The sequence below is a fragment of the Pseudomonas sp. S2_F07 genome, from assembly GCF_054668325.1.
Map to the genome: position 1 here is coordinate 1,429,894 of NZ_CP162758.1, position 111,413 is coordinate 1,541,306.

A 111,413-nucleotide genomic window follows, 5' to 3' on the forward strand; every position below is an offset into this window, starting at 1 on the left:
AGTCCGGCCAGCGGCTGGTCGAGGTCGATCAGGATATCCAGCTTGCCGCTGGCCAGGTCCTGCAGGGCGTCACGGCGCCGGGGCTGGAAATAACGCACCTGCCAATCGGCGTGGGGCGATTCGAGCAAGGCATCGAGCAACACCGGTTGCAGGCAGTCCAGACAACTGATGCGCAGCAGCGGATTGCTCTGCCGCGCGGCGGGAATCATGCGCAAGCCATCGCGCAATGACTCTAGCGCGGCACGCACGTAGTCAGCCAGACGATGGGCAACCAGTGTCGGCGTCACCCCCAGGCGACTCTTGATGAACAGCGGGTCGCCGCACAATTCCCGCAGGCGACGCAACGCATTGCTCATGGCCGGTTGCGACAGACACATCACCTCGGCCGCACGGGTGACGCTACGCTGCTGGTAAATCGCATCGAAGGCGAGCAACAGGTTCAAATCGAGCTGGCGTAAATCAAGCATGGTCTTGCTCCGGCAAATCGCTTAACGTCGGGCAGCCTAACCAGTGTTCCGGAACAAGCTGTGAGCCCTACATGACAAAAAGCGATCAGCCACTGCACGATCAATCGATACCCAACGCGTTCTATGCGCCGACCCTGTTGCCGGCGATCGAAGAGTTGCTGGCCCGTGGCGTGGACCGGGACAGTATCGAAGGCCTGTTTCGCCGCAGCCTGTTCGAGTTGCGCACGCCATTCATGCGCATTCCGCTGTTCATGTCGCGGCGCTTCTGGGCGTTTGCCCTGGAGCAGACCGGCGACCCGCTGATCGGCCTGGCGGCTGGCCGGCGTTTCGTTTCCACCGCCACCAACGGACTGACATACCTGTTCGACGTGGCCGCCTCACTGGACAGCGCCTGCCAGTATTTCGTGCGCTTCTTTCCGTTTTTCAACGGGCACTTCCAGGCCCGGATCGTGCGCGGCGACGACAGCGTCGAATTACGCCTGCTCGACCGTGGCAGCGTGAAAGCCAGCGCGGCGACCACCGATTACATCCTCATCAGCCTGTGCAGCATGTTGCGGCGAAAGTTCCTCGCCAGCGGCCTGGAGCGTGATCCGGTTCTGGGCGTCGGGCTGGCCGGCGCTTGCACGGCCAATGCGCAGGACCATCAACAAGCCTTTCGCGCACCGGTGCAATGGGGACAGGCGCAGCACTCGATCCGCCTCGATCCGCAGCTGTTCGTCATCCCGTTGACGCCGGGCAATCATGACCTGGAAAACACGCTGATAGAGCTGCTGGAGCAGACCCGACGCAACAGCGAACCGACCTTGCTCGAGCAAGTCTGCGACCATTTGATCGGCGACCTCGCCGGGGCCAACTGGCAGCAATTCTGTACCACCCAGCACTTGCTCGAGCGCACCGCCGCCCGACGCTTGAAGGCATTGGGCTGGAGTTTTTCAGAGTTGCTCGACGAATACCGCCGCTACCGGGCCGAAGACTTTTTGCAGGGAACGGACCTGGAGCTGGTGGAGATCTCCGACCGCCTGGGCTACAGCGATGTGCAAAGCTTCAACCGTGCCTGCCTGCGGTGGCTGGGGTGCGCGCCGGGAGCCTGGCGAACCCGGCAAGGTCAATAGAAAACCACGCCCGTGCGCCACGGGTGCCTTGGTTTTTTGCGTCCCCCCATTTTGTCGTTTGCAAGACCGGCGTACGACACTGAACACCTTTGGGAGCGAGCTTGCTCGCGATGGGGCCAGCAGGACCCGCACACTATTGAGCCCAGGGCATCAGCCCTTCACCACCACCCACGTAAAACACAAAGGCAGCTGCGCCACCTGCTGTTGATAGCGGTCATAGAGCTCTTCGCGGTTGGAGTGCGGGTATTCCCTGAAGTGACGGATCTGCAACCCTGCCGCAATGGCCGCGCTGAAGAGGTCGCCCAGGGTGTGGACGAACCAGTAGGACGGCGCGGCTGGCTGTTCGATCTTGCCTTCGTAGACGATCGGTTCGTGCTGTATGAACGGTTCGCGGCGGAAGTATGAACTGGCCAGACGAAAAGGATCGGCCGCCTCGGGGTCGAGCATTTCCAGGAACGGGTGGGTTTCGTACACCACCAGTGCGCCACCCGGCTTCAGCGTGCGCGCCACATGGTGGAAGAACTCACCGATGTCCGGCATCCAGTTCAAGACCCCGATGGTGATCAGCGCCAGGTCAAAGCGCTCCTGCAGTTCGACCGGCAAGTGGTGGATGTCCGCTTCGATGAATTGCGGCGCGTGGGGCGAGCGGGACGCCAGTTCCCGTGCCTGCCCGAGAAAGGCTTCAGACTGGTCGACGCCCACCACGCTGCGCGCCCCCAAAGCGAACAGCGACAGGCTTTCACGACCGTTGTTGCAGCCCAGTTGCACCACGTCCTTGCCTTCGACACCCGTCTGGGTCAGCAAAGCGGTCAGGGTGTCATCCAGGCAGGAGAAATCCGCGTGTTCCACGCCCTTCAACAAGGCTTGCCATTCGCTGGAGTCCTTATGGTGACGGGCGGAATCATTCCAGGCCTCGCGGTTACTGGCGATGGCTTGTTCTTTTGTCGGCAGTTCCATTGCATGCTCCAGGGTCCGGGTCGTCGATTTGACCGGCCGGAGTCTAGATCAACCTCATCCGGGCAGGTGTTGTGAACTTGTAATCCGCGCAGCATCGACGGCTGTCCACGGCGCCAGCTATAGTTAAAGACCTTGAGGGTAATGTGGTTAAACCGATCTAGCAGGTGTTGCCATGAAAAAGACCGACCTGACGCTTTTGCTCGCCGTCTGCCTGGGCGCAACCGCTGTCGTCCACGCCGACGACTTGCCCACCACCAACTACAGCAGCGAATTCAACTATTACGGCGCCGACCAACCCTTCGCGCACCCCGCACCACCGTCGATGAACATCATCCCGCCGGGCTCGTACATCCCGACCGCACCCGGGAATTTCATCCCGGTTTCCAGCGAGCACGTGTTTTCCGACTCGCGCCTGCCGACAGTGGCCGACGCCACGGTCCGGGTGTTTATCCGCTCCTACGATCCGGAGCGTGGCGTGTACGTCAACCAGGAAGTCGAGAACCCCAGTTGCATGATGTCCTGTCTGAGGGAAGGCCCGGTGTTGCAGTGAACACTAGGGGGCGTTCTCAATTAGTTTCCCCACCGCGTTGTCGCCTTAAAGCTGGCCAGGCAAGGCGTAGGCCGCTGGGAATGGTTGTTCCCTTTCCAAGGCCTGCAACGCAGCATGGCCAGCTTTAAGGCACAACCCGAAGGGCCGGGCCTGCTGTTGTGCAGGGCTGTGTTGCTCGAAGCTGATTTGGAATGACCAAACTACGCTTCTCGCGCCTTGCCCTGCACAACAGCAGACCCGGCGCGGTAGGGAAACTAATTGAGAACGCCCCCTACCACTGGCGCTTGTCCGGACGGGCGAGGCCGAGTTTTTCGATCCGGTAGCGCAACATGTCACGGCTCAGACCCAGCAGGCGTGCCGATTTGGTGACGTTCCAGTCGGTCTTGTCGAGCATCTTGCGCACCATGTCGCGCTCCACTTCCGGCAGGTTCATGGAATCACTACCGTTGAAGGACGCACGCTGTTCGCTGAAATGTGCTGGCTCGTGATGAAACATCGGTGGCTCATCCATCAGGCTCAGGCAGACGTTCAGCTGATGGGCGGCAATGGTGTCGCTTTGCGCCAGCAACACGGTTTGCTCCAGCATGTTGCGCAATTCGCGAACGTTGCCCGGCCAGCTGTAGCTGAGCAGCAAATCTTCGGCCTGGTCGCTGAAATGCAGGTTCGGCTTGCCGTAGCGTTTGCCATGTAGCGCCAGGAAGTGCCGGGCCAGCAGCAGGATATCGGCGCCACGGGCATACAGGCGCGGCACCTTGATGGAAATGATGCGCAGGCGGAAGAACAGGTCACGGCGGAATTTGCCTTGCTGGACCATCTGTTCGAGATTGCAGTTGGTGGCGCTGATCACCCGCAGATCGACCTTGCGTTCCTTTACCGAACCGACCCGGCGAATGGTCCGGTCTTCCAGCAGTTTCAGCAGCTTGGCTTGCAGCAGCAAGTCCATTTCACCGATTTCATCGAGGAACAGCGTGCCGCCGTCGGCCGCTTCCACCAGCCCCATGCGACGATCCTTGGCGTCGGTGAAGGCGCCCTTCTCGTGGCCGAACAGTTCCGATTCCACCAGATTGGACGGGATCGAAGCACAGTTGAATTCAATGAACGGGCCTTTGGCGCGCGGGCCGTCGAAGTGCAAGGCCCGGGCCACCAGTTCCTTGCCGGTGCCTGTCTCGCCTTCGACCAGTACCGGCGGCAGGTCGCTGTTGGCCATGCGCCGCTCGGCGTCGAGCAACTGGGTGATGGTGCCCTTGAGGTACGCCATCGGTGCCGATTCGCCAATCAGTGCCTGTACCCCCGACTTCTGGGCCTCGCGCTCCTGGTAAAACGACAGCGTGCGCTCCATGCGGTCGGTGGCCAGGGCCTTGTCCAGCAGCAGCTTGAGCTCTGGCAGGGCCACGGGTTTGGTGACGTAGTGAAAGGCGCCCTCTTTCATCGCCACCACGGCGTCTTCGACGTTGCCGTAGCCGGTCATCATGATCACTTTCAGATCCGGCGCGCTGATGCGCAGCTTCTGGATCAAGTCGTGACCACTCATGCCTGGCAACGAGTTGTCGGTCAGTACCACGTCAGGCGCGAAAGAACCCAATTGCTCCAGTGCATCTTCAGCCGAGTGGCAGACGGTCACCTCGAAGTCCTTGCGCTCCAGGTAAGTCTGAATATTCTCGGCGAGGATTTCGTCATCCTCGACCAGCAGAATGCTGTGCTCCATATGCCCCTCCCGTTGCCACTTTGAAATTGAGACAAACACGGGTTCCTTCCTGCTCCCGGCTGGTCAGTTCGACCGAGCCGTCAAACCGCTCCATTATTCTTTTGACCAGGGCCAGGCCCACGCCCAACCCACCTTGCTTGGTGGTGAAAAACGGCTTGAAGACCATTTGCTGCTGTTGTTTTGAGATGCCCTTGCCGGTGTCGGTCAATGTCATTCTCACGTCGCCGGACACCGAGGAATCGATCTCGATCGTCAGCACGCCGCCCTTGGGCATTGCTTCCAGTGCATTAGCAAACAGGCTATTGAGTATTTGCGTGAGCAGCACCTGCTGGCTGACGACCGGTGGCACGCTGACAGGAGAGAAACGCACCTCGACGCCCGACCGTTTGATCAGGGACTCAAAGGCACTCAGGGTGTCTTCGAGGGCCAGCACCAGATCGACCGTTTCACAGTCGTCATTCATCGGCCGCAACGACACCAGTAATTCACGGACCCAGCGCGACATGCGGTCGACCTGACTGATGATGTCGCCAATGTTTTTCTGTGCGGTCTGGCTGGCGATGTCCTGGGCCAGTTCGGCGCTGGAACGGATATTGGCCAGCGGGTTGCGCAAGCTGTGGGCCACCGCCGAGGACATCTCGCCAAGGGCGACAAAGGTCTCGTTGGCGATCAGTTGTTTCTGCTGGCTCTGCAACAGCGTCGCCGCGCGCCGCACGATCCAGAACAGCCCCAGGTAAATGGCCGCCCCGCCGATCAGCGTGGCCAGCCAGATCGCCTTGAAGCCACGCTGAATGCGCTCCACCAGATCCAGCGGTTCCTTATAGATTTCCACCATGGCAATCACTTTGCTTCGGTCGGCGTTGAACATCGGAATGTAGTTCTCGACGAACAAATACTCCGGTTCGCGCAGCAAGCGCTGCTCGGGACGCTCCTCATCGATTTCGTGGTAGCTGGTGGACACCGGCGATTTCATTTCGAAGGACTCGTCCAGTTCAAAGTCATCTTCGATGCGCACGCCAATCAAATCGGAGTTGGTCGACCAGACCACGGTGCGGTCCAGGGCGTACACCGTCGCCAGCAGGATGTCCGGCAGATGCCTCACATGGTCGAGAAACTCAGCGCGGGCGGCGGCCCGGGATACGGGGTTGACGTCGGGGTAGGCATCGTCCATGCGCGGGTCGAGCATTTCACCCATGGTCCGCCCTGGGGCAATGCCGGCATGCCGGATTTCGGCCTCGCCAATGGACTGGATGAACTGGGCGGTCAGCATCGAATCACGCTCGATACTTTCATCGACAACAAAGCGCGTGGAGATGTAACCCAACCCCAGTGCCACCACAGCGATGATCAGAAAGCTTGCCAGGGAAAACCAGCGCAGCAAGTTGAACTGCGGCCGCCAACCCTTGCGTTGTGCTACCGGAGCCTGCGGCGCAGCTACTTTTTGTTGTTCGAGTATCTGCATGGCTGTGTCCTGGGTGCCTGAAATCGAGCCTTTTCAGCCGCTTTCAGGATCAGTGTAGGTGGCATTGACTGCCTTGACCGACCCGCGTGATTTTTTTGACACTACTGCACCCGGGGCGTCTCGGGGTGCGCGACCGAATGATGTTGTTCAGGCTCCTCCTTCACACTGACCAAGGGCGCCGCTGGCGGATGCTGACGGTCGGTTTCTTCTCGCAGGAAATCGATGAGGGACTGGGCGGATTTCGCATCCAGGCGCAAGTTGGGCATCGAGATCCGGTTGTAGCGCTCGAACAGCTCCATCGCAATCGGGTCCTTTTCCTCGAGCATGCGGTCAGGTTCGCGGATCCAGCGCTTGAGCCAGGCCGGATCGCGCTGGTAGGTCACACCGATCAGGTCCGGGCCGATGCTGCGCAAGCCGATGCCCTGCCCGTCCAGCGGACCGAGGCTGTGGCAAGAGGCGCAGCGGGTGCGAAACAGCTCTTCGCCATTGCTCGGCGGGCGAATTTCCGGTGCATCGACATAGCTTTCTTCGACACTGGGCTGTTTCCAGTTATGCAGGGTATTGGCCAGTTGATCGGCCAGAATCCACGGGTTTTCGAACGGCGAGGCTTTCATCCAGCGACCCGTTGCCTGGTTGCCGACGATAAGACTCAGGTTGTGGTCCTTATTGCGCCCGTTATCGACGCCTTCGATGAACAGCCCCAGTTTTTTGCGCAGGTCGGTGACGTCGGCGAATTCCCCTGTGAGGAATTTCCACCCGGGCCCGACCTGGAAGCGTTGCGCATAGGCCTTGAGCACCTCGGGGGTATCGCTCAAGGGGTCGATGCTGATGGAGTAGAAGAAGATGTCCTTGCCGACCCGATCCCCCAGCAGTTTCTGCACCTGACGCAAGCGCGCGGTTTCCAGGGGGCAGGAGTCGCTGCACGAGGTGAAAATGAAGTTGATCACCACCACCTTGTCTTTGATCAAGTCATCGAAAAAATGCAGCGGCTGTCCGTCCTGGTCGGTCAGCGGGGTGTTGGGGAAATAGTCGGCCCCCCACGGAGTGACGGCTTCAACGACAGCGGATTCGCCAGTGGATGCCGGGGCAGGTGCGGGCGTCGACGTCGGCTGGCTGGCGACCAGCAGTTGGCTGGCCAGCAAACCGGTCACCAGCATCAGCACCAGGTGCATGCCCAGGGCTCGTGAGCGTGGTGAATGTATCTCTTTTTTTCCATCACCAGCCGCCTCGATGTGGTGAAGGGGGTAATGGTGGTTTTGCAAGGACCTCGCCAATCATGTGTTTTTCTATAAAAAAGTACTAACACTCCATAAAACAATGATTTATCAAAATCAATGGGCGATGACCGGGGAGATGACCGGGGATTGATACCCAATGTTGGGGGTAGTTCATCCCCGTTTTCAGGTGGCCAGAACAAATGACAGCCGCACAGTGGTGCCCTCGCCTTCACTGCTGTCGAGGCTCACCGCACCGCCAAATCGCTCCATGATCCGCTTGACCAACACCAGCCCGACGCCCAGCCCGCCCTGCTTGGTGGTGAAAAACGGCCGGAAGGCCATTGTGCGCTGTTCTTCGCTCATGCCTTTGCCGGTATCGCTCACCCTCACGCTGACGCTCTGGGCATCGCACGGTTCGATTTGGATGGTCAGGGTGCCACCCGCGTCCATGGCCTCCACCGCATTGGACAGCAGGCTGTTGAGGATCTGGGTCAGTTGCACGTGTTGGCTCAGCACCATGGGCGTCTGGTCCGGCTCGAACACCACGCTGACCACGGCCTTGCCGATCTGGTGCTCGTAAGCCATCAGGCTGTCATGCAGGGCCGCCACCAGGTTCACCGGTTCCGCCTCGTCATTGAGCGGTCGCAGGGACTGGAGCAACTCCCGCACCCATGTCGACATGCGATCGACCTGGCCAATGATGTCGTTGATGTTCCTGTGTGCCGGGCCGCTGTCGAACTCTATCGCCAACTCGGCGCTTGAACGGATGTTCGCCAAAGGATTGCGCAGACTGTGGGCGACCGCCGAGGACACCTCTCCCAGAGCCACAAAGGTTTCGTTGGTGATCAATTGCTTTTGCTGCGTCGCCAGCAGGATCGCCGCCCGCCGCACGATCCAGTACAGCCCCAGGTAAATAAGACCGCCGCCCAGGGCGGTCGCCAGCCAGATCAGCACCAGGCCGCGCTCCATGCGGTTGATCAGGTCCTGCGGTTCCTTGTAGATCTCGACCATCGCCGTGACGGTGCTGCCATCGGCGTCCAACAGGGGAATATAGTTTTCGATGAAGATGTATTTGGGGGGCTCCACAAACTTCTGCTCCATGCGGGATGTGTCCACACCGTGGAAACTGGTCGACACCGAAGTCTTGGCGTTGAAAGCACGGTCGAGGTCTTCATCGGCACGGTTGGTGATGCCCATCAAGGCCGGATTGGTCGACCAGATCACCATGCGGTCGGGGGCATAGATGTTGGCCAGGATCACGTCCGGCAAGTTTTCGATGTGGTCGAGGAATTCATCACGGGCACTGGCACGGGACAGCGGGTCGACGTCAGGAAAGTCCTTGTCTTTTCGTGGGTCGAGCAACTCGCCCATGGTCCTGACGTTGGGAATCGCCACATGCCGCACTTCGGCCGCGGCAATCGCCTGGACGAATTGCGAGGTCAACAGCGCATCGCGCTGCACGCTTTCGGTAATCACGAACCGCGTGGACACCGCCCCCAGCGCCACCGCCACCGTGCCGATCACCACCATGCTGACCAGTGAAAACCAGCGCAGCAGATTGAACGGCTCCTTGCGCGTGTTCAAGCGAACTTCGCTGTCGGTCGCAAGTACTTTGGCGATGGTGTTCATGGACACGGTTCCCGGAAACCCCCTATAGGTTTATAGCCCAGCCATGGCCGTTTGCCCGAACCTGGGGACTGCGATACCCCACCCACCCCGCAGCCCCGTCACCCCCAAAGCGGGGGACAGTTGCCCGCGCCATAACCTCCCGTACTGCCGCCAACGATTGCGCCAAGGCCTTTACTGCGGGCTTCTCACGGGCGTTTTTGCCGATTGGTATGGAAGTTGCCGATATCCCTGCCAACTGCCCCATCCCCAAGGGGCAGGTACTTCGACAGAGGGAATACCCATGCACCCGTTACTGTGCAAAACCGCGACTGCCCTGGTCATGACCGCTCTAGCCCAAGGCATGGCCCAGGCAGCGCTGTTTGCCGTAGACCCCGGACCCTACCTGCCAGCCAATGGCAATTTCGCCGCCTGGTATCAAGACAGCCACGGCCGCACCCTTGACCTATGTTTATCAAAGGCTGTCAGTTCCAGGGTTGCCAGCGCGCCAGGCGCTCCGACTTACATGTGCTCGCTGATCCCTAATCCCGGCATTTTCGATGACAATCAACCGTTGGTCTTTCCGACCAATTTCCCCGACGAAGCGTTCTGGGCCACAGGCGAAACGACCATCGTCGATGCCGCCCGAGGCATCGACCTGACCTATGTCTCGGCGCTCGAAGCAGCCTTCAGTGGCGGGGATCCACTGGAGGGTGACCAGATCAGCTTCGCCCGCATTCGTGTTCGCATCGACGTGCCCACCGCCGGCACTTACGTCATCACCCACCCCTACGGCGTCGAAGTGTTCAACGTCGACACTCCCGGCCGACGGGCGATCAACATGACCCGGGACATTGGCATCGGTGCGCCGAAAACCTACGACGGTGCGCTCAAGGGCGATGTCGGGCCGTTCCTGCGCAGCGTCAACGGTCCCTACACCGAAACCAACCCGAGCACTGGCCAGGCCGAACAATTCGTCGGTGATCCGAACCTCGCCGAAGCCGTCACCGGCAGCCCGTTCAACACCAACTACGTGCGCATCGAAGGCCCCAATGGCCTGGACTTGCGCACCAACCTCTTCGCCGTATCCGGCAAATTGTCGAAGGTGGTCCGGCCGACCCCGGTAATCGCCGAGCGCAGCACCTACTCGCGACAAGCCGGCACCAGCGCCCCGGTGGCCCAGCAGGACGTGTTCGTGCTGGCCCCGCCGCCACCGGCCACCGTGACCCTGGACAGCAACAACCCGGTACTGAACTTCACCGAAGCGAACACCACCGGCCACTGGTATGCGCAGTCGCCGAACAATCCGACGCTGCCGAGCACCTTGCAGGTGACTGCCGACAACCACCTGGCCATCGCCAGCAGCACGCCGACCATTTTGCCCATGCCGCTGACCGACCTGGTGACGATCTCACGCGCCGAGTACAGCCTGAGCACCGGGCAAATCACCATCGTGGCCTCGACCAGCGATGAAACGTCGCCTCCGGTGCTCACCGCCAGCTCCGGCACCGGTATCGCCATCGGCGCCTTGAGTGGTGACGGCGCCGTGAAAAGCCTGGCCACCGGCATCTCGCCGATTCCGCCAGCCCAGGTTCGTGTGTCGTCCTCCAATGGCGGCAGCGATACCGAAGAAGTGGTCATCGTGCAATGAACGCCCACATGCCCGGATCCTCATCAGGAGGCATCATGAACAAATGGCCACGCCTGGCGCTCAACGCCCTGGGACTGACTCTATCGCTGACCGGCAGTGCCTTCGCGCAACTCGCCGCCGTCGATCCCGGCCCTTACACCTTTGCCACCGGGAAATTCCCGATCTGGTATCAGGACACTAATTTGCTGTCGATGGAGTTGTGCCAGTCCCGCGCCGCCAGCTCGCGGGTGGCCGCCAGTGTGCCACCGGCCTACATGTGCACCCTGCTGCCGACGCCGGGTATTTTCGATGACACCCTGCCGATGGTGTTCCCGGATAACTGGCCAGACGAAGCCTTCTGGTTCCTTGCCGAGACCAGCATCCCCAACGACACCGCAGGCTATGGCATGGACGCCTATGTCGCCGGGATCGAGGCCGCGTTTGCCGGTGGCAACCCGCTCGATGGCGACCAGGTCAGCTTCGCGCGGATTCGCATGCGGGTGAACATTCCCGTTGCCGGGACCTACACCATTACCCACCCCTATGGCGTGGAAACGGTGAACGTCACCACCACCGGGCGTCGTGCGATAAACATCACCAGGGACGTCGGCATCGGTGCGCCGGGCGTTTTCAGCGGTGCGGTCAACGGTGCGATCGGGCCGTTCCTGCGCAGCGTCAACGGCCCCTACACCGAGGTGAACCCGGACTCCGGCGCCGTCGAAACCTTCGTCGGCGACCCCAACCTCACCGAAGCCGTGACCGGCAGCCCCACCAACACCAACTTCGTGCGCATCCAGGGTCCGGCCGGGACTATCCAGACCAACCTGTTCACCCTGTCCGGCAAGGTGCTCGACAACCGCGCGCAAACCGCGGTGGACATGACCCGTGCCACCTACCGCCGGATAGCCGGCACGGGCGGCAACAACACCCGGGTCGAAGTGTTTGCCAAAGCCGCCAACGGCTCGACCCTGTGCTTTCGCGAAAGCATCGCCCTGGTCCCCGGCCCGCCTGTATCGCCCTGCCAGACCAACATGGTGAGCGATAACAACGGCGTGTTCTTCGCCCAGCATCTGCTGGTCAACGGGACGGTGCCGCCGGTCGTGGTAGTCACCGCCACCGACCCCGCCGGGACCACTCGCCCGACCGCGGTGTCGAGCAAGCTCTCGGACGTGGTGAAAATCCAGACCGCCCGTTACAGCTGGAGCAACCATAGCCTGCTGATCGAGGCCACCTCCACGGACGAAGTGGTGGTACCGGACATGGTCGCCCAGGGTTACGGGCGGCTGTCGAAAACCGGAATCCTGCAGCGCCTGACGGTGACTGACCTGACCCAACCTCCTGCAACCGTGACGGTCAAGTCCGCCGCTGGCGGCAGTGACACCGAGCCCGTTGTCGTCGTGGGTACGGCGCCGGACAGCGGCCTGAACCAGCGGCCGCTTGCGGTTGCCGACGCTGGCAGCACCAGCTTCGGTGTGCCGCTCACCCTCAACGTGCTGGCCAATGACAGCGACCCGGACGGCAATACCCCGCTGAGCATTACTGCGCTGACCCAACCGGCCACCGACCAGGGCTCCGTGGCATTGAGCGGCACTACGGCGGTGGTCTACACCCCTCCCGCTGTCGTCAACGCGCCGCTGACCACGACCTTCACCTACAAGGCCCAAGACGTCAAAGGCCTGGCCTCGACGACAGCGGCAACCGTGACCATTACCGTGGCGCCTAACCGGCCTCCGGTGGCAGTCGCCGATGCCGTCACGACACTGGGTGTGGCGATTCCAATCAACGTGCTGGCCAACGACACCGACCCAGAAGGCAATGTGCCACTCGCGGTCGCCAGCGTCACTCAGCCACCGGCAAATCGCGGCACCGTCAGCAGTAACGGCACGGTGCTCACCTATACCCCACCGGCCACCATCACCACGGCCTTCACCACGACCTTCACCTACATCGCCCGGGACAGCTTCGGCGCCCAGTCGACGTCGCCGGCCACGGTCACGGTGCAGGTCTCGCCACGGCCCGCGGCGGAAATCTTCGCAGTGACCACCGCAACGGTGAGTGCCCGTTCCAATAACCGCTTCACCTGGAACTTTGCCGGCACCTCATCGGTGACCACCGGCAACACCATCACTATCAAGGTCACCACGCCGACCGGGCTCGTCACCACTGGGCACCACCACCGTACCGGTGAACGGTCGCTGGCGGTTGACGGTGAACAACACCACCACGCTCGTACCGTCGGCGAACCCGACCGCCACGATCACCTCTTCCCAAGGCTCCGTGCGGACAGTGCCGGTGATCGCCAACTGAGCCCGCGCCCCATTCGCCACGTTGGTTGATGGGGCCGGCTTGAACCCTATGGAAAACCGCGGCCTCGGGTGGGGGGCCGCGGTTTTTTGCCGGGTTTGTTCGTCTGTGAGAATTGAGTCGGTTGACAGGCCGTCATCGCGAGCAAGCTCGCTCCCACAGGGGACGCGGTTGTACACGGATTTTGCGCTCGACACTGCTCAAATAATGTGGGAGCGCCGCCCCCCCCCGCCCCCACAGAAGAGCAAAAGCAGATCGGCGTACACCCACGCTTCTAACCACTCAACAGGCCGAGCGTTAGCTCGCCTGCAGCTCTTGATCTTGATCCACCCGCCCCCTCGGCAGGCTGAGTGGAGGCGTTCATCCGGGGGTGGGCGCGCAGCGCCGTTCGGCGCAGCCGAACACATCGAGAGGAGGTCGAGCGAAGCCGACCGGAGGCGATGCCCCCGGATGAATGCCGGAGCGAAGGAACCACGAGCCCAGGCGAGGGGCCGTACGTTCGGGGCGAGCGTTTTTTGGGTTACTTTTTTTAGGCGCTTGTAAAAAAAGTGACTCGCCGTAAGGGCGAAACCACCAGCCGCCGTTAATAAGGAAACGGATATGTACTCATACCCACAACCTGATCGACGAGTCCCGTCAGCCGCCCGGCCAACGCCTTGGCCTGGCTAGCCACGTCGGTGACGGCGGTACTTTCCCACCACATCCCGCGCAACGGCGGGCCCATGGCAAACAGACGACTGGCGGGATGACCCTCGGCGTCCAGGACCGCGCCATCGACTTCTGCGGCGATGCCCAGAGCCAAGGGCCCGGGCCGGACCAGGCCACGGGCAAGCAGTTGCCGTGGCAACGGTCTCGCGACCCGGCGCCAGTCGTACTCGATACCGCTGGAATTGATCAGGGCGGCACCGCTGACCACGCAGGTCTGCGCCTCGCCGCGCCGTCGAAGGCGAATACTCACCTCGCCATTCAGCGAGGGCTCAAGGCCCTGGTAAGAGGCTGCGTGAATACGTAACCGCCCTTCTTTATACAAGCGCTCCACCAGTTCGGCGCTCAAGGGTGGCGAGCGGTGATGGTGGCTTTCCCACCACGGTCGCACATGTCGCACGAACTGCCGACGCTGTATATCCGTCGCCTGATGCCACAAGCGGCCGATGTGTGCCCGCACCGTGTCCAGTGGCGCTTGCCAGTCGATGCCCAGGGCGATGGCGTCCCGGCAGTGGCGACGCAGTTCACGCATCAACTGTCGGGGTGTGCGGATGTTTTGATCTTCAGCGAGAAAGTCCACCCAGGCCGGCGGCTGGCGGCGCACATGGGGCAGCAGGCCATGGCGGGAAAACACTTCGATCGGCCCGCGATGCCCGGCCTGCTCCAGGGACACCACGGCGTCGACCATGGTCAGGCCCGAGCCGATGATCATGACCGTCGATTGCGGATCGAGTCGCTGCATGGCTGTCACGTCCCACGGATCGAGGGCCGCCGCATTCAAGCCGCTGGAGCGGGTTTGTGGCGTACGCGCGGCGGGAAACATCCCGGTGGCCAGTACCGCAAACGCGCCCTGCACGCATCGGCCGTCGCTCAAGGTCAACCGCACGGCATCGGCATCGGCTTGCAAGTCGACCACTTCGGCCTGCACATGCTCGACCGTCGAGCCGTTCAAGGCGCCCACCGCCTGCGCTTCGGCCAGGCGTTGCCGGGCGTACAGGCCGAATACGCCCCGTGGCGGAAACAGTTCGCTGATCGGCACGTGCTGCTGATCCGACTCCGGCCAGCCGCCCGCCTCGATGTACCCGGTCAACCATTGGGTCAGGTCGTCGGCGTTGTCCGGGTCAACACTCATCCGCGCCGCGTTGCCGTTAAGGGTATGGCCCGGTTCCACCGCGCTGTAGGCTTCACCCCGCCCCAACTCGGCCCGGGGCTCGAACACCAGCACCCGGCGCCGGCCCGGCAAACGCATCAACTGCGCCGCCAGCATCGCGCCACTGAGGCCGCCGCCGACAATCAGGATATCGGCGTCATTGGTCAAGTTCTGGCCCATCGTGCACTCCCTGTTCAGATCACCACATTACGCACAAACTTCGCCGCCACCGCCCCGTCGTTGCGATAACAGTGCGGCTGGTTGCTGGCGAACATGAAGAATTCACCCGCCGCGATATTCTGCGCCTGGTCGCCGAGCATAACGGTCAGGCAACCTTCGAAGACATAAATCTGCTCGCTCCAGCCATCGGCGTCCGGTTCCGACGGATACACCTCGCCCGGCTGCAGGCACCACTCCCACTGCTCGACTTCGCGGCTGGCCTGGGCCTTGGAGAGCAACACCGCCCTGCTGCCGGGGATCGTGCCGGTCCAGGCCAGTTCGTTGATACGGCTGGGATCCCGGGCGTCGGGGGCCTGGATCAGATCACTGAAGGCGACGTCGAGGGCTTCGGCCACCCGGTCGAGGGTGGTCAGGCTGACGTTCTTTTCCCCCGCCTCGATCGCCACCAGCATGCGACGGCTGACACCGGACTTTTCGGCCAGCGCCGTCTGGCTCAGTTCGGCGGCATGACGCAAACGACGGACGTTTTGACTGACGTGCTGGAGGACCGATGCCCGTTGGGTAGAATCTTTGTGCACTATATTGCTCACTGAGTGGGGTTGGGCAGTATACTGCGCAACATACGACGCATTGTGCGTCCCCCTCCAGTAGCGTGCAAGGTCATGACGTCGGTGAACTCCCCAATGGCTTCCTCCCGTTTTACAAGGTTCAGCAAGGCCGAATGCGTGCTGGTGCTGATCACCATGGTCTGGGGCGGTACCTTCCTGCTGGTGCAGCATGCGATGACCGTCAGCGGCCCGATGTTTTTCGTCGGCCTGCGCTTTGCCGCCGCCGCAAGCATCGTCGCCCTGTTTTCCTGGCGTCACCTGCGCGAGCTGACCCTGCTCGAACTCAAGGCCGGGGCGTTTATCGGCGTGGCCATCATGCTCGGCTACGGCTTGCAGACGGTCGGGTTGCAGAGCATTCCCAGCAGCCAATCGGCATTCATTACCGCGCTGTACGTCCCGTTTGTGCCGTTGCTGCAATGGCTGGTGCTGGGACGGCGTCCGGGGTTGATGCCAAGCATCGGCATCATGCTGGCCTTTACCGGGTTGATGCTGTTGTCCGGGCCGTCCGGTGCGTCTTTCAACTTCAGCCCCGGTGAAATCGCCACTTTGATCAGTGCCGTGGCCATTGCGGCCGAGATCATCCTGATCAGCACCTATGCCGGCCAGGTCGATGTGCGCCGGGTGACGGTGGTGCAACTGGCGGTCACTTCGGTGCTGTCGTTCCTGATGGTGGTGCCGACCAACGAAGCGATACCGGACTTCTCCTGGTTGCTGTTGTGCAGCGCGCTGGGCCTGGGGGCGGCGAGCGCGGCGATTCAGGTGGCGATGAACTGGGCACAGAAAAGTGTGTCACCGACCCGCGCCACGCTGATCTATGCCGGCGAGCCGGTGTGGGCCGGGATTGTCGGGCGCATTGCCGGGGAACGCTTGCCGGCCATTGCCCTGGTCGGGGCCGGGTTGATTGTAGCGGCGGTGATAGTCAGTGAGTTGAGGACCAAGGGTAAGGCTACGGCGGTTGATGAAGTGCTGGAAAGCGAAAGCGGCAACTGAAGCATTAAAGATCAAAAGATCGCAGCCTGCGGCAGCTCCTACATTGAAATGCGTACTTTGTAGGAGCTGCCGCAGGCTGCGATCTTTTTTGCCTCCCAATGAAACAATGTTAAACAGGGCATTTCCGTCTACCGTGTAGGATTCTGCGACAGCTTGGCGTTTGGTGATCCGGGAGCTGGCACGTATGATGCTTCACAAACTTCCGCAGATTAGAAGCCTATGTCCCTGATAGTTCTACTGCTTCTGCCTTTCATAGGCAGCTGTTTGGCGGCCGTGCTGCCGCACAATGCCCGTAACGCCGAATCCCTGCTGGCTGGCCTGATCGCCCTGATCGGCACCGTTCAGGTCGCCTTCCTGTACCCGCAGATCGCCGATGGCGGCGTCATTCGCGAAGAGTTTTCATGGCTGCCCAGCCTGGGCCTGGACTTCGTCCTGCGCATGGACGGTTTCGCCTGGCTGTTCTCCATGCTGGTGCTGGGCATCGGCACCCTGGTTTCGCTGTACGCCCGCTACTACATGTCGCCGAACGATCCGGTGCCGCGATTCTTCGCGTTTTTCCTGGCCTTCATGGGCGCCATGCTTGGCCTGGTGATTTCCGGCAACCTGATCCAGATCGTGTTTTTCTGGGAGCTGACCAGCCTCTTCTCGTTCCTGTTGATCGGCTACTGGCACCATCGCGCCGATGCCCGGCGCGGCGCCTACATGGCGTTGATGGTGACCGGTGCGGGCGGTTTGTGCCTGCTGGCGGGGGTCATGCTGCTTGGCCATGTGGTCGGCAGCTATGACCTGGACAAGGTCCTGGCCGCCGGCGACCTTATTCGCGCCCATGCCCTCTACCCGATCCTGTTGCCCCTGATCCTGATCGGCGCCCTGACCAAAAGTGCGCAATTTCCCTTTCACTTCTGGCTGCCCCACGCCATGGCCGCGCCGACGCCCGTGTCGGCGTATTTGCACTCGGCGACCATGGTCAAGGCCGGGGTCTTTCTGCTTGCACGGCTATGGCCTTCGCTATCGGGCAGTGAAGAATGGTTCTACATCGTCAGCGGCGCCGGTGCCTGCACCCTGTTGCTCGGGGCGTACTGCGCGATGTTCCAGAACGACCTCAAGGGACTGCTGGCCTACTCGACCATCAGCCATCTGGGCCTGATCACCCTGTTGCTGGGCTTGAACAGCCCGCTGGCCGCCGTCGCCGCGGTGTTCCACATCCTCAACCATGCGACGTTCAAGGCCTCGCTGTTCATGGCTGCCGGCATCATCGACCACGAAAGCGGCACCCGCGATATCCGCAAACTCAGCGGCCTGTACAAGCTGATGCCGTTTACCGCCACCCTGGCCATGGTCGCCAGCGCCTCGATGGCCGGTGTACCGTTGCTCAACGGCTTCCTTTCCAAAGAGATGTTCTTCGCCGAAACCGTGTTCATCAATGCCACGCGCTGGGTCGAACTGAGCCTGCCGATCGTGGCAACCATTGCCGGCACCTTCAGCGTGGCCTACTCCCTGCGTTTCACCGTGGATGTGTTCTTCGGTCCGCCCGCGACCGACCTGCCCCACACGCCTCACGAGCCACCGCGCTGGATGCGCGCACCGGTCGAGTTGCTGGTATTCACTTGCCTGCTGGTGGGGATCTTCCCGGCCCAGATAGTCGGCCCGCTGCTCGCGGCGGCGGCGCAACCGGTGGTTGGCGGCACGCTGCCCGAGTACAGCCTGGCCATCTGGCACGGCCTGAACGCGCCGATGATCATGAGCCTGATCGCCTTGTCCTGCGGCTCCGTGCTTTACCTGCTGCTGCGCAATCAATTCAAGCGCGGGCGCTTCGGTCGGCCGCCCGTCATCGGTCGCCTGGACGGCAAGCACCTGTTCGAATACGCGCTGGTCGCCATCATGCGCCTGGCCCGTCGCCTGGAACCGCGAATTGGCACCCGGCGCCTGCAAATGCAGTTGTTCCTGGTGGTGCTCGCCGCCGTGCTGGCCGGGTTGATTCCCATGCTCCACAGCAGCCTTCACTGGGGTGACCGGCCGAAAATCCCCGGGTCGATCGTGTTCGTTACCTTGTGGTTGCTGGCCATCGCCTGCGCCCTTGGTGCGGCTTATCAGGCCAAGTATCACCGTCTCGCCGCCCTGACCATGGTCAGCGTCTGCGGCCTGATGACTTGCGTCACCTTCGTCTGGTTTTCCGCGCCGGACCTGGCCCTGACCCAACTGGCGGTCGAAGTGGTGACCACGGTGCTGATCCTGCTGGGCCTGCGCTGGCTGCCACGACGGATCGAGGAGGTCTCGCCGTTGCCGGGCAGCCTGCGTCGGGCGCGGGTACGGCGTATCCGCGACTTGCTGCTGTCGACCTCGGTCGGTATCGGCATGGCATTGCTGGCCTACGCCATGCTGACCCGCCAGACCCCCAACGACATTTCCTCTTTCTACCTCAGTCGCGCCTTGCCTGAAGGCGGCGGCAGCAACGTGGTCAACGTGATGCTTGTGGACTTCCGTGGTTTCGACACCCTCGGTGAAATCACCGTACTGGTGGCCGTGGCCCTGACCGTGTATGCACTGCTACGCCGTTTCCGTCCGCCGAAAGAAAGCCTGCAACTGCCGGCCCAGCAGCGCTTGCTCGCGCCGGATGTGGTCACCGACCTGGTCAACCCGCGTCACGCCAGCGACACCGCGCTCGGCTTCATGATGGTGCCGGCGGTGCTGGTGCGCCTGCTGTTGCCGGTGGCGCTGGTGGTGTCGTTCTACCTGTTCATGCGTGGGCACAATCAACCGGGCGGTGGCTTTGTCGCCGGGCTGGTGATGTCGGTGGCGTTCATCCTGCAATACATGGTCGCCGGCACGCAGTGGGTCGAGGCGCAAATGAGCCTGCGGCCACTGCGCTGGATGGGCACCGGACTGATGATTGCCACGGCCACGGGCCTGGGCGCGATGGTCGTCGGCTATCCGTTCCTGACCACTCATACCTGGCATTTCTCATTGCCGCTGCTGGGTGACATTCACCTGGCCAGCGCGCTGTTCTTCGACATCGGTGTGTACGGCGTGGTGGTCGGCTCGACCCTGTTGATCCTCACCGCCCTCGCCCACCAATCGGTGCGCGGCCACAAAACCGCCGCCCAGCCCAGATCCGTTGCCGCCAAAGGAGCCGTCTGATGGAAGAAGTCATCGCAATCGCCATCGGCGTACTGGCCGCGTCCGGCGTCTGGCTGATCCTGCGCCCACGGACGTTCCAGGTGGTCATGGGCCTGTGCCTGCTGTCCTACGGCGTCAATCTGTTCATCTTCAGCATGGGCAGCCTGTTCATCGGCAAGGAGCCGATCATCAAGGACGGCGTGCCGCAGGACCTGTTGCACTACACCGACCCGTTGCCGCAGGCGCTGGTGCTGACGGCGATCGTCATCAGCTTCGCCATGACCGCGCTGTTCCTGGTGGTGCTGCTGGCCTCCCGGGGCCTGACCGGCACCGACCATGTGGATGGCCGGGAGCCCAGGGAATGATGGCGATGACTCACCTGATCGTCGCGCCCATCCTGCTGCCACTGCTGACCGCCGCGATCATGCTGATGCTCGGCGAGAAGCACCGGCCGCTCAAGGCGAAGATCAATCTGTTCTCCAGCCTGCTCGGCCTGGGCATTGCCGTGGCGTTGCTGCAATGGACGCAGACCACCGGCGTGCCCGGCTCCATCGGTGTGTACCTGCCGAGCAACTGGCAAGTGCCGTTCGGCCTGGTGCTGGTGGTCGATCGCCTGTCGGCGCTGATGCTGGTGCTGACCGGCATCATCGGTGTCAGTGCCCTGCTGTTCGCCATGGCACGCTGGGACAGCGCAGGTTCGAGTTTTCACGCGCTGTTCCAGATCCAGTTGATGGGCCTTTACGGCGCGTTCCTCACTGCTGACCTGTTCAACCTGTTCGTGTTCTTCGAGGTGCTGCTGGCCGCGTCCTATGGGTTGATGCTCCACGGTTCGGGCCGGGCGCGGGTGTCGTCGGGGTTACATTACATCTCGATCAACCTGCTGGCCTCGTCGCTGTTCCTGATTGGCGCGGCGCTGATCTATGGGGTCACCGGCACCCTGAACATGGCTGACCTGGCGGTAAAAATCCCGCTGGTGTCCGAAGCTGATCGCGGCTTGCTTCACGCGGGCGCGGGGATCCTGGCCATCGCGTTCCTGGCCAAGGCCGGCATGTGGCCGCTGAACTTCTGGCTGGTGCCGGCCTATTCCTCGGCCAGCGCGCCGGTGGCGGCGATGTTCGCGATCATGACCAAGGTCGGCGTGTACACCTTGCTGCGCCTGTGGACGCTGCTGTTTTCCGCCCAGGCCGGGGCCTCGGCGTTCTTTGGCGGCGACTGGCTGATCTACGGCGGCATGGCGACCATCGTCTGCGCCGCCATTGCGATCCTCGCCGCGCAGCGACTGGAGCGCATGGCCAGCCTGAGCATCCTGGTGTCGGCGGGCATTCTGTTGTCGACCATCGGTTTCGCCCAGCCGAACCTGGTTGGCGCGGCGCTGTTCTACCTGTTCAGTTCCACCCTGGCGTTGAGCGCCCTGTTCCTGCTGGCCGAACTGATCGAGCGCTCACGCTCGGCCAACGAAATCCTGCTCGAAGATGAAGCCGAACTGCTGCCCCGTCCCCTGGAATCCCTGCACCCGCCCAAAGGCACCAACCTCGACGACGACCAGAAAGCCGTGGTCGGCCAGGTGATTCCCTGGACCATGGCGTTTCTCGGCCTGAGCTTCATCGCCTGCGCCTTGCTGATCATCGGCATGCCGCCGCTCTCGGGCTTTATCGGCAAACTCGGGTTGATCGGCGCCCTGCTCAATCCCCTGGGCCTGGGTAACAGCGGCGACGTACCGGTTTCCAAGGGCGCCTGGGGCCTGTTGGTGTTGTTGATTGTGTCGGGGCTGGCGTCGCTGATCGCATTCTCGCGCCTGGGCATCCAGCGTTTCTGGACGCCAGCGGAACGACCATCGCCCCTGCTGCGACGCCTGGAATGCGTGCCGATCTTCGCCCTGCTGGGCTTGAGCATTGCACTGACCTTCAAAGCCGATCCGCTGCTGCGTTACACCCAGGCCGCCGCCGATGCCTTGTACAACCCGCAGCAATACGTGATGGCGGTGCTCGACACACGCGTTGTACCGAGCCCGTCGGCCGTGGCCCCGCAGGAGGTACAGCCATGAAGCGCCTGTTTCCGGCACCCTTGCTGTCGCTGGCCCTGTGGCTGCTGTGGCTGTTGCTGAACCTGTCGATCAGCCCCGGCAACCTGCTGCTGGGTGCCGCGCTGGGCTTCTGTGCGCCACTGATGATGCGCAGGCTGCGTCCGCTGCCGGTGCGCATCCGTCGTCCCATGGTAATCCTGCGGTTGATCCTGCTGGTCGGGCGCGATGTGCTGGTGTCCAACCTCGCCGTGGCCTGGAGCGTGCTCAATGCCAGTCGCCGCCCGCCCCGCTCGCAATTCATCAAGGTGCCGCTGGACTTGCGTAACGCCAACGGCCTGGCCGCGCTGTCGATGATCACTACGGTGGTACCCGGTACGGTCTGGTCGGAACTGGCGCTGGACCGCAGCATTCTGCTGTTGCACGTCTTCGACCTGGACGACGAGGTGCTGTTCATCCAGCACTTCAAGACGACCTACGAACGTCCGTTGATGGAGATCTTCGAATGAGCCCCTTGCTGTCGAACGCGATCCTGTTGAGCCTGTTCTTCTTTTCCCTGGCGATGATCCTGACCCTGATCCGCCTGTTCAAGGGGCCGTCGGCCCAGGATCGGGTCCTGGCGCTGGACTACCTGTACATCGTCGCGATGCTGATGATGCTCGCGCTGGGCATTCGCTATGCCAGTGACACCTACTTCGAGGCGGCGTTGCTGATCGCCCTGTTCGGTTTCGTCGGCTCGTTCGCCCTGGCGAAATTCCTGCTGCGTGGCGAGGTGATCGAATGAATATGCCATTGTCGTTGTGGGTGGAGATCCCGGTGGCGATCCTGCTGGTACTCGGCAGCCTGTTTACTTTGATCGGCGCCACGGGCCTGCTGCGCATGAAAGACTACTTCCAGCGCATGCACCCACCCGCCCTGGCCTCGACGCTCGGGACCTGGTGCGTGGCGCTGGCTTCGATCATCTATTTTTCGGCACTCAAGTCCGCGCCGGTATTGCACGCCTGGCTGATTCCGATCCTGCTGGCGATTACCGTGCCGGTGACGACCTTGCTGCTGGCCCGGGCGGCGCTGTTTCGCAAACGCATGGCCGGGGATGATGTACCGGCCGAAGTGAGCAGCCGGCGGAGTGAGAGCGGTAGTTAAACCAAAATTTTGTATTGACTGGACCGGCCTCTTCGCGGGCAAGCCCGCTCCCACAGGGTTCAGCGCAATCCCTGTGGGAGCGGGCTTGCTCGCGAAGGCTATAGACCAGCCAACACAGCAAGACCGGTCTGTCTCAAATCCAGGCCACCGCCAACAACCCCGCCCCCAGCACCACACACAATGGCGAGTAAACCCAGGTGTCGAGCCGGGCGAACCTCGATCCTTTGACCTCTTTGAAAAAACCCACCAGTTCCGAATCGCCAATGGCCCGGGCAAACAGCAAAATCGCGATCGCGCTGATCACCCACTGCAACGACCAGTGATGCAAGGGTGGCAGGCACCAACCCACCCGCAAGCACACCAGCACGGCAATCAACAGCAACAACCCGGCCACCACGAGGGTGATCCAGCCTCGCGGCTTGAACGCTGGCCTCAGTTGCGCAGTGCCCTCCAGCGGTACTTGCGGGACCGCCGCCACCGCCGCCCACTCGCCACCCAACGCCCAATACACATGCACCAGACTGATCACGGCGAAGATCGTCACCAGCGACTGAGCCAACAACAGGGTCATGGTTCAGAGATCCTTGAAAGGGATATGAACAGAACATTGTAGGAGCTGCCGCCAGCTGCGATGTTTTGATTTTGCTTTTTTTAGACAAGATCAAAACATCGCAGCCTGCGCCAGCTCCTACAGGGTGGCGGAGACGTTATCCGCCACGTCCTTGGGCAGCCAGGCCCGCCAGACGTCCGGATGAGCCTTCATGAACGCCTGCGCTGCCTGACGCGGTGGCGTATGTTTCTCGCTCATCTCGGCCAGTGCTTTGTTCAAGGGATCGATCGGAAAGTCGACTTTGGCAAAGAACTCGGCAATCTGCGGATATTGCTTCTGGAAGGGGGTGGACACACCGATCGACAGCTTGGAGGCCAAAGAACGAGTCGGCCGTGGATTGGGGTTGTCGGCGTCGGTCAGGGTCTTCCAGGCTTCGGCGTCGAACGGCGGCTCTTCGAGTTGAATCAGCTTGAAGCGGCCGAGCAACGGCGTGGGCGACCAGTAGTAAAACAGCACCGGCTTGCCACGATGAATTGACGAACTGATCTCGGCATCCAGAGCCGCCCCCGAACCGCTGCGGAAGTTCACGTAGCTGTCGTCCAGCCCGTAGGCCTTGAGCTTCTGTTTGTTGACCACTTCCGAGGTCCAGCCGATGGGACTGTTGAGGAATCGTCCCTTGGTCGGCGCTTCCGGGTCCTTGAACACGTCTTTGTATTTTGGCAGGTCACTGACGCTGCGCAGGTCCGGTGCCAGCGGCTTGATGCCCTTGGCCGGGTCGCCCTTGATCACATACTCCGGCACCCACCAGCCTTCGGTAGCGCCCTTGACCGTGTCGCCGAGGCTGACGACCTTGCCTTCGGCTTCCGCCTTGACCCACACCGGGCTGCGACCGGCCCACTCCTCGCCAATGACCTGGATGTCATTGTTGGCCAGCGCGGTTTCCAGGGTGATGGTGGTGCCCGGCAAGGTGTCGGTCGGCAGCCCGTAGCCCTTCTCGACAATGATGCGCAGGACATCGGTAATCAGGCTGCCGCTTTCCCAGTTCAGGTCGGCGAAGTGGATCGGCGTCTGGGCGGCAGACACCGGGACGGGTGTCGCCAGCAAACCGAAAGTGGCCAGGACCGCAGCCAGCAACTGTCGAAATCCGTTCATGCTTTTGCACCTCGTGCTGTTCACAGCAATAGCAGGATGGCCTGGCAGTAGACCGCGAAGCCTCTGAATACTCAGTCCAATGACTGTAGTAGAGGTTCCTGCTTTCGAGGTGCGTGGATCAGTTTTCGCCAGTGTCCTGCAAACGCATCAGTTCTCGTCTGACCATGCTGGCGTATGGCGCCGGTTGCAGTTGGTAAAGCTGTGACGCCACCCAGTTCAGCCAGGCTCCTTGCAGAATGGTCTTCTGCCCGAACAGCCGCCGCGCTTCGTCTTGAGCGCTGGCCAGGTTCTGCTCGTGGAAATCGGCGCGGGTCAGGGTCATCACTCGCTGGCCTTGAAGGTCACCAGCTCGCCTTTGCGCCACTTGGCCGCTTTGGCCGTCACGGCCTTGAGGGTCTTGGTCAGGCCTTCCTGCAACTGTTGATGGGCGGCGAACACCATCACCACGCTGTGACCTTCCTTGAACACGATTCCCTGACCGTCGGCCGTCGTCACGAAGGCGTAGTCGCCTATTCCGTAAACCGTCAGCTTGATGTCGCGGAACTTGATGTCCAGCTTGCCGCCTTCGCGACTGGGCAGCACGGACGCGCTGAAATGGTCGCCGACCTTGAGCTTGAGTCCGGGCTTGTCGTCCACCACCAGGGCTGATTCGGTGTCGATTTCGGCAATGTAGATGCCTTCGGCGTTCTGTTCGGTGATGTAAACGAAACGAGACTGAAACTGCTTGACCAGCTTTGCGCGCAAATCACCCAGCACAAACAAGGCATGCATATCGAGATTACTTACTGCCAAGGAAACATCCCCACATCTGAATAATGGTGCCGTGCGCGAAAAATGAACGCACAGCCAAAAAAGCGGCAATGCCGAAGGTGTAGCCAAAGAACCCGGGTTGAGAGTCCTGAATGAGCAGTGCACTCATTCATCACGAAGCTTGAGAAGACTACTGGAACGTCACTCGCGTCGTCCTGACTGGTGTTCGCCACAGACTGAAGGAAAACGCCCTTCCTGCTGCCGGAAAATTATGGACTATCAACTTCGGGGAAAAATCTCATCAAGAAAAAAACTTTTCCTACATATCGTCCGCAAAAAATTGCTTTAGATAAACATCATTCACCCACCAGTAGGGGTGATTCTAGAGCAGCGATGCTCTTGGAGACTAGCCAAAACGACGTACATACGTCGGTAAAACAATGAAAAGGACTTCATATGTGCACGCTGACACACTTTGCCTATCCCTTGGTGCCTGATTCGGAAACAGCACCGGCCCCGCACCCGACAAGGCTCGCCCTACATGAACCAGCTCCCGATGCCTCGGCCCGCCCACGATTTCAAGTGGTTATGGCGGGCATTGCCTTCTTTCACATCAAGGATATTTCTACAGGCAGTGTAAGAGGTTTCCGAGCCAATCATAACGAAGCCTGTGCCCTCGCCCGGCTCCTCGAATCACACGGTTGACAGGCCCACCGCGCTCGCCTCTATCGACGTTTCGTCTGCCCGCCGACTTATCTCAGCCGTCGACGGGCAACTGCTGCCATACTGCCCGCCCAATAAAACGGATCCGCAGAAAATCGGGTTGCGTTGACAACAACAATGTTTTTCCAAGGGAAGTCTGCAACGTGACGGAATTTGATATCGGCGAGTTTTTCATCCGGGGTGAAGCCAGAGAAGTCGAGGGTGAATTCCAGGCCGTGATTGTCATGCGCGCCAAACCACCGCTCAAGACCGTGACCTATCACCAGGTCGAAAAGGATCGCTGGTTCAAAACCCCGGATGTCGCCGCCATGGCGGCCCAGGAATCGGCCCGGGAACTCAAGGCCGCGGTCGATGCGGGCGCATTGAAAGCCTGATGATCGGGTTGGCGGTCTATGCTCATGGTTGCACTTGAACATCGTGATCGAACTCCACCGCTGCGGCGCCCTCGAATCCTGGGTGCGCCTCGTCCCTCGACCCGACTGATGACCTGCAAGGAGATGAAGATGGAATCACCGACCCATGACTTGAAAGGCCTGTTCGACCAGCTTGGCCTGGACTCCAGCCAGAAAGCGATCGACGACTTCATTGCCGGCCATTTCCTGCCTGACGACAAGAAACTCATCGACGCCGACTTCTGGTCACCGCAACAGGCCGGCTTCCTCAAGGAACAACTTCGCGAAGACGCAGACTGGGCGCGGGTGGTCGACGACCTGAACCTGCGCATGCACCAGACCCACTGACAACCTCAATGCAGGCTGCCAGGACTTTCGGCGTTCAATTGTGCCAGCCAGGCGGCCCTGCACTCCTCCGCTTCGTCGCGACTGGAGTACGCCGTGCCCCGGCGCTCGCCATTGAGTAACACGACCCAGCAAACCTTGCGTCCCATGGAGCGAAGGTTGGCAGGTACCCCGCTGCCGATCATGACCGCGACATCAACTTTGCCTTGCATGCTGCCCCCCTCCGAACTTAATTAGCAACCTAATTAGTAGGCATGTTAATTAGTTTTCCGGCGAGGAAACAGCAACACCCTGCACAGGTTAATTGCAGAATTCGTAACAGTCGCCCGGCAGCCTTGTTTTTTAGCGCGGCTTTTCCGGCTTGTAGCCCAGGCGTAAACCACCCCAATGCCGGCCCTTGAGCATGATCGGTACCGAAAGATCGTGCATCAACTCGCCGGTATCACGGGTATAGGTTTGCAGTAGCACGGCCTTCTGATGGCTGCCACAGCGGATCCCGGTGCGGTCAGCGAACTTGCGTTTGGTCCGGTTCTGCAAGGCATCGACCTGCGCATCTCCCGTCAACGGCTGGCTGAACAGCTTGTTGTGGGTCGGCACATACCCCTGTTGGGTGCAGGCGATGGCGAACACCAATCCTTCATGACGCGGTAACAACGGCTCTTGAATCGCTGGCAATACCTGATCGGTGTAGCGGTCGAAACGTGTCTGGTACTTGGTCGGGCTGGTATTGGGGATGACCTGGTAATTGCGGTCGAACAGATCGTCGATGCTGATTCGACCGGCATCGATATCCGCTTCGAAACGCGCTGCAATCTGGCTCGCGGCTTCCCGGGCCAGGTCATAGATGCGCTGGTGATAGTCATCCAGCCCCACTTCGGCAAGACGCTCGCTGATGGTTTCGGCTTGCCCTTCCATTTGCACCGCCGCCTGGGCCAGGCGCTGTGTCTGCTGGTCGCTGACCACCAGATCGCTGCGCATCTGTCCGATGGCGTGAAACAGACTGTCGAGTTGCAAACGGTTGATGTCTGCCCCTTGGGCGATTTCCCCGACCTGGGACTCGACGCTGGCCGCCAGTCGGGCAATGTTCTCCAGGTGCTGGCCCGTGCGCTCGACCTGCTCGACGCCGGAGTCAAGGTCGCTGGACAGTTGGCGGATCTGCTCCACCACCTGCGCCGTGCGATGCTGGATGTCGGCCACCATTTCGCCCACCTCCCCCGTAGCGGTCGCCGTGCGTGCGGCGAGCCCGCGTACCTCGTCGGCCACCACGGCAAACCCGCGACCGTGCTCCCCCGCCCGCGCCGCTTCTATCGCGGCGTTCAACGCCAACAGATTGGTCTGGCTGGCGATGGACTGAATCACCAGGGTCACCCTCTGGATATCATCGCTGCGCAGGCTCAAGGCTTCGATCAGTTCACGACTGTTGCTGGCGCGCTGGCTGAGCTGATGCATGCGCGCGATGGACTCGATCAATTCCGTACGCCCGACCACTCCGCTTTGATGCGCCTCGCTGGCGGCACTGAGCGCCTGGCGACTGAGGGTCGAGGTGGCCTGTTCGGTGGTGATCATGACCTCGGCATTGCTGACGATCTGTGCCGCCGCCGTGAGCTGCGATTGCAGTTTGTCCGCCAGTTGCCGAACCGAAAACGCCACGCCGGCGGCCGACAGTGCGTTATGGCTGGTGGTGCAGGAAAGATCGCGAGCCAACTCGCCGATGGCATCGCGGTTGGCGGGGGCAGCAGCCTCAGGGGTCGCGCGCGCGCGCAGGCGAGGCAGCCAGACAATCAATATGGCCAGGGGCAGGCCAAGGTAGAGCGACCATCCGCCCAGCGTCATGCCACATAACAACAGCATCAGGGCGATGCTTTGCAGCGTTGGCGTCAGCCAGCGGTTTTTCGGCAACAGCACGGGTGCGGGCACTGCCGCAACCAGAGACCCGTCTCTTGTCATCATCGTCACCCCGTAAAGCTTCTAATTGTTGTCTTCGCATTAAACGCCACCATAAAGCCATTATCCATGAGCCTTTAGTCGCGAACGTTGCAGCAGATCAATAGAAGAACCGGGAAATCGAAGACGGCAGAAAACGAAGATCGCAGCCTGCAACAGCGCCCAACTTCAATTGCGTAGGAGCTGCCGCAGGCTGCGATCTTTTCAAGGCAGCCCGGATCAAAGGGGCTGCCTCGCAGAATCAGGCCTGACGCTGGTGCTTGTCGATTTGCTCGTGACGTTCCTGAGCTTCGATGCAGTACTTGGTGGTCGGGCTGATCAGCAGGCGCTTGAGGCCAATCGCCTCGCCGCTGTCGTCGCACCAGCCGAAGCTGTCTTCCTTGATGCGCTCAAGGGCTTGTTCCAACTGAGGCAGCATGCGCTGGTCGCGATCGATCGCATTCACCAGCCAGGTGCGTTCTTCTTCGACCGAGGCCGCGTCTGCCGGATCGGCCGGGGTGTCCAGGCTTTCGATGGCGATGCGGTTCTGCTCGATGCGCTCATGGGTTTCGACTTTCATGTTCTGCAACAGCTCGGAGAAAAAAGCATGTTGCTCGGCATTCATGTAGTCATCCGCCGGCATGGCCAGCAACTTGTCCTTTGTCATTGATATCTCTATAAAAAAACGTGCATTAAGGCGAATAAGGGAGCGTTCCGGCAGACCTGGGCAGGCCATCGGAAAGGCGCCGTTTGTTCCAAGCGCCACCCGGCACTCAATTTACGAGGGGCGGCAGTCTACGGCCGACTTGAGGCCTCAGCAACCGAAAAGACTGCGAATTTGTCCGACAAAGCCCTGAAAATGCTCTAAGGCAGGCTTTGAGGCGGTAATCGGAGTGCGTTTATAGCAAGAAATTCAATCGAGCGGCTGTATATAGAAGACAAACGGCTGGCACCGGGCATTATTCACGGTCATTTGCAGGGCCGCGAACCTCAGCTAAGGTTGTCCCTCCCGAAATGGCCATATAAAGGAAAGGACCATGAAGCTGATCGGTATGCTGGACTCGCCCTATGTCAGGCGCGCCGCCATTTCTGCCAAATGCCTGGGAATCGCGCTGGAACACCGACCGGTCTCGGTGTTCCGCCACTTCGAACAATTCCAGCAGATCAACCCGGTGGTCAAGGCGCCCACCCTGGTGCTGGATGACGGTGAGGTGTTGATAGACTCGACACTGATCATCGACTATCTGGAAACCCTGGCCGGCAACAGCCTGATGCCCGTCGAACCGGGTCAGCGCCTGCGCGCGTTGCGCCTGATCGGCCTGGCCCTGGCCGCCAGCGAAAAATCCGTTCAGCTTTACTACGAGCGCAACCTGCGGCCTGAGGATATTCAATTCGAGCCCTGGGTGCAGCGGGTCGAAGGACAACTGACGGCAGCCTATTCGGCGCTGGAGCGGGAGCTGGAAAAGCAGCCGCTGAAGACTGACGGTGCGATTGGGCAGGACGGCATCACCCTGGCAGTGGCCTGGAGCTTCACCAACCTGGTGGTGCCGGACCAGGTGAGTGCGGCGCGGTTTCCGCGGATCGCCGCATTCACGACGTATGCCGAGGGGCTTGAGGTGTTTGTCAGTACGCCGATTGACTGACGGATTCACTTTGCCTGTTCTGCCGTCATCGCGAGCAAGCTCGCTCCCACAGTAATTTTCGTCGTACGCGAGCTTTGTGTTCGACAACAATCCGTTGTGGGAGCGAGCTTGCTCGCGATGGCGTCGTGTCAGTCAACACATGAATTGCCTGTCAGCCCGCTATCGCGGGCTAGATGAAAGTTAATTTATTAAGTCGCGGGCAATTCTTGGCAAAATGCTCGCAACTTCGTATTGAACTGCTTATCAGGCCAGCCCTATGACCCGCATCTTGACCATCGAAGACGACGCCGTGACCGCCCGGGAAATTGTCGCTGAACTGAGTAGCCACGGCCTCGACGTCGACTGGGTCGACAATGGCCGCGAAGGGCTGGAACGTGCGGTCAACGGCAACTATGACCTGATCACCCTCGACCGCATGTTGCCCGAGCTCGATGGCCTGGCGATTGTCACCACGCTGCGGACCATGGGCGTGGCCACGCCGATCCTGATGATCAGCGCACTGTCCGACGTCGATGAGCGCGTACGCGGCCTGCGCGCCGGCGGCGACGACTACCTGACCAAACCCTTCGCCACCGATGAAATGGCCGCCCGGGTCGAAGTCCTGCTGCGTCGGCAGAACACCGTGACCGCCCAGGCCACCACGCTGCGGGTGGCGGATCTGGAGCTGAACCTGATCAGCCACGAAGCCAGCCGCGACGGTCAACTGCTGACGCTATTGCCCACCGAATACAAACTGCTGGAATTCCTGATGCGCAATACCGGGCAAATCCTCTCGCGGATGATGATTTTCGAAGAGGTCTGGGGTTACCACTTCGACCCCGGCACCAACCTGATCGACGTCCACATCGGCCGTCTGCGCAAAAAGATCGACCCGCCTGGCAATGCCCCACTGATTCGGACCGTGCGAGGCTCGGGTTATGTCATTGCCGAACCCGTCTAAAGGCTGGCGTTCTTCCAGCAGCCGTCTGCTGGCGCTCTACAGTTCGCTGTTCGTGATCTGGAGCGGGATCCTCATGGGGGTCATGTACTACGAGGTTTCCGCTTACCTGGACAACCTGGCCAAGCATTCGCTGATGCAACGCCAGCACCTGTTTTCGCGCTTCTCCGGCGAGCAACTGGTGGACGCCCTCGCCGTGAGTATGACCTTCGACATCCGCGGCATCGACGCCTACGGCCTGTTCGATGCTCAACACCGCTACCTCAGCGGCGCCTTGCGCTACATTCCGGACGGCTTGCCGCTCGATGGCAAGATCCACATGCTGCTCGATTGCGATGCCTCCGACGACAGCGACGAACAGACGCTGCCCGCCGACAGTTGCGACGCCGTGGCGACCCGCACCCTCGACGGCCGCTGGCTGGTGCTGGTACGCGACAACGGATCGTTGTTCGCCGTGACCCGGATCATCCTTCACGCCTTGTTCTGGGGTATGACCCTGACCATCGTGCCGGGCATCGTTGGCTGGTATTTGCTGCGCCGCCGGCCGTTGCGGCGCATTCGCGGGATTCAGGCCAGTGCCGAAGCCATTGTCGCCGGCGACCTGAGCCGGCGCTTGCCACTGTCCAATCGGCGTGACGAACTGGACATGCTCGCCGCCATCGTCAACGCCATGCTCGAACGCATCGAGCGCTTGATGAACGAGGTCAAGGGCGTGTGCGACAACATCGCCCATGACCTGCGCACGCCCCTGACCCGTCTGCGCGCGCAGCTATACCGCATGCAACAGCAAGCCGGCGAAGGCTCGCCGCAGGCCATGCAACTGGACCTGGTACTGGCCGAGGCCGATACGCTGATGGCGCGTTTCCGTGGCTTGCTGAGGATCTCCGAACTGGAAGACCGCCAGCGTCGCTCCGGATTCGTGCAAGTGGACCCGGTGGCGCTGCTGCAAGAACTGCATGAGTTCTACCTGCCCCTGGCGGAAGACGACGACCTGGTGTTCCAGTTGCACCTGCCCGCGTCATTGCCGCCCCTCCATGGCGACCGCGCACTGATGTTCGAAGCGGTGGCGAACCTGCTCAGTAACTCGATCAAATTCACCCCGCCCGGCGGCGCGGTGATCCTGCGCGGGGTCAATGACGGCGGGCACACACGAATCGAAGTGCTCGACTCCGGCCCGGGCATTCCCGAGGCGGAACGTGAAGCGGTGTTCCAGCGTTTCTATCGCGCCGAAGCGGGCAATCACAAAAGCGGCTTCGGGCTGGGGCTGTCCATCGTCGCGGCGATTGTCAGCCTGCACGGGTTTACCCTGGAGGTGGGCAATAGCGAACTGGGTGGCGCGCGGCTGGTGCTTGATTGTCGGGAGAGTCTGATTCCGCAGGCCTGATAAAAATCTGCCTGAGCGGACACAGTACCTGTGGGAGCGAGCTTGCTCGCTCCCACAGGGGCAAGCGCTCGACTACCACCGCGCCATCGCCGGTTTCCAGCCGGCGTACCCGCCCACCTTCACTGAGCTCGCTCTTGGGAATGAACGGAATCCAGTCCGGCAGCGAGTTGAAACCGCCAATCAATTGCCAGACCTGATCGGCCGATGCCGGGACCTCGATCGTTGATGATGCAGTTGCCAGGTCGGGGGCTCTCTCAAAGTTTTTGGGGCTCAGATGGCCAGGCTGTCGACGACACCGCCGTCGACCCGCAAGGCGGCACCGGTGGTGGCCGAGGATAACGGCGAAGCGATGTAGGCCACCAGATTGGCGACTTCCTCGACATCCGCCACGCGCTGGATGATCGATGTCGGCCGGGCCTTGCGCACGAACGCATCGGCTTCGTCCCGGGCGCTGCGTCCGGACTCGGCCGTGGCGTCCTTGAGCATGTCTTCCAGGCCATTGGTAAAGGTCGGGCCGGGCAGGATCGCATTGACCGTCACGCCGGTGCCGGCCAGGCGTTTGGCCAGGCCATGGGACACCGCCAGGTTGGCGCTTTTGGTCACGCCATAGTTGATCATGTCCGCCGGGGTCGCCACGCCGGATTCCGAAGACAGGAAGATCACCCGCCCCCAGCCCTGCTTGACCATGTCCGGCGTGTAATGCCGGGACAGGCGCACGCCGGAGATCACGTTGACCTCGTAGAAGCGCGTCCACTCACTGTCCGGGGCGTCGAAGAAATCCACGGTGTTGAAGATCCCGAGGTTGTTCACCAGGATGTCCGCCCGCGGTTCGGCGACGAACAGTTTTTCGGCGCCCTGAACGGTGCCGAGGTCAGCGGTCACCCCACGCAATTGCGCAGCAGGAAAACGCTGGCGAATGCTCGCCATTGCCTGCTCGACCTTGGCCGTGTCGCGGCCGACCACCACCACGGTGGCGCCAGCCTCGGCCAGTGCCTTGCTGATGCCCAGGCCGATGCCGGCAGTGCTGCCGCTGACAATTGCGAGTTTTCCGCTCAAATCAATTTTCATGTTCAAGCTCCAGCAAAGGGTAAGGCAGTACGCTCGGACACAGCGCGAAAAGGTCGGAAAGAGTGTAGCCGCCGCTCGGAACAAGGGGCAGTTCACTCGTCTCGAAGGGTGTTTTACGGCTGTCAGAGCTACTTCATGAAAGCTACGGTCGCTTGCGCCGTTGCTTACGTGTACGCCAGAGTCCGCCGACTTGTGCGCACTCAGTACCGAATCGAGCCGCAATGCCCTGCTGGGCATTGTGCAGGTAATCATGCTGGATGAACTGGCGGTGAACCGGGCACTGGATCAGCTTGATTCGCCTCAGTAGCTTGGCCTGCACCCTCGCCATTGTGCTGTGAAAGCGGTCAATGGTCTGCAACGGAACTCAACGATAGCGATCCGGCAAAACACTCGTCGCACTGGAAAATTGCACAGCACATGGCGGCGCCACTATCGGGGCATTGATCGCCTGCAGGAACACCGGCTCGGAGTCGCGCAGGTACACCGGCATGTCGGTCACCGGTGGCATGGCCGGAATCTCGAAGTACATCTGCACCACCCAGCCACGGTGATAGCTGGCGTGGTTGACCACGTGCATCAGCATCGCGCCGGCGCTCATGGTGCCGCTTTCACCCGAGACAAAGGTGAATTCCAGGGGCTTGTCCAGGGAGGCATCGGTTTGCCGGGCGCTCCAGTCGCAGTACCAGCGATCGATGGCTTTTTGCGCCATGCGCAGTTCGGACAGGTCGGCATGCAGCAGGTCGTGCGAGGTCTTGAAGCCATGTCCCCGGCCTTCGAGGTGCGCCTGCCAGATGCAATCGACCACGTAGACGTGATTAAGGATGCCGATCATGTTTTTGAACACCGACACCCGTTCTTTTTTGACTTCGCCCGGAGGGAGCGCCGCGAGGCTGTCAAAGAGGCGCTGATTGGCCCAGCGTTTGTAATCGGCCAGCAGGCAGGCAGTGCGTACGGTGATCATCAGAGTTCTCCGATGGCGGTAAGCGCACCCCCTAGCATAGACCCGATGGCCGCCCGGCAGTGCCAGCCCTGATCATCGGTCGTCCAGGCGTTTCACCACGTGTTCGGCGAGTGCCAGGCAACTGGTCAGCCCCGGTGATTCGATGCCGAACAGATTGACCAGCCCCGGCACCCCATGTTCGGCGCGAGCGCTGATGAGAAAGTCGGCAGCCGGCTCAGTCGGCCCGCTGATTTTCGGGCGAATGCCGCTGTAGGCCGGTTGCAGGCTGTTGTCCGGCAAACCCGGCCAATAGCGGCGGATCGCCTGATAGAAGCCCTCGGCCCTGTGAGGCTCGACGCGGTAATCGATGTGCTCGACCCATTCGACATCCGGGCCGAAGCGCGCCTGCCCGCCAAGGTCCAGGGTCATGTGCACACCCAGTCCGGCGCTCTCCGGGGCCGGATACACGAGGTGGAGAAACGGCGCCCGGCCACTGAAGCTGAAATAACTGCCCTTGCACAGATACGCCCGGGGAATGAATTGCCCAGGCAGCCCGACGATGCTGCTCGCCACCTCGGGAGCGGACAGCCCCGCGCAGTTGATCAATTCGCGGCAGCACAGCGTCATGGGTTGGTTGCCGCCCATGTGCAGCTCGAAACCCCGTTCGATGCAACGGGCCGACAGCAACGGCGTGTGCAAGGCCAGCGTGGCGCCGAGCCTCTGGGCATCGCCCTGGAGCGCCAGCATCAGCCCGTGGGAGTCGACGATGCCGGTCGACGGCGACCACAGCGCCGCGACGCAGGACAACGCCGGTTCAAGCTCCCGGGCCTGCGGGCCATCGAGCCATTGCAGGTCATCGACACCATTGACACGCCCCTGCTGCAACAGACGCTGCAAAGCCGCGCGCTGCTGCTCGTCGGTGGCCACGATCAGCTTGCCCACGCGCCGGTAATCGACACCGTGCTCATCGCAATAGGCGTAGAGACGCTGCTTGCCCTCCACGCACAACCGCGCCTTGAGGCTGCCGCCCGGGTAATAGATGCCGGCGTGAATCACTTCCGAGTTACGCGAACTGATGCCCGTGCCGATACCCCCTCCGGCCTCTACCACCAGCACTTCCCGCCCGCTCCTGGCCAGCGCCCTGGCCACCGCCAGCCCGACCACGCCGGCCCCGACTACCACGCTTTGAATATCGACGTTCAACGACCTTGCCTCCCTCTCAGCCCGTTCCTCGCTAATGCCAGGGAACTCTCGGCGACCGTCACGCATCCTAAACTATGTGGTACTTCCCTTATGCTTCATGCTGTCGGAGGACACCGTCATGCGCCGGATGTTTATCATTTCTTCCCTGGTACTTTGTTTACCCTTCGGCTCGGCTCTAGCCAAAGTGGATGCGGGTGACGTCGCCACTTCCGCCGGGGTTTCCGCTTCGCTGTACTCAACGTTCAAAGACCACAAACTGATGATTCCCGCCCGGGATGACGCTTCCAGCTTCGTCGCCAGTGGCGGTGCGATTCGTGGTGCCTATCTGGAGGCGGTGTTGAAAAAAATCCGTCAGGACAATCCCGCCCTCAACAACGCAAGCGACGAAGACCTGGCCCGCGCCATTCTCGTCCAGGAGGGCGTTGCCACCGATCACTGAAGATCGTCATCGCCAGCGGTGGGGCTTGTGACACCGGGATAGCGTTTCCAGCCCTACCTGGCGTGCGTGCCAGTGGACAAACGTGCCCACCCGGCCACGAGTTGCGCGTTGATACTCACCCCGCCGCACACCACGATCACCACGTCATTGGCATCGGCAATCGCCGGGTGATCCAGGTAGGCAATCGCCAACGAAACCCCGCACGCCGGTTCGACCAGCTGACGCAAATCATTGGCGTAACGCACCACGCCCATGATCGCCTCATCATCGCTGAGCACCACGCACTCATGGGAAAAATCGCCGATGTGCCTGACCGGCCAGGCGGCCACTTGCGCGGCGCCCAGGGACGTGGCGACCGTGTCGATTTTCGCCAGTTTGACCGGGTGCCCGGCCGCCACCGCCGCGGCGAACGACGCCGCGCCTTCCGTTTCGCAGGCTACGATGCGGCAATCGGTGTGCCGATGACGAATCAGGCCGGTGAGCAGCCCCGCCAGCAAGCCACCACCGCCCACCGATGTCACCAGCACATCCACTGGCGGGCAGTCTTCAAGGATTTCATCGACCATGGTGCTGTGCCCTTCCCACAACAGCGGGTGGTCGAAGGCCGGCACAAATTCACTGCGTGGGTCCTGGGCGAGTTCCCGGGCCCGTTGATTGGCTTCGTCCCAGACCTTGCCGTGGACGATCACCTCGGCGCCGGTATTGCTGATCCGCGCCCGGGTGCTTTGCGCGGTGGTATTCGGCACCACGATGCATGCCTTGAGCCCCAGGCATGCAGCGGCCATGGCCGTGGCCAGTCCCGCGTTACCGCCGGAGGGACAGACCACCTTGCGCTTGCCCTGCTGCGCCGCCCGGCTGCACAGCAAGCCGATGCCGCGTATTTTGAACGAGCCGCCAGGTTGCAGGTTTTCCAGTTTCAGCCAGATTCGGCGGGTCGGGGTCGAGAGGCCAGGGTGCAGGATCAAAGGCGTGCGGATGTGAAGCATATAGGCTCCTGTTTCACGCCACCGGCTCGCCGAACAGATCAACGAGCCAGCGGTGAACGGTCCTCTCATGCAAGTTTAGTTCACGCGGCCTCGGGGCGACCGTCTCAGCGGCCTGGCGCAGGTGCAGGCCGCGATCTTTTACCCATGGAAACTCGAAGGCCAATGAACGATCAAAAGATCGCAGCCTACGGCAGCTCCTACGTAAGCCAATTCGTGGAGGCACCATGAAAATCTCGGTCAAACTGGCGTTTTTCGCCGTCGTCAGCACCCTCGCCTACCTCACCCTGGCGATCTGGGGGCTGGGTGGTTTCGCAGCCTTTTTCAGCCACGGCTCACTGGTTGTCGTTGCCCTGGCCACCCTGATCATGGCCGTCGCATCACTGTTCACCGAGGTCAACCTGAGTTCAGGGGAACGCGAAGACCGGGACAACCGCTGGGTCATCCCGGCCTTCGGCGTGATCGGGTTGCTGAGCGGTTTTCTGCCGGCCTATACCGACCGCATCGATTTCTGGACCTTTGGCGGCGAAGGCGTGCGCTGGCTCGGCGCACTGTTGTTCATCGTCGGCGGCGCGCTGCGGTTGTGGCCGGTGTTTGTGCTGGGCAAGCGCTTCAGTGGGCTGGTGGCCATTCAGCCGGGGCACCGACTGGTCACCGAGGGGATCTACCGCAACCTGCGCAACCCCAGTTATCTGGGGATGATGGTCATCGGCATGGGTTGGGCGCTGGCCTTTCGTTCGGGGGTCGGGCTGATATTGGTGGCGCTGACGCTGATCCCGCTGATCGCGCGCATTCACTCGGAAGAAGCCTTGCTCAGGGCGCAGTTCGGCAGTGAGTACGAGGCCTATTGCGCCCGCAGCTGGCGGTTGATCCCTAAAATTTACTGAAGCGTCGATCACAAAAAGTGCAGGCAACACATTAAAAGTGTGGGAGCGGGCTTGCTCGCTCCCACAGGGGAATGTTTCGTTCACAAAAGCTGCAAACGAATCAGACCGCCGGCATCCACGCTCGCGACAACCATGTCATAACCCGCCAACGTCCCATGCAACGTCTCGATCGGCTGCTCATGGGTCGCCGTGACAATCATCAAGTCCGCCCCCGCCGCCTCGGCCGCCAGAATCCCCACGCTAGCGTCTTCAAAAACCAGGCACTGCCCAGGCTCGACACCCAGGCGCCGGGCCGCGAGGCGGTAACCGGCGGGGTCCGGTTTGCCGGCGGTCACATCCTCGGCGGTGATCATGACGGCAGGCTCGGGAATCCCTGCCGCCGCCAACCGCCGCAACGCCAGTTCCCGAGGGGCGGAAGTGACGATCGCCCACTGGCTGAGGGGCAAGGACCGCAAGAATTTCGCCGCGCCTGCCACTTCCAATACCCCGTCGACGTCGACGATTTCCGCTTCGGTAATCCAGGCGGCTTCGACCTCGGCATCCACACCGGGCAAGCCCAGGCGCCTGATGGTGTCGATGGCGCGGGCACCGTGAATGGTCGGCAGGAAGGTCTCGACATCGACACCATGGCGCACGGCCCAGGTGGTCCAGACCCGCTCGGCGGCGGCGATGGACGTCAGGACGGTGCCGTCCATGTCGAACAGAAAGGCACGGTAGGTCGAGTTGAAAACAGAGTGATCGGACAAGGAAAGGAGCCTCGCAGGTGCCGGACGGATTTGCCCGGCAATGTAGCATCTGCGCGCAGGTCAGTTGAGTCGTTTGGACTTGAAGGTCTGGCCCACGCAATCGAGCAACCCGCCAATCATCCAGGGTTTCTTGATGAAAGAGACCTCGTGCCGCACGCCTGCGCTTTCAGGGGTTTCGAAACCGGACATGATCATGATCGGCTTCTCCGGCCACCGATCACCGAACTGGTTGGCCAGGTCCGCGCCGTTGAGCCTGCCGGGCATGGTGATGTCTGTCAGCAGCATGTGCACTTGCGGCGCATGCTGCTCCAGATAGATCGCTGCCGCGTCCGCACTGATTTGCGGTTCGACGACAAAACCTTCCTCCTGAAGAATCTCGCAGAGAAACTCCAGGATCAGTGGGTCGTCCTCAACCACCAGAATCAACCCGCCAGGAAGATCCCCACCCGCCGTCGGTACTCGACTCATGACCGTGCCGCTCCCTGATTGCCTCAATGATTTCGCGGGTACTAATCCGCCACCTAAAAGGTATGAGCAGCGGACTCGACGGAAATTCATTTTTGATACAGCGGATCGACAATAGGAAAAACCACAGGGTTTGTGTTGCCTTTGATTATTGCGACATGGCGTCTTTGCTCATGCCGTCCCTGGACATGGCGTCTTTTTTCATCGCGTCCTTGGACATTGCATCCTTGGACATACTGTCTTTGGACATTGCGTCCCTGGACATCGAATCGGTCTTCTTCATTGCATCCTTGGACATGGCGTCCTTGGACATCGAATCCTTGCTCATGTTGTCGTTGCTCATGGTGTCAGCAGCGAACACAGAGGCGGCACCAACGGCCAGGCACATGGACAGAACAACAGTGGTCAACTTTTTCATGATTAAACTCCTTGGAGCGTGGGTTGTGGGGTGTGAAATAGCCAGGCACCCGTCAGCTGCCACCGAACCAGTTGTAGCCCTGGTCTTCCCAGTAGCCGCCGCTGTAGGTATTGCTGACGAAAATCGCCTGAATGTGTTTGGGGTTCTTGTAGCCAAGCTTGGTGGGCATGCGCAGCTTCATCGGGAAGCCGTATTCTCGCGGCAGCACTGCGCCGTCCCAAGTCAGTGCCAGCAGGGTCTGCGCGTGCAGCGCGGTGGCCATGTCGATGCTGGTGTAGTAGTCGTCGGCGCATTTGAAACCGACATATTTGGCGTCGGTGTCGGCGCCGATGCGCTTGAGGAAATCGCTGAAGCGCACGCCACCCCAACGCCCGATCGCGCTCCAGCCTTCGACACAAATGTGCCGGGTGATCTGCTCGGTCTGGGCCATGGCCCGCAGTTCTTCGAGGCGCCAGCTGCGCTTGTCGGCGACCAGGCCGGTGACTTCCAGGCGATAGTCCTCCTCATGCACCGTCGGCGCCTCGTCGATGCCGTAGAAGGCATTGAAGGGAAACGGCCGGGTGATCATCGATTCGGGATAGGTGGGCGCCATCGCGTTGGGGTTGAACAGCCAGCCCTGCACCCGGTCGTTGAAGCGCGACATGGTTGAAAGCGCGGTCTCGACGCTGTCGTTGTCGGTGATATTGCAACCGGACAACATCGCTACGCCGCCTAGGGTCAGGCCGCGCAACAGGAACGAGCGGCGCGAGTGGTCTTCGATCTGCGGGGCGAGGATCTTGCGGGCGTCGGTGAGGATCGACGCCTCGTCCAGTCCGGGTACCTGAATGCGCTTTTTCATACCTGCTCCTTGCGGCCGACGATCATGGCCAACAGCGTTTTCGGAACCAGTGCGACCATCACCAGATGCACCGCCACAAAGGCCACCAACAGAGCCATGGCGAAGAAGTGCACACGGCGTGCGCCTTCGTATCCCCACAGCAACTCACGCAACAGCGGGAACTGCACCGACTTCCACAGCACCAGCCCGGAGAACACCAGCAGGAGGATGTCGACCATCACGAACAGGTACGCAACACGCTGCACCTGGTTGTAATGTGAGAGGTCGGCATGGCTCAGTTTTCCGCGTAATGCGGCCCCGAGGTCATGCAGCACAGCTTTGGGCGAGACCGGGAAGAAACGCCGCTTCAGGCGTCCGCTGAACAGGTTGAATGCCAGGTAGATCAAGCCGTTGATCGCCAGGAACCACATCGCCGCGAAATGCCATTGCAGCGCACCACCCAGCCAGCCGCCGAGGGTGATCGACTTGGGAAAGCTGAAGTCGTAGATCGGCGAGGCGTTGTAGATGCGCCAGCCGCTGGTGACCATTACCAGCACCGCCAGGGCGTTGAGCCAATGGGTCAGGCGTAGCCAGCGTGGATGAGTGGACTTGGGTGAAGCAGTGGTCTGCGACATGTCCGGCTCCGGATTGTTGTTGTTCGTTGGGGCCGAGTATGGGAGCCGGAAGATCGCCAAATCCTCACGTAAAGTTAAATTAAACGTGATAACTCGCATCCGAATGCCCCCCCGCTCCCACAAGGTTTTGTGTGGTCCGCCCATTGCGCAATTATGGTTAAATGCCGCCCCCACAAATGATCGACACGACCCGATGAACCCTGAAGCCCTCGCCACCCTCAACCAGCACCTGCTGACCGCCCTGGCAGCCGCCCCCGCGGAAACCCGCCGCCTGTTTCACGGCCGTGGCCGCTGCTGGCCGGGGCTGGAGCAAGTGACCGTGGACTGGTTGCAGGGCGTGGTGCTGGTGGCGCTGTTCAAGGAGCCGGAAGCGGCGCAACTGGAAGACCTGAAGCAGGTGCTGATGGCGATCACCCAGTCTGAGCAGTGGGCAAAATCCGGCGCCCATACCCTGTTGCTGCAACACCGCTACCTGCTGCAAAGCACCACCGAGTGGCTGCTCGGGGACGTCATCGAGGAAATGACCATCACCGAAGGCGGGTTGAAGTACCGGGTAGATTTGGGCCGCAAGCAGAACACCGGGCTGTTCCTCGACATGCGCTACGGCCGCGATTGGGTCCGCGCCAATGCCGAGGGCAAGCGGGTATTGAACCTGTTCGCCTACACCTGCGGTTTCTCGGTGGCGGCCATCGAAGGCGGTGCGAGCCACGTGGTCAACCTCGACATGTCGAGCCCGGCCTTGAACCGTGGCCGCGACAACCACCGGCTCAACGGCCACGACATGAGCAAGGTCGGTTTCCTCGGCCACGACCTGTTCAAATCCTGGGGCAAGGTGATCGGCAAGGGGCCGTACGACCTGGTGATCATCGACCCGCCGTCGTTCCAGAAAGGCAGCTTCCTGCTGACCAAGGACTACCAGCGCGTACTGCGTCGGTTGCCGGAATTGCTCAGCCCTCAAGGTACCGTGCTGGCGTGCATGAACGACCCGGCGTTTGGCGCCGACTTCCTGATCGAGGGCGTGACCCGCGAAGCGCCGAGCCTGCGGTTTGAGCAGCGTCTGGAGAACCCGCCGGAGTTTCCGGATGCTGATGTGGAGTGTGGGTTGAAGGCGTTGGTGTTCAAGCTGCAGAGCTGAAAGATCGCAGCCTGCGGCAGCTCCTACGGGCCTGTGCATTCCCCTGTAGGAGCTGGCGAAGCCTGCGATCTTTTTGACTTGGATCTCAACGCGGCCGCAACACCAGCGCAAACAACTCGCCATGCCCGTTCACGTTGAGCTTGTGATAGAGATTGCGCCGATGCACCTTCACCGTTTCCGGGGAGATGCCCATTTGCTGGGCGATGGCCTTGCTGGAGAAGCCCTGGAGAATCAGGCGCGCGGTTTCGATTTCCCGCAGGGTCAGGCGTGCGTCGAAGCGATCGAGCAAGGTCGCCAGATCGCCGGCCGGTAGTTCGGCGGCCGGCCCTTCCGGTGGCAGCAAATCCAGGTGTCGGCGCATCGCCGCCAGCACCCAGTCACGCACGCACAGCAGGCGGCCCTGCTCTTCGAGGCTGAAGCGTGTCGCACGCCCCAGGGACAGGCCAAGCACGGCACCATCGACGTTGACCATGAACTGCAACTCGTCGCCACCGACTACGGTGCTGAAGTAACTCAGGTAGTACTCGCTGTGCTGGAACTGGTCGGGGGCCACCGATTCGAGGCTGTGCAAACCGTCGGCGATCCCCGCACAGGCGGCTTGATAGAACGGGTCGAGCAGGTACATGCCGGCGCGGTAGTCCGCCAGTTCTTCATGTTCTTCGGTGGTGCCCTTGGCATCGAAGTCAATCAGCAGGCGCGGCACATGCCCCGGGCGCATCAGCGCCACCAGCGCGTTATCCAGCGGCACCAGCAAGCGCAGGGTATCGACCAGCGCGCGCCAGAAGCCGTCCCGCCCCACCGCCGTGAAGACCCGCGCCAGCCCCTGGTGCACCGGTAACTCTTTCAACAACGCGTCCACGCACTACCCCTTTTGAGTAACCCATGATGGGAATGGGTGAAAGCCACCCCGGTCGATACGCTGCAAACTCCTGATTACCACCGGCCGCAACAGGCCAGGAGTGCCGCATCATGAGTCGTCACCGCTTGTATTTCAATCTGGGGTTTGGCGCCTGTCTGGCGGTTTCGCTGTCGGCTTTTGCGGTCGAAGCCCCGACGGTGCACGTGTACAACTGGTACGACTACATCGGCCCGACCACCTTGCAGGACTTCAAGCGTGACACCGGGATTGCGCCGGTCTACGACACCTTCGACAGCGCCGAAGTGCTGGAAGGCAAGTTGCTCACCAGCCGCAGCGGCTACGACGTGGTGGTGGCCAGCAACTTCAGCTTGCCCACGCTGATCAAGGCCGGCGCCCTCGCCCCTCTGCCCCGTGCGCAGATGCCGGACTTCAAGAACATGGACACCGAACTGCTGGCGAAACTGGCCAACAACGATCCGGGCAACCAGTACGCCGTACCCTATCTGTGGGGCACCAACGGCATCGGCTACAACATCGACAAAGTCCGCGCAGCCCTGGGTGACAAGGCGCCGGTGGATTCCTGGGACCTGGTGTTCAAGGAAGAGAACCTGGCCAAGCTCGGCGAATGCGGCGTGGCCATGCTCGACTCGCCGTCGGAGATGCTGCCGGTCGCCCTGCACTACCTCGGCCTGCCGCCCAACAGTACCAACCCCGAGGACTACAAGAAGGCCGAAGCACTGCTGCTGAAACTGCGCCCGCACATTGCCTACTTCAACTCATCGAAATTCATCAGCGACCTGTCCAACGGCAACATCTGCGTGGCGGTGGGCTGGTCCGGCGCGATGCTCGAAGCCAAGAGCACCGCCGAACAGGCCGGCAACGGCGTGAAGATCGCCTACAGCCTGCCCAAGGAAGGCGCGCCGGTGTGGTTCGACACCCTGGTGTTGCTCAAGGACGCACCGCACCCGGAACAAGGCATGGCCTTCATCGACTACCTGATGCGCGCCGAGGTCATCGCCCCGGTCAGCGACCACCTCAACTACCCCAACGGCAACCGCAGCGCGACCACACTGGTGGCCGAGGCAACCCGCAGCAACCCGGCCGTCTATCCGCCCGCCGAAGCCATGGCCACCTTGTTCACCCTCCAACCCCTGCCGCCGGCTACAGAGCGCGTGCGCACGCGGATCTGGAGCAAGGTCAAGAACGGTCAGTAGGAGCTGCCGAAGGCTGCGATCTTTTGATCTTGAAAGATTGCGGATCGACAAAAACAAAAAATCAAAAGATCGCAGCCTTCGGCAGCTCCTACAGGTGTTGACCGCATTTTTCTGCCAAAAATTGAAAATGAGAAAACCCATGAAACCACGCGCCCGCGACCTCAACATCCAGTTCGGCCAACTGCAACCCGGTCCGCTCAATGCCATCACCGACGTCCCTGGCGTACGGGTCGGCCACAGCGATGTACGAGGCCGCACCGTCAATGGCCGCGACATCCTCACCGGCGTCACCGTCATCGAACCCCGCGCCGGTTCCACCAGCCAGCAACCCTGCTTTGCCGGTGTGCATGTGCTCAACGGCAATGGCGATGCCACGGGGCTGGAGTGGATTCGCGAGGCCGGCTTGCTGACCAGCCCCATCGCCTTCACCAACACCCACAGCCTGGGCGTGGTGCGCGACGCACTGATCGTGCTCGACCGCGAGCAGCAACCGGATGACGGGCGCCTGTACTGGAACATGCCGGTGGTGCTGGAAACCTTCGATGGCTTGCTCAACGACATCAACGGCTTTCACGTCAAGCCGGAACACGTGGCCCAGGCCGTGCATTCGGCGGTGGGCGGCCCGGTGGCCGAAGGCAATGTCGGCGGTGGCAGCGGCATGATCTGCCACGAATTCAAAGGCGGTATCGGCACCGCGTCGCGCCGCTTGAACAGCGCCCAGGGCGGCTGGACAGTCGGCGCAATTGTCCAGGCCAACCATGGTATTCGCAATGAATTGCGCGTCGATGGCTACCCGGTCGGGCGCTACATGGAACAGGTCGATTCGCCATTCCTCAAGGCCTCGCTGCCCCATCCGGGCATGGGTTCGATCGTGGTCTGCCTGGCCACCGATGCGCCGTTGTTGCCACATCAGTGCACCCGTCTGGCTCAACGCGCCAGCCTCGGCCTGGCCCGCACCGGCGGCGGCAATGAAGACCACAGCGGCGACATCTTCATCGCCTTCGCCACCGGTAACGATCACGTGCCACCGGCCGCCTACGAGAGCAAGAAAGCGTCGACCACTCACAACCTGAGCATGGTCAACAACGACCACATCAGCGAGCTGTTCCTGGCCGCCACCGAAGCCGTGGAAGAAGCCATCATCAATGCCCTGCTCGCCGCCAAAACGGCCGAAGGCAACGGACATGGGGTGCAAGGGCTGGATGCCGAGACCTTGCTCAAGGCATTGCGCCGCGCCGGCTGGCCGGGGGACACGACTAGCGGTACTTGAGTAAAACACTAGGTCTTTTTAGGATGAACTTACGCAGCCGCCTGTTTGTGCAAGCCGCTGCGTAGGTGGTGAGTGCACTGAACCCCTACCAAGCTCACCGCTTGTTTCACGCGCATCTTGAGCCTCACGGCTCCACTTCCTCCCCATCAAGAGCTTTGAGGCTCTTTTTTAACCTCCGAAAACCATCTTCCTATCAATACATCTCCAATGTGGGAGCGGGCTTGCTCGCGAAGGCGTCGTGCCAGTCGCCATGAATGTTGGCTGACACACCGCTTTCGCGAGCAAGCCCGTTCCTACAGGGGAAAGTCATTGTGTTTCGGTGGTGCACAACGACCGCCACGCCGCCTCCGCCAGCATGTCCCGATAGGCCTTCGGGCTGCCCTTGACCCGGCCCGACAACCAGGCGCGGCAGTAACTGTCTGCCTGGCCGACGATCAGCGACGGGATCAGCTCCGCCGGAAAACGCCCCAGCTCATTACCCTGCGCGCCCAGCCACTCCAGCAACTGCTTGTTGCGCGTCTTGTTGCGGGAAGCGAGTTCGTCCTTGAACGGCCCCTTGGTGACGGCAAACCGTGCGTGGTACTGGAACCGCGCCCACTCCGGCTGGCTATCGACCCAGTCCACATAGCTGTGCACCAGCGCATGCACCCCGGCTTGAGCGGTGTGTGCGTCAGCCAGGTAGCTGTCACGCAAGCGGGCCTGATCATCGAGGGCAGTAAAAAACAGCGCCGCCACCAGGCCTTCCTTGTTGCCGAAATGGTGATAGATCGCGCCGACGCTGGTATCGCATTCGGCGCGGATCATTTCGATGGTGGTGGCCTCGATCCCCTGTTCGTTGAACAGGCCCAGGGCCTTTCTGAAGATGTCGCGCTTGAGTTCGGCGCGTCGTCCGGGGTAGCAGCGTTCGAGCAGATCGGCGGTTTCCATGCGCAAGGACAGTCCGGAAGAGTCATGGGTGGAGGCTGGCGGTGGCCAGCAAACAAGTGGCGCTAGGTTGACAGATTTCCCTTCGACAGAATACTGTTCCGTCACAGAACATTCTTCTGTTAAAGAATATTATTCTGCAACCGTCATCCTCAAGAGGCAAAAAAATGAGTCAGTTCCTCAGCATGTTCAACAGCGCAGGCCCGCAAGCATTCAGCAAAATGGCCTGCCAGGTGGCGCCCTACTTCTCCACCATCAACCCGTTGGTCAAGGATTTGCGCAAAGGCAGCGCCACCGTTCACGTGCCGTTTGCCCGGGAGATCACCAATCATTTGGGTACGGTGCATGCGATTGCCATGTGCAACGCCGCCGAACTGGCCGCCGGGATGATGACCGACGTTTCCATTCCCGCCGGCGCACGCTGGATTCCCAAAGGCATGACCGTGGAATACCTGGCCAAGGCCAAGAGCGATGTGACGGCGGTGGCCGAAGGGGAGACGGTGGACTGGACCACCGAAGGCGACAAGATCGTGCCGGTGGATATTCACGACGCCGAGGGCAAGAAGGTGTTCACGGCGCGGATAACCATGAATGTGAAGCTGGCCTAAACGCTGACCGCGGTTAAATGTGGGAGCGGGCTTGCTCGCTCCCACAGGGGGATTTGTGGTGTTTAGGAGAGTACGGTCAGACCAGGCGCAATCGAGGTCCGCTAGCCGGCACCGCATCGTCCCCCAACCGCCCACGCACAAATTCATTGGCCTTGCGCGTCAACTGGTCCAGATGCCGGTCGCGTTGTTTTTCCGCGTCGGTCATGGCCCGCTTGCCATGCTTTTGCAGCAGGTAGGTATGAATCTGTCGCACCTCCAGCGAACTGTAGATCGACGCCACATCCAGCAGTGCCATCAAGCCATCGGTGGCGTGGTCGCGGGTGTTCATCAACACTTGGGTCGCACGCACGCCCACCACCTCAAAACCCATCGCCTCGAAATACGGCACCTTGGCCACCGCACAGGTCAGCTCGGCATGGGGATAGCGACCGACCACTTCCCGCAGCATCCGCCGGGCCACGCCCTGGCGCCGATACTCGGCCTGCACCGCCATGTACGCCACGCCGCAGGCCTCGGGGTCACCCTGCACCGGCAGGTACAGCACAAAGCCCGTCACCGTTTGCGGATCGTCTTCGTCGGTGGCGACAATCAACTCCACGGCAATGCCTTTTTCACCGTTCAGCGCCTCCAGATACAGGTGCACCTCATAGCCGATCGCGTATTGGTAGAGGTTGTACAGCAGGTTGCTGGGCGGGATCGCGACCATGCTGATGTCGGTCAGGTTGTCGACCACCATCTGCAGGATCTGGCTATTGATGTGCTCGGGGCACGGGGTCTTGAAGTGGCTGATCAGGGGCATTGCGGTGACAGGCTCCGGGAGGCGAGGACCGCCTATCATAGCGCGCCTGGCACCTGTGGTCCGAAGGGTGATGGACAGACATCCCCCATTGACGGCCCATGCGCATCGCCGGCGGACGCCTGGCTGCGTTTTCGAGGCTGACAACAGTGACTCCGGCACACATTGTGCTGGATGAACGTGCCTCTTCGCGATCAGGCCCGCTCCCTCAGGGGACTGCGGTTTTGCCCACTCCTCGATCTTCTGTGGGAGCTCGCCTGCTCGTGAAAGCGCCCACCACCACTCCGGACCGGGGTATGAGTGGGGGGAAATGGGTGGGTCAAAGCCCCCAACTTTGAGGATTCCCACCCATTGCATCTTTAGGACCAAAGTCCAAAACGCCAGTCTTTTGATATCAAACAGTTTTTTGTCTTCCCCCGGGCCTCCCGGAGATTGGCGCACCTCTTGCAGCGAGCCAATGGCCAACATCAGCCACACCGGCGCGCCCCCGAGGGGAACAACATGAAAAAAATGCCTGACCTCAAACCGCTCGGCTTTCTCAGCAAACCGGGCATCGCCGCTGTGATGCTGATCAACTTCAGCCTCGGCACTGTCAACGCTGCGCCGCTTGACGATGTCAGCCCGCCGCCGCCAACAGATCCTTCGGCGTATACCAACCCGCCGACCGACCCCCAGGCCGCGCTGGATGCCATAGAGGCCATGTCTCCCACCAACCAGGGCTCCTACGCCCTGCCCAATGGTGTGTACGGCACCCGCACCACGCCAACGACCGACAACGTGCTGCCGCCAGCCCTGCAGACATCCTTCAAAATCCCCACCAATGGCAAGCCCAGCCCATTGTTCGGGGCCCAGCCGTACACTCAGCAACTGCTGCTGTTCGAAGAGTTCGGTACGGAAAAACTCGACCCGACACTGCCGCCGCCCACCCTGACCTTCCCGGTGCCGATCGTCGGCCCGGCGCCCACCCAGGACCCGAACAACATCGCCCGCAGCGGCCCTTCGGCCGCTGCGCTGGAAGCCTTCATGCGCCAGCCGGGGCTGTACCCGTTTCCGTCGCAGTATTCCAACGTGCTGGACCGCAACCCGTGGAAAGCGCAGATCGAAGCCTTCCTCAACCGCCATCCGGTCGGCTCGCCGGCCGAAGGTCGTCCGCCAGGAAAAGGCTGGTCGCACCAGCGCTGGAACGAGTTCTACCCACAGGTCGCCTTCAAGACCACTCAAGCGGGCGCCAAGCTCAACGGCGGCATGCGCGACCGCCGGCAGTTGCACAACTACGCCGTCGGTGAGTTCGGGCCTGGCGGGCTCTACAACCAGACCTCGGACACCCCGATCATAACGGGCACCACCAAAGGCATCGACACCCGCTTTCACCCCAACATGCCGATTCAGAACCACAAGGCGCTCTGGACCTTCGACGGCACCTTCCCGCCAAAACTGCTGATGGTGCGGTACGGCCAACCGGTGCTGATGCGTCACTACAACGCCCTGCCGATCGATCCGTCGGCCAACATGGGTTTCGGCCTGCACACACTCAGCACCCATGAACACAATGGCCACTCCCCGGCCGAAAGCGATGGCTATTCCAATGCGTTTTTCTTTCCGGGGCAGTACTACGACTATCGCTGGCCGATCCAGTTGGCCGGTTACGACACCATCAACACCAGCGCCCAGGATCCGCGCGCGGCGTTCCCCTGCGCCCCCGGTGAAACCCTGTATGTCAACGATGCCACGCCGGGCCTCAAGACCTGCAACAACGGCAGCATCAAGATCCGTGGCGACTGGCGCGAAACCATGAGCACTCACTGGTTCCACGACCACATGCTCGATTTCACCGCGCAGAACGTCTACAAGGGCAACGCGGTGATGATGAATTACTACAGCGCCATGGATCGTGGCAACGAAGCACTGCAAGACGGCGTCAACCTGCGCCTGCCCAGCGGTTCGGCGTTGCCCTGGGGCAACCGCGACTATGACGTCAACCTGATGCTGGCCGACAAGGCCTGGGACGCCAATGGCCAGCTGTGGTTCAACCCGTTCAACACCGATGGCTTTCTCGGCGATCAACTCCTGGTCAACTGGCAGTACCAGCCACGCCTGAACGTGCGGGCACGCAGCTATCGCTTCCGCATTCTCAATGGCTCGGTGTCGCGCTACTTCAGGATCGCGCTGGTGCGTGAAGTCGTCGGCACCGGTGGCGAATATCCTGGCCCGGTCGGTTCCGGCTTGTCCTACACCCGCGTGCCGTTCCACATGATCGCCAACGACGGCAACATAATGGAACACGCCGTGCCATTCGACGGCAGCATGGACCTGGATGCTGACGGCGACCTGCAGGACCACAACGCCATTCTGCCCACCATGGGCATCGCCGAGCGTTACGACATCATCGTCAACTTCGCGAAAAACGGGATCAGCACCGGCGACAAGTTGTACTTCGTCAACCTGATGGAGCACCACGACGGCAAGGGTCCGGAAAGTCTGCCGCTGAGCCTGGCCGATGTCCTGTCCGGCAAGTACAAGGCGGTGCTCAAGCTCGGTAGCAACGGACTGCAATGGGACGCCGGCGACCCGGTGGTGGGCAAGTTCCTGCAGATGGTAGTCCAGCCTTATGCCGGCCAGGACGTGAGCATGAACCCCGCCGACTACGAACCCGCCAAACCGGGCAAGCCGATGGGTAAAACCATGCTGCCGCTGACCCTCAACCGTGACGACCCGACGGTGCAGGCCAGACTGAAACTGGCACGGCATCGCGAGTTCACCTTTGGCCGCTCCGACGGCACCGACGACGAACCCTGGACCATCAAGACCGACGGCGGTCTGGGCTACCAGATGGACCCCCGAATCATCAGCGCCGCTCCGCAACTGGCCAATGGCCCGACCGCTGCCGGCTTCTCCGGCGACGGCACCCTGGAAGTGTGGAAAATCAGGAACGGCGGCAACGGCTGGAACCACCCGGTGCACGTGCACTTCGAAGAAGGCATCGTCCTCCACCGCGACGGCAAGGCCCCACCGGAATGGGAAAAATGGGCGCGCAAGGACGTCTATCGCATCGGCGAGGGCATCGACAGCTCGGTGGACGTGGAAATGGCGATCCGCTTCCGGGAATTCGCCGGGACCTACATGGAGCACTGCCACAATACCCAGCACGAGGACACCTCCATGCTGCTGCGCTGGGATGTCGAGAACCCTGGCCAGTTCCAGTTGATGCCAACCCCCCTGCCCGGCTGGGACGGCGTCAACTACGTCAACTCCGCCGCGCTGCCGACCTTCCGCACTGGCGATACCCGTGTCGAGGACGCCGCTAACCAAAAACCGGTCGCTAACCCCGACAGCGCCATCAGTAACACCGGCCAACCGGTGATCATCAACGTGCTGGCCAACGACACCGACCCTGACGGGAACGTGCCGCTCAAAGTGGTGGGCCTGGAGCAACCGGACTCCGGCAAGGGCGTGGTCAGCACCGATGGCCTGCGCGTGACCTACACACCACCGGCCACGATCCCCGCACCGTTCACCGCGACCTTTTCCTATAGGGCCAGCGATGCCAAGGACGCGGAGTCGGCACCGGCGACGGTGTCCGTGGCAGTCTCGGCAGCGATCAACGAGAGTCTGATCGTCACCAGCGCCACCGTCACCGCCCGCAGCAACAGCCGCTGGTATTGGGTCCTGTCCGGCACCACTTCCCGTGGCACGGGCAATACCATCACGGCAACGGCCACGACCACCACCGGTACGGTGAACCTTGGCGCCGCCGTCCTGACGCCTACGGCCACAGGCGCGCGCTGGAACATAGCGGTGACCACCGCCGGCAGTGGCCCGTCGCCTGGCGCGACGGCAACCATCAAGTCGGCCTCCGGCAAAACCGTGACGGTGCCGATAAAGGCGAACTAGAGCGGTTTGATCGACGCCCGGTCCATGCAATTTGGATCGGGCGTTTTTCTTTGTACAGCGCCCACCATTGAATCGGCGTCGTACTCAGATTTTGCATTCACCAAAGATCAAATGTGTGCGAGCCTGCTCGCGATGGCGCAGTGTCAGGCAACATAGAATCTCCCACAACAGGAGTGTCGTTGACCGCAAGTTAACGTTCGGCCCGACTCACCGCTGCGGCGCCACCATCCGGAAGCGGATATTGATCTCGTTGGACACCACACTGTCCGCCCACTCGCCCTCACCTATCTTGAAGTCGTCACGCTTGAGCACCAGTTGGCCCTCGAAGATACCGATGGCGCTCTGCGATTTCAGCAGCACCGGTACACTCACTTCCCGAGTGAGTCCCCGCAGGGAAAGCGTGCCGGTGATGGTGTAGCGGTTATTGCCCTGGGCCTTGATGGACGTCGACTCGAAGGTAGCCACCGGATATGTCGCGGTGTCGAACCACGCCGGCTTTTGCAGCTCGGTGTTGGCGTCGCTGCTGCCGGCATCGATGCTTTTCAGGTCGATGGTCAGCACGGCATGGGCGGCGCCGGGGTTATCGGTGTCGAAGTCGAGTTTGGCCTTGAACTTACCAAAGGTGCCGTAGGCTTTCGACCCCATCTGCACATAGGTGAAGCTCAAGGTGCTGGCCCTGGCGTTCACATCCTTGTACTCCACGGCTTGCGCAAACGGCACCAGGCCGAACACCAACATGCCGGCCAGAGCGACGCAATGCGCGGATCGAAGATTCATGGCACTCTCCGGGAGGGTTCCCGTCTTGAGTTGGCGTGCCGCACAGGTCGGGTGGCACCAGATGGACTAAAGCAAACAACCGGCGTTTATTCCACCTCACCCGTTGATTTACCACCACCTGCCCCGCACTCCCCGCGTTGCCATGCCCTGTGCAACAGGTCGATCACCTCGGCATCCGAGGTCTGGGCAAAGTCCATGTACCAATGGCCAATCGAGGTGAACCACTCGGGCATCAGCGGGCAGATCAACTCATCCACCTCGCTGCGCAACGCCTGCACCGTTTCGATCGGCGCCACCGGCACCGCCACCACGATGCGCGATGGCGCCTGCGCCCGCAGCGCCTGGATCGCCGCCATCATCGAGGCGCCGGTGGCCAGGCCGTCGTCGATCAGGATCACCACCTGATCCTTGAGCTGCACCGCCGGCCGCTTGCCCCGATAGACCTGCTCGCGGCGCAATAGCTCGCGGCTTTCCCGTTCGACCACGGCGTCGAATGCAGCCTTGGCAATCGGATGCACCCGCAGCGCTTCTTCATTACGAATCTGGATACCGCCGCTGGCAATCGCGCCCATGGCGTACTCCGGGTGGGACGGCACGCCGAGCTTGCGCACCAGCATCAGGTCCAGGCGAACCTTCAGCGCCGTGGCCACCTCATAAGCCACCGGCACGCCGCCACGGGGCAAGGCCAGAACGATGACGTCGGAACGATTGGCGTAAGGCAGCAACGGTTCAATCAAACGCCGCCCGGCTGCCGGGCGGTCTTGCAGGATGGAATGGGACAAGGGGCTCATTTGAAACCTCCCCAGGCGATTGCGCCTGCGAACTTCAGCCATACCTGCCTTTTGTGGCGAGCGAGCTTGCTCGCGCTGGGCTACGCAGCGCGAGCAAGCTCGCTCGCCACAAACCTGGTCCAAAGCATTATCCGCTCCTTTACCCCGCCTATACCAACCGCTCAATCTTCTGATGCTGCCACACCAGTTTGTAATACAGCGTCTGCAACACCAGCATTCCCAGATACGCCACCGGAAACGCCATCCACACCCCTTGCAGCCCGAACTTCGCATCCAGCAGATACGCCGCCGGCAACTGCACACCCACCACGCACACAATGGAAATCGCCACCGGCACCATCACCGTGCCGCTGGCGCGCATGATGCCGCCGATGATCGCCTGGAAACCAAACACCAACAGGCTCCAGAGCATGATGTGCAACAGGTGCTCAGCCATGTTGAGCGTCGCCTCTTCGGTGAGGAACGACGCCAGCAACCAGCTCGACAACAAGTACCCGAGCACCACCAGGCCACCGGTCAAACACACGTTGATCATCAGTCCAGTCTTCAAAATCGGCCCGATACGCTCAATGCGCCCCGCCCCAATCGCCTGCGCTCCAAGGATCGACGCCGTGATCGCAATCGACAGCGCCGGGAACTGCACGTAATTGACGATCTGCGTCACCGCGCCATACGCCGCCGTCGCCTGGGACCCGTGCTGGTTCACCAGCGCCAGAATCACCAGCTCCGACAGCGACAACACCACCATCTGCAACCCGGTGGGCAAACCGATGCGTAGCACCTTGCCGAGAATCGCCATGTCCAGCTTCATCGCCGCGAAGAACTCACGGTCCGGCGCCAGCGGATGGCCCTTGCCAAGCAAGCGCCACGCCAGCAGCCCCATCGCCACCAGGTTACCCACCAGCCCGGCAATCGCCGCACTCTGAATCCCCATCGGCGCAAAACCCAACCACCCGCGAATCAACGCCGGCGTCAGCGCCAGCCCGACACAGGTGGACACCACCAGCGCCAGCAACGGCGACAAGGTATCGCTCACCCCGCGCAGCAACTGGGTGAACAACACAAACACCAACAGCGACGGCATGATCCACAACATCACATGGGCATACGCCACCGCATCGTCCAGCACATCCGCCGGCGTCCCCAACCCCACCAACGCCGACCGCGCAAACACACTCCCCACCACCGCCGCCACCAACCCGATCAACACCCCCAACAACAACGTCGCCCCGGCAATCGCCTTCACCAGATGCATCTCCCGCGCCCCCCACGCCTGCCCGATCAACACCCCGGCGCCCGCGCCAAGGCCGATGACCAGGGCAATGAAAAAGAACACGATGGGGAACATCCCCGATACCGCCGCCAGCGCCTGGGTGCCAAGCATCTGGCCGATGTAGATGCTGTTGACCGTGCCGGACATGGATTGCAGGAAGTTCGACAGGACCATCGGGGCGAGGAAAAACAGGTAGGTTTTCCAGAGGGGGCGTTGGGGGTTCGGGGTTTGCATTCGGGAAGGTCCATTTCGACGGCGAGAGCAATGAGTAAGGATAGCGTGGGTGGCTGAATCCAAGGGGCCGTGAACATCTCAGGTCTGTGTTTATATTTCCAGCGACCTGAGGTGAAAGGTCTGAAGTTTCATCGTCGCGGGTCCTACATAAAGCTCGGAATGTCTCACCTTCCCGCGCTGATCTTATACGGCTTATAGTCGGCGCCGTCGCCCAGATGGCGATTCGGGTTTGGCGACCTGACAACAGAGAATGACCGACTGACGGCCTTGAGCCCATCTAAAAGAGATCATTCAAAATGAATCGATATATGCCTCTCACCGGAATCGACCTGGTTCCGGCTTCCCTGCTCATCGACACCCAAGCGCCACTCGACGTCCTGCAAGCCATGGCGGATTACCGTATCCGTACGGTCACGCAGGTGCTGGAAAACATTGCCTACCGATCTGAACTCGGTTGCGACACTGTAGTGCTGGAGGACTTTGCCAAGCTGCTGGTCATTCCGTTGCGCGATGGGTGTGATTTGATGGATGTGATTGGGCGGCGGTTGCGGGTGCAGGCGGCGGAGTAAAGAAAAACGGGTGCTCTCGCGCCCGTTTTATTGCTACTCCAGAAAGAGGTTGCTCCTCAGCTTGATTCGAGGCTGCGAAAAACCGATCAGGCGAAGATACTCAATATGCCCGTAACAAAGAGAAGAGCCGCTGCGGCAGCGGCTCAACCTGGGAAGCCTTCGATGATTTAAACGACTGGACAAGGGAACTGGACGGCCACGAAATGATGGCTACGGTCACCGCTCTCTGGCACCTGCGCTCAGGTACTTGGTGCTGTCAGTCAAAGGTATATTTGCCTTCGAGCATGAATGCCGGCTCTCTCCAGTTGGGTCCTCTCACTACTATGCACCCATTATTTTTTATAAAACCGGCATCACACATTTTCTTGACAAGGTTCAATAGCCCTATGTTGTTCTCCACATGCGCCCAGTTAGCCCGATTATAAAGACCATCAAGCCGAGGAAAGGAGATGCCCAATTCATTTTTGGTAAGAAATAGAATTACCTCTTCAGGCTTCTCGTTTAGTACGATGTTTTTTATGACGTTCATCGTTTTATTCCTCCAATTTGCTTGGACTCTCTGTCCGTTTGTTTGTTGTCTGCCTCTATAGCCTCGGGCGTGTAGAGTAATTCAAAATCATCTTTTAGCTTGTAGTCTTCCAGCGTCGCGGCGTGAGTATTGTTCCAAATAACACCGTCGTCATTCGGGTTTACACCGTCAACCACACCTAATGCTCTGAAACGTTCCAGCTCTCTGAGTTCATGAGTATAGAAGCGTTTGTCAGCATCTGTGATTACCAATTCACCCAGCAGAATTTTTTTCAAGCGAAAAATCATAATGGCATTGGCGTCCGAAGGACCAAAGCGTCCAGTATGTAATTTTACCAGGTCAATACCCGCCTGGATCACGGAAGCACTTGTCCAATCGAGATCGAGTATTGGCCCCCCGGCTTTGGCGGGATTGAAAAGTCGACCGCTGTATTTTCCCCTTGTGGTTGCTCCTTCATAAGGACTATTAAACACAACGTAGATTGGCGGTAGACCGCTTTCAATCGGAAAGCAGTAAATGCAATCCCTGAAATCAGGCAATTCGACCGCGGGCAAGGTTTCAGGCTGCACAAGCAATGGCGACAGCGTAACTCCAGTGTAAGTCGGTACTTGCGCAGGTCGGGCAGGCGAAGTTGTCGAACCGTTTCCCAAGTGAATAATTGGAAAACTGAGGATAATGGGCGGTGTATCGTTTGACGTGAAACTGTAGCTGCTGGTCGTTGGATCGAATGCCAATGCTCGTACTGGCACTTTTTCCGAGACGCTCCCTCCAGCCGGGGTTGCAACGAGTGTGTATTGGTTAAGGTCGCCATAAATCCGATAAGGAAGGTCAATGGTTCCTTCGGCAGCGGCGATTTCATTCAGGTTTGACGGCAGCTTTGGTAAAAAAGTGGTACCGGGTAGTTTGAGAGCTGTTTGAGGAAAGCGTTCGCCGTTAGCAAGAGCAGGTGAATAGAACAAGGCTCCGATCCCAACAGCAGTGGCCCGACTGATTAGTGCTTCCCCCAACCCTGCCAATAACCTAATGCCTCCCTGGATTCGCGCCCCGAAGGTCCAACCGTCGGCGAAATGGATGGCAATGGCACCCGCCACGGTTCCTGCCTCTTCGCCATGACCAATGGGCAACCTGTAGGTGTAGGCGACTTCGCCCCTTGCCAAGGCGCGATGGATTTCAGCGTCTGCAGTTGCGGAAGCGTCCTCCAAAATGCGAACGGCCTCGATAAGGATTCGTTTAACGTAGGCGGCAGTTAGCGACAACAGGAATTCTTCATAAAAACTTAGTCGTACTTCATCATCTCTGTCTGACTCCACATCACTTGCAAAAAACTCGGCAATTGTTTCTCTGTCTAGCGACAATGCGTCCACGCCAATATGCAATATTGCATCGTGCCAACTTCCGTGCATTGTGACCCTTTGCAAAAGCTCAACGATGATCACTTTCTTTTTTAAGGCAGCTTCCAGCGCATTTAACTCTTGGGAGTCAATGCCTGCGGCCATGCGCTTCTCTAGATAATCTCGAATATTCGGTGCACCACCCGAAAAAACATTCGTTATCTGATCGTGCGCCGAAAGAAATATCGCCACTAATTGTTGGTATTCGTTTCTGGTTTTTTTGACGCCCTCAATACTATGCGGCGTAGTAACCGCCGGGACATTCCCATCCCAAAACAAAACACTATCGAAGCTTGAAGGAAAAACTGAGGCTTGCGCAGCTTGAACCGGCAGAGACCCAGACGTTATTGAAGGTGAATAATGAGTAACTGGTTTTTGCATACAGCACTCCATGCAACAATATTAATTCCATTAAATAGACAGAACAAAAGTTATGCCGCAACAACGTAGCAATTTCAATACTTCAATATTTACTGTATGCATCGCGCGAAAAATAGCATTAGGCCCAAACAACCTCTGCGGCTTCCAGCAAAATCCTCACAGTTGGCCATTCCGTTACACGATGTGTTGTGACTTGATAGATGTGATTGGGCGGCGGTTACGGGCGCAGGCTTCTGAGTAAAGGAAAACGGGCATCAAAGGTGCCCGTTTTTTTGTCTGACGAGAAAAGTGGTTTACTTGTTCTGAGGCCCGATCCTAGCGAAGCGCGCCAGGTTTTATCTTTTTTCCGTCGGTTTGACGCTTGGATACCTTATGGAGATGAACCGTACAAAGCAGTTAGTCCGTGGATCAACTCAACACAACAATCCTCTTGAGCTCCTCATCCATGTGCTGGAGGCATCCCTCGAATTGATTTCGCTTCCTGAGAATGACTTCTGCTGGTGTTTTTGGGCTGACAGCGATGAAGCAAAAGCAGAGCTGGAGGGATTGATCAACTCGCTTAGAGGCGGAGTGCTGCCCGCAAGAACCCACTTTGCTGTACTTTTTGCGCCAACAGGTCCGCTGCAAGAGCTCAGTCTCAGTAGTGGGTGGGCGGAAACCTTTTTGAAAGTCGCCAGTAAATATGACGAGGCAGAGGCACGGTTGTGGTGAGGGAATGATGCCGGCTTGGCGTGTGCCAGAATCGTAATACCAAGCACTTCCAATGATGGCACCGGGTCGTTTTCAGGCCTTCGGGGCAGGCAACAACTGGCCAGAAACAGCCTGTCATGACCGGCAGAGAACGGCCCAGAGTGTGTAAAAACACTGAGCCAAAATTGAAGTCTGAGCCTCTATGCCAAACCTGAGATTTATCGGCTGTTTGGCAGACCTGGATTTTGCGTAGAAACGCGATTTTCAGTTCTACTTGGGACACCAGTCGCGCTGAAAACCGCTTTTACACACTGTGGGCCAGAAGCGGTCGGTCGCTCAAAACACTTAAAAACCACTGATTGCTAACGTAATCAGGATCCGAAAATTGCTCACTCGGTCGAAGGGACGGATGCTTTGCTACCCAAGCGGATTAGTTCATTGGAGAAACACAGGCCGACGATGATCAGTGCCGCTCCCGCGTACAGGCTTTCGCGCGGTATTTCGTTGAGCGCCACAAACGCCAGCAGCGCGGCGAACAGTGGCTCGGTCAGCTCCAACGCTTGCACTTGGGATGGCTTGAGATACTCGATGGCCTTGGTGGTGCAGAAGAAGCCCAGGATTGTCGGCAGCGTGGCCAGCGCCAGCAGCGCGGCGATCGCCAGCGGCGACAGCTCGCCCATCGCGAAACCATCGGCCGCAGCCGGCATCAGCAAGTACAGGCTGCCAAAGAACAACAATTGTCGGGTGAAGTGCAGCCCCCCGACACTCCCATACGCTTCATGGCAACCGAAAAGGCCCCATAGCCGGAGCCGGCCATGGAGGCGAGTGCAGCACCTTGCAGGGTAAAGCCCTGCTGCAGGTCGCCGCCGAAGATCACCGAGATCCCGGCGATAGCCAGTGCAGCACCAACGGTAGCGTTCGCGGTGATGGCATCCTTGAGGAAAATACGCCCCAGAATGATCGAGGAAATTGAGGCACTGGCCATCAGCACCACCACCACACCTGCCGCAGCGTAGTGTCGATAGGCGGACGTTTCAAAATGGAACAGCACAAAGATGCCAAGGAATGCGCAGATAGCCGCCTGAGTCCATTTGGTCGACGCCGCCGGGCGCTTGAGGAAAAACAACAGGATCGAGAGAAGCACGCAACCCAGTACGGTCTTGATGACAGCGACACTGCTAGCGGTGAAACCATTACTCATGAGTATTTTGCTGAGTACACCGATCGTTGCGTTCAGTGCCGCAGCGGAGAGTGCAAATATGACGCCTTTGCTGAAAGTAGATTGCATGGATGACGATCCCTGTCGCTGAAGTGTCGTTCGATAGAATGCCGCCCTGTATCGACGGCGCAAAGTTTGAAGATACGAAGATCCCACCAACCCCAGTATTTATTGTGGCATAAGCACTGGATCGCCCAGTAGGATGCTATTCGCCTTCTTTTCGCCGCCAAGGGAGAAGTCAGAGGGTCTGGCCCTTGCCTATGCAATATGAGTTGACGAACGTTGCAGTGTGCTGCAAAGACTGACGTATATCCGGTTTGGCTATTCCATGTCTGTTGGCAAATTGCTCGACCGCCGCTGTATCAAAACGAGTGGTCTGGATAAAGTCCAAGGCTTCGGGTTTTGTATTCAAAAACCACGCGACGGGAGGAATACTCAGTAGCAACTTCAGCAATCGGAGTGAAATGTGATGCTTGGGAGACTTTAAGCCCAAAGGGTGTGCCACCTGTATCAGGAGTTCTCGCAAGTTTGGAGTTTGGTCATCCAGCGCCAGCAGTTCCTGGCCCACCATGGCAGGATCAAAAGCACAAACTGCCACCAGTTCAACCAGGTAATCCACGGTGACCAGTGGCAGCCAGTGCTCGGCGGTACCGGGCACTGCAGTCAGCTTTCCCTGCACAAGGTTGCGTATCAGCTCCACCAGCGGCTGACCGTCAAGGATATGCCCCGTGCGGCTATGACCACAGACAGTCGCAGGGTGGACAACGGTAATCTCCCCGCCCTTGGCGGCCATGACCTCCAGGGTCGCAAAATGCGCCTCCAGCTTGCTTCCCTCGTAACCACCGACATGTCGGTAGACGGCAGGCCAATTCGTCAACTGCGGATGACGAGGATCAATTCCGATGCGTTGCAGATGTTCATGATTTTTCAGCATGTAGCCGCCGATCATCACTAAACGGTTTTTTTGCTCAGCCGCCAACAGCGCCACGCGCTTTGCCCCTTCCACATTCACCGCACGAGAATGCTCCACTGAAAGCCCCCATGCGAAGTGGGCGCCCAGGTGGAATATGACTCTGGCGTGCCTTAGCACTTCTCTGTCAGCAAGACTCAGCCCGAGGTTGTCCCGTTCCAGATCGCCAGCTACGGCAAATACCCGGGTTGCGCACCCTCCCAAATTATCGACTTGCTCGCGCAGTGCAGCTAGTCGCTCTGGGCAACGCATCAACACCCGAATGGTGTGACCTTTTGCACTCAGGCACGCCACCAAATGTTGACCGACGAAGCCGGTACCCCCCGTGACAAAGCACTCCACGCTCATTTCCCTGCTCCTTGTTTAAGGTGAAAAATCAAGCGTAAACTATCGACCCAACTCTATAGTCAAGCGGTGTTTTAATGAAAATCGGCGAACTCGAGGCCCGCAGCGGCGCCAGCCGCCATACGCTCCGTTACTACGAGCAAATCGGCCTGATCTCACCGCTGCGGCAAACTAACAACTATCGCGTTTACACAGTGCAAACTCTGCAGGATCTGGACTTTATCCAGCGCGCGCAAAGCATGGGGTTTTCCCTGGGGGAAATAGGCGAGATTCTGGATGCGCAGCGGAACAAGCTGATCGATTGTGCTGACGGCGCGAAGCTAATTGAAAAGAAGATGGCAGAAATCAAACAGAAAATCGCCAACCTCCAAAGCATTTATCGGTATCTGGATGAAGAGCGTGCAACCCTCGAAGCCAGTGCTGCCAAGCAACTTGAGCTTCAGCAACTGAGCAACTCTTCCAACTGAACTGTCAGCATCTGGGAAACGGAAGCTGCAGCCTGCCTCCAGTTTCAAGCCCATCGCTTACGCATTTTCTATTAGTGGGTTTTCCATTGAGCATGATCAGCACCACCTATCGCTCGGTCCTGCCTCCATTTCAATGTTTCACGCTTCTGTATAAACCGTCATTCCCGCCCCTGATTTTCTGCGGCAATGACTTGAGGCGAATTGCTACTGATGAGCTATGGTGACTTGGTAAACCACGCTCTGGGCAGATCATCCATGAACACGTACGCCACTCTGTTCTTCGGCATGTTCACCACCCTTTTGGCAATCATCAATCCACTTGAGGCCATTCCGGTATTCTTGGGCCTGCTGCAAGACAAAGACGCCGCCGAGCGGCGCCAGGTGGCACGCAAGGCCTGCCTTTACGCGCTGGCGCTGATGTTTTTCTTTCTGATCTTCGGCAACCTGCTGCTGCGTCTGTTCGAGGTTCCCCTGAGTATGATCCGGGTGGTCGGCGGGGTGATCCTCATGCGTATCGGCTTCGAGCTTTTCGCCCCCTCGCCAAACAGCAGCCTGATTCCAGGCAGTAGCAAGGGTAACCAGGACGTATCCTTCATCCCCATGGCCATGCCGATCATGTTCGGCCCTGGCGCCATTGCCACGGTGATCGGCCTGACCAGTACCATCAAGGATTCCGACCGCGCCATACTGTCCTTCGCGGTAGTAGCATTGGCGATCTTCGCCACCATGTTTACCACCTACCTGTCTCTGGCTTACGCCAATGACATCCTCAAAAAGATTGGTCCGCAAGGCATTGACGCGGCGACACGCATTGTCGGCTTCTTCGTTTCGGCAATGGGCGTGGGCCTGATCTTCCACGGCACGGTGGAGTTTCTCCAGTCGTACGGAGTCCTGCTCAACGGGGTAACAAAGTAGGGCTTTTGATTTTATTTCAGCTGTATGCCGATCCGATCGATATGAGTGAAATACCCCCCCGCCATGAACTCGCACTGCTTAGTTGATAAAGACTGACTTTTTCAAGCAAACCATAGCGTATTAATGAGCTATACCCAATATTCCCCTATGCACTTCTTCCACTATTGGAGGTGTCAATGAAACCCAGTACTGCCCTGCCAGCGCTACTGATCATGGCAAGTCTCTTCGGCTGCAGCAGTTCATCGAACCATTCGATGAACCTTCCTTTGGCGGCTACCCACAATAATCCTGGCCAGATCGCCAGCACCACGTTGACCAGTGTCGGCAATCAAACCAATTTTGACTTCGACATCACAGGTGTTCCAACCGGAACCCTGCTGCCCCCTCGCCTGTACACGTTCATCCATAAAGGTAGCTGCCAACAACCCGGGGCTGTCGCCTTCGCCATGAACGATAAGGTCAATACCAAAAGCACCGCTGGAACCAACGGTTGGACCTTCTACCGAAGCGCGCCCATAGCCATGAAAGACCTGCTTGCCGGCACGTACTCCATCGTCGTACGTACGGCACCCGAGGATGGCAATAGCGATATTTTCTGCGGCGATATTGCGCAAGCAACTCGCTGAAACGGCCACAGTGATTGGTGAGTCGAGAACTTTAGGCTGAATACCATTAGGCATGGGCGGCCCGACTGCGCGATCAAATAATAGTTGTGACATGGCCCTCTAAAAAATCGCAGTTGCCACGTTCAACTTCCGAATCCGCACTAGACTCTGCCGTGGGCCTTAATCCGTGCGTAGTCATGCAAAAAGTAGGAAATGATTCTGTATGCAGTACCTAGGCTAATTACTCGATGGTCAATGCACCAAAGGACAATATTGAGGTGCACTCATCACCCGGTTGCTGACACCATGAAAAAACAAGGAATATTGGTATGGAAAAGTTGTCGGATCGTTTTAGGCTTTCTATCGTGTTTGCTGCACTTTTGTCATTGAATGGGGTTGCCCAAGCCGCCCAGACGGACAAGACGAACATCCTGTTCATTGTCTCCGATGACACCGGCTACGGCGATCTGGGGCCGTACGGTGGTGGTGTCGGCCGTGGCATGCCAACCCCCAGCATCGACCAACTGGCACAAGAAGGTACGACCTTTTATTCCTTTTATGCCCAGCCGAGCTGCACCCCGGGCCGGGCGGCCATGCAGACCGGGCGTATCCCCAATCGCAGCGGCATGACCACCGTGGCCTTCCAGGGCCAGGGCGGTGGTTTGCCCGCCGCCGAGTGGACGCTGGCCTCGGTGCTCAAGACCGGCGGCTACGAGACCTACTTCACCGGCAAGTGGCACCTGGGCGAAGCCGACTATGCATTGCCCAATGCCCAGGGGTATGACGTGATGAAGTACGTCGGCCTCTATCACCTCAATGCCTACACCTACGCCGACCCGACCTGGTTCCCCGACATGGACCCGGAAACCCGGGAAATGTTTGCCAAGGTGACCAAGGGCGCACTCTCGGGCAAGGCGGGAGAAAAGGCCGTCGAAGAGTTCAAGATCAACGGCCAGTATGTTGATACGCCGGTCATCGATGGCAAACCCGGTGTAGTCGGCATTCCCTACTTTGACGGTTATGTCGAAAAGGCCGCGCTGGAATTTCTCGACACCGCTGCCAAGTCCGACAAGCCGTTCTTCATCAACGTCAACTTCATGAAAGTGCACCAGCCGAACCTGCCGGCACCGGAGTTCGTTCACAAGTCGATCTCCAAGTCCAAGTACGCCGACTCGGTGGTCGAACTGGATACGCGCATCGGCCATATCATGGACAAGCTCAAGGCGCTGGGCCTGGATAAGAATACGCTGGTGGTCTACACCACCGATAACGGCGCCTGGCAGGATGTTTACCCGGACGCCGGCTACACACCATTTCGTGGCACCAAAGGCACCGTGCGCGAGGGCGGTAACCGGGTCCCTGCAATCATGACCTGGCCCGGAAAAATCAAGCCCAATGCCAAGAACCACGACATTCTCGGCGGGCTCGATCTGATGGCAACTTTCGCCTCGGTGGCCGGCATCAAGTTGCCGGAGAAGGATCGCGAAGGTCAGCCAATCTATTTCGACAGCTACGACATGACCCCGGTAATCACCGGCACGGGTCCCGATCCACGTAAAGAGTGGTTCTACTTCACCGAAAACGAGTTGTCCCCTGGTGCGGCCCGCGTAGGCAACTACAAGGCCGTGTTCAACCTGCGTGGCGACAATGGTGTGCCGACCGGCGGCCTGGCGGTGGATACCAACCTGGGCTGGAAAGGGGAGTCGAAGTACGTGGCGGTCGTACCGCAGGTCTTTGACTTGCTGCAAGATCCACAGGAGCGCTACGACATCTTCATGAGTAACGTCACTGAGCGCACCTGGACCATGGTGCCGATCAGCCAGGCGATCAACAAGCTGATGCAGACCTACATCAAGTACCCGCCACGCAAACTGCAAAGCATGGGCTATGACGGGCCGATCGAGTTGTCCAAGTATCAGAAATTCCAGTCGGTACGTGAAGTCCTGCAGAAAGAGGGGATCAGCCTGCCGATGCCTGCGGGCAACTAGTCAACTAGTCAAAGAGTGGCGGCCCGGTTCAGGCCGCCACTGGGTGGTCTGATGTTTATGAACTCCCGCCAAGTCACTCGTTCCCTTGGCCTCTGCTGGGGGAAGTGACGATTGTTTATACAGCCTAAAGAGTCGCGATTGCAGCCATCTCATGACCTGTTCGGAGCGAACGCTACTTTGGAAACAACAACGTAACCGCCACCCCAATATTGTTCATTCGACTTGAGAAGGTGGGTTAGGCAGAACTTCGAGGACCGGCTTGATGTGAAGGGCGACGGACGTCTGCTCGACAGAGTCAACAACACCAACACCGAACTGGACATGAAGGTGCCGCAAACCGTCACCCTGAGCCTGTTCCAGCAACTGGACCGACAATGGGCACTGCTGGCCTCGGCCAACTGGCAGGACTGGTCGGAATTCGGCGACATCGCCGTAGAGGTCGACACCACGGCGTTCGGATCGCAATCGAAGACCGTCGACGCCGGCTTCAAGGACACCTGGCACCTCTCCCTTGGCACGCAATACCAGGCCACCGAGCAGTGGTTGTGGAACTTCGGCGTGGCCTACGACAGCAGCGCCGTCTCGGACAGTAACCGCAGTGTAGTCGTGCCGATGAACGAATCCTGGCGTATTGCCACCGGGGCCACCTATGCTCTGGACAAGGACACCGATGTCAACGTCAGTTGGGCCATGGTCTGGCTCGGCGACATGCCGGTTGAGCAGACCAAATCCGTATCGGGCAATCGAGTATCCGGTCAATTAGACAATGCCTGGATTCAAGCCTTGAGCGGAAACATGACCTGGCGATTTTGATGTCTTGTAAACAAAAGAACGAAGATTTCTTCCAAGGAGTAAACACCACTATGAATCTGTCCCGAAAACTGCTCGTCGGCGCCACGCTGGCCAGTCTGCTGCTAGGCGGTTGCACCTCGAAAGTGACTGAGAAGGAGCAATACTCAGGCTTCCTGTCCAACTACAACAACCTGCAGGAAGTCGAAACGCCGAGCGGCGGTACCACGATGCGCTGGGTCAGCCCTTCGTGGAACCCGAATGCCTATGACACCGTGGTGTTCAATAAACTGGAGCTCTACCCTGCGCCAAAACCCGATGAGCGGGTCAACCAGCAAACGCTGACGGATATTCAGAACTACATGACCAACAAGGCCAAGGCCACCCTGGGTCAGAAGTATCGCGTAGTGACCAACACCTCATCCGCACCGGCGGGTTCGCGCCCCCTGATCATGCGTGCGGCAATTACCGGAGTGAACGCCGAGAACGAAGGCATGAAGTGGTATGAAGTGGTTCCCATCGCGGCCGTCGTCGGCGCAACCCAGGCCGCCACCGGCCACCGTGACCAGGACACCACCCTGTTCATCGAAGCCGAGTTCGTCGACGCCAGGAGCAACCAGACCGTGGCCAAAGTGGTGCGCAAGGTGTTCGGCACCGAACTGAAAAACGAAAGCCAGCAGATTACCGCCAAGGACTTCAAGGCGGCGATCGACAAACTGAACGCCGATCTCTGGGCATTCATTCGCAGTTGAGCCTTGGAGTTACCGCCGGCAGACGTTGGCGGTTCGATAATCCTCACGCAAAGGAACGCTGACATGCATCTCTATTCATCGCTGCAATTTTCAAGATTGCAAAGACCGTTACTTTTCGCAGCGCTCATCGCCATTGCGCTTGCATTAAGCGCTTGTGCATCCGTGGACGCGCAGACGACTGCTTACGTCGGAGTCGAGCATCCCGCACCGACCTTGCCCAGTGAAGTACAGGTGTTACGTACAGAACCGACGCGTCCCAATGTGCGGCTGGGAGAAATCCTGATCGATGCCACAGTCGACCCCGCACCGCCCATTACTGAGGTCGAACAAAAGTTACGTGAAGAAGCCGCCAAACTTGGCGCAGACGCGGTAGTCGTCGTCTACGATCACATTCAGCCGGTCGCCGCCTATGTGACAGGCCCACTTTGGAACCGTGATATTGAAACGATCCAGGGACGTAAGCTGAAAGGCATTGCCATCAAATACCAATAACAACGAGGTGCACAGCAATGAAAGCTATTTTGTCCTGGCTGACGGTTACGTTGGTGACTGTGCTGATCAGTGCTTGTTCCGCCGTAGGATCGACCGATGGCGGCGCCGGTGAAATCGAGATTCGCTCAGGGAAGATCGAGCAGATCTCGCTAACGCAGATGCAGACCAATCACGACTCCGGTGTCGGCGCTGTACTCGGTGGCCTCGGCGGCCTGGGAATCGGCAGCCTGATCGGTCATGGCACCGGACGTGATGTCGCCATGGTTGCCGGGGCTCTCGCCGGTGCGGTTGGCGGTAATTACGCAGAGAAGAAAAAATATGACCAACCGATAGAGGCGCAACAGATCATCGTGCGGGTAAACAGTGGCGTGCTGGTATCAATTACCCAGCCGATCAATCCATCACTGAATAAAGGCATGAAGGTGTATATCCAAGGCTCAGGCAATGATGCCCGAGTCCTACCGCAGGGCGGTTAGATTCACTTGAATCTTTAGGGTTGTGATGTCAAGGCCCGGAGTGCAGCATTCATCTGCACCAGCAACAGCCAGCTTTGTGTGCTGCTTGCGAGCCAAACAACAGGCTCTGGTACTGAAGCATGATCTTCATCGCGCTGCACATAAGCACCAGCCAAGTGAATAGCCCTGGGTTAAAGACACTCGATGCCAGTTTCTGGCCGATTTCTATCGGCCCCACTGGCAGCTTCACGCCCTCCGCGACAGGCAACAATCGCCCATATACGGACGGTCAAACGCTTACTTTTCTCGAAGGCTACAAAGGCTGGACTGCAGCGCTCCGGGTACCGGCGAACGCACTCGTGCCAAGCCAGCGCCACAAGTTTTCCGCATCCCGCACAGCCCCGTCTACACGCAGCTCTCGCGACTGAAGAACCTCCCTTGGTGTGCGGTCGCCGGTCCACACCTCGGTCAGCGCGCGCACGCTAGAGTCCACGACGAGCGTGAGTTCGCGTCCGGGGTCGTCGCGGCACAAATCTGCCACACCATGTTCGACCACAAGCCACCACTCTTGCTCGCCGGACCGCGCGTCGCGGAACTTGAAGTGGATGACCACCGACCGGGACGGGAACATCTCGATGCGCGCGAACCGGCGCACGTCCCACATGAGCAGGCCCGCGTCGAGTTCGTTATCGCGAAGGCGACTGCCGATCCAGCGCGCGCCCCAATGCCCTAGCGCCATGATGATGGGGCGCAATTCCTCGCCTGCCTCGGTCAGGCTGTACTCCCAGACTTTGCCTGCGGCCGTGCGATGTATGACACCGATATCTTCCAGGTGGCGCAACCGCTGTGTCAGCAAGCTGGTGGACATCCGTGGTACGCCACGGTGCAGTTCGTTGAAGCGCTTACTGCCGCATAGCAGCTCGCGCACGACCAAAGGCGTCCAGCGCTCGCACAGTGCTTGCGCACCGCGCGCAACAGTGCAGAACTGACCGTAGCTTTCATCCATCGCCTGTACTCCGCAACTACAACGCTTCAGATTCTGAACTAGTCTTGCGACTTCGCCACGTGCACGCTCAAACCTCCGAAAGCCACCGCCTCAGGAGAACGCCATGACCAAGATAGCCATCATTCAGCGGCCGCCAGTGCTGCTCGATCGCAGCGCGACGATCGCCCGAGCCGTGCAATCGGTCGCTGAGGCCGCGGCGGCGGGAGCCTCGTTGATTGTTTTACCCGAATCGTTCATTCCAGGTTACCCGTCGTGGATCTGGCGGCTGGCGGCGGGAAAAGACGGGGCTGTCATGGGCCAGTTGCACACGCGCCTACTGGCCAACGCCGTCGATATCGCGAACGGTGACCTGAACGATTTGTGCGAGGTCGCCTGCGCCAACGCCGTGACAATCGTATGCGGCATCAATGAATGCGAGCGGCGTAATGGAGGTGGCACGCTCTACAACAGCGTAGTCGTTATCGGTACCAACGGCGAAGTGCTCAACCGGCATCGCAAGCTGATGCCAACGAACCCCGAGCGCATGGTCCATGGTTTCGGTGATGCGTCAGGGTTGCGTACGGTCGATACACCCGTCGGCCGCATTGGTACGCTCATCTGCTGGGAAAACTACATGCCTCTGGCGCGCTATTCATTGTATGCCCAAGGGGTGGAAATCTACGTCGCGCCCACGTACGACACCGGCGAAGGCTGGATCAGCACGATGCGTCACATTGCACTCGAAGGTCGATGCTGGGTGCTCGGCAGTGGCACCTCGCTGCGCGGCAGCGACATTCCCGATGACTTTCCGGCTCGCCTGCAACTGTTTCCCGATCCGCAAGAGTGGATCAACGACGGCGACTCGGTGGTGGTCAACCCTCAAGGCCGGATCACAGCCGGTCCACTGCACCGAGAGGCAGGCATTCTGTATGCGGACATCGACGTCTCACTCGTGGCGCCAGCGCGGCGGGCGCTCGACGTCACCGGGCACTATGCGCGCCCTGACATTTTCGAGCTGCAGGTACGACGCACGCCGGCGACAGCGGTGCGCTACATCGACGAGTGAAGCGAACCAACGCTCAGGCGATCCATCCCAACTTCGGCGGTATGGGTAACAACTGATGAAGGAGTCATTCCATGAGCATTCAAAAGTCTTACAAAGGCAGTTGTTTTTGCGGCGCAGTCGAGTTCACCGTCAGCGGTGAGCCAGCCGCAATGGGCTATTGCCATTGCCAGTCGTGTCGACATTGGTCGGCAGCGCCGGTCAATGCCTTCACGCTGTGGAAACCCGAGGCGGTGCAAGTGACTCGGGGGGCGGACAACATTGGCACCTACAACAAGACACCGCAGAGTTATCGCAAATGGTGCAAGACTTGCGGCGGGCACATCTTCACCGAACACCCAGGGATGGGGCTCATCGACGTGTATGCCGCTGTCATCCCGGATCTCGCGTATTCGCCAGGCGTTCACGTCCACTATCAGGAGGCCAGGCTGCGCATCAAAGACGGGTTGCCCAAGCTGAAGGATGTCCCCTGCGAATTAGGGGGATCGGGCGTCAGCGTGGACGAATAGCACGGGCAACGATTGATGTGATCGGGCGGCGGTTGCGGGCGCAAGTGGCGCCGGGTCTATTCTGAGCGCGTCGAGAATGTGCGCTCCAGTCGCCTGCGACAGTGTCGCATGCCTTTGGCGATCTGCTTTTCGATGGTGCCTTCCTTGATATCCAGTTGCATGGCGATCTCACGCATGGTGAATCCCTCGCAACGGGAGAGCAGAAACACTGCGCGGTATTTCTCCGGCAGATCGTCTAGTGCATTGGACAGTATTTCCAGCTCCTGACGAATACCGGCAGCCTTGTCCGGGGATGACAACGGGCACTCGATCGCCTCCGCCAACTCGCTTTCGCCGAAGTAACGACCATGGGTCGTGTCCTGTCGTTGCTTGTCCAGCAACAGATTGGTTGCCGTGCGATAGAGGTAGGCCAGCGGGTTGTCCGGCTGCTTTGTCGAGTGCCTGGCAGCGCGCAGCCAAGTCTCTTGAACGATGTCCGACGCAATGAACGATGAACCCGCTCTGCGCTGGATATAGGCCTTGAGCTCCTCATAGTGGATCTCTACCAGCCGGGTCAGTGTTGGAGATTTACAGGAGGCCATCAGCGGGAAGCGATCTTGTCAGGGGATGTGCCGGACGCTATCACATTTGATATGTAATCTCAAATGCGTATAAATCACATTTCACACTTGTTAACACTTGCGTATGATAGTTATTCTCAATAAAACCAGATCATATGTGAGTCCGCATGTCCGCCCTAGCTCTCCTGTGTGCACAAAACTCCGTTACCCCGCGCTCGCCCCCTGGCACTCCGGCCTCTGGCCCTCGCCGTGCACATGCTTGCAGTCGGTATCACTGTCGCTGCTCCATCTCTACAGGCGGCGCAACAGACTGATCAGGCCGAGGCTGGAAGCTCTTTGACCTTGGCGCCCATCGCTATCACGGAGACAGCCACTCAAGAGCGAATCGGCGTCACTGAAGATACCCACTCCTACACCACTGATGCAGCGCGCACGGCCACACCGTTGAGCATGTCGCTGCGCGAAACCCCGCAGTCGGTCAGTGTCGTCACCCAGCAACGCATTCAGGACCAGGATCTGCGTACGATCCTCGACGTGGTCAACAATGCCACGGGTGTGTCGGTCAACCGCTACGAGACCAGCCGGGCACAGTTCAACGCCCGCGGTTTTGAGCTCAACTCGCTGATGATCGACGGTGTACCGACCATCTTCGAGCAGCCGTGGAGTTCGGGGGAGATTTTCAGCAGCCTGGCCATGTACGACCGCGTTGAAGTGGTCCGTGGCGCCAACGGCTTGATGACCGGTGCGGGCGACCCTTCCGCGTCCCTCAACATGGTACGCAAGCGCGCCTACAGCACTGACCTCAAGGGTTCGGTAGAACTGAGCGCCGGCACATGGGACACCTATGGCGTCGAGGCCGATGTGTCCACGGCGTTGAACGAGGAAGGCACCATTCGTGCGCGGCTGGTCGGGGAGACCAACGAGGGCGATACCTGGATCGACATGAACGCCAACAAGCGCCAGACCCTCTACGGCACGATGGACATCGACCTGACGCCCGACACCACGCTGTGGTTCGGCTTGAGCCACCAGGAAAACAACGCCGATTCGCCGATGTGGGGCGGCCTGCCGGTCTGGTACGCAGACGGCAGCCGGACAAACTGGAGCCGTTCGAAGACAACCTCCGCCAAATGGAGCAAGTGGGACACCACCTACGACACCTATTTCGTCAATCTCGATCACACCTTCGCCAACGACTGGCAAGTCAACCTCAGCTACAACCGTGGCGAGCGAACCGGCGACTCTTCCCTGCTGTACCTCTCTGGCAATCCAGGCCAGAACGGTAGTGCCGGTATGTCTTCGTTCCCGGCGACCTACAAGACCAAGACCACCCAGGACGACTACGGCATCCGCTTCAATGGCCCGTTCTCGCTGCTGGGCCGCGAGCATGAAGCGGCCTTTGGTTATGTGGACAGCAAGCAGAAATTCGATGCCGATGCACTCAACGCGCAAACCGGCTTTGACGGTGTTGCCAACTTCGATGCCTACAACGGCGATTTCCCGGAACCGGTCTGGGGCCCGCGGACAGACTACGGCTACAGCGAGACCCGGCAGAAAGGGCTCTACGCAGCGACCCGTTTGAACGTGACCGACGACCTGAAAGTGATTCTTGGCGCGCGTGAGAGCTGGTACGAAAAGACCAGCGATGACATCTACTCGGAGGTGAGCAAGATCGACGTCGATCACGAACTGACCCCTTATGCGGGCATCGTCTACGACCTCACCGACAACCTTTCGGCCTATGCCAGCTACACGGAAATCTTCCTGCCGCAGTCGGTACGCGACAGCAGTGGCCAGCAATTGGAGCCCATCGTTGGCGAGAGCAGTGAAATCGGTTTGAAGGGTGAGTACTTCGGTGGCCGCCTGAACGCCTGCGCTGCGATTTTCCAGATCAAGCAGGATAACCTGGGCCAAAGCACCGGCGTGCTGATCGATCCTTCGAACCCCGCCGGCGGTTATGCCTACGAGGCCAGTGAAGGCGCAACCAGCAAGGGCTTCGAGCTGGAAGTGTCCGGCGAACTCGCGACCGACTGGAATGCAACAGTGGGTTACACCCAGTTCACCGCCGAAGATGCCAAGGGCAACGACGTAAACACCCTGTATCCGACCAAGCTGCTGCGTACCTTTACCACCTACCGCCTGCCCGGTGTTTTCAACAGGCTGACCATCGGCGGCGGGGTCAACTGGCAGGACTCGATCTACACCTACGCCACCAACCCGGCAGGCAACTCCGAGAAGATCCAGCAGGATGCCTATGCCCTGGTCAACCTGATGGCTCGCTACGAGATCACCGAAAACCTTTCGGCGCAGGTGAATGCTGACAACGTCACCGACGAGAAGTACTTCGACATCTTCGATGCCTATGGTGCCCTGACGTACGGTGCACCACGCAGTATCACAGCTTCAGCGAAGTATCGCTTCTAAGGCACCAGGCGGGTCGGCGCAGTTCACTGCTGCGCCCAGTGACACGACGAAAACTCAAGCTCGCACCAGATTGGCCAGCAACACCGAACCTTCCAACGCCTGGCGATTTGACTGCGAGCAAGTCATCAGCCATCCATCACAGTATTTTCACATCCATTGGAATACGGTGGATCCAGCTCCTTTTGTGTTTTCCAGCCCGCACTCCCCATCGCGGGCTTTTTTTTCTACTCGATTCGTATGAAACAACAGGACGACCCCGGCCATCGGCGCAAGGACAAGAGACTAGAACAGTCGGACGACTATGGCGGCGACAAGATTGCCAGTGCCAGGGCGGCACCGATGCTGAACGGCACCACAGCAGAGCGGATCGCGTTCGGAGCGGGAATACGCATCTCTTCGGCAAACGCTGCAACGTCGCGGTGCAATTGTTCAATGCTGGATTGATTCGTATGTTGTGTGGGCATGCTGCTACTTCCTGTGCGGGTCACGAGTCGTGTCTGCCGTGGCGAGTTGGAATAGCGGGTCACTCCTGCCAAAGTTGTAGGCAGAATCCGAGAATCGCGTAAGGGGTCTATCAACGGGGCCGAAAAAGAAAAGCCGGTCGTTCGCAACACCTTCCCCAAGTGCCAAACGACCCTGCCCACAGTCGATTGGCTAAACTTCATGAGTAAACCACTTCGCGCAACCCTGAACGTCAGGAGGCGAACATGAGCAAGCAACCTCAACCCCAAAGCCGCTCCAACCCCCAGCCCAGATCCCGTCCGTTGGTGCCGAACCTGCCGAGCAAAACCGGCAACAAGTCCGGCGGCTTGCGCGGTAACTATCCGCCGAAGAAGTCGTAATGGCCTCTGGTGTACGACAGGCTTTGCAATAGAGCCTGTCGTACTCCCCGTCACTTCAGCATTACTTGCCTCTATATCGGACATTGTTTTGTGCAAGCGACGTCGTCCCGGCCAAGAGTGATGGCCAAGGGCTACGCCCTCCACGGTTTCTCGACCATGCCACCAACCGATTCCATCCCTGACTCTGAAAATGTCTGCTCCTTTAACGCACCCAAGCTTTCGCGAAGTCCCGTGTTGCCATGAACCCTGCTTTTTTCTGGCTCATTTACATGGAGTAAGCGTACATGCCCTTCCCCACTCGTTTCCTCGACCCCTACCGCAAAGCCGACCGCATCATGCTGGGCCTGATCTGGCTGATGTTCGCTTTCGCTATCGGCCTGGCGTTCTGGCACGACACCTTCAAGCAGGCGCTGCTGGTGGGGGGTGGCACCAGTGTGTTGTTGACGCTGTTGTATCGCGCCATCGGCGGAACGCGGTTGATGCGTTGTTTGCTGGGCGTTGGGTTGATGGTGATGGAGACGGTCGCGCTGCTCTATCTGGCGCTGCACAGCCAGGCCGATGCGGTGGAGAGCCAGGACATGCTGGACAAGATGCTCGCCACCACGTCCCAGTTCACCGCTGGTGCCGGCCAGGGTGACAAGGTGCTGGCCGGGCAGGCGCAGCAGATCGGTACGGTGCTGGAGGTGATCAGCAGCATTGCCGAGCAGACCAACTTGCTGGCGCTCAACGCGGCGATTGAAGCGGCGCGTGCCGGCGAGCAAGGACACTGGCGCTGAGTAGTCGGCGCTTGCCGCCGATTGCGACTCGGCTGGATGCGTTGGGGCGCACGTTTCATCAGTGATGCGGCCGTGGGCGCGGCGTTTGTTTCCAATGGGAAAACGGCGAGACTACAGCAAGGTATCCGTCCGGAAAGTGCACCCGCGATCATTGCGCTAATCACCCAGGGCAGCTTGCCACGCAATGAAATCAAGACGTTCACCGGTCTGACGCCGCGACCGGCAATCGACGAATTATCCAGGCTTATAAAAGTCGGCCTGGTAGAAAGCCGAAATCCAAAATCCAGAATCGTGCCCCCCGGCCTGCCCGCCTGGTTTGCCCAGGATATCTTTCCAGACCTGCATCGACGATTTCAGAAAAACAAAGCCTCAGCCAGATCGCTGCCCTATTGTATTGGCACGACAAGCCCATCCGTCGCACCAATATTGCTCTACAGACTCAATAAATCTACATTTGAATCTATAGATACAAAAAAGGACGCGAACATGGCCATACCCATCCAAGCCCAATCCTTCACAAAAAACCAATGCGTCACCGGCCTGCGTGCCGCCGTGAGCATTCTGGAAAAGTGGAAAGCCACCAGCGACCAGGCCTGTCGCATCCTGCGTATTTCCCGCAGTACCTATACCCGCGCCCGGCAGCGTGACCCGGATTGGGCGGTGGCGCTGGATGCGGACCAGATGCAGCGCATCAGCTTCGTGCTGAACATGCACGCGACGTTGCGGCTGGTATTCGATAACCCGAACAACGTGTACGGCTTTGCTTCGATGGCCAATGACAACGAGTTTTTCAACGGGCGTTCGCCGCTGGAGATCATGGCCCAGGGCGACATGATTTCGCTGTATGAAACCTTCCGCCGCATCGACATGCTGCGGGGTGCGCAATGGTGATGGCGAGCGAGCTGGCGGTGTTTGCCGGTCAGTCGTTGCAGGCTTATCGCCTGGTCAATTCGAAGTTTCCGCCCATTGCGTTGTTTGATGATGTGGCGGACGCGGATGAATTTGAGCTGTTGTTCGAAATTCAGGCGTTGACCAATCCGCGGTTGAAGAATGAAGTGGGTCAGCTGGAGTTGATTGCACGCAGCGAGATTCCGTTCGGCATTCCCGGCTGCTCCTACGCCATCGCGCCCTTTACCCATGTCAACCCGGCGGGTTCGCGTTTCAGTGACGGCCGCTTTGGGGTGTTGTACCTGGCGGATTCGATGGAAGCGGCGCTGGCCGAGGTGCGGCATCACCAGGCGCTGTATTGGTCGAGGGTGCCGAGCCTGAACTATGAGCGCTTTGTGTTTCGTGGGTTGGCTTGTGCTTTTGGCGATGCCGGGATGAAGGACGCCGCGAGCCTGCCGGTGAACGATCCGGTGTATGCGCCGGACGACTACAGCCATTCCCGTGTGCTGGGGCGCGCGGTGCGGGACGCCGGTTGTCCCGGGTTGCGTTATCACTCGGTGCGGATGCCGGGCAGTCATTGCTGGGCGCTGATGACGCCTAGGCCGGTTTCGTCGATTGTGCAGGCGGCGCATTACGAGATGGTCTGGAATGGGCAGATCACCAGCGTGAGCCAGATCAGCGAAGCTTGATTGCCTCGCCACAAAAAGAGTTGCTTAAACAGGCGGTGTTCGATCCATTGACCGCATCGATAGTCACCATCATTTCAATGAAGTTCTCTTAAAAAATCTCCGGCGTAACATCTGCTCCATACCAACCCATAAGCACCCCGGAGCACACGATCATGAAACGCCAGACCCTCCTCAGCATCGCTTTCTCGGTTTTCGCAGTTAACGCTTTCGCCGCAAACTCCGCTCAACCTGTGGTCGCTGAAGGCGGCTCGGATCGTCTGATTGAAAGCCGTGTGGCCGAGGGTGGTTCCGATCGCCTGATCGAGAATCGCGTGGCTGAAGGTGGTTCAGATCGTCTGCTGGAAAAACGCGTCGCTGAAGGCGGTTCCGACAAACTGCTGGAAAACCGCGTTGCCGAAGGCGGTTCCGACAAACTGCTGGAAAACCGCGTCGCCGAAGGCGGTTCCGACAAACTGCTGCAGAACCGCGTTGCCGAAGGCGGTTCGGATCGTCTGATCGAAAGCCGCGCTGTCTGAATGCAGTGCTTGACCGCAGGACTCAACGAAAAGCCCGGCCTCAACAGCCGGGCTTTTTCGTGGTTCACTGTTTGATCGGTGTTACGAGCACCTTTTCCTCAGTGTCGAGGACGAACACCGCCAACAGGCGTGCAGGTTGGGTGTCGCTGGCGTTGGCGCTGACCAGGTGCACGGAACCCGGTTCCTCTACAAAATTTTCGCCGACCTTGTAGATCTTTTCCGGTTCGCCTTTGACCTCGATGCGAAACGAGCCCTCCAGCACCGTTGCATAAATGAAGGCCGTTTTCGGATGGGTGTGGGCTGGCGACGCGGCACCCGGCCCATACTCGACGACCACGCCCCTCATACTCTTGCCGGGGATGTTGGGAATGGGACGGTCGAACACCACCGTCACCTTACCGGGGGGCGGTTCGGCGGCCGATGCGGCGCTGATCGAGAGCGCAGCGAATGCAGCGGCCATCAGCAATCGGGTAACCATGGGACTTCTCCTGGATTGGTAGGGAAATGTGAGGGTGCGATTCGTTACTGCGCTGTCGACCGGGCCAGCCAGTCGTCGAAGCGGATCGCCCCCAGGCGTGCGTTCTTGCCGGTGACCAGCGATTGATCGTCGAGCACGGCGCCGAAGTAACGTGCATGCACGTCCGGCACGACCTTGCGGTTGTCCCGGGTCGCCCGCAGAAAGCGCCGGGCCAGTTCGTCGATCGGCATGGTTTCCGGGCCGCCGACTTCAACGGTGCCATTGAGCGGTGCAGCCAGCACGACATCGGCCAGCACCGCTACCACGTCGTCGGACGCTATCGGCTGGATCAGAGCCGGCGAAGCATGAATTTCCTCGCCAACGGCGAACGACTGGACAATGCCGCCGGCAAACTCGGAGAACTGCGTGGCACGCACAATGGTGTAAGGCATGCCGGACGCCTTGATAAGGGCTTCCTGCGCGACCTTGGCCCGGAAATAACCGGTATCGGGAAGCCGCTCACTCCCGACAATCGACAGGGCAACATGATGACGAACCCCGGCGGCGGCTTCGGCGGCCAGCAGGTTCCGGCTCGACGTTTCAAAGAAATCGAGAACAGCCTGGTCCTCCCACGACGGCGCGTTCGCTACGTCGACCACCACATCGGCACCGTCCATCGCTGCGGCCAGGCCTTCGCGGGTGATGCTGTTCACGCCCGTGCTTGGGCTCGCGGCGAGCGCGTCATGGCCGCGCTCGCGCAGGGTGTTCACAAGTTTCGATCCGATGAGGCCGGAGCCTCCGATGACGACGATCTTCATGACTGTTCTCCACTTGTCGACTGCAACCATTGCGTCGGTGTAGAGAGATTGCCTGCGCGCACCAGGCAAGTCCTTGCGCCAGGCTTGGGTTTGTCTTGGCGTATGCTTGAATTTATGTCCAAAGCCGATGGTGTTCATCCAGCCGCCCTTGCCGCAGACGGTGCAGCGGGTGCCGAGCTGCCGTATCATCTGCCTCTGTTACCAACCGCCAGCCGCCTGGGACAAGGAGTTGAGGGCGATTCGCCAGGGGATGCTCGACTTGCCATTCACGTTTGAAGACTACTTGCTCGATCAGGAGCGCCGGGAGCTGACCCTGCGCGGGCAGGTCGTGGCCGTCGGACCGCAGGTCTTCGATCTGTTGCTGCTGTTCGTCAACAATCCCGATCGCGTCGTCAGCAAAGACGAATTGCTCAAGGCAGTGTGGGGCGACCGGATCGTTTCGGAATCGACGATCACCAGCCACATCAATGCGGTGCGCAAGGCCATTGGTGATACCGGCGAGGAGCAGCGCCTGGTACGCACCGTCCCCCGCAAGGGCTACCGCTTCGTTGGCCGGATCAACGGCGACTTGACCGGGGAAGCGCGACAGCCTGACATCGATGAACGCTCGACCGCTACCCCGAAGCAAATCCCCTCCCCCGCGCTCGTCCTGCCGGACAAACCCTCGATCACCGTCCTGCCCTTCCAGAACCTGAGCGGCGATCCGGAGCAGGAGTATTTCGCCGATGGCGTGGTGGAGGACATCATCGCCGCCCTGTCGCGGATCCGCTGGCTGTTCGTCATCGCTCGCAATTCGAGCTTCACCTACAAGGGCCAGACCGTGGACGCCCGGGGCGTCGGCCAGGCGTTGGGCGTGCGCTACGTGCTCGAAGGCAGCGTGCGCAAGTGCGGGAACAGGCTACGCATTACCGGGCAACTGATCGATGCGACAAGCGGGACGCACATCTGGGCGGAGCGCTTCGAAGGCCTGCTCGACGACATCTTCGAGCTGCAGGACCAAATCACCGAAAGCGTCGTCGGAGCCATCGCGCCGCAACTGGAACGGGCAGAAATCGAACGCGCCAAACGCAAGCCGACAGAAAGCCTGGACGCCTACGACTACTACCTGCGCGGGATGGCAAAACTGCACAGCGGCAGTCGGGAAGCCATCGAGCAAGCGCTGCCGATGTTCTACCAGGCCATCGAACTCGATACGGAGTTTGCTTCGGCCTATGGCATGGCCGCCTGGTGCCACTTCTGGCGCAAGCTCAATGGCTGGATGGCCGATCGGCCTGCAGAAATCGCCGAGGGCATACGGCTGGCGCGTCTGGCGGTGACCCTCGGCCGCGACGATGCCGTTGCGTTGACCCGGGGCGGACATGCGCTTGCTCATCTCGCCGGCGAAGTCGACGCCGGCATTGCACTGCTCGATCGGGCACGCCTGCTCAACCCCAACCTCGCCCCCGCCTGGTTCCTGGGCGGTATCCTGCGGGCGCTGCACGGCGAAACAGACACCGCCATCGAAAATTTGAACCATGCCGTTCGCTTGAGCCCGCTGGACCCGGAAATGTTCAGGATGCAGGTCGGGATGGCGCTCGCGCATTTCTTCGCCGGGCACTTCGATGCCGCTGCGGACTGGGCGGAAAAAGCGCTGGGCAACCTGCCCGGTCTGCTGATCGCGGCAGCGCTGGTGGCGGCCAGTCATGCGCTCGGCGGTCGAACGGAAAAAGCCAATCTGGCGATGCAGCGTCTGCAAAAGCTGGATCCTTCTTTGCGTCTGTGCACCCTCAAGGGCTGGCTGCCCATTCAACGGCCTGAGGATTTCGCCCGTTTCGTCGATGGACTGCGGCTGGCCGGGTTGCCGGAATGATGGGGCGCTGAACACGACTTTCACCCGGCAAAACTTGCACTTTGCAAGGGTAGGCTAAGCTTTGAACAACTCGTTGCTCACGATGCTCGGTTCTGCAGGTTTTGGGTTTTTCTGGAGAGCGTCTGCAACAGCTATCCCAGACTGGCCCCAACCTTTCACGCAGGATTGCCGTGATGACAGAGCCCCTCCTCAGCTTTGATGCACTCAAGCGCGCCGCTGCCGCCGGCGAAATCGATACCGTGCTGGTTTGCATGGTCGACATGCAGGGACGCCTGGTCGGCAAGCGCTTCCAGGTCGAGTTTTTCATCGACAGCGGCCACGAAGAAACCCACTGCTGCAACTACCTGCTGGCCGACGACATCGACATGGAACCGGTGCCGGGTTACGCCGCAGCCAGTTGGAGCAAGGGCTACGGCGACTTCGTGCTCAAGCCCGACATGTCCACCCTGCGGCGCGTACCCTGGCTTGAATGCACGGCGCTGGTGCTGTGCGACGTGCTCGATCATCACCATCGCCAGGACCTGCCCCACAGCCCTCGGGCGATTCTGAAAAAGCAGGTCGAGCGCCTGCGCGAGCGCGGCTATACCGGCATGTTTGCCTCGGAACTCGAGTTCTATCTGTTCGATGAGAGCTACGAGGCGATCCACAAGCGCAACTATCACAAGCCGAAAACCGCCGGCCATTACATCGAGGACTACAACATCCTGCAGACCACCCGCGAGGAGCCGGTGCTGCGGGCGATCCGCAAGCACTTGCAGGCCTCGGGCATTCCCGTGGAAAACTCCAAGGGGGAATGGGGCCCGGGGCAGGAAGAGATCAACATTCGCTACGCCGACGCCATGACCATGGCCGACCACCACGTCATCATCAAGCACGCCTGCAAAGAGATCGCGCAGTTGCAGGGCAAGGCGATCACCTTCATGGCCAAGTGGCGCTACGACGCCGCCGGTTCCAGCAGTCACATCCATAATTCGCTGTGGGACAAGAACGCCAAAAAGCCGCTGTTCTTCGACGCGAAAGCCGAGTTCGGCATGTCGAAACTGATGCGGGCCTGGGTCGCCGGGCAGCTCAAGTACGCCAACGACATCACCTGTTTTCTTGCGCCCTACATCAACTCCTACAAGCGCTTCCAGGCTGGCACGTTTGCACCGACACGGGCGGTCTGGAGCCGCGACAATCGCACCGCCGGCTTTCGCCTGTGTGCCGAAGGCAGCAAGGCCATCCGCATCGAATGCCGCATCGGCGGTGCCGACCTCAACCCCTATCTGGCCTTCGCCGCGCTGATCGCGGCGGGCTTGAAGGGTATCGACGAGAAGCTCGATCTTGCGCCGCCGTTCGAAGGCGACGCCTACCTCGACGAGCATTTGCCGGAGGTGTCCAAGACCCTGCGCGAGGCGAGCGCCGCCCTCAAGGCCTCAAGCATGTTGCGCGAGGCATTCGGTGATGAGGTTGTCGACCATTACGTGCACACCGCCGAGTGGGAGCAGAAGGAGTACGACCGGCGAATTACCGACTGGGAATTGCAGCGCGGTTTCGAGCGCTACTGAGAACATCATGACTGAGAAGGTGCAACTGATCTCACCGGTCGATGGCCGGGTGTACGTTGAACGCGATCTTGCCGATGCGGCGCAGATTGAGCAGGCGCTGACGGCGGCTGCCAGCGCACAAGTCTCATGGCAACGCCGATCACTGAGCGAACGCGCGGTTTATTGCAGCGCCGCGGTGGACGCGATGCTATCGATGGAGGCCGACATCGTCCCGGAACTGGCCTGGCAGATGGGCCGCCCGGTGCGTTACGGCGCCGGCGAACTGCGCGGTTTTGCCGAACGCGCCCGACACATGATCGCCATCGCACCACAGGCCCTGGCCGCAATAGAGCCGGAACCCAAGGCGGGTTTCCAGCGCTATATCAAACGCGAGCCGCTGGGTACGGTGCTGGTGGTCGCCCCATGGAATTACCCTTATCTGACGGCGGTGAACACGATCATCCCGGCACTGATGGCCGGCAACAGTGTAATCCTCAAGCACGCGTCGCAAACCCTGCTGGTGGGCGAGCGTTTCGCCGAGGCCATGCGTCGCGCAAAACTGCCCGAGGGGTTGTTCCAGAATCTGCTGCTCAACCATGTGTCGACCGGGGCGATCCTTGCTTGCGGGCGCGTGCAGCAAGTGAACTTCACTGGTTCCGTAGAGGCTGGCAAGGTCATGGAAAGCGCCGCCAGCGGACAGTTTCTCGGCATGGGCCTGGAGCTCGGCGGAAAAGACCCGGCCTATGTCCGGGCAGACGCCAACCTTGAGTATGCGGTGGAAAATCTGGTGGACGGCAGTTTCTTCAATTCCGGGCAAAGTTGCTGCGCCGTGGAGCGCATCTACGTCGACCAGAAAATCTACCCGGTGTTTGTCGAGCGCTTCGCCGAACTGACCCGCCAGTACGTGCTGGGCAACCCGCTGGACGAAGCCACCACCCTCGGTCCGCTGGTGACACCGGGCGCCGCCTTCTTCGTGCGTGGCCAGATCGCCGAAGCGCTGGCCCAGGGCGCCAAAGCGCTGATTGATCCGAAGTCCTTTCCCGCCGACGTACCGGGCAGCGCCTATCTCGCACCGCAAGTGCTGGTGGACGTGAACCATCAAATGTCGGTCATGCGCGACGAAAGCTTTGGCCCGGTGGTCGGCATCATGCCGGTGGCCAGCGATGAAGAAGCCATCGCCTTGATGAACGACAGTGAGTTCGGGCTCAGCGCTTCCATCTGGACCCGGGACCTCGCCGCGGCCGAACGCCTGGGCAACGAGATCGCCACCGGCACGGTGTTCATGAACCGCTGCGATTACCTGGACCCGGCACTGGCCTGGACCGGCGTGAAGAACAGCGGGCGCGGCGTCACCCTGTCGCCATTGGGCTACGAGCACCTGACCCGGGCCAAATCCTTTCATCTGCGTCACGAGGTGTAGACCATGAACCTGTCAGGAAACTGGAACTACCCCACAAGCGTTCGTTTCGGTGTGGGGCGCATCGCCGAACTGGCCGAGGTCTGTCGCAGCCAGGGTATCCAGCGCCCCTTGCTGGTGACCGACAGCGGCCTGGCGCGCGCGCCGATCACCACGGCGGCGCTGGACGCATTGCGCGCCGCCGGTCTTGGCGTGGCGCTGTTTTGCGACCTCAAGCCCAACCCGGTGGAAGCCAACCTGGCCGGCGGGCTCGACGCCTGGCGTGCCGGCCAGCACGATGGCGCGATCGCTTTCGGCGGCGGCAGTGGCCTGGACATGGGCAAGCTCATTGCCTTCATGAGCGGCCAGACCCGCCCGGTCTGGGACTTCGAAGACATCGGCGACTACTGGACCCGCGCCGACGACAGCCGCATCGCCCCGGTCATTGCCGTGCCGACCACGGCGGGAACCGGTTCCGAAGTCGGTCGTGCGGCGGTGATCATCGACGAGCGCACCCACACCAAACGCATCATCTTCCACCCGAAAATGATGCCGCGGGTGGTGATCAGCGACCCGGCCCTCACCGTCGGCATGCCGGCCAAGATCACTGCTGGCACCGGCATGGACGCGTTGTCCCATTGCCTGGAAGCGTACTGCGCCCCCGGCTTTCACCCCCTGGCCGATGGCATTGCCGTGGAAGGCATGCGCCTGGTGGCCAACTCACTGGTGAAGGCGGTACACACGCCATCGGACCTTGAAGCCCGCGCGCAAATGCTCGCGGCGGCGGCCATGGGCGCCACGGCATTCCAGAAAGGCCTGGGCGGGATGCATGCACTTTCCCATCCGGTGGGTGCGCTGTACGACACCCATCACGGCATGACCAATGCCACCTTCATGCCCTATGTGCTGCAGTTCAATCGCTCGGCCATCGAGGAGCGCATCACCCGCCTGGCGGCGTACCTGCGCCTGCCCTCCCCGGGGTTCGACAGTTTCCTGGCCTTCGTCCTCAAACTGCGCAAGGACATCGGCGTGCCCCATACCCTGTTTGAACTGGGCGTGGATGACCGGCAGGCCGACCTGATCGCCGACATGGCGATTGTCGACCCTTCCGCCGGTGGCAACCCGCTGCCGTTGACCCGGGACGGCGTGGCAAAGATTTTCGACGCGGCGTTTCACGGCCGTCTGTAGAGCAGTCGCCTGGCCGGCACTGCGCATGGACAGGTGTGATCCGATAGCGACAGGAGCAGTACGACAAGGGGTTGAAGCCAGCCCATCCGGCCCGCCGGATGGTTGCGTATGAACACCTGAAGGGGCACACATCATGAACCCAGCAAGCCAGCCGGGCACCGAAACACACGACGATGACGTCAAGGTGCTGCACAGCATGGGCTATGCCCAGCAACTCTCACGACGAATGGGGGTTTTCTCCAACTTCGCCATCTCCTTTTCGATCATCTGCATCCTCTCAGGTGGCATCAACTCCCTGGCCCAGGGCACCTCGGGCGCGGGGGGAATATCCATCGGCATCGGCTGGCCGATCGGCTGCCTGATCTCCGGGGTATTCGCCATGGCCATGGCACAGATCTCCTCGGCCTACCCCACCGCTGGCGGCCTGTACCACTGGGGCTCGATCCTCGGTAATCGCTTCACTGGCTGGCTGACCGCGTGGTTCAACCTGCTGGGGCTGGTCACGGTGCTGGGCGCGATCAACGTCGGCACCTATTATTTCTTTTTCGGTGCCTTCGGACCGGCACTGGGCATGGAGGACACGACCACGGTCCGGGTGATTTTCCTGGCGATCCTCACCGGCCTGCAGGCCTTGTGCAACCACTTGGGCATCGGCCTGACGGCCGGGCTCACCGACTTTTCCGGCTACCTGATCTTCGGCACGGCGCTGGCCCTGACCATCGTCTGCCTGATGTCGGCACCCAGCTATGAATTCGCCCGGCTGTGGACCTTCGGCAACTACTCCGGCGAGGCGGGGGGCGGCGTCTGGCCGCAGGTCTCCAACGGCTGGGTGTTCATGCTCGGCCTGCTGTTGCCGATCTACACCATCACCGGCTATGACGCCTCCGCGCACACTTCCGAGGAAACCCGCAACGCGGCCATGTCGGTGCCGCGCGGCATGGTCATGTCGGTGGTCTGGTCGTTGCTGTTCGGCTGGCTGATGCTCAGCGCGTTCGTGCTGATGCTGCCGAACATGGACGAGGCGGCCAAGCAAGGCTGGAACGTGTTTTTCTGGGCCATGAACACCCAGGTCAACCCGACCTTGAAACTGGTGCTTTACGTGGCGATCTTCGTCTCGCAGGTGCTCTGCGGGCTGGCCACCGTCACTTCGGTTTCACGGATGATCTTCGCGTTCTCCCGGGACGGCGGCCTGCCCTGCTCAAAAGCGCTGTCGTCGGTCTCATCGACCCATCGCAGCCCGGTCGCGGCCATCTGGACAGGTGCCACCCTCGCGGTGTTGTTCGACTGGGGATCGTCGGTGATCTCGATCGGGGCAACGCCGGTCTATACGATCGTGGTGTCGTGCACGGTGATCTTCCTGTTCTTCTCCTTCGCCATTCCCATCGTGCTCGGCCTGTTTACCTATGGGACCTCGAAGTGGCCGACCATGGGGCCGTGGAACATGGGGCGTTTCTGGTACTCGGTATTCGCCATTCTCTCGATCCTGTCGATGATCATCATTTTCGTCATCGGCATCCAGCCACCGAACGATTGGGCGCTGTACATCACCATCGGCTTCCTGGTGCTGACGGCCATCGTCTGGTTCGGCTTTGAAGCCCGGCGCTTCCAGGGGCCGCCGGTGGGCGACATGATCGTCAAGCGCCAGGCTGAAATTGCTGCGGCGGAGGCGGCGTTGGACCGAAAATAGAGCAAGCAATGAGTAACCTGTAGGAGCGGGCTTGCCCGCGAAAGCGGCGTGTCAGGCGACATTGATGCTGAACGTGCCGGCCCCTTCGCGGGCAAGCCCGCTCCCACAAGGATTTCAGTGTTCAAACCCTTAACTGATTGGCATTAGCCCGATCTACCGGGCTTTTTTGTATGGCGATGATTTATCCTGCGCCTCCCCAATTTCACCCCGGAGACACCTGTGCCCGCCCTCACCGCCCGCGAGGTTTACCAGCCGTTGCGCGATGCCGCCCAGGGCATTTGCACCTTCCAGCGAATCGACGACGTCTGCGAGTCTGGCCATGTACGGGTCGACATCGACGGCTGGCAACTGACACTGGAGGTCGACGCCGGCCACTTGCGCCACTGCCTGCATGGCCAAAGCCCCGATGGCCGTGAATATGTGTTCGACAACGGGCAACGCTTCGGCACCGATCCGGTGAGTTTGCTCAGCACCTGGGAGCTGGCGCAGATTGAACGGTTGCTGGCCTGAATCCTTTGCAACCTGTCGTTCCCTGGCCGCACTTGTGATAAACAAGCCGGAGTGTTTTTCGCGTCCAAGGAGGTTCTGCCCATGCCCCGTTCCCCACGCCTGCCGCACTGGCTGGCCTGCGCCCTGCTCGGTTTGTTCGCTGGCGGCGTCCAGGCCGGCACGACGCCCCCGCCGCCCGACGCCTTGCAACCCTTGCTGGCGACGATGAATGAGCGGTTGTACATCAGCGAACTGGTGGCGCTGACCAAGTGGGACAGCGGCAAACCCGTCCAGGACAACGCCCGGGAAGCGCAAGTCATCGCCAACGCCAGGAAGCAGGCGGCCCAGCGCCAGCTCGACCCCGACGATGTCGCCGACCTGATCGCCGCCCAGATCGAAGCCAGCAAACTGGTGCAATACGGTCGAATTGCGCAATGGCAAGCGGCGCACAAGGCACCGGACACGCCACGGCCGGACCTGGGCAACGATATCCGTCCTCAACTCGACACCCTGCAAAGCCAGCTGCTCACGCAGTACGCCGCATTCCTGCCCTACCGCAAAGACCCGAACTGCCCGCAATGGCTGGCCACCGAACGCTCCGCGCTGATCAAGGATTACCTGCATGGCCAGGCGATGATTCGTGCGACCGGAGAGCTATGTGTTGCGGGGCGATAACGTCAAATGAGCCACACTGAAACCCTCGCCAAAGTCCTCCTCGGCCCGTTGTTGCTGGCGCAGGGTCTATACACGCGGCGCGTGACGCCCAAGTTGCCGGAGGCCGAAGGTGAACGCCACGGCGAATCCGGCAGCGGCGATGTTCTGCGCTTGTTGATTGTCGGCGACAGCGCCGCTGCAGGCGTCGGTGCGGCGACTCAAGGTGAAGCTCTCAGCGGGCGGCTGGTGGAGCGCCTGGCCGATGGTTACCAGGTGGCCTGGAAACTCTGGGCGCGCACAGGTCTGGATTCCCAAGGGTTGCTGGAGCTGCTCGAACAGCATGCACCCGAGCCGTTCGATGTGGCGCTGTTGTCGATTGGCGTCAACGATGTCACCAGCTCACTCACCCTGGATCAGTGGCTCGCCCGGCAACAGCGCTTGATGGCGCTGCTGTGCGACAGGTTCGCGGTGAGGCAGATTGTGGTGACGCCACTTCCGCCGATGCATTTGTTCCCCGCGCTGCCGCAACCCTTGCGCTGGTTCCTGGGATTCAGGGCGCGGCGTTTCAATGCACATTTGGCGGATCTGGCCGCACACCTGGATCAATGTACGATGCTGACGACCCCGCTGGCGCCCGAACCGGGCTTGATGGCCAGTGATGGTTTTCATCCGGGGCCGATGCTCTACCGTCAATGGGCCGACGATGCCGCCTGGGTCATCGACCAACGCTTTCGCAGCACAACAATAAAAAACAGGAGTTGAAGATGTCCGAGCTGAACCTGAACCACAACGTCGCAGCATCCCTGAAGCAGTGGCACGCAATGATCGGCAACCGCGACTTGAGCGGCTTGCCGGAACTGCTCGATCCACAGGCGGTGTTCCGTTCACCGATGGCGCACACGCCATATCCGGGGGCGCCGGTGGTGTCGATGATCCTCAATACGGTCATGAACGTGTTCGAGGACTTTGCCTATCACCGCGAACTGGCGTCGGCGGATGGCTTGAACGTGATTCTCGAATTCAGCGCCGGGGTCGGCGGGAAAGAGCTCAAGGGCATCGACATGATCCGCTTCAACGAACAGGGCAAGATTGTCGAGTTTGAAGTGATGGTACGGCCGCTCAGTGGCTTGCAGGCGTTGGGTGAAGAAATGGGGCGGCGGTTGGGGGCTTATCTGAAGGCCAGCAAGGCCTGATTTCCTGATTCACCAACAACCCCTGTGGGAGCGAGCTTGCTCGCGATAGCGGTGGGTCAGTGAACAATATATTGACTGACACTCCGCCATCGCGAACAAGCTCGCTCCCACAGGTTTTGTGTTTAGCCTGAAATCAGGGGCAATCCGTTAGACCATCGGCTGATGACTGGTCACGCAATGAATCCCGCCACCACCGGCGGAGATCGCATCGATGTCGAGTTGCACCACCTTGCGGTCCGGGTAGAGTTCAGACAGCAGGTCGAAGGCTTTGGCATCGGCTTCTTCGTCACCGAATTGCGCAGCGATGATCGCGCCGTTGATCACGAAGTAGTTGATGTAGCCCGCGGCGAAGTCCTTATTGTCTTTGCTGAACCGGCTGTTGCGCGGGTTGAGCGGCGGCGACACGGTATGCACCTGCAACTTGCGGCCATCGGCATCGGTGGCGTTTTCGAGGATCTGCAGGTGGGCGCGAGTGACCTTGTAGTCGTAGGACTCGGGGTCGTTGTCGAGGTTGGCGATGACCACGCCGGGCTTGACGAAGCGCGCATAGAAGTCGACGTGGGCGTCTGTGATGTCCTTGCCCTTGATGCCCGGCAGCCAGATGATTTTGCGCAGCCCCAGGCGTTCTTTCAGTTCTGCCTCGACCTCGGCCTTGGTCCAGTCGGGATTGCGATTGCGGTTGATCCAGCTGCTTTCGGTCATGATCCCGGTGCCGTGGCCATCCACTTCGATGCCTCCGCCCTCGCCCACCAGTTCGCTGCGCAGGTAATCCGCCTTGGCGTTTTCCGCGACCTGGGCGGCCAGTTGCGCATCGTCCGCATGCTGCTGTTTGTTGCCCCAGCCGTTGAAGTTGAAGTCCACCGCACCAAGGCCGCCGTTGCCATCGACGACAAAATTGGCGCCGATGTCGCGCATCCAGATGTCATCCAGTTCGGTGATCACGAAGGTGGTGTTGTGGCTGCCGCATTTGGCTTCGGCCAGGCGCCGTTCGCTCTGGCGACAGAACACCGTGACTGGCTCGTATTCGGCAATGCTGCGGGCGATCCGGCCAAGGGCGTCTTGCACGTGGGGCGTGAAGTCCTCCCAGATCGCGGCCTGTGCACCGAAGGCGATGAAAGCCCGCTGGTGTTTGTCCCCTTCATCGGGCATGTACCCATTGCCTTTGTCGGCCGCTCGCACCGGCAGGCCGGCAAAGCCCAATCCCATGGACGCCACCGCGCCCAGCCCGGCGGCGACCGATACCTGCTTGATGAATGTTCGACGTGTCGGCATATGTTTTCCTGAAATCGAGGTTTGGCCGGCCTTCGGGCCGGCCGGTGATCAGTTAACGGTAGCGGTCTTGAATTTGGTCCAGGTGCGCATGCGTGCCCGCATGTCGGCCTGGGGAATGTCCTTGCCGGGAATCAGCCGTGCGTAAGTGGCTTCATCAAGGTAGATGTCCGGGTTGTTGCGCATCGCGGCATCGACGTCCGGGCGTGCCTTGGCGTTGGAGGTCGGGTAGCCGGTGAAGTTGCTGATGGCCGCCATGTTCTGCGGGCGCATCACGAAGTTGATGAACGCGTAGGCGTATTCCGGGTGCCGGGCGTCGACGGGAATGGCCATGGTGTCCATCCACACCGTGGTGCCTTCGCGGGGGATGCGGTAGTGGAAGGTGGTTTTCTTGCCGGCGCTGTCCGACGCGCGCTGCGCCTGGGTCATGTCGCCGCTGTAGCCCAGGGACATGCACAGGTTGCCGTTGACCAGGTCGGTCACCGGTTGCGACTGGAACTTGCGAATGTGCGGCCGCAACTTCATCAGCAAGTCACTGGCCGCCGCCAGGTCCGCCGGTTTGGCGCTGCGCGGGTCGCGACCGAGGTAGTTGAGCACCACCGCCAGTACTTCGTCCGGTGAGTCGATCATCGAGATGCCGCAGTCGGCGAATTTCGCCGCCAGCTCCGGTTTGAACAGCATGTCCAGGCTATTGACCGGCGCGTCCGGCGCACGCTGGGTGATCTGCTCGGCGTTGTAGGTAAGACCGATGGTGCCCCAGGTGTACGGCACCGTCGCTTTGCTCGAATATTCATAACGCGAGCGCAGTTTCTGTAACCCGGGCTCAATATCAGCCATCGCAGCAATTTTTGACTGATCCAGCGGTTGCAGGCTGCCGGCACGCATCAAGCGTTCAGCCACGGTGTCTCCGGGGAAGATCAGGTCGTAACCGCTGCCGCCAGCCAGCATCTTGGCCTCAAGGGTTTCACTGCCTTCCATGACGTCGTAGATCACCTTGATCCCGGTTTCGGCGGTGAACTTGCTCAGGGTGTCCTCGGCGAAATAATCGGCCCAGTTGTACAGCCGCAGGGTTTTCTCCTCGGCGTGCAGAGCAGGCACCGCACAGCTCAGCGCCAGCCCCATGGCCAGGCTCAGCTTGTTGATAGTGTTCATGTCACACCCCTTGGGTTGCCCAGCGTGAATGGATCTGACGACCGTCCTGGGTCAACAAGGCGCCGTACATGTCCGGACGGCGGTCGCGGTAGATGCCCCAGGTCAGGCGGTCTTCGCGCATGGCCGCCAGGTCCAGGCTGTGAACCAGCACGCCGGTGCTGTCGCGGTCGGCTTCGGCGAGCAACTTGCCCTTGTGGTTGCAGATGAACGACGAGCCGTAGAAGTTCATTTGCAGGGTCGGGTCGGTGGTCGCCGCTTCCCGGCCGACACGGTTGGCCGCCACCACCGGCAGCAGGTTGGCGGCAGCGTGACCGCGCATGGTCATCTGCCAGTGATCCCGGGAATCGAGAGTGGCGCAGCCCGGTTCGGAGCCGATGGCGGTCGGGAACAGCAGCACTTCAGCGTCCATCAAGGCCAGGCAGCGCGCGGTTTCCGGGAACCACTGGTCCCAGCAGATGCCCAGGCCGATGCGCCCGAACGCGGTGTCCCAGACCCGGAAACCGCTGTCGCCGGGGCTGAAGTATTCCTTCTCCTGATAGCCGATGGCGTTGGGGATGTGGGTCTTGCGGTACACGCCCAACAGGCGCCCGTCGGCGTCGGCCACGCTCAATGAATTGAAGTAGGCGTTGCCGGCCTTCTCGTACCAACTCAGCGGCAGCACCACGCCCAACTCTTTGGCCAATGCAGCAAAGCGCTGGAGCACATGGCTGTCGCGATACTCCTCGGCCAGCGCCAGGTGTTTGTGGTGTTGCTCGATGCAGAAGTACGGCGTGGCAAAAAGCTCCTGCAACAGGATGACCTGCGCGCCCTTGGCCGCGGCCTCGCGGACCAGTTGCTCGGCCTGGTCGAGGTTGTGTTTCAGGTCCCAGGTGCAGGGCATCTGGGTGGTGGCGATGGTCAGCAGAGTCATGGCATCAACCCCGCACCGGCCAGACCGGCTGTTGCTGGGTGATGCAATGCACACCGCCGCCGCCATGGGCTAGATGGTTGATCCGCACCGGCACCACTTCGCGTCCGGGGAACGCCTGCGCCAGAACTTCGGCCGCGACCTTGTCGGCATCGATACCATAGGCCGGCATGATGATCGCACCGTTGGCGATGTAGAAATTGGTGTAGGAGGCGCAGAACACTTCGGCCTCAGTGTCCACCGCATCGGAGGCTTCATAGAGTTCGATCAGCTCGAACTTGCGGCCCTGGGCATCGGTGGCCAACTCAAGGGCGCGACGGTTTTCCCGTGCGACTGCGGCGTACACAGAGCTCTGGTCGTGGGTGGCGTCCACCAGCAACACGCCGGGGCGGGCAAAGGCGCACACACCGTCGACGTGGCCATCGGTCATGTCGCCGGTCACGTAGTCCGGATCGCCCGGCAGCCAGATGGTTTTCTTCACGCCCAGCAGGCGGCTGAAGATCTCTTCGATCTCGGCCTTGCTCACGCCCGGGTTGCGGTTGGGGTTGAGCAACACCGATTCGGTGGTGATAAGCGTGCCCTCGCCGTCCACGTGAATGGCGCCACCCTCGTTGCTCAGCGCCGTGCCGAAACACTCCAGCCCCAAACGATTGAGCGCGCGGCGGGCCAGGCTTTCGTCCAGATCGTGGGCCGACTTGCCGCCCCACGCATTGAAGCGCCAGCTCACACCGGCCAGGCCTTGCTGCGGGTGGCAAACGAAGCTCGGGCCGGAATCGCGGCACCAGCTGTCGTTGACCGCCAGTTCGATCAATTCGATATTCGGCCCGCACAAGGCCTTGGCGCTGGCGACGGCTGACGGATCGACCACCAGCTTCACCGGCTCGAAGCGGGCGATGGCGTTGGCCACCCGGGCGAAGTCTTCTTGAACCTGTGGCAGTGTCACCCGCCAGCCTGACTCCCACAGGGTCTTGTTGTGCGGCCAGACCATCCAGGTGGCGGCGTGGGCGACCCACTCGGCCGGCATCGTCCAACCGCTGTTTTGAATTACGTTCTGCTGCATGACAAGCACCTCTGAGTTAAGTCATTGTGTTCAATGAAAACGGCCTTGGCGGTCTTGGCATGCATGCTACGGCTGGAAAAACGGGCAAACAAACGATGGATTTTGCAGACAACTGATTAGAGGAACTTATCGATATGCTCAAACACTGGCCGCCCCTGAGCACCTTGCGCGGCTTCGAAGCCGCCGCCCGGCTGGGCAGTTTTCACAAGGCCGCCGATGAGTTGCACCTCACCCAATCGGCGATCAGCCAGCAGATCCGCAGCCTTGAGGCCTACCTGGAACAACCGCTGTTCCATCGCAGCGGGCGCAGCGTCAGCCTGACCGATGCCGGGCACGACTTGCTCAGCACCACCCAGGCGTTGTTGCAGCAACTGGCGGTGGGCATTCGCCGGTTGGGGCAATACCAGAAACCCAATCAACTGGTGCTCAACACCACCCCGGCGTTTGCCCGGCACTGGTTGTTGCCGCGTCTGGGGGATTTTCGTCGCCAGCATCCGCAGGTCGATCTGTGGATTTTCAGCACCGATGAGGTGCCAGACATGGCCAGCCAGACCATCGACCTGGCGGTGCGCGACGACATCGGTTCCCAGGCCGAATGCAGTTTCAGGGTGCTGCACGCCGACCGCCTCTACCCGGCGTGTCACCCGAGCCTGTTGGCCGTGCCGGTGGAGCAGCGCACTACCCTGCATGGCGAGCGGGAAATGGATTGGAGCCACTGGGCGGTGGAATCGGGCATTGATGTGGGGCAGATGGATCAGGGGCTGAATTTTTCCGATCCGGGTTTGCTGCTGGACGCGGCCTGCACAGGGCTGGGCATTGCGCTGGTGAGTCAGTTGCTGAGTCGGCAGGCGCGGGCCACCGGGCTGTTGCAGCCGATGGTGGAGCAAACCATCCGCGGCCCGAACTGGGCGCTGCTGACCCACCGTGACAGCGAAAACATCACGATGGCGCGGACCTTCACCCAGTGGCTGGTAGACAACCTGGCGGCCGAGCAGCAGCCCACGGCCTGATCATTGCGCCGGGAAGGTTTGCAGGTAGGCCAGCAGGTCTTCGATTTTTTCCGGATCACTCAGGCCCCAGAAAATCATGCGGGTGCCGGGGACGACTTTCTTCGGCGCTTCGAGGTAGGCGATCAGGGTTTCGCGGTCCCAGACAAGGTTGGCGGATTTCATCGCGTCGGAATACACGTAGTCCGTGGTGACGGCGGAGTGGCGACCGATCACGCCATTGAGTTGCGGGCCGAAGAAGGCGCGAGCCGATTCACCGATCTGATGGCAGCCGCTGCAGAGGCGCTTGTACACTTTCTCCCCGGCCTGGACATCGCCCGCAGCAAGGGTGGGAGTGCTGAGCAGGACTGCGGTGAGCGCCAGGGCGAGGGTCGGGGCGGCGATTTTGTTCATGCTGCGTTTCCAGTCTGCGAGTGCTCGCTATTGGAACATGGATTTTCAGCATCCTGATGAATGTCCATCAAGCTGTCATCGAATCGTCATGAACCGGACGCCATACTCAGGTCATCCAATGCGTGCTTTATCTTTCTGCTGCCAGTCCCGGCAGCTTTTTTTTGCCTGAAATTCTGCTTACAGACACTCCTGCGCCGCACGCTCGAAAAAACAGTGCGCATGTATCAGGTCCTGAATAGAAATCCACGGTGGATCGGCTTGCCCGCCGCTCAATGGGCGTCGGGCTGATTAATTGGTTGTTGCGGTTAATCCGGCAGTCACCAGCGCCTTCAACGACGCATCGAACTGTTTCAGCGCGGTCAGTTGCAGGTCGCGTTGCTGTTCGATTTGCGCCGCGATTTCGGGCGCTGTCTTGTCATGCACCCACACCGACGGCAGTTGTTTTTCCACCGTGCCTTCGGCCTTGCCGATGTACTGCAGGTTGGCGTCGTAGAACCGCGCAGCGAAACGCGCCTCGACCCGGTCGTTACGCTGGGTCAGCAACTGGTTATGGGTATCGAGCATCACCACCACATCGGGATGGGCTTGCACCAGGGCATCAAGGTTGTCGTAGACAGTCACCGACACAAAGGTGTTGTGCAGCGAACTCATCAGCCAGTCAATGGCCAGGTCCGGATCGGAGCTGTTGACGAACGCCTGGCGAATCCGCGCATCCAGTGCGTTTTTCGCACCGTTGACGGCCACCGAGTGGTATTGCTCAAGGTATTGCAGGTTTTCCACGGTGTTTTCGCTGTAGAGCACCCCGACCGTTTGCCCGTATTGCAAGCCGCCCTGGCCAGCGGTGATGGGCGGCAGATGGCAGGTGCGTGCGTCTTCGGCAAAGGCCGATGCGGTGGATACGACACTGCCCAGCAACAGGGCAATCACAGCCAGTCGGGTCAAGATTTTCATCGCGCAGGTTCCTTGAGCAGCGTGTTCAATGCCGGCAATTTTCCGCCTTTGCGCAAAAAACAGAACTTGCGATTCTTGATGGTGACTATTGACTGAACCAATAGTGCGGCGACGCCGCCTACTCTCTGGCGCAAAATTACCGGTCTATGTCGAACAAGCGGCTGTGCCGGGCGCCCAGGGTTGATTACAGTGGCGACTGCCCTCAAAACCTGATCAAGGAACGAAACAATGGTGACCTGCTACCTCAAATACGTGCTCGATCCCTACCAGCTCGAAGCGTTCGAGCACTACGGCAAGCTGTGGATTCCCCTGGTGGAAAAGTTCGGCGGCCAGCACCACGGCTACTTTTTGCCGTCGGAGGGTGCCAACAACATCGCCCTGGCGTTGTTCACCTTCCCCAGCCTGGCGGCGTACGAGCATTACCGGCAGCAGTCGATGAACGATCCAGAGTGCATCGCGGCGTTCAAGTATGCCGAAGAGAAGAAATTCATCCTCAGCTACGAACGTTCGTTCATGCGGCCGGTGTTTGGCTGACTGGATCGCTGAGTCAGTCTTTTTTCAGATCCAGGCAATAGGTGTAGTAACCGGGGTCGCGCACCCAGCCCAGGGATTCATACAGGTGCTGGGCGGTGAGGTTGTCGGTGGCGGTTTCCAGGGTCATGCCTTTGCCGCCGGCCAGCTTCGCAAAATCCCGGGCGGTGTTCATCAGCAAGGTACCGGCACCTTTGCCCCGGGCGGCGGGCGTGGTGAACAGATCACCGAGCAGCCAGGTACGATGGGCGTCGATCGAGGAAAAGGTCGGGAACAGCTGGACGAAGCCGAGGTTTTCACCGTCGCTGTCCTGGGCCAGAAATATCACCGATTCATCCCGGGCAAGGCGCTCGGCGATGAAGGCGCGTGATTGCGCAAGGTTTGACGGCTGCTTGTAGAACATCCGGTAGGCGTCAAACAAAGGGGCGATCTGATCGATGTGCGATGTGTCGGCGCGCAGGGCCTGAATAGCCATGAGGGTGCTCCATTGCGGTCTCAAGGAGTTACAGACTAGCAATGGAGGTGAAGCCGAGAGGGACTTTTTTCAAAGTAAGTTTCAAAGCAAGATCAAAAGATCGCAGCCTGCGGCAGCTCCTACATTGGAATGAGTTTCCCGTAGGAGCTGCCGCAGGCTGCGATCTTTGCTTTTGGATCAGACCCGCACGTTACGCCCCGGCAACGAAGTACGCTGGCTGCTTTCCCAGCCCTCCACCAGCCCCACCGGCACATCCGCTGACGGCAACATCTGTGCGCCACGCACCAGATCCGAGGCCCGCTCGGCGAGCATGATGGTCGGCGCATTGAGGTTGCCGTTCGGCTCGGTCGGGAACACCGACGAATCGATCACTCGCAGACCGGCGATGCCGCGCACGCGCAATTCGGAATCGACCACCGCCATGTCGTCCTCGCCCATGCGGCACGAACCGCACGGGTGGTAGGTGCTTTCCAGGTTGTCGCGCACGAAGGCGTCGAGGTCTTCATCGCTGGTCACCTGGGCACCCGGGGCGATTTCGCCGTCGCGGAAGCGGTCCATGGCTTTCTGGCCGATGATCTCGCGGGTCAGGCGAATGCAGCGACGGAAGCCCTCACGGTCCTCTTCCCGCTCCAGATAGTTGAAGCGGATTTCCGGATGCTCGTACGGATCGGCTGAGCGAACCCGCACATAACCACGACTTTTCGGCTTGTTCGGCCCGGTCAGCACCATGAAGCCATGGCCCTTGATCGGTTTGTTGCCGTCGTAGCGCATCGCCGCCGGCAGGAAGTGGAACTGGATGTCCGGCCAGCGCAGGCCCTTCTCGGAGCGGATGAAGCCACCGGCCTCGAAGTGGTTGGTGGCGCCCAGGCCGTCCTTGAACAGCAGCCAGCGCAGACCGATCATCAGCTTGCTCAGCGGGTCCATCTTGTTGTTGAGGGTCACCGGTTCCTTGCAGCCGAACTGTATGTACACCTCGGCGTGATCCTGCAGGTTCTCCCCTACTCCCGGCAGGTCATGGCGTACGCCGATCCCGGCCTTGCGCAGGACGTCCGCCGGGCCGATGCCCGAGCGTTGCAGCAGGTGCGGCGAGCCGATTGGCCCCGACGAGATCAGCACTTCGCGGTTGCAATACACCTGGTGGGTCTGGCCACCATGGTCATACATGACCCCCACCGCCCGCTTGCCTTCAAGAATGATCTGGCGGGTCATCGCATGGGTAATCACCGTCAGGTTCGGACGACCCATGGCCGGGCGCAGATAGGCGTTGGCCGTGGAGCAGCGCACACCGTTCTTCACGGTCATGTGCATCGCGCCGAAACCTTCCTGCATGTAGCCGTTGCAGTCTTCGGTCTTGATGTAGCCCGCTTCCGCGCCGGCTTCGACCCAGGCACCGTACAGCGGGTTTTTCATGTGGTTGCCGTTGGTGGTGTGCAGCGGCCCGGTCTGCCCGCGATAGCTGTCGCCACCCGACTCGTAGCTCTCGGCGCGCTTGAAGTACGGCAGGCAGTTGCGATAGCCCCAACCTTCGGCACCCAGGGATTCCCACTCGTCAAAGTCCAGCGCATGGCCACGAATGTACACCAGGCCGTTGATCGACGAGGAGCCGCCCAGCACCTTGCCCCGTGGGCAGTGAATGCGTCGGCCGTTAAGGTGGGTCTCCGGCTCGGTTTCGTAGCGCCAGTTGTACTTCTTGGTGTTCATCGGGATCGAGAATGCGCTCGGCATCTGAATCACTACGCTCTTGTCACTGCCGCCGAATTCCAGGACCAGCACCGAGGTGGCCGGGTCTTCGCTCAGGCGGTTGGCCAACACACAACCCGCCGAGCCTGCGCCAATGATGATGTAGTCGTATTTTTGTGTAGCCATTTTTTGCGTGGTCATTCTTTGTGTGGTCATAGTTATCTCCCGACCGTCGATTCAGTGAATACCCGCGGTGGCTGCTGTTTGTGGGTCAGCGTGTCGCCGGTGGTGTATTGCGGGGAGTTTTTTTCGATCTGCTGGATCACCGCCTCTTCGCGTTTCAGATCGATCGAGCGGCTCAGCCAGTAGTACGCCACGCCCGACACGATCAGCCCGACCAGCCAGGCGATGTCGATGCTGCCCAGTGCCTTGGCGAGCGGGCCGACATACACCTCGCGCTGTTCAACGCCGTCGAAGATGTAGAAGAACGGGATCATCGAGATAAAGCCGATGGCATAGGCGGCGATACCGCGCAGTCCCCAGCTGCCGTAGATGTTGCCGTGGGGCATGAAGAAGTGCGGGATGGCGTAGCGGCCTTTGCGCACGAAGAAGTAGTCGGTGAGGTTGACCGAGGTCCAGGGCACCAGGAAGTACAGCATCACCACCAGGTAGATCCCCAGCACCGACAAGCCTTTGCCGGAACTCTGGATGCTCAGGGCCACGCCCAGTTGCAGCAGGATCACGAAGCCGATGGCCAGGATGCGTGCCTTGCGGGTGGGTTCGATGTGCTTGATCGAGTCGACACAGGTCAACGTGGTCAGCTTGGCGCTGTAGATGTTCATCGCGATCACCGGCAGGAACGCCAGGATGGTGACCACCACCACCGCCGTGCCCACCAGTGGCGACACGGTGTTGCCGACTTGTCCGAGGGCCACCAGCACGTCAGTGGTGTGCAGGTGATCGGCCAGCCAGCCACCGACGGAAATCATCCATGCACCGGACAGAGAAGCTCCGAGGAACACCACGGCGATCAGCTTGCCGCTGGAGGTGTTTTTCGGCAGGTAGCGCGAGTAGTCCGACACATAAGGCGCATAGGCGATGTTGTAGCTCGCGGCCGCCGCAAACTGCGCGATGAAACCGGTCCAGTTGAAACCCAGCGGCTCACGGGCCACTTCGCCCTCCGCGAGTGCCGGCAGCACCGCATCCGGCACCCAGCCCATCACCACCGCCATGGTCACCAGGCCATACAGCGGCAACGACAGGTACAGCGCCCATTTGAAGCTGCGGTGCATCCAGTCATGGCCGAGAATCGCCAGCACCGCCGCCGGTATGGTCACCGCCACCGCGATCACTGCGGGGCTGAACCCGAACAGCGTGTGCAGCCCCTGCATCATCAACACCAGGTTGACGATGTTGAAGCCGGCGAACACGAACAGCGTCGCCAGCAACACCAGGATCACCCCGCGATAACCGAACTGCGCGCGGGACTGGATCATCTGCGGCAGGCCAAGGTGCGGGCCCTGGGAGCCGTGAAAGGCCATGAACAATGTGCCGAACATGATGCCCAGCGTGCCGGCCAGCGTGGTCCAGAGCGCGGTCAGGCCGACGCTTGGGCCAACGAAGCCGATGGTCATGGTGAAGAAGGTGAAGTTGCCGAGGAACCAGAACGGGCCCTGACTGGCCAGCTTGTCGGTGCGCTCGTTCTCGGGGATGAAGTCAATCGAATGCCCCTCGACGACGGATTTTTCGTCGAGGCTCGACACGCTCGGGGCGGACTTGGCGTTAGTGTTCATGATGGACTCTTATTGTTGGAAGATCATGACGAGATAACCGCGTTCTTTCGGGTGAACGACTCCCACAGGGATTGAGTCAGTTGCCCGTGCCTACCTGGCGTTGTTGCTGGAATCGAAAACCTGTGGGAGCGAGCTTGCTCGCGATGGGGGCGTGACATGCAACATTGATGTTGGCTGACAGTCCGCTATCGCGAGCAAGCTCGCTCCCACAGGGATTGCATTGTTCCTTGTTTTATCTGATCAGCATCAGCTTGGCAGCGTGATCCACACCGCCTTGGTTTCGAGCAGGTAATCGAGCTGCTCGGCGCCCAGGTCCTTGCCGAATCCGGACTGTTTGTAGCCACCGAACGGCATCGACGGATCGAGGGTGCCGTGGGCGTTGACGTAGACCGAGCCTGCCTTCAAGCGTGGGATCAGGCTGTGCACCTTGCCCAGGTCGTTGGAATACAGTGCCGCAGCCAGGCCGTAAGGCGAGTCGTTGGCCAGGGCCAGTGCGTCTTCCTCGTCATCGAACGGTGCGGTGACCAGCACCGGGCCGAAGATTTCTTCCTGGACGATGCGCATGTCATTGCGGCAGTTGGCGAAGATGGTCGGCTCGACGAAGAAGCCAGGGCCATCGATCGGTTGGCCGCCGTAGACCAGTTCGGCGCCTTCGGCCTTGCCGGTTTCGATGTACTCGGTCACGCGCTGCTTTTGCAGGGCCGAAACCAGTGGGCCGATGAAGCAGTCCGGATCCAGGCCCGGGGCCATTTTCAGGGTGCGCGTGTAGGCGATCAACTCACGCAGGAATTCGTCGTAGACACTGCTATGAATATAGGCCCGTGTACCGGCGTCGCATACCTGCCCGGAGTTGAAAAACACCCCGTTGGCGACCGCTTGGGCGGCGGCCGGGATGTCGGCGTCGGCGCAGACGATGACCGGTGATTTACCACCGAGTTCGAGGGTCAGGCGCTTCATGTCATCCAGCGCTGCGCGGCCGACAGTCTGGCCGACCGGGGTCGAACCGGTGAAGGTCAGTTTGTCGATGCCGGGGTGGGTGGCCATGGCCGCACCGACCACACTGCCGCGCCCGGTGACGATGTTGATCACGCCATCCGGAATGCCCGCTTCCTGCACCAGTTCAGCAAAACGCAGGGCCGACAACGAAGTCAGTTCGGCGGGCTTGACCACCACGGTGCAACCGGTCGCCAGCGCCGCGCCGAGCTTCCAGGCCATGGTTTGCAGCGGGAAGTTCCATGGCACGATGGCACCGACTACGCCGACCGCTTCCTTGCGGGTATAGGCCAGGTAATTGCCAGGCAGCGAGGGTTCGACGGTACGGCCGTGCAGCTTGGTGGCCCAGCCGGCGAAGTAACGCAAGGTATCAACGGTGCCCTGGATGTCCACGTCCTTGGCGAAGGCTACCGATTTGCCCATGTCGATCGATTCGATTTCCGCGAGCTCCGCGGCGTTCTGTTCGATCAGGTCGGCCAGGCGTTGCATCATGCGCTCGCGCTCGGCCGGTTTGGCCTGACGCCAGGCGCCGCCGTCGAACTGCGCGCGGGCGGCTTGCACGGCGCGGTCCAGGTCATCGGTGGTGCCCATGGGAATGCGGGTGATCAGGCCTTCGGTCGAGGGTTCGATCACATCGGAAGTCTGGCCGTCGCTGGCTTCGACCCAGGCGCCGCCGATGAACATTTTCTGGACCTTGCTGAGGAAGGTCTGGGTGGCTTCGCTGACGCCGTATTTTTGCAGGTAACTTTTGACGATCGTGTCCATTTTTGTTCTCTCTGCCCGGCAGTCAGAGCCTGCCGGGTCACTGGTTTCGATGATCAGGCTGATGCGGCTTCGCTCTCGGCGGCTGCCCGCACCTTGCCACGCTCGTGGAAGATGAAACCGATGCTGTTGAGCAGCAGTTGCGCGGCCAGGATCGAGGTCATGCCGGTCGGGTCGTAGACCGGTGCCACTTCCACCAGGTCCATGCCGACGATGTTGCCTTTGCTGCGCTTGGCCAGGGCCTGGATGATTTCCAGCACTTCGTAGTAGAGGAAGCCGCCGTGGCTCGGGGTGCCGGTGCCGGGGGCGATGGACGGGTCAAAACCGTCGATGTCGATAGTGATGTAGTAGTTGATGTCCTGCGGGATCAGCGCCAGCACACCCTCGACGCCAAGGCGACGCACATCACGCACCGAGAGGATTTTCGAGCCGGCTTCATGGGCTGCTTCGTAGTCGTCGCGGTTGGACGACGAGACGTTGCGGATACCCATCTGGGTCATGCCGACAATGTGGTTCATTTCCGAGGCGCGGCGCAGCGGGTTGCCATGGCCGTAGCGCACACCGTGGCGTTCGTCGACGAAGTCCAGGTGCGCATCGAAGTGGATGATGTGGATCGGGCCGCGGCCTTCGAAGGCCTTGATCACTGGCGCGTGCACCGAGTGGTCGCCGCCGAGCACCACCGGCATCACGCCAGCATCGAGGATCTTGCGCACGGCGTATTCGGTGTTCTTGTTGCTGGTGACCATGTCGGTGTGAACGATGTCGGCATCACCGACGTCGACCATGCGCACGTCCGATGCGGTGAGGTACATCACGTCATCTTCGTGGTCGTAGGCGCCGGCGTGGCCGAAGGAAAACAGCGTCGATGCTTCGCGAATCCCGCGTGGTCCGAAGCGTGCGCCGGAGCGCCACTGGGTGCCCATGTCGTTGGGCACGCCGAGCACCGCGACGTCGGCATCCAGTGCATCCCAATCGGTGCACACCGGGGATTTGCCAAAGGTGCAATGACCCACGAATGGCAGGTTCAGGCGACCGGATTCATAACCGTTGTTCGACATTTCTAGCCTCTCCACTTCTTGTTATCGGCTTGGCGGACTGCAAGGCGACCGCCGTTGGAAAGACTATGGGCGCAGGTTTTCGTGGAAAAAATGCTAAACATCAGATACTCATATCGGTATTCCCGATGCATCCCCATGCCGGAGGCCCAAGATGATCCAGCTGCACGATGTCGACCTGAAACTGCTCAGGGTGTTTGCCACGATTGTCCGCTGCGGCGGCTTCTCGGCAGCGCAGGCGGCGCTCAATGCCGGGCAGTCGACCATCAGCGAACAAATGACCCATCTGGAAACCCGCCTCGGGGTCAAACTCTGCCAGCGTGGGCGCAGCGGCTTCCGCCTGACCGAACAAGGGGTGGCGATCCATGAAGCCACCCAGCGCCTGTTGTCGGCGGTGGAGAACTTCTGCATGGACGCCGACGTGCTCAAGCAGCACATCAGCGGCAAGCTCAACCTGGGGATCATCGACACCACGATCACCGACCCGGATTCGCCGATTCCGCGCACCACCCAGCGCTTCGTTTCACGGGGTCATGACGTACACCTGAACGTGTACGTCGGCACCCCGGCGGAACTCGAAGAACGGGTGCTCGACGGCCGCCTGCACCTGGCCATCGGGCACTTCCCGATCCATGTGCCGGGCCTGCTGCAATCACCGCTGTACCAGGAAGCCCTGGGTTTGTATTGCGGCCGGCGCCACCCTTTGTACGGCAGCCACGCCGAAGGTGAGGAGCTGCTCGAAGAAGTCGCTGCGGGGCGCATCGTCGTGCGCGGCTACATGCAGCAATACGACCTCGAACACCTGGGCGTCAGCAAGGCGGCCGCCACCGTGGACAACATCGAAGCCACGGCGATCCTGATCATTTCCGGCGCCTACCTGGGCTTCCTGCCTGAGCACTTCGCCGCCCAATGGGTCAAGAGCGGCGAGATGCACCAGTTGGCCCCCGGGAGTCTGCGCCTGAAATCGCCTTTCGACGTAATCACCCGACGCGGCACGGCACCGCCACCGATCCTGCAAGCGTTCCTCGAGGACCTGGCCGCCAGCGCCCGTAAAACCGGCCAGCCGTGATGTGACGCTCGCCAAATTCAAATTTTGCCGGGCATACTGATTCGGTTCGTCAACCTTGCAGGCCCGTCATGCGCATCCACGTCACCTTCATCGACCGCGTCGGCATCACCCAGGAAGTGCTGGCCCTGCTCGGTGGTCGCAGTTTCAACCTCGACGCCGTGGAGATGGTGCCGCCGAACGTCTACATCGACGCCCCGACCCTCGGCGCCGAAGTGCTCGAAGAACTGCGCGAGGCGCTTTTCGACGTGCGCGGCGTGCAAGCGGTGACCATGGTCGACATCCTTCCGGGGCAACGCCGGCGCCTGCAACTGGACGCGTTGCTGGCCGCCAGTTCCGACCCGGTGCTGGCGGTGGATGATCGAGGCCATGTGCTGCTGGCCAACCCGGCGCTGATCGCCCTCTGCGGCCGCGAACCGGCCGGTGAATCCCTGACCGCACTGTTCGACGATGCCGATTTGCAACGCACCTTGATCGCTCAGCATTTCCGCCTGCCGATGCACGAGGTCAGCCTCGGCGGCCAGACGCTGCTGCTCGACGCGATGCCGATCACCGACGCCGGCGCCCTGCTCACCCTGTATCAACCCAATCGCATCGGTGAACGCCTGTCGGCACTGCACCATGACCATGCCGAAGGCTTCGATGCGCTGCTCGGCGAATCGCCGCCGATCCGTGCACTCAAGGCCCGCGCCCAACGAGTGGCGGCCCTCGATGCGCCGCTGCTGATCCAGGGCGAAACCGGCACCGGCAAGGAACTGGTGGCCCGTGCCTGCCATGCCATCAGCCCACGGCACGATGCGCCGTTTCTGGCCCTGAACTGCGCGGCACTGCCAGAGAGCCTCGCCGAAAGCGAGCTGTTCGGCTATGCCCCCGGCGCCTTCACCGGCGCGCAACGGGGCGGCAAGCTCGGCCTGCTGGAACTGGCGGATCAGGGCACGGTGTTCCTCGATGAAGTGGGGGAAATGTCGCCCTATCTGCAAGCCAAGTTGCTGCGTTTCCTGAGCGATGGTTGCTTCCGCCGGGTCGGTGGCGACAAAGAGGTCCGGGTCAATGTGCGGGTGCTCAGTGCGACCCACCGCGACCTGGAAAAAATGGTCGCCGAAGGGCGTTTTCGCGAAGACCTGTTCTACCGCCTCAACGTGCTCAACCTGCAAGTACCGCCGCTGCGCGAACGCGGTCACGACATCCTGTTGATGGCCAATCACTTCATGCAACAGGCCTGCGCGCAGATCCAGCGACCGGTGTGTCGTTTGGCACCGAGCACCTTCAGCGCCCTGCTCGGCAACCGCTGGCCGGGCAACGTGCGGCAATTGCAGAACGTGATCTTTCGCGCGGCGGCGATTTGCGAAAATCCGCTGGTGGACATCGATGACCTCGACATTGCGCGCACGGCGGTAGAGCGGCAAAACGACGGCGAAGTCGGCAGCCTGGAAGAAGCGGTTGGCGACTTTGAGAAGAACCTGCTGGAACAGCTGTATCGCAGCTATCCGTCCAGCCGGTTGCTGGCGGCGCGGTTGCAGACGTCCCATAGCGCGATTGCGATTCGCTTGCGCAAATACGGGATTCCCGCCAAGCCCTGAGTGATCTGTCGGAACACATTGTCACCGACAACACATTCCCCTGTGGGAGCGAGCTTGCTCGCGATGAGGGAGTGTCAGTCGATATCAATGTGACTGTCATACCGCTATCGTCGGAACGCCGCCCGGAGCAAGCTCGCTCCCACAGGGGACCAGTGTTGTTGCTGAATTCCTCGTCTGCAAATCGATACAGCGTAGCGAAATCAAGACAATCCCTTCCACGCCAGCAATCACGGCGCTTGCCTCCAAGGGCATACTTGCTTGTATTGAATTCAATACGGGTGAGATATCACAAACACTACACAAACAACTCAAGCCATTGATTTAAAACAATTAATCAACCTTGGCACCACCCTTGCTATCACTCCTGCAACCCGCTCGTCACCCCGCCACGAGCCTTAAAACAATAAGGAGTTGATATGAGCCAATTGCGTTTTACCGTCGATCACGAATGGTTGCGCCTTGAGAGCAATGGCCTGGTCACCGTCGGCATCACGGCGTTTGCCCAGCAGGCGCTAGGGGATGTGGTGTTCGTTCAGGTGCCTGAACTGGGCGCCTTCGATGCAGGCGCTGAAGTGTCGGTGCTGGAATCGGTGAAAGCCGCCAGCAGTATCGGCATGCCGCTGGACGGCGAAGTGGTCGAGATTAACGCGACGCTGGAGAGCACCCCGGAACTGGTCAACGAAGATCCATTGGGCGAAGGCTGGTTCTTTCGCTTCAAACCGGTCGATGCCCTGGCGCTGAGCGATCTGCTGGATCAAGACGCCTATGAACGACTGACCGCAGAACACGCCGACGCTTGAAGCCATCCCGGGCATTTCCCGAATCCGCAAAAGGACCACACCATGTTCAGCAAACACGACCAGATCAAAGGCTATGACGACGAACTGCTGGCGGCGATGAACGCCGAGGATGCGCGGCAGGAACACCATATCGAACTGATCGCCTCGGAAAACTACACCAGCCAGCGGGTGATGGAGGCACAAGGCAGCGGCCTGACCAACAAGTACGCCGAAGGGTATCCGGGCAAGCGTTACTACGGCGGCTGCGAGCACGTCGATGTGGTCGAGCAACTGGCCATCGACCGCGCCAAACAACTGTTCGGCGCCGACTATGCCAACGTCCAGCCGCACTCCGGCAGCCAGGCCAACGCCGCGGTTTATCTGGCATTGCTGCAAGCCGGCGACACCGTGCTGGGCATGAGCCTGGCCCACGGCGGTCACCTGACCCACGGCGCCAAGGTGAGTTTTTCCGGCAAGCTGTACAACGCCGTGCAGTACGGCATCGACACTACCACGGGCCTGATCGATTACGACGAAGTCGAGCGCCTGGCGGTCGAGCACAAGCCGAAGATGATCATCGCCGGGTTCTCGGCCTATTCGAAGACCCTGGATTTCCCGCGTTTCCGCCAGATCGCCGATAAGGTCGGTGCGTACTTCTTCGTCGACATGGCCCACGTCGCCGGGCTGGTGGCAACCGGTCTGTACCCCAATCCCCTGCCCTACGCCGACGTGGTCACCACGACCACCCACAAGACCCTGCGCGGCCCCCGTGGCGGCCTGATTCTGGCCAAGGCCAATGCGGAGCTTGAGAAAAAATTCAACGCCGCGGTATTCCCCGGCGGCCAGGGCGGCCCGCTGATGCACGTGATCGCCGCCAAGGCCGTGTGCTTCAAGGAAGCGCTGGAGCCCGGCTTCAAGACCTATCAGGCGCAAGTGATCCGCAACGCCCAGGCGATGGCGCAGGTGTTTATCGAGCGCGGTTATGACGTGGTGTCCGGCGGTACCGACAACCATCTGTTCCTGGTCAGCCTGATCCGCCAGGGCCTGACCGGCAAGGACGCCGACGCCGCCCTCGGTCGCGCCGGCATCACCGTGAACAAGAACGCCGTGCCCAACGATCCGCAATCGCCGTTCGTGACCTCGGGCTTGCGCATCGGCACGCCGGCAATCACCAGCCGTGGCTTCAAGGAAGCGCAGAGCACTGCGTTGGCCGGCTGGATCTGCGACATCCTCGATCACCTTGGCGATGCCGATATCGAGGCCAATGTCGCCCGGCAGGCGGCCGCCCTGTGTGCCGACTTCCCGGTCTACCGCGACTGATTGCACCACACAAAAACCCTGTGGAAAAAACCCTGTGGGAGCGAGCTTGCTCGCGATGAGGCCATTACATTCAGCATTGATGTTGAATGAAAGTCCGCCATCGCGAGCAAGCTCGCTCCCACAGGGTCTGCTCCCTGCTGCACAAGGAAAGCATCATGAATGCCATTGTCGAATCGACCGGCAAGAGCCCGGCGAAAGTGGAAATCGGCACTAAGCTGCGCGGCGCGCAAAAGGTCGCACGGATTCCGGTGAAGATCATTCCCACGGATGAGTTCCCGCGCAAACCCGACTGGATTCGCGTGCGCATGCCGATCTCTCCCGAGGTCGACCGGATCAAGCAACTGCTGCGCAAGCACAAGCTGCACAGCGTCTGCGAAGAAGCCTCATGCCCGAACCTCGGTGAATGTTTCTCCGGTGGCACCGCGACCTTCATGATCATGGGCGACATCTGCACCCGCCGCTGCCCGTTCTGCGATGTCGGCCATGGCCGGCCCAAGCCGCTGGACGTCAACGAGCCGATGAACCTGGCCGTGGCCATCGCCGAGCTGCGCCTGAAGTACGTGGTGATCACCTCGGTGGACCGCGACGATTTGCGCGACGGTGGTGCCCGACACTTTGTCGATTGCCTGCGGGAAATCCGCAAGCTGTCCCCCGGCATTCAACTGGAAACCCTGGTGCCGGATTATCGCGGACGCATGGACGTGGCCCTGGCGATCACCGCCAGTGAGCCCCCGGACGTATTCAACCACAACCTGGAAACCGTACCGCGCCTGTACAAGGCCGCGCGGCCGGGTTCGGACTTCGAGTGGTCGCTGGACCTGCTGCAGAAATTCAAGCAAGCGGTGCCCCATGTGCCGACCAAATCCGGCCTGATGCTGGGTCTGGGCGAGACCGACGAAGAAGTCATCGAGGTCATGCAGCGCATGCGCGAGCACGAGATCGACATGCTGACCCTCGGCCAATACCTGCAACCCTCGCGCAGTCACTTGCCGGTGCAGCGCTTCGTGCACCCGGACACCTTTGCCTGGTTCGCCGAGGAAGGCACGCGCATGGGCTTCAAGAACGTGGCGTCCGGGCCGCTGGTGCGTTCGTCCTATCACGCCGATCAACAACTTCATGGAGGTACGGACGGTTTCAAGCCATGATGCAATGACTGGTCATGCATGGAGCCGCTTCCGATGTTTCGTTCACCCTGTCTGTTGTTGCTGTGCCTGAGCCTTGCCACGTCGTGCATGGCCGACGAATCGAAACCCGGGCACATGGTGTATGTGCGCAGTGTCGACCCGGGCATCGAGCAGGACATCCGCTACGCCAGCGCGCACAACTTCACCGGGCACCCGCTCGACGGTTACCAGGCAGCGGAATGCCTGCTGTCGGCGGATGCTGCGAAGGCGTTAGCCAGAGTGCAAAGCTCGCTGAAAGCCGAAGGCTACGGCTTGAAGGTATTCGATTGTTATCGCCCGACCCGCGCGGTGGCGGACATGGGCCGCTTCGCCAGCGAACCTGGCGACTCGCTCAAGACCGAGTTCTACCCCCGGGTCGACAAGCAGGACTTCTGGCGCCTGGGGTATGTGGCCCGGGTGTCCAATCATTCCCGGGGAAACACCGTCGACCTGACCCTGACCGGCCCCGAGGCCCTGCCCGCCGACACCTGGACGCCTTCGGCCACGCCGGTGGATTGCACCGCCCCTTACGGCCAGCGCTGGCACGACGGCGCCCTCGACATGGGCACCGGTTTCGATTGCTTCGATGAGCGGGCGCACACCGACTCGGCGCTGATCAACGCCACGGCCAAAGCCAATCGCCAGCGCCTGACCAGTGCCATGGCCAAGGAAGGCTTTGTGGGTTATTCGGCCGAGTGGTGGCACTTCACGTACAGCGGGAATCCGCCGAAGCCGGACGTCATGGACTTCCCCATCACGCCGCTTGCACCATGAACATTCTGCTCAAGGCTCTGTCGGTGGCGCTGTTTCCGCTGGCCGCAATGGCTCAGGGACTCGACGGCAGCGACCAACTGATCGTGGTCACCAGTAAAAGCTGGGATGACATCCAGGGCACTGCCCAGCGCTATGAGCGGCACGGGCAAACCTTCCGGAAATTCGAAGCGCCCTTTGCAGTCGTTCTCGGCAAGAACGGCATGGGCTGGGGCAAGGGGCTGCTCGATATCGAGCAACCTGAAGGACCGGTAAAACAGGAAGGCGATGGCAAGGCGCCGGCTGGGATGTTCAAGCTGGGCACGGCGTTCGGCTACGCGCCTTCGGCCGACACCCGCCTGCCTTATCTAGCGTTGACGCCGACCATCGAATGCGTGGATGACAGCCAGTCCACGCGTTACAACGAACTGGTCGACGGAGCAGTGGTCGATAAAGGCTGGAACAGCTCCGAACGGATGCGCCGCTCGGATGAGTTGTACCGCCAAGGCATCGTCATCCAGCACAACACTCCGGCCACGCCCGCTGCCGGCTCATGCATTTTCTTCCATATCTGGCGCGGCCCCAGTGCACCGACCCGTGGTTGTACAGCCATGGATCCGGCGAACATCGCGCAACTGTTCGACTGGCTGGACCCGGGCAAATCCCCGGTGCTGGTGCAACTGCCCGAAGCGCAGTACGAACAGTTGCGTGAGCACTGGAAACTACCAAAGCGCTAGTCAACTCGCCACAAGAGCTCATCGTTCTCTCTGATTAACCCCGCTCAACCGCCACCGCACTCATCGACGGCTTGGCCAGCGCGTAATAGATCACCCCCGGCACCAGCAGCCCGACGATCCAGGAAATATCCACGCCGCCCAGTTGCGCAACCATTGGCCCGGAGTAGAAATGGGTGTCGACAAAGGGCAACTGGATCAACACGCCGATCACATAGACGCTGATCCCCAGCACGTTCCAGCGACCGTAGCGCCCGTTCGGATCGGACAGCGCCGGGATGTCGTAACGCTCCTTGTTGATGAAGTAGTAATCCACCAGGTTGATCGCGCTCCACGGGGTGAAGAACGTCAGCAAAAACAGGATGAAGTACTTGAACGAGTTGAGGAACGAGTACTGCCCCAGCAATGCCAGCGCGGTGGACGCCGCGACGATCAGCAGCACAAACAGCATGCGCTGGCGGGCGGTGATTTCCAGGCGACGACGAAAGCCGCTGATGATGGTGGCGATGCACATGAAACTGCCGTAGGCGTTGAGGGTGGACACCGTGACCTTGCCGAACACAATGCTCAGGTACAACAAGGACGCGATCACACCGCTACTGCCCAGGCCGACAATGGTCGCCACTTCGTGCCCACGGAAACTGGCCCCGGCCAGTGCGGCGGCGAACACCCCCAGCACCATCGAAGTCTGGGCCCCCAGCACTGTGCCGAGGCCCACGGCGGTGAAGGTTTTCCAGGATGAGGTCTTGCTCGGCAGGTAGCGCGAATAGTCCGCCACGTAGGGGCCGAAGGCGATCTGCCAGGACGCCGAGAGCGAAACCGCCAGCAGGAAGGTGCTCCAGCCGAAATGACGATTGTCGAGCAGCAGGCCGATGTCGTTGAGGGTCATCAACCGGGTGAACAGGTAGGCGAAGGCGATGATGCCCAGCACGCTGGCCACTCGCCCGACCAGGTGAATCACCCGATAGCCGAAGATCGTCAGGAACGCGATGCTCGCCGCGAAGATCAGGATGCCGGTGCTGTCGCTGACACTGATCAATTGCGCGATCGCCTGCCCCGACAGCACCGCGCCGGTGGCGCTGAAACCGAGGTACATCAGGCACACCAAAACAATCGGGATCGCCGCGCCATACATCCCGAACTGCACGCGGCTGGAGATCATCTGCGGTAAGCCGAGCTTCGGCCCTTGCGCCGCGTGCAGCGCCACCACGGCACCACCGAGCACTTGCCCGATCAGCAGGCCGATCAGCGACCAGAACACATCGCCGCCCAGCACCACGGCCAGGGCGCCGGTGACGATGGCGGTGATTTGCAGGTTGGCGCCGAGCCACAGGGTGAACTGGCTGTAGAGACTGCCGTGTCGCTCAGCCTCGGGAATGAAATCAATCGAGCGGGTCTCGATCAGGGGACTGCGTTGCGCACTCATGACGGTGTTTCCTTTGTGGAACTGTTTTTGTTGTCAGGGACGGAATTTAAAAGGTCTTGGTTGCGCTGGCTACAACTGTCGCCGAACAGAGGTCGTCATAGCCGTACCAACTGCTGCACTCGCTTTTCGACAGGTCGGTGTCGACGTAGCTCAGCCCCCAGGTGACGCCGACGAAGTCGCGGGTCAGCTTGGCTTCCCACTCGTAGTAAGACTCACGGCTATCGCCATTGGCGGACCAGAACGCGGGGTCGTTCACATCGTTGCGCCCAAAGCGCAAATCCAGGCCGACTTCGGCCGGCAAATCGATTTTGTAACCCACGTAGGTGTAAAGGGTGTCCTGGTCCTCGCCGAAGAAGTTCGGCGTGTCCTTGGAGTAATAGGCACCCAGCTTCACACCGTACAGGTCGA

The 111,413-nt window shown here is 60.5% G+C and carries 108 protein-coding genes and 6 pseudogenes (2 of these 114 only partly in view); 61 read left to right on the forward strand and 53 right to left on the reverse strand.

The features are described from left to right. On the reverse strand, nucleotides 1-467 hold the 5' portion of the coding sequence (locus AB4O40_RS06410) for a LysR family transcriptional regulator (protein ID WP_056723942.1). Its footprint begins 448 nt before the window's first position; only the first 467 of its 915 coding nucleotides appear in the window; the start codon lies at nucleotides 465-467; its stop codon lies off the left edge, out of view. Between the two features lie 71 nt (nucleotides 468-538). Here AB4O40_RS06410 and AB4O40_RS06415 point away from each other — a divergent pair, with 71 nt between their 5' ends. Beyond that, the gene (locus AB4O40_RS06415; protein WP_056723940.1) at nucleotides 539-1,579 is read left to right on the forward strand and encodes an AraC family transcriptional regulator ligand-binding domain-containing protein; all 1,041 of its coding nucleotides are present in this window, start codon (nucleotides 539-541) and stop codon (nucleotides 1,577-1,579) included. Nucleotides 1,580-1,729: 150 nt separating this feature from the next. On the opposite strand, the gene AB4O40_RS06420 is transcribed toward AB4O40_RS06415, so the two are convergent. After that, entirely contained in the window at nucleotides 1,730-2,536 is an 807-nt protein-coding gene (locus AB4O40_RS06420) for a class I SAM-dependent methyltransferase (RefSeq protein WP_056723939.1), read from the reverse strand. 172 nt (nucleotides 2,537-2,708) lie between these two features. On the opposite strand from AB4O40_RS06420, the gene AB4O40_RS06425 reads away from it, so the two are divergent. After that, the gene (locus tag AB4O40_RS06425) at nucleotides 2,709-3,086 is read left to right on the forward strand and encodes a hypothetical protein (protein ID WP_223542260.1); all 378 of its coding nucleotides are present in this window, start codon (nucleotides 2,709-2,711) and stop codon (nucleotides 3,084-3,086) included. 271 nt (nucleotides 3,087-3,357) lie between these two features. On the opposite strand, the gene AB4O40_RS06430 is transcribed toward AB4O40_RS06425, so the two are convergent. From AB4O40_RS06430 to AB4O40_RS06445, 4 genes are all read right to left on the reverse strand, one after another. After that, complete coding sequence (locus tag AB4O40_RS06430) at nucleotides 3,358-4,791, reverse strand: sigma-54-dependent transcriptional regulator (RefSeq protein ID WP_056723936.1); 1,434 nt, start codon at nucleotides 4,789-4,791, stop codon at nucleotides 3,358-3,360. Beyond that, nucleotides 4,760-6,253 (reverse strand): sensor histidine kinase, encoded by a 1,494-nt coding sequence (locus AB4O40_RS06435; protein WP_056723935.1) that lies wholly within the window; start codon nucleotides 6,251-6,253, stop codon nucleotides 4,760-4,762. Before AB4O40_RS06435 ends, AB4O40_RS06430 begins: the two co-directional genes overlap by 32 nt. 101 nt (nucleotides 6,254-6,354) lie before the next feature. Beyond that, nucleotides 6,355-7,425: an SCO family protein gene (locus AB4O40_RS06440; RefSeq protein ID WP_460055371.1), complete on the reverse strand. Its 1,071-nt coding sequence runs from the start codon at nucleotides 7,423-7,425 to the stop codon at nucleotides 6,355-6,357. A 228-nt stretch (nucleotides 7,426-7,653) separates the two neighbouring features. Further along, entirely contained in the window at nucleotides 7,654-9,099 is a 1,446-nt protein-coding gene (locus tag AB4O40_RS06445) for a sensor histidine kinase (protein ID WP_460160138.1), read from the reverse strand. Between the two features lie 280 nt (nucleotides 9,100-9,379). Between AB4O40_RS06445 and AB4O40_RS06450 the strand changes: the two genes are divergently transcribed. Together AB4O40_RS06450 and AB4O40_RS06455 are read left to right on the forward strand one after the other, a co-directional pair. Beyond that, a complete protein-coding gene (locus AB4O40_RS06450; protein ID WP_223541959.1) occupies nucleotides 9,380-10,726 on the forward strand; it encodes a hypothetical protein in 1,347 nt (448 codons plus the stop codon). 35 nt (nucleotides 10,727-10,761) lie between these two features. Beyond that, nucleotides 10,762-13,012, forward strand: a pseudogene (locus AB4O40_RS06455) (Ig-like domain-containing protein). A 580-nt stretch (nucleotides 13,013-13,592) separates the two neighbouring features. Here the strand turns inward: AB4O40_RS06455 and AB4O40_RS06460 are convergent. Both AB4O40_RS06460 and AB4O40_RS06465 read right to left on the reverse strand, forming a co-directional pair. Beyond that, nucleotides 13,593-15,044: an FAD/NAD(P)-binding protein gene (locus AB4O40_RS06460; protein WP_409079428.1), complete on the reverse strand. Its 1,452-nt coding sequence runs from the start codon at nucleotides 15,042-15,044 to the stop codon at nucleotides 13,593-13,595. Between the two features lie 14 nt (nucleotides 15,045-15,058). After that, entirely contained in the window at nucleotides 15,059-15,622 is a 564-nt protein-coding gene (locus AB4O40_RS06465) for a helix-turn-helix domain-containing protein (protein ID WP_056723924.1), read from the reverse strand. 84 nt (nucleotides 15,623-15,706) lie between these two features. Between AB4O40_RS06465 and AB4O40_RS06470 the strand changes: the two genes are divergently transcribed. From AB4O40_RS06470 to AB4O40_RS06500, 7 genes are all read left to right on the forward strand, one after another. Next, complete coding sequence (locus tag AB4O40_RS06470) at nucleotides 15,707-16,642, forward strand: DMT family transporter (RefSeq protein WP_409079429.1); 936 nt, start codon at nucleotides 15,707-15,709, stop codon at nucleotides 16,640-16,642. 219 nt (nucleotides 16,643-16,861) lie between these two features. Then, nucleotides 16,862-19,780, forward strand: a complete 2,919-nt coding sequence (locus AB4O40_RS06475) for a monovalent cation/H+ antiporter subunit A (protein WP_056723920.1) — start codon at nucleotides 16,862-16,864, stop codon at nucleotides 19,778-19,780. Next, the gene (locus AB4O40_RS06480) at nucleotides 19,780-20,124 is read left to right on the forward strand and encodes a Na+/H+ antiporter subunit C (RefSeq protein ID WP_007973781.1); all 345 of its coding nucleotides are present in this window, start codon (nucleotides 19,780-19,782) and stop codon (nucleotides 20,122-20,124) included. The genes AB4O40_RS06475 and AB4O40_RS06480 overlap by 1 nt, the downstream gene beginning before the upstream one ends. After that, nucleotides 20,121-21,803 (forward strand): monovalent cation/H+ antiporter subunit D, encoded by a 1,683-nt coding sequence (locus tag AB4O40_RS06485; RefSeq protein ID WP_223541956.1) that lies wholly within the window; start codon nucleotides 20,121-20,123, stop codon nucleotides 21,801-21,803. Before AB4O40_RS06480 ends, AB4O40_RS06485 begins: the two co-directional genes overlap by 4 nt. Further along, nucleotides 21,800-22,288, forward strand: a complete 489-nt coding sequence (locus AB4O40_RS06490) for a Na+/H+ antiporter subunit E (RefSeq protein WP_409079430.1) — start codon at nucleotides 21,800-21,802, stop codon at nucleotides 22,286-22,288. The genes AB4O40_RS06485 and AB4O40_RS06490 overlap by 4 nt, the downstream gene beginning before the upstream one ends. Next, on the forward strand, nucleotides 22,285-22,563 hold the full coding sequence (locus AB4O40_RS06495) for a K+/H+ antiporter subunit F (RefSeq protein ID WP_007986253.1): 279 nt from the start codon (nucleotides 22,285-22,287) through the stop codon (nucleotides 22,561-22,563). The genes AB4O40_RS06490 and AB4O40_RS06495 overlap by 4 nt, the downstream gene beginning before the upstream one ends. Then, the gene (locus AB4O40_RS06500) at nucleotides 22,560-22,922 is read left to right on the forward strand and encodes a Na+/H+ antiporter subunit G (protein WP_056723915.1); all 363 of its coding nucleotides are present in this window, start codon (nucleotides 22,560-22,562) and stop codon (nucleotides 22,920-22,922) included. Before AB4O40_RS06495 ends, AB4O40_RS06500 begins: the two co-directional genes overlap by 4 nt. A 133-nt stretch (nucleotides 22,923-23,055) precedes the next feature. Here the strand turns inward: AB4O40_RS06500 and AB4O40_RS06505 are convergent, their stop codons facing one another. From AB4O40_RS06505 to AB4O40_RS06520, 4 genes are all read right to left on the reverse strand, one after another. Then, on the reverse strand, nucleotides 23,056-23,493 hold the full coding sequence (locus AB4O40_RS06505; protein ID WP_056723913.1) for a DUF3995 domain-containing protein: 438 nt from the start codon (nucleotides 23,491-23,493) through the stop codon (nucleotides 23,056-23,058). Between the two features lie 117 nt (nucleotides 23,494-23,610). Further along, on the reverse strand, nucleotides 23,611-24,624 hold the full coding sequence (locus AB4O40_RS06510) for an ABC transporter substrate-binding protein (protein WP_460055359.1): 1,014 nt from the start codon (nucleotides 24,622-24,624) through the stop codon (nucleotides 23,611-23,613). A gap of 118 nt (nucleotides 24,625-24,742) precedes the next feature. Next, the gene (locus AB4O40_RS06515) at nucleotides 24,743-24,946 is read right to left on the reverse strand and encodes a hypothetical protein (RefSeq protein ID WP_056723908.1); all 204 of its coding nucleotides are present in this window, start codon (nucleotides 24,944-24,946) and stop codon (nucleotides 24,743-24,745) included. Beyond that, the gene (locus AB4O40_RS06520) at nucleotides 24,946-25,416 is read right to left on the reverse strand and encodes a hypothetical protein (protein ID WP_007986246.1); all 471 of its coding nucleotides are present in this window, start codon (nucleotides 25,414-25,416) and stop codon (nucleotides 24,946-24,948) included. Before AB4O40_RS06520 ends, AB4O40_RS06515 begins: the two co-directional genes overlap by 1 nt. A gap of 414 nt (nucleotides 25,417-25,830) precedes the next feature. Here AB4O40_RS06520 and AB4O40_RS06525 point away from each other — a divergent pair, with 414 nt between their 5' ends. From AB4O40_RS06525 to AB4O40_RS06535, 3 genes are all read left to right on the forward strand, one after another. Continuing rightward, entirely contained in the window at nucleotides 25,831-26,079 is a 249-nt protein-coding gene (locus AB4O40_RS06525; RefSeq protein WP_223541952.1) for a hypothetical protein, read from the forward strand. 161 nt (nucleotides 26,080-26,240) lie between these two features. Then, nucleotides 26,241-26,471, forward strand: coding sequence for a hypothetical protein (locus tag AB4O40_RS06530; protein ID WP_056723906.1), 231 nt, complete (start codon nucleotides 26,241-26,243; stop codon nucleotides 26,469-26,471). 129 nt (nucleotides 26,472-26,600) lie between these two features. Next, the gene (locus AB4O40_RS06535; protein WP_056723903.1) at nucleotides 26,601-26,837 is read left to right on the forward strand and encodes a DUF2789 domain-containing protein; all 237 of its coding nucleotides are present in this window, start codon (nucleotides 26,601-26,603) and stop codon (nucleotides 26,835-26,837) included. 5 nt (nucleotides 26,838-26,842) lie between these two features. Here the strand turns inward: AB4O40_RS06535 and AB4O40_RS06540 are convergent, their stop codons facing one another. From AB4O40_RS06540 to AB4O40_RS06550, 3 genes are all read right to left on the reverse strand, one after another. Beyond that, complete coding sequence (locus AB4O40_RS06540; RefSeq protein ID WP_056723901.1) at nucleotides 26,843-27,046, reverse strand: hypothetical protein; 204 nt, start codon at nucleotides 27,044-27,046, stop codon at nucleotides 26,843-26,845. A 130-nt stretch (nucleotides 27,047-27,176) separates the two neighbouring features. After that, nucleotides 27,177-28,784, reverse strand: coding sequence for a methyl-accepting chemotaxis protein (locus AB4O40_RS06545; RefSeq protein WP_409079432.1), 1,608 nt, complete (start codon nucleotides 28,782-28,784; stop codon nucleotides 27,177-27,179). A 235-nt stretch (nucleotides 28,785-29,019) separates the two neighbouring features. Beyond that, nucleotides 29,020-29,424, reverse strand: coding sequence for a TraR/DksA family transcriptional regulator (locus AB4O40_RS06550; protein WP_007907888.1), 405 nt, complete (start codon nucleotides 29,422-29,424; stop codon nucleotides 29,020-29,022). Between the two features lie 370 nt (nucleotides 29,425-29,794). Between AB4O40_RS06550 and AB4O40_RS06555 the strand changes: the two genes are divergently transcribed. The 3 genes from AB4O40_RS06555 to AB4O40_RS06565 all read left to right on the forward strand — a co-directional run bounded on the left by AB4O40_RS06555 (nucleotide 29,795) and on the right by AB4O40_RS06565 (nucleotide 32,721). Next, entirely contained in the window at nucleotides 29,795-30,400 is a 606-nt protein-coding gene (locus AB4O40_RS06555; protein ID WP_409079433.1) for a glutathione S-transferase, read from the forward strand. Nucleotides 30,401-30,656: 256 nt separating this feature from the next. Continuing rightward, on the forward strand, nucleotides 30,657-31,340 hold the full coding sequence (locus AB4O40_RS06560) for a response regulator transcription factor (protein ID WP_046043625.1): 684 nt from the start codon (nucleotides 30,657-30,659) through the stop codon (nucleotides 31,338-31,340). Next, nucleotides 31,318-32,721: a sensor histidine kinase gene (locus AB4O40_RS06565; RefSeq protein WP_056723897.1), complete on the forward strand. Its 1,404-nt coding sequence runs from the start codon at nucleotides 31,318-31,320 to the stop codon at nucleotides 32,719-32,721. Before AB4O40_RS06560 ends, AB4O40_RS06565 begins: the two co-directional genes overlap by 23 nt. A gap of 43 nt (nucleotides 32,722-32,764) precedes the next feature. On the opposite strand, the pseudogene AB4O40_RS06570 reads toward AB4O40_RS06565, so the two are convergent. Together AB4O40_RS06570 and AB4O40_RS06575 are read right to left on the reverse strand one after the other, a co-directional pair. Then, nucleotides 32,765-32,962 (reverse strand): annotated as a pseudogene (locus tag AB4O40_RS06570) (SRPBCC family protein); the annotation flags it as partial. A gap of 29 nt (nucleotides 32,963-32,991) precedes the next feature. Further along, entirely contained in the window at nucleotides 32,992-33,789 is a 798-nt protein-coding gene (locus AB4O40_RS06575; protein ID WP_460055350.1) for an SDR family NAD(P)-dependent oxidoreductase, read from the reverse strand. A 211-nt stretch (nucleotides 33,790-34,000) separates the two neighbouring features. On the opposite strand from AB4O40_RS06575, the pseudogene AB4O40_RS06580 reads away from it, so the two are divergent. Then, a pseudogene (locus tag AB4O40_RS06580) lies at nucleotides 34,001-34,096 on the forward strand (DUF6124 family protein); the annotation flags it as partial. Nucleotides 34,097-34,153: 57 nt separating this feature from the next. Here AB4O40_RS06580 and AB4O40_RS06585 read toward each other — a convergent pair. Both AB4O40_RS06585 and AB4O40_RS06590 read right to left on the reverse strand, forming a co-directional pair. Then, nucleotides 34,154-34,750 (reverse strand): DinB family protein, encoded by a 597-nt coding sequence (locus AB4O40_RS06585; protein ID WP_056723894.1) that lies wholly within the window; start codon nucleotides 34,748-34,750, stop codon nucleotides 34,154-34,156. 72 nt (nucleotides 34,751-34,822) lie between these two features. After that, on the reverse strand, nucleotides 34,823-35,932 hold the full coding sequence (locus AB4O40_RS06590; protein ID WP_409079436.1) for an NAD(P)/FAD-dependent oxidoreductase: 1,110 nt from the start codon (nucleotides 35,930-35,932) through the stop codon (nucleotides 34,823-34,825). Nucleotides 35,933-36,050: 118 nt separating this feature from the next. Here AB4O40_RS06590 and AB4O40_RS06595 point away from each other — a divergent pair, with 118 nt between their 5' ends. After that, nucleotides 36,051-36,371: a DUF2388 domain-containing protein gene (locus tag AB4O40_RS06595; RefSeq protein ID WP_056724010.1), complete on the forward strand. Its 321-nt coding sequence runs from the start codon at nucleotides 36,051-36,053 to the stop codon at nucleotides 36,369-36,371. Between the two features lie 53 nt (nucleotides 36,372-36,424). Here AB4O40_RS06595 and AB4O40_RS06600 read toward each other — a convergent pair whose 3' ends face one another. Further along, on the reverse strand, nucleotides 36,425-37,357 hold the full coding sequence (locus AB4O40_RS06600) for a pyridoxal-phosphate dependent enzyme (protein WP_056723890.1): 933 nt from the start codon (nucleotides 37,355-37,357) through the stop codon (nucleotides 36,425-36,427). A 224-nt stretch (nucleotides 37,358-37,581) separates the two neighbouring features. Between AB4O40_RS06600 and AB4O40_RS06605 the strand changes: the two genes are divergently transcribed. Further along, nucleotides 37,582-38,241 (forward strand): methyltransferase family protein, encoded by a 660-nt coding sequence (locus AB4O40_RS06605; RefSeq protein WP_056723888.1) that lies wholly within the window; start codon nucleotides 37,582-37,584, stop codon nucleotides 38,239-38,241. An 80-nt stretch (nucleotides 38,242-38,321) separates the two neighbouring features. Here AB4O40_RS06605 and AB4O40_RS06610 read toward each other — a convergent pair whose 3' ends face one another. From AB4O40_RS06610 to AB4O40_RS06630, 5 genes are all read right to left on the reverse strand, one after another. Beyond that, nucleotides 38,322-38,987 (reverse strand): HAD-IA family hydrolase, encoded by a 666-nt coding sequence (locus tag AB4O40_RS06610; RefSeq protein WP_082562936.1) that lies wholly within the window; start codon nucleotides 38,985-38,987, stop codon nucleotides 38,322-38,324. 60 nt (nucleotides 38,988-39,047) lie between these two features. Then, nucleotides 39,048-39,455: a response regulator gene (locus tag AB4O40_RS06615; protein WP_056723887.1), complete on the reverse strand. Its 408-nt coding sequence runs from the start codon at nucleotides 39,453-39,455 to the stop codon at nucleotides 39,048-39,050. Between the two features lie 145 nt (nucleotides 39,456-39,600). Beyond that, nucleotides 39,601-39,870, reverse strand: coding sequence for a pentapeptide MXKDX repeat protein (locus AB4O40_RS06620; protein WP_460055343.1), 270 nt, complete (start codon nucleotides 39,868-39,870; stop codon nucleotides 39,601-39,603). Between the two features lie 52 nt (nucleotides 39,871-39,922). Then, on the reverse strand, nucleotides 39,923-40,708 hold the full coding sequence (locus AB4O40_RS06625; protein WP_223541945.1) for a molybdopterin-dependent oxidoreductase: 786 nt from the start codon (nucleotides 40,706-40,708) through the stop codon (nucleotides 39,923-39,925). After that, a complete protein-coding gene (locus AB4O40_RS06630; RefSeq protein WP_223541944.1) occupies nucleotides 40,705-41,322 on the reverse strand; it encodes a cytochrome b/b6 domain-containing protein in 618 nt (205 codons plus the stop codon). The genes AB4O40_RS06625 and AB4O40_RS06630 overlap by 4 nt, the downstream gene beginning before the upstream one ends. Nucleotides 41,323-41,515: 193 nt before the next feature. Between AB4O40_RS06630 and AB4O40_RS06635 the strand changes: the two genes are divergently transcribed. After that, nucleotides 41,516-42,457: a class I SAM-dependent methyltransferase gene (locus AB4O40_RS06635; RefSeq protein ID WP_056723880.1), complete on the forward strand. Its 942-nt coding sequence runs from the start codon at nucleotides 41,516-41,518 to the stop codon at nucleotides 42,455-42,457. Nucleotides 42,458-42,542: 85 nt separating this feature from the next. On the opposite strand, the gene AB4O40_RS06640 is transcribed toward AB4O40_RS06635, so the two are convergent. Continuing rightward, on the reverse strand, nucleotides 42,543-43,316 hold the full coding sequence (locus tag AB4O40_RS06640) for a helix-turn-helix transcriptional regulator (RefSeq protein ID WP_056723878.1): 774 nt from the start codon (nucleotides 43,314-43,316) through the stop codon (nucleotides 42,543-42,545). Nucleotides 43,317-43,426: 110 nt separating this feature from the next. Between AB4O40_RS06640 and AB4O40_RS06645 the strand changes: the two genes are divergently transcribed. Continuing rightward, nucleotides 43,427-44,530 (forward strand): extracellular solute-binding protein, encoded by a 1,104-nt coding sequence (locus AB4O40_RS06645; protein ID WP_056723876.1) that lies wholly within the window; start codon nucleotides 43,427-43,429, stop codon nucleotides 44,528-44,530. A gap of 139 nt (nucleotides 44,531-44,669) precedes the next feature. Next, nucleotides 44,670-45,800, forward strand: a complete 1,131-nt coding sequence (locus tag AB4O40_RS06650; protein WP_056723874.1) for a DmpA family aminopeptidase — start codon at nucleotides 44,670-44,672, stop codon at nucleotides 45,798-45,800. A gap of 306 nt (nucleotides 45,801-46,106) precedes the next feature. Here AB4O40_RS06650 and AB4O40_RS06655 read toward each other — a convergent pair whose 3' ends face one another. Beyond that, nucleotides 46,107-46,727 (reverse strand): TetR/AcrR family transcriptional regulator, encoded by a 621-nt coding sequence (locus AB4O40_RS06655; RefSeq protein WP_223541943.1) that lies wholly within the window; start codon nucleotides 46,725-46,727, stop codon nucleotides 46,107-46,109. Between the two features lie 164 nt (nucleotides 46,728-46,891). On the opposite strand from AB4O40_RS06655, the gene AB4O40_RS06660 reads away from it, so the two are divergent. Then, complete coding sequence (locus AB4O40_RS06660; RefSeq protein WP_056723871.1) at nucleotides 46,892-47,332, forward strand: hotdog fold domain-containing protein; 441 nt, start codon at nucleotides 46,892-46,894, stop codon at nucleotides 47,330-47,332. A gap of 76 nt (nucleotides 47,333-47,408) precedes the next feature. Here AB4O40_RS06660 and AB4O40_RS06665 read toward each other — a convergent pair whose 3' ends face one another. Further along, complete coding sequence (locus AB4O40_RS06665; protein WP_223541942.1) at nucleotides 47,409-48,131, reverse strand: GNAT family N-acetyltransferase; 723 nt, start codon at nucleotides 48,129-48,131, stop codon at nucleotides 47,409-47,411. Nucleotides 48,132-48,629: 498 nt separating this feature from the next. Between AB4O40_RS06665 and AB4O40_RS06670 the strand changes: the two genes are divergently transcribed. Continuing rightward, the gene (locus AB4O40_RS06670) at nucleotides 48,630-52,019 is read left to right on the forward strand and encodes an Ig-like domain-containing protein (protein WP_460055336.1); all 3,390 of its coding nucleotides are present in this window, start codon (nucleotides 48,630-48,632) and stop codon (nucleotides 52,017-52,019) included. 207 nt (nucleotides 52,020-52,226) lie between these two features. On the opposite strand, the gene AB4O40_RS06675 is transcribed toward AB4O40_RS06670, so the two are convergent. The 3 genes from AB4O40_RS06675 to AB4O40_RS06685 form a co-directional block, all read right to left on the reverse strand. Further along, nucleotides 52,227-52,796, reverse strand: coding sequence for a YceI family protein (locus AB4O40_RS06675; RefSeq protein ID WP_056725163.1), 570 nt, complete (start codon nucleotides 52,794-52,796; stop codon nucleotides 52,227-52,229). An 86-nt stretch (nucleotides 52,797-52,882) separates the two neighbouring features. After that, the gene (locus AB4O40_RS06680) at nucleotides 52,883-53,587 is read right to left on the reverse strand and encodes a phosphoribosyltransferase (RefSeq protein WP_056725162.1); all 705 of its coding nucleotides are present in this window, start codon (nucleotides 53,585-53,587) and stop codon (nucleotides 52,883-52,885) included. 148 nt (nucleotides 53,588-53,735) lie between these two features. After that, a complete protein-coding gene (locus AB4O40_RS06685) occupies nucleotides 53,736-55,094 on the reverse strand; it encodes an MATE family efflux transporter (RefSeq protein WP_460055332.1) in 1,359 nt (452 codons plus the stop codon). 296 nt (nucleotides 55,095-55,390) lie between these two features. Here AB4O40_RS06685 and AB4O40_RS06690 point away from each other — a divergent pair, with 296 nt between their 5' ends. Beyond that, a complete protein-coding gene (locus AB4O40_RS06690; protein ID WP_460055329.1) occupies nucleotides 55,391-55,663 on the forward strand; it encodes a hypothetical protein in 273 nt (90 codons plus the stop codon). Between the two features lie 256 nt (nucleotides 55,664-55,919). Here AB4O40_RS06690 and AB4O40_RS06695 read toward each other — a convergent pair whose 3' ends face one another. After that, the gene (locus AB4O40_RS06695; protein WP_056725156.1) at nucleotides 55,920-56,192 is read right to left on the reverse strand and encodes a hypothetical protein; all 273 of its coding nucleotides are present in this window, start codon (nucleotides 56,190-56,192) and stop codon (nucleotides 55,920-55,922) included. Next, nucleotides 56,189-57,964, reverse strand: coding sequence for an S-type pyocin domain-containing protein (locus tag AB4O40_RS06700; RefSeq protein WP_460055326.1), 1,776 nt, complete (start codon nucleotides 57,962-57,964; stop codon nucleotides 56,189-56,191). Before AB4O40_RS06700 ends, AB4O40_RS06695 begins: the two co-directional genes overlap by 4 nt. Before the next feature lie 372 nt (nucleotides 57,965-58,336). Between AB4O40_RS06700 and AB4O40_RS06705 the strand changes: the two genes are divergently transcribed. Next, nucleotides 58,337-58,675: a hypothetical protein gene (locus tag AB4O40_RS06705; protein ID WP_223542446.1), complete on the forward strand. Its 339-nt coding sequence runs from the start codon at nucleotides 58,337-58,339 to the stop codon at nucleotides 58,673-58,675. A 368-nt stretch (nucleotides 58,676-59,043) separates the two neighbouring features. Here the strand turns inward: AB4O40_RS06705 and AB4O40_RS06710 are convergent. Together AB4O40_RS06710 and AB4O40_RS06715 are read right to left on the reverse strand one after the other, a co-directional pair. Continuing rightward, nucleotides 59,044-59,942, reverse strand: a pseudogene (locus AB4O40_RS06710) (DMT family transporter). Between the two features lie 169 nt (nucleotides 59,943-60,111). Continuing rightward, nucleotides 60,112-61,191: an SDR family oxidoreductase gene (locus AB4O40_RS06715; RefSeq protein WP_223542445.1), complete on the reverse strand. Its 1,080-nt coding sequence runs from the start codon at nucleotides 61,189-61,191 to the stop codon at nucleotides 60,112-60,114. A 74-nt stretch (nucleotides 61,192-61,265) separates the two neighbouring features. Here AB4O40_RS06715 and AB4O40_RS06720 point away from each other — a divergent pair, with 74 nt between their 5' ends. The 8 genes and pseudogenes from AB4O40_RS06720 to AB4O40_RS06755 all read left to right on the forward strand — a co-directional run bounded on the left by AB4O40_RS06720 (nucleotide 61,266) and on the right by AB4O40_RS06755 (nucleotide 67,672). Continuing rightward, nucleotides 61,266-61,655 (forward strand): MerR family transcriptional regulator, encoded by a 390-nt coding sequence (locus AB4O40_RS06720; RefSeq protein WP_056725146.1) that lies wholly within the window; start codon nucleotides 61,266-61,268, stop codon nucleotides 61,653-61,655. Nucleotides 61,656-61,865: 210 nt separating this feature from the next. Further along, on the forward strand, nucleotides 61,866-62,570 hold the full coding sequence (locus AB4O40_RS06725; RefSeq protein WP_223542444.1) for a MarC family protein: 705 nt from the start codon (nucleotides 61,866-61,868) through the stop codon (nucleotides 62,568-62,570). Between the two features lie 176 nt (nucleotides 62,571-62,746). Further along, complete coding sequence (locus tag AB4O40_RS06730) at nucleotides 62,747-63,196, forward strand: hypothetical protein (protein WP_056725143.1); 450 nt, start codon at nucleotides 62,747-62,749, stop codon at nucleotides 63,194-63,196. Nucleotides 63,197-63,504: 308 nt separating this feature from the next. Beyond that, complete coding sequence (locus AB4O40_RS06735) at nucleotides 63,505-65,163, forward strand: arylsulfatase (protein ID WP_460055320.1); 1,659 nt, start codon at nucleotides 63,505-63,507, stop codon at nucleotides 65,161-65,163. A 243-nt stretch (nucleotides 65,164-65,406) separates the two neighbouring features. Continuing rightward, a pseudogene (locus tag AB4O40_RS06740) lies at nucleotides 65,407-65,976 on the forward strand (OmpP1/FadL family transporter); the annotation flags it as partial. Nucleotides 65,977-66,026: 50 nt separating this feature from the next. Then, nucleotides 66,027-66,704 carry a DUF3313 domain-containing protein gene (locus tag AB4O40_RS06745; RefSeq protein WP_223541417.1) on the forward strand — a complete coding sequence of 226 codons (678 nt, stop codon included), beginning with the start codon at nucleotides 66,027-66,029 and terminating at the stop codon, nucleotides 66,702-66,704. A gap of 63 nt (nucleotides 66,705-66,767) precedes the next feature. Continuing rightward, entirely contained in the window at nucleotides 66,768-67,196 is a 429-nt protein-coding gene (locus AB4O40_RS06750) for a hypothetical protein (RefSeq protein ID WP_056723691.1), read from the forward strand. Between the two features lie 17 nt (nucleotides 67,197-67,213). Then, entirely contained in the window at nucleotides 67,214-67,672 is a 459-nt protein-coding gene (locus tag AB4O40_RS06755) for a glycine zipper 2TM domain-containing protein (protein WP_056723693.1), read from the forward strand. A 292-nt stretch (nucleotides 67,673-67,964) separates the two neighbouring features. Here the strand turns inward: AB4O40_RS06755 and AB4O40_RS06760 are convergent, their stop codons facing one another. Beyond that, nucleotides 67,965-68,657, reverse strand: a complete 693-nt coding sequence (locus tag AB4O40_RS06760; protein ID WP_409079400.1) for a winged helix-turn-helix transcriptional regulator — start codon at nucleotides 68,655-68,657, stop codon at nucleotides 67,965-67,967. Between the two features lie 103 nt (nucleotides 68,658-68,760). Here AB4O40_RS06760 and AB4O40_RS06765 point away from each other — a divergent pair, with 103 nt between their 5' ends. Both AB4O40_RS06765 and AB4O40_RS06770 read left to right on the forward strand, forming a co-directional pair. After that, entirely contained in the window at nucleotides 68,761-69,702 is a 942-nt protein-coding gene (locus AB4O40_RS06765) for a carbon-nitrogen hydrolase family protein (RefSeq protein ID WP_056723695.1), read from the forward strand. Nucleotides 69,703-69,773: 71 nt separating this feature from the next. Then, on the forward strand, nucleotides 69,774-70,208 hold the full coding sequence (locus tag AB4O40_RS06770) for a GFA family protein (RefSeq protein ID WP_223541419.1): 435 nt from the start codon (nucleotides 69,774-69,776) through the stop codon (nucleotides 70,206-70,208). Nucleotides 70,209-70,264: 56 nt separating this feature from the next. On the opposite strand, the gene AB4O40_RS06775 is transcribed toward AB4O40_RS06770, so the two are convergent. Continuing rightward, nucleotides 70,265-70,789, reverse strand: coding sequence for an RNA polymerase sigma factor (locus tag AB4O40_RS06775; protein ID WP_056723700.1), 525 nt, complete (start codon nucleotides 70,787-70,789; stop codon nucleotides 70,265-70,267). A gap of 315 nt (nucleotides 70,790-71,104) precedes the next feature. On the opposite strand from AB4O40_RS06775, the gene AB4O40_RS06780 reads away from it, so the two are divergent. After that, complete coding sequence (locus AB4O40_RS06780; RefSeq protein ID WP_223541420.1) at nucleotides 71,105-73,192, forward strand: TonB-dependent siderophore receptor; 2,088 nt, start codon at nucleotides 71,105-71,107, stop codon at nucleotides 73,190-73,192. A gap of 299 nt (nucleotides 73,193-73,491) precedes the next feature. Here the strand turns inward: AB4O40_RS06780 and AB4O40_RS06785 are convergent, their stop codons facing one another. Then, nucleotides 73,492-73,656: a hypothetical protein gene (locus AB4O40_RS06785; RefSeq protein ID WP_223541421.1), complete on the reverse strand. Its 165-nt coding sequence runs from the start codon at nucleotides 73,654-73,656 to the stop codon at nucleotides 73,492-73,494. Between the two features lie 243 nt (nucleotides 73,657-73,899). Between AB4O40_RS06785 and AB4O40_RS06790 the strand changes: the two genes are divergently transcribed. From AB4O40_RS06790 to AB4O40_RS06810, 5 genes and pseudogenes are all read left to right on the forward strand, one after another. Beyond that, nucleotides 73,900-74,034 (forward strand): hypothetical protein, encoded by a 135-nt coding sequence (locus AB4O40_RS06790; protein WP_256355847.1) that lies wholly within the window; start codon nucleotides 73,900-73,902, stop codon nucleotides 74,032-74,034. A 563-nt stretch (nucleotides 74,035-74,597) separates the two neighbouring features. Continuing rightward, nucleotides 74,598-74,798, forward strand: a pseudogene (locus AB4O40_RS06795) (methyl-accepting chemotaxis protein); the annotation flags it as partial. A 498-nt stretch (nucleotides 74,799-75,296) separates the two neighbouring features. Further along, nucleotides 75,297-75,701, forward strand: coding sequence for an antitoxin Xre-like helix-turn-helix domain-containing protein (locus AB4O40_RS06800; protein WP_056723706.1), 405 nt, complete (start codon nucleotides 75,297-75,299; stop codon nucleotides 75,699-75,701). After that, nucleotides 75,695-76,387 (forward strand): RES family NAD+ phosphorylase, encoded by a 693-nt coding sequence (locus AB4O40_RS06805; RefSeq protein ID WP_460055311.1) that lies wholly within the window; start codon nucleotides 75,695-75,697, stop codon nucleotides 76,385-76,387. The genes AB4O40_RS06800 and AB4O40_RS06805 overlap by 7 nt, the downstream gene beginning before the upstream one ends. 152 nt (nucleotides 76,388-76,539) lie before the next feature. Then, the gene (locus tag AB4O40_RS06810; protein ID WP_460055308.1) at nucleotides 76,540-76,902 is read left to right on the forward strand and encodes a hypothetical protein; all 363 of its coding nucleotides are present in this window, start codon (nucleotides 76,540-76,542) and stop codon (nucleotides 76,900-76,902) included. Nucleotides 76,903-76,966: 64 nt separating this feature from the next. Here the strand turns inward: AB4O40_RS06810 and AB4O40_RS06815 are convergent, their stop codons facing one another. Together AB4O40_RS06815 and AB4O40_RS06820 are read right to left on the reverse strand one after the other, a co-directional pair. Further along, the gene (locus AB4O40_RS06815) at nucleotides 76,967-77,380 is read right to left on the reverse strand and encodes a cupin domain-containing protein (protein ID WP_056723710.1); all 414 of its coding nucleotides are present in this window, start codon (nucleotides 77,378-77,380) and stop codon (nucleotides 76,967-76,969) included. 44 nt (nucleotides 77,381-77,424) lie between these two features. After that, entirely contained in the window at nucleotides 77,425-78,177 is a 753-nt protein-coding gene (locus tag AB4O40_RS06820) for an SDR family oxidoreductase (RefSeq protein ID WP_460055305.1), read from the reverse strand. Between the two features lie 259 nt (nucleotides 78,178-78,436). On the opposite strand from AB4O40_RS06820, the gene AB4O40_RS06825 reads away from it, so the two are divergent. The 9 genes from AB4O40_RS06825 (at nucleotide 78,437) to AB4O40_RS06865 (ending at nucleotide 88,159) form a co-directional block, all read left to right on the forward strand. Then, nucleotides 78,437-80,026: a winged helix-turn-helix domain-containing tetratricopeptide repeat protein gene (locus tag AB4O40_RS06825; protein WP_056723860.1), complete on the forward strand. Its 1,590-nt coding sequence runs from the start codon at nucleotides 78,437-78,439 to the stop codon at nucleotides 80,024-80,026. Nucleotides 80,027-80,199: 173 nt separating this feature from the next. After that, nucleotides 80,200-81,573 carry a glutamine synthetase family protein gene (locus AB4O40_RS06830; protein ID WP_056723714.1) on the forward strand — a complete coding sequence of 458 codons (1,374 nt, stop codon included), beginning with the start codon at nucleotides 80,200-80,202 and terminating at the stop codon, nucleotides 81,571-81,573. A 7-nt stretch (nucleotides 81,574-81,580) separates the two neighbouring features. Next, complete coding sequence (locus tag AB4O40_RS06835) at nucleotides 81,581-82,972, forward strand: aldehyde dehydrogenase family protein (protein ID WP_056723716.1); 1,392 nt, start codon at nucleotides 81,581-81,583, stop codon at nucleotides 82,970-82,972. A gap of 3 nt (nucleotides 82,973-82,975) precedes the next feature. Next, entirely contained in the window at nucleotides 82,976-84,136 is a 1,161-nt protein-coding gene (locus AB4O40_RS06840; RefSeq protein WP_056723717.1) for an iron-containing alcohol dehydrogenase, read from the forward strand. A 133-nt stretch (nucleotides 84,137-84,269) separates the two neighbouring features. Then, nucleotides 84,270-85,823 (forward strand): amino acid permease, encoded by a 1,554-nt coding sequence (locus tag AB4O40_RS06845; RefSeq protein WP_460154687.1) that lies wholly within the window; start codon nucleotides 84,270-84,272, stop codon nucleotides 85,821-85,823. Between the two features lie 219 nt (nucleotides 85,824-86,042). After that, a complete protein-coding gene (locus tag AB4O40_RS06850) occupies nucleotides 86,043-86,333 on the forward strand; it encodes a DUF7693 family protein (protein WP_056723720.1) in 291 nt (96 codons plus the stop codon). 81 nt (nucleotides 86,334-86,414) lie between these two features. Further along, complete coding sequence (locus AB4O40_RS06855; RefSeq protein ID WP_056723722.1) at nucleotides 86,415-86,987, forward strand: chorismate mutase; 573 nt, start codon at nucleotides 86,415-86,417, stop codon at nucleotides 86,985-86,987. Nucleotides 86,988-86,993: 6 nt separating this feature from the next. After that, the gene (locus AB4O40_RS06860) at nucleotides 86,994-87,728 is read left to right on the forward strand and encodes an SGNH/GDSL hydrolase family protein (protein ID WP_409079406.1); all 735 of its coding nucleotides are present in this window, start codon (nucleotides 86,994-86,996) and stop codon (nucleotides 87,726-87,728) included. A 2-nt stretch (nucleotides 87,729-87,730) separates the two neighbouring features. Further along, nucleotides 87,731-88,159 (forward strand): nuclear transport factor 2 family protein, encoded by a 429-nt coding sequence (locus AB4O40_RS06865; RefSeq protein WP_460055295.1) that lies wholly within the window; start codon nucleotides 87,731-87,733, stop codon nucleotides 88,157-88,159. Nucleotides 88,160-88,306: 147 nt separating this feature from the next. On the opposite strand, the gene AB4O40_RS06870 is transcribed toward AB4O40_RS06865, so the two are convergent. The 4 genes from AB4O40_RS06870 to AB4O40_RS06885 are packed head-to-tail and all read right to left on the reverse strand — an operon-like array spanning nucleotide 88,307 to nucleotide 92,547. Next, nucleotides 88,307-89,431 carry an agmatine deiminase family protein gene (locus tag AB4O40_RS06870; protein ID WP_223541427.1) on the reverse strand — a complete coding sequence of 375 codons (1,125 nt, stop codon included), beginning with the start codon at nucleotides 89,429-89,431 and terminating at the stop codon, nucleotides 88,307-88,309. 48 nt (nucleotides 89,432-89,479) lie between these two features. Beyond that, nucleotides 89,480-90,580: an extracellular solute-binding protein gene (locus AB4O40_RS06875; protein ID WP_056723729.1), complete on the reverse strand. Its 1,101-nt coding sequence runs from the start codon at nucleotides 90,578-90,580 to the stop codon at nucleotides 89,480-89,482. 1 nt (nucleotide 90,581) lies between these two features. Next, entirely contained in the window at nucleotides 90,582-91,490 is a 909-nt protein-coding gene (aguB, locus tag AB4O40_RS06880) for an N-carbamoylputrescine amidase (protein ID WP_056723730.1), read from the reverse strand. 4 nt (nucleotides 91,491-91,494) lie between these two features. Beyond that, the gene (locus AB4O40_RS06885) at nucleotides 91,495-92,547 is read right to left on the reverse strand and encodes an agmatine deiminase family protein (protein WP_223541428.1); all 1,053 of its coding nucleotides are present in this window, start codon (nucleotides 92,545-92,547) and stop codon (nucleotides 91,495-91,497) included. Nucleotides 92,548-92,681: 134 nt separating this feature from the next. On the opposite strand from AB4O40_RS06885, the gene AB4O40_RS06890 reads away from it, so the two are divergent. After that, nucleotides 92,682-93,557 carry a LysR substrate-binding domain-containing protein gene (locus tag AB4O40_RS06890; protein WP_056723734.1) on the forward strand — a complete coding sequence of 292 codons (876 nt, stop codon included), beginning with the start codon at nucleotides 92,682-92,684 and terminating at the stop codon, nucleotides 93,555-93,557. Here AB4O40_RS06890 and AB4O40_RS06895 read toward each other — a convergent pair whose 3' ends face one another. Both AB4O40_RS06895 and AB4O40_RS06900 read right to left on the reverse strand, forming a co-directional pair. Beyond that, a complete protein-coding gene (locus AB4O40_RS06895; RefSeq protein ID WP_056723736.1) occupies nucleotides 93,558-93,947 on the reverse strand; it encodes a c-type cytochrome in 390 nt (129 codons plus the stop codon). Nucleotides 93,948-94,235: 288 nt separating this feature from the next. Next, nucleotides 94,236-94,898 (reverse strand): ATPase, encoded by a 663-nt coding sequence (locus tag AB4O40_RS06900; protein WP_460055289.1) that lies wholly within the window; start codon nucleotides 94,896-94,898, stop codon nucleotides 94,236-94,238. A gap of 228 nt (nucleotides 94,899-95,126) precedes the next feature. Here AB4O40_RS06900 and AB4O40_RS06905 point away from each other — a divergent pair, with 228 nt between their 5' ends. Beyond that, the gene (locus AB4O40_RS06905; RefSeq protein ID WP_056723739.1) at nucleotides 95,127-95,432 is read left to right on the forward strand and encodes an NIPSNAP family protein; all 306 of its coding nucleotides are present in this window, start codon (nucleotides 95,127-95,129) and stop codon (nucleotides 95,430-95,432) included. A gap of 13 nt (nucleotides 95,433-95,445) precedes the next feature. On the opposite strand, the gene AB4O40_RS06910 is transcribed toward AB4O40_RS06905, so the two are convergent. The 5 genes from AB4O40_RS06910 to speB all read right to left on the reverse strand — a co-directional run bounded on the left by AB4O40_RS06910 (nucleotide 95,446) and on the right by speB (nucleotide 102,190). Further along, complete coding sequence (locus tag AB4O40_RS06910; RefSeq protein ID WP_409079407.1) at nucleotides 95,446-95,904, reverse strand: GNAT family N-acetyltransferase; 459 nt, start codon at nucleotides 95,902-95,904, stop codon at nucleotides 95,446-95,448. Nucleotides 95,905-96,081: 177 nt separating this feature from the next. Continuing rightward, nucleotides 96,082-97,770, reverse strand: coding sequence for a choline dehydrogenase (gene betA, locus AB4O40_RS06915; RefSeq protein ID WP_056723862.1), 1,689 nt, complete (start codon nucleotides 97,768-97,770; stop codon nucleotides 96,082-96,084). Nucleotides 97,771-97,802: 32 nt separating this feature from the next. Beyond that, nucleotides 97,803-99,377, reverse strand: coding sequence for a purine-cytosine permease family protein (locus AB4O40_RS06920; protein WP_056723743.1), 1,575 nt, complete (start codon nucleotides 99,375-99,377; stop codon nucleotides 97,803-97,805). A gap of 246 nt (nucleotides 99,378-99,623) precedes the next feature. Then, nucleotides 99,624-101,135 (reverse strand): aldehyde dehydrogenase family protein, encoded by a 1,512-nt coding sequence (locus AB4O40_RS06925; protein WP_223541430.1) that lies wholly within the window; start codon nucleotides 101,133-101,135, stop codon nucleotides 99,624-99,626. Nucleotides 101,136-101,188: 53 nt separating this feature from the next. Further along, nucleotides 101,189-102,190: an agmatinase gene (gene speB / locus AB4O40_RS06930; protein ID WP_046037917.1), complete on the reverse strand. Its 1,002-nt coding sequence runs from the start codon at nucleotides 102,188-102,190 to the stop codon at nucleotides 101,189-101,191. 151 nt (nucleotides 102,191-102,341) lie between these two features. Between speB and AB4O40_RS06935 the strand changes: the two genes are divergently transcribed. The 7 genes from AB4O40_RS06935 (at nucleotide 102,342) to AB4O40_RS06965 (ending at nucleotide 109,582) form a co-directional block, all read left to right on the forward strand. Beyond that, a complete protein-coding gene (locus tag AB4O40_RS06935; protein WP_056723746.1) occupies nucleotides 102,342-103,256 on the forward strand; it encodes a LysR family transcriptional regulator in 915 nt (304 codons plus the stop codon). A gap of 68 nt (nucleotides 103,257-103,324) precedes the next feature. Beyond that, nucleotides 103,325-104,833 (forward strand): sigma-54-dependent transcriptional regulator, encoded by a 1,509-nt coding sequence (locus AB4O40_RS06940; protein ID WP_223541431.1) that lies wholly within the window; start codon nucleotides 103,325-103,327, stop codon nucleotides 104,831-104,833. A gap of 416 nt (nucleotides 104,834-105,249) precedes the next feature. Further along, nucleotides 105,250-105,633: a glycine cleavage system protein GcvH gene (gene gcvH / locus AB4O40_RS06945; protein ID WP_150725972.1), complete on the forward strand. Its 384-nt coding sequence runs from the start codon at nucleotides 105,250-105,252 to the stop codon at nucleotides 105,631-105,633. Nucleotides 105,634-105,675: 42 nt separating this feature from the next. Then, entirely contained in the window at nucleotides 105,676-106,932 is a 1,257-nt protein-coding gene (glyA, locus tag AB4O40_RS06950) for a serine hydroxymethyltransferase (RefSeq protein WP_223541432.1), read from the forward strand. A gap of 155 nt (nucleotides 106,933-107,087) precedes the next feature. Then, the gene (gene lipA / locus AB4O40_RS06955) at nucleotides 107,088-108,077 is read left to right on the forward strand and encodes a lipoyl synthase (protein WP_056723755.1); all 990 of its coding nucleotides are present in this window, start codon (nucleotides 107,088-107,090) and stop codon (nucleotides 108,075-108,077) included. Nucleotides 108,078-108,110: 33 nt separating this feature from the next. Continuing rightward, complete coding sequence (locus tag AB4O40_RS06960; RefSeq protein ID WP_056723757.1) at nucleotides 108,111-108,869, forward strand: M15 family metallopeptidase; 759 nt, start codon at nucleotides 108,111-108,113, stop codon at nucleotides 108,867-108,869. Further along, complete coding sequence (locus AB4O40_RS06965; protein WP_223541433.1) at nucleotides 108,866-109,582, forward strand: L,D-transpeptidase family protein; 717 nt, start codon at nucleotides 108,866-108,868, stop codon at nucleotides 109,580-109,582. The genes AB4O40_RS06960 and AB4O40_RS06965 overlap by 4 nt, the downstream gene beginning before the upstream one ends. A 34-nt stretch (nucleotides 109,583-109,616) precedes the next feature. Here the strand turns inward: AB4O40_RS06965 and AB4O40_RS06970 are convergent, their stop codons facing one another. Next, nucleotides 109,617-111,005 carry a purine-cytosine permease family protein gene (locus AB4O40_RS06970; protein ID WP_460055279.1) on the reverse strand — a complete coding sequence of 463 codons (1,389 nt, stop codon included), beginning with the start codon at nucleotides 111,003-111,005 and terminating at the stop codon, nucleotides 109,617-109,619. 46 nt (nucleotides 111,006-111,051) lie between these two features. Next, nucleotides 111,052-111,413 carry the 3' end of a TorF family putative porin gene (locus AB4O40_RS06975; RefSeq protein ID WP_056723764.1) on the reverse strand. Its footprint extends 379 nt past the window's final position, so the window shows 362 of its 741 coding nt (coding positions 380-741); the start codon falls outside the window, past its right edge — the gene reads right to left on this strand; its stop codon occupies nucleotides 111,052-111,054.

Excerpts from the sequence above, each read along its gene's own strand:
- AB4O40_RS06415 (WP_056723940.1), top strand. The coding sequence starts at position 539 with ATGACAAAAAGCGATCAGCCACTGCACGATCAATCGATACCCAACGCG.
- AB4O40_RS06420 (WP_056723939.1), bottom strand. The coding sequence starts at position 2,536 with ATGGAACTGCCGACAAAAGAACAAGCCATCGCCAGTAACCGCGAGGCC.
- AB4O40_RS06425 (WP_223542260.1), top strand. The coding sequence starts at position 2,709 with ATGAAAAAGACCGACCTGACGCTTTTGCTCGCCGTCTGCCTGGGCGCA.
- AB4O40_RS06430 (WP_056723936.1), bottom strand. The coding sequence starts at position 4,791 with ATGGAGCACAGCATTCTGCTGGTCGAGGATGACGAAATCCTCGCCGAG.
- AB4O40_RS06435 (WP_056723935.1), bottom strand. The coding sequence starts at position 6,253 with ATGCAGATACTCGAACAACAAAAAGTAGCTGCGCCGCAGGCTCCGGTA.
- AB4O40_RS06440 (WP_460055371.1), bottom strand. The coding sequence starts at position 7,425 with ATGCACCTGGTGCTGATGCTGGTGACCGGTTTGCTGGCCAGCCAACTG.
- AB4O40_RS06445 (WP_460160138.1), bottom strand. The coding sequence starts at position 9,099 with ATGAACACCATCGCCAAAGTACTTGCGACCGACAGCGAAGTTCGCTTG.
- AB4O40_RS06450 (WP_223541959.1), top strand. The coding sequence starts at position 9,380 with ATGCACCCGTTACTGTGCAAAACCGCGACTGCCCTGGTCATGACCGCT.
- AB4O40_RS06460 (WP_409079428.1), bottom strand. The coding sequence starts at position 15,044 with ATGGGCCAGAACTTGACCAATGACGCCGATATCCTGATTGTCGGCGGC.
- AB4O40_RS06470 (WP_409079429.1), top strand. The coding sequence starts at position 15,707 with ATGACGTCGGTGAACTCCCCAATGGCTTCCTCCCGTTTTACAAGGTTC.
- AB4O40_RS06475 (WP_056723920.1), top strand. The coding sequence starts at position 16,862 with ATGTCCCTGATAGTTCTACTGCTTCTGCCTTTCATAGGCAGCTGTTTG.
- AB4O40_RS06480 (WP_007973781.1), top strand. The coding sequence starts at position 19,780 with ATGGAAGAAGTCATCGCAATCGCCATCGGCGTACTGGCCGCGTCCGGC.
- AB4O40_RS06485 (WP_223541956.1), top strand. The coding sequence starts at position 20,121 with ATGATGGCGATGACTCACCTGATCGTCGCGCCCATCCTGCTGCCACTG.
- AB4O40_RS06490 (WP_409079430.1), top strand. The coding sequence starts at position 21,800 with ATGAAGCGCCTGTTTCCGGCACCCTTGCTGTCGCTGGCCCTGTGGCTG.
- AB4O40_RS06495 (WP_007986253.1), top strand. The coding sequence starts at position 22,285 with ATGAGCCCCTTGCTGTCGAACGCGATCCTGTTGAGCCTGTTCTTCTTT.
- AB4O40_RS06500 (WP_056723915.1), top strand. The coding sequence starts at position 22,560 with ATGAATATGCCATTGTCGTTGTGGGTGGAGATCCCGGTGGCGATCCTG.
- AB4O40_RS06505 (WP_056723913.1), bottom strand. The coding sequence starts at position 23,493 with ATGACCCTGTTGTTGGCTCAGTCGCTGGTGACGATCTTCGCCGTGATC.
- AB4O40_RS06510 (WP_460055359.1), bottom strand. The coding sequence starts at position 24,624 with ATGAACGGATTTCGACAGTTGCTGGCTGCGGTCCTGGCCACTTTCGGT.
- AB4O40_RS06515 (WP_056723908.1), bottom strand. The coding sequence starts at position 24,946 with ATGACCCTGACCCGCGCCGATTTCCACGAGCAGAACCTGGCCAGCGCT.
- AB4O40_RS06525 (WP_223541952.1), top strand. The coding sequence starts at position 25,831 with ATGTGCACGCTGACACACTTTGCCTATCCCTTGGTGCCTGATTCGGAA.
- AB4O40_RS06535 (WP_056723903.1), top strand. The coding sequence starts at position 26,601 with ATGGAATCACCGACCCATGACTTGAAAGGCCTGTTCGACCAGCTTGGC.
- AB4O40_RS06540 (WP_056723901.1), bottom strand. The coding sequence starts at position 27,046 with ATGCAAGGCAAAGTTGATGTCGCGGTCATGATCGGCAGCGGGGTACCT.
- AB4O40_RS06545 (WP_409079432.1), bottom strand. The coding sequence starts at position 28,784 with ATGATGACAAGAGACGGGTCTCTGGTTGCGGCAGTGCCCGCACCCGTG.
- AB4O40_RS06550 (WP_007907888.1), bottom strand. The coding sequence starts at position 29,424 with ATGACAAAGGACAAGTTGCTGGCCATGCCGGCGGATGACTACATGAAT.
- AB4O40_RS06555 (WP_409079433.1), top strand. The coding sequence starts at position 29,795 with ATGAAGCTGATCGGTATGCTGGACTCGCCCTATGTCAGGCGCGCCGCC.
- AB4O40_RS06560 (WP_046043625.1), top strand. The coding sequence starts at position 30,657 with ATGACCCGCATCTTGACCATCGAAGACGACGCCGTGACCGCCCGGGAA.
- AB4O40_RS06565 (WP_056723897.1), top strand. The coding sequence starts at position 31,318 with ATGTCATTGCCGAACCCGTCTAAAGGCTGGCGTTCTTCCAGCAGCCGT.
- AB4O40_RS06575 (WP_460055350.1), bottom strand. The coding sequence starts at position 33,789 with ATGAAAATTGATTTGAGCGGAAAACTCGCAATTGTCAGCGGCAGCACT.
- AB4O40_RS06585 (WP_056723894.1), bottom strand. The coding sequence starts at position 34,750 with ATGATCACCGTACGCACTGCCTGCCTGCTGGCCGATTACAAACGCTGG.
- AB4O40_RS06595 (WP_056724010.1), top strand. The coding sequence starts at position 36,051 with ATGCGCCGGATGTTTATCATTTCTTCCCTGGTACTTTGTTTACCCTTC.
- AB4O40_RS06600 (WP_056723890.1), bottom strand. The coding sequence starts at position 37,357 with ATGCTTCACATCCGCACGCCTTTGATCCTGCACCCTGGCCTCTCGACC.
- AB4O40_RS06605 (WP_056723888.1), top strand. The coding sequence starts at position 37,582 with ATGAAAATCTCGGTCAAACTGGCGTTTTTCGCCGTCGTCAGCACCCTC.
- AB4O40_RS06615 (WP_056723887.1), bottom strand. The coding sequence starts at position 39,455 with ATGAGTCGAGTACCGACGGCGGGTGGGGATCTTCCTGGCGGGTTGATT.
- AB4O40_RS06620 (WP_460055343.1), bottom strand. The coding sequence starts at position 39,870 with ATGAAAAAGTTGACCACTGTTGTTCTGTCCATGTGCCTGGCCGTTGGT.
- AB4O40_RS06625 (WP_223541945.1), bottom strand. The coding sequence starts at position 40,708 with ATGAAAAAGCGCATTCAGGTACCCGGACTGGACGAGGCGTCGATCCTC.
- AB4O40_RS06630 (WP_223541944.1), bottom strand. The coding sequence starts at position 41,322 with ATGTCGCAGACCACTGCTTCACCCAAGTCCACTCATCCACGCTGGCTA.
- AB4O40_RS06635 (WP_056723880.1), top strand. The coding sequence starts at position 41,516 with ATGAACCCTGAAGCCCTCGCCACCCTCAACCAGCACCTGCTGACCGCC.
- AB4O40_RS06645 (WP_056723876.1), top strand. The coding sequence starts at position 43,427 with ATGAGTCGTCACCGCTTGTATTTCAATCTGGGGTTTGGCGCCTGTCTG.
- AB4O40_RS06650 (WP_056723874.1), top strand. The coding sequence starts at position 44,670 with ATGAAACCACGCGCCCGCGACCTCAACATCCAGTTCGGCCAACTGCAA.
- AB4O40_RS06655 (WP_223541943.1), bottom strand. The coding sequence starts at position 46,727 with ATGGAAACCGCCGATCTGCTCGAACGCTGCTACCCCGGACGACGCGCC.
- AB4O40_RS06660 (WP_056723871.1), top strand. The coding sequence starts at position 46,892 with ATGAGTCAGTTCCTCAGCATGTTCAACAGCGCAGGCCCGCAAGCATTC.
- AB4O40_RS06665 (WP_223541942.1), bottom strand. The coding sequence starts at position 48,131 with ATGCCCCTGATCAGCCACTTCAAGACCCCGTGCCCCGAGCACATCAAT.
- AB4O40_RS06670 (WP_460055336.1), top strand. The coding sequence starts at position 48,630 with ATGAAAAAAATGCCTGACCTCAAACCGCTCGGCTTTCTCAGCAAACCG.
- AB4O40_RS06675 (WP_056725163.1), bottom strand. The coding sequence starts at position 52,796 with ATGAATCTTCGATCCGCGCATTGCGTCGCTCTGGCCGGCATGTTGGTG.
- AB4O40_RS06680 (WP_056725162.1), bottom strand. The coding sequence starts at position 53,587 with ATGAGCCCCTTGTCCCATTCCATCCTGCAAGACCGCCCGGCAGCCGGG.
- AB4O40_RS06685 (WP_460055332.1), bottom strand. The coding sequence starts at position 55,094 with ATGCAAACCCCGAACCCCCAACGCCCCCTCTGGAAAACCTACCTGTTT.
- AB4O40_RS06690 (WP_460055329.1), top strand. The coding sequence starts at position 55,391 with ATGAATCGATATATGCCTCTCACCGGAATCGACCTGGTTCCGGCTTCC.
- AB4O40_RS06695 (WP_056725156.1), bottom strand. The coding sequence starts at position 56,192 with ATGAACGTCATAAAAAACATCGTACTAAACGAGAAGCCTGAAGAGGTA.
- AB4O40_RS06700 (WP_460055326.1), bottom strand. The coding sequence starts at position 57,964 with ATGCAAAAACCAGTTACTCATTATTCACCTTCAATAACGTCTGGGTCT.
- AB4O40_RS06705 (WP_223542446.1), top strand. The coding sequence starts at position 58,337 with ATGGAGATGAACCGTACAAAGCAGTTAGTCCGTGGATCAACTCAACAC.
- AB4O40_RS06715 (WP_223542445.1), bottom strand. The coding sequence starts at position 61,191 with ATGAGCGTGGAGTGCTTTGTCACGGGGGGTACCGGCTTCGTCGGTCAA.
- AB4O40_RS06720 (WP_056725146.1), top strand. The coding sequence starts at position 61,266 with ATGAAAATCGGCGAACTCGAGGCCCGCAGCGGCGCCAGCCGCCATACG.
- AB4O40_RS06725 (WP_223542444.1), top strand. The coding sequence starts at position 61,866 with ATGAGCTATGGTGACTTGGTAAACCACGCTCTGGGCAGATCATCCATG.
- AB4O40_RS06730 (WP_056725143.1), top strand. The coding sequence starts at position 62,747 with ATGAAACCCAGTACTGCCCTGCCAGCGCTACTGATCATGGCAAGTCTC.
- AB4O40_RS06735 (WP_460055320.1), top strand. The coding sequence starts at position 63,505 with ATGGAAAAGTTGTCGGATCGTTTTAGGCTTTCTATCGTGTTTGCTGCA.
- AB4O40_RS06745 (WP_223541417.1), top strand. The coding sequence starts at position 66,027 with ATGAATCTGTCCCGAAAACTGCTCGTCGGCGCCACGCTGGCCAGTCTG.
- AB4O40_RS06750 (WP_056723691.1), top strand. The coding sequence starts at position 66,768 with ATGCATCTCTATTCATCGCTGCAATTTTCAAGATTGCAAAGACCGTTA.
- AB4O40_RS06755 (WP_056723693.1), top strand. The coding sequence starts at position 67,214 with ATGAAAGCTATTTTGTCCTGGCTGACGGTTACGTTGGTGACTGTGCTG.
- AB4O40_RS06760 (WP_409079400.1), bottom strand. The coding sequence starts at position 68,657 with ATGGATGAAAGCTACGGTCAGTTCTGCACTGTTGCGCGCGGTGCGCAA.
- AB4O40_RS06765 (WP_056723695.1), top strand. The coding sequence starts at position 68,761 with ATGACCAAGATAGCCATCATTCAGCGGCCGCCAGTGCTGCTCGATCGC.
- AB4O40_RS06770 (WP_223541419.1), top strand. The coding sequence starts at position 69,774 with ATGAGCATTCAAAAGTCTTACAAAGGCAGTTGTTTTTGCGGCGCAGTC.
- AB4O40_RS06775 (WP_056723700.1), bottom strand. The coding sequence starts at position 70,789 with ATGGCCTCCTGTAAATCTCCAACACTGACCCGGCTGGTAGAGATCCAC.
- AB4O40_RS06785 (WP_223541421.1), bottom strand. The coding sequence starts at position 73,656 with ATGCCCACACAACATACGAATCAATCCAGCATTGAACAATTGCACCGC.
- AB4O40_RS06790 (WP_256355847.1), top strand. The coding sequence starts at position 73,900 with ATGAGCAAGCAACCTCAACCCCAAAGCCGCTCCAACCCCCAGCCCAGA.
- AB4O40_RS06800 (WP_056723706.1), top strand. The coding sequence starts at position 75,297 with ATGGCCATACCCATCCAAGCCCAATCCTTCACAAAAAACCAATGCGTC.
- AB4O40_RS06805 (WP_460055311.1), top strand. The coding sequence starts at position 75,695 with ATGGTGATGGCGAGCGAGCTGGCGGTGTTTGCCGGTCAGTCGTTGCAG.
- AB4O40_RS06810 (WP_460055308.1), top strand. The coding sequence starts at position 76,540 with ATGAAACGCCAGACCCTCCTCAGCATCGCTTTCTCGGTTTTCGCAGTT.
- AB4O40_RS06815 (WP_056723710.1), bottom strand. The coding sequence starts at position 77,380 with ATGGTTACCCGATTGCTGATGGCCGCTGCATTCGCTGCGCTCTCGATC.
- AB4O40_RS06820 (WP_460055305.1), bottom strand. The coding sequence starts at position 78,177 with ATGAAGATCGTCGTCATCGGAGGCTCCGGCCTCATCGGATCGAAACTT.
- AB4O40_RS06830 (WP_056723714.1), top strand. The coding sequence starts at position 80,200 with ATGACAGAGCCCCTCCTCAGCTTTGATGCACTCAAGCGCGCCGCTGCC.
- AB4O40_RS06835 (WP_056723716.1), top strand. The coding sequence starts at position 81,581 with ATGACTGAGAAGGTGCAACTGATCTCACCGGTCGATGGCCGGGTGTAC.
- AB4O40_RS06840 (WP_056723717.1), top strand. The coding sequence starts at position 82,976 with ATGAACCTGTCAGGAAACTGGAACTACCCCACAAGCGTTCGTTTCGGT.
- AB4O40_RS06845 (WP_460154687.1), top strand. The coding sequence starts at position 84,270 with ATGAACCCAGCAAGCCAGCCGGGCACCGAAACACACGACGATGACGTC.
- AB4O40_RS06855 (WP_056723722.1), top strand. The coding sequence starts at position 86,415 with ATGCCCCGTTCCCCACGCCTGCCGCACTGGCTGGCCTGCGCCCTGCTC.
- AB4O40_RS06860 (WP_409079406.1), top strand. The coding sequence starts at position 86,994 with ATGAGCCACACTGAAACCCTCGCCAAAGTCCTCCTCGGCCCGTTGTTG.
- AB4O40_RS06865 (WP_460055295.1), top strand. The coding sequence starts at position 87,731 with ATGTCCGAGCTGAACCTGAACCACAACGTCGCAGCATCCCTGAAGCAG.
- AB4O40_RS06870 (WP_223541427.1), bottom strand. The coding sequence starts at position 89,431 with ATGCCGACACGTCGAACATTCATCAAGCAGGTATCGGTCGCCGCCGGG.
- AB4O40_RS06875 (WP_056723729.1), bottom strand. The coding sequence starts at position 90,580 with ATGAACACTATCAACAAGCTGAGCCTGGCCATGGGGCTGGCGCTGAGC.
- aguB (WP_056723730.1), bottom strand. The coding sequence starts at position 91,490 with ATGACTCTGCTGACCATCGCCACCACCCAGATGCCCTGCACCTGGGAC.
- AB4O40_RS06885 (WP_223541428.1), bottom strand. The coding sequence starts at position 92,547 with ATGCAGCAGAACGTAATTCAAAACAGCGGTTGGACGATGCCGGCCGAG.
- AB4O40_RS06890 (WP_056723734.1), top strand. The coding sequence starts at position 92,682 with ATGCTCAAACACTGGCCGCCCCTGAGCACCTTGCGCGGCTTCGAAGCC.
- AB4O40_RS06895 (WP_056723736.1), bottom strand. The coding sequence starts at position 93,947 with ATGAACAAAATCGCCGCCCCGACCCTCGCCCTGGCGCTCACCGCAGTC.
- AB4O40_RS06900 (WP_460055289.1), bottom strand. The coding sequence starts at position 94,898 with ATGAAAATCTTGACCCGACTGGCTGTGATTGCCCTGTTGCTGGGCAGT.
- AB4O40_RS06905 (WP_056723739.1), top strand. The coding sequence starts at position 95,127 with ATGGTGACCTGCTACCTCAAATACGTGCTCGATCCCTACCAGCTCGAA.
- AB4O40_RS06910 (WP_409079407.1), bottom strand. The coding sequence starts at position 95,904 with ATGGCTATTCAGGCCCTGCGCGCCGACACATCGCACATCGATCAGATC.
- betA (WP_056723862.1), bottom strand. The coding sequence starts at position 97,770 with ATGGCTACACAAAAATACGACTACATCATCATTGGCGCAGGCTCGGCG.
- AB4O40_RS06920 (WP_056723743.1), bottom strand. The coding sequence starts at position 99,377 with ATGAACACTAACGCCAAGTCCGCCCCGAGCGTGTCGAGCCTCGACGAA.
- AB4O40_RS06925 (WP_223541430.1), bottom strand. The coding sequence starts at position 101,135 with ATGGACACGATCGTCAAAAGTTACCTGCAAAAATACGGCGTCAGCGAA.
- speB (WP_046037917.1), bottom strand. The coding sequence starts at position 102,190 with ATGTCGAACAACGGTTATGAATCCGGTCGCCTGAACCTGCCATTCGTG.
- AB4O40_RS06935 (WP_056723746.1), top strand. The coding sequence starts at position 102,342 with ATGATCCAGCTGCACGATGTCGACCTGAAACTGCTCAGGGTGTTTGCC.
- AB4O40_RS06940 (WP_223541431.1), top strand. The coding sequence starts at position 103,325 with ATGCGCATCCACGTCACCTTCATCGACCGCGTCGGCATCACCCAGGAA.
- gcvH (WP_150725972.1), top strand. The coding sequence starts at position 105,250 with ATGAGCCAATTGCGTTTTACCGTCGATCACGAATGGTTGCGCCTTGAG.
- glyA (WP_223541432.1), top strand. The coding sequence starts at position 105,676 with ATGTTCAGCAAACACGACCAGATCAAAGGCTATGACGACGAACTGCTG.
- lipA (WP_056723755.1), top strand. The coding sequence starts at position 107,088 with ATGAATGCCATTGTCGAATCGACCGGCAAGAGCCCGGCGAAAGTGGAA.
- AB4O40_RS06960 (WP_056723757.1), top strand. The coding sequence starts at position 108,111 with ATGTTTCGTTCACCCTGTCTGTTGTTGCTGTGCCTGAGCCTTGCCACG.
- AB4O40_RS06965 (WP_223541433.1), top strand. The coding sequence starts at position 108,866 with ATGAACATTCTGCTCAAGGCTCTGTCGGTGGCGCTGTTTCCGCTGGCC.
- AB4O40_RS06970 (WP_460055279.1), bottom strand. The coding sequence starts at position 111,005 with ATGAGTGCGCAACGCAGTCCCCTGATCGAGACCCGCTCGATTGATTTC.